The following is a 115,343-nucleotide window of genomic DNA, read 5'->3' on the forward strand; positions in this document are numbered from 1 at the left end:
CAAGCGCTTCGCGCACCGGACCGGCCGCGCCACGCACGCTCAGCTTGCGGCGTTCGCCGCCGCTCGTGAGCATGGCGTCGAGCGTGCCTTCGCCGCCATCGGCCATCGGACAGATGCGCACGTCGGCGTCGAGACGCGCGCGCAGGATGCCTGACGCGATCGCTTGCGCGACCTGCTCCGCGCCAAGCGAGCCTTTGAAGGAATCGGGAGCGATGACGACGACAGGCGAGGACGGCGAATTCGGCATGGTGTCTCTGAATGGTTGGAATCGTTGCGAAGGCGGGGAACAGGCGGAAACCGGAGGTGAACCCCGAGTGCGTCCGTAAGCTTATCAGCATGGGCGCGCCGACTGAATATGTCGAAAGGCATAGGCGGAATCGCCGCGGCAAGCGGTTGTCATGGCGTCTGTCGGGCTTGTTTTCGCATGGCCGCGTGGTGCCGGCGGCAAGTTGGAGCCGAAATAAAAACTGGCTCGAAACAGCGTGGAAAGCGGCCCGAACACCGAGAAAAGGGCGCGCAATCATCGAATCCCGGTTGATCGCACAAATAGTTTGCTAAAATATTCGGCTCTTTGGACCCAACCGTGCTGCCGGCGGCCTGCAAGCCCGCGGCGCAGGCGCGCAATCGACGCGAAGCGACGTCGAAAAGCGGCACGGAGAAGATAACTGATTCGCTCGAATAATTTTAGGACGATTGAAGCCATGGCTAACGTTGTTGAAAACCTCGGCAAGCTCGAACGCCGCGTAACGATTTCCCTGCCGAAGGATGCCGTGCAGAAGGAAGTGGACTCGCGTATCCGTCAACTCGCGAAGAACGTGCGCATGCCGGGTTTTCGCCCGGGCAAGGTGCCGCTCAAGATGGTGACGCAACAGTACTCGGGCCAGGTGGAAGCCGAAGTGCTGAGCGACAAGGTCGGCAAGGAATTCTTCGACATCAGCCGCGCCGAGAACCTGCGTGTGGCCGGCCAGCCGAGCTTTGCGCCGAAGTCCGACGTCGCCGAAGGCGACTACGCGTTCGACGCGACCTTCGAGGTGTACCCGGAAGTGAAGCTGGGCGACGTCGCCACGGCTGAAATCGAGCGCACCACCACCACCATCAGCGAAGCGGAAATCGACCGCACGCTGGAAATCCTGCGCAAGCAGCGCGTGCATTTCCACGCTCGCGGCGAAGCCGGCGAGCATGGCGACGGCGGCGCGGATACGGCGGCCAAGGAAGGCGATCGCGTGACGGTCGACTTCGTCGGCAAGATCGACGGTGAAGTGTTCCAGGGCGGCAGCGCGGAAGACTTCGCGTTCGTGCTGGGCGAGGGCCGCATGCTGCCGGAATTCGAAAAGGCGGCGCTGGGCTTGACCGTCGGCGCATCGAACGAATTCGACCTGAAGTTCCCAGACGACTACCACGGCAAGGAAGTGGCGGGCAAAACGGCGCAATTCACGATCACGATGAAGAAGATCGAATGGCCGCATCTGCCGGAAATCGACGCGGACTTCGCGAAGTCGCTCGGTATTGAAGACGGCGATCTGACCAAGATGCGCGCGGAGATCAAGGACAATCTGGAGCGTGAAGCCAAGCGCCGCATGCAAGCGATCGTCAAGAACCAGGTGATGGACGCGCTGCTGAAGATTTCGGAACTCGAGGTGCCGAACGCGCTGATCGAACAGGATCAGGAACGCCTCGTCGCGATGGCGCGTCAGGATCTGGAGCAACGCGGCGTGCCGAACGCCAAAGATGCGCCGATCCCGGCTGCCATGTTCAAGGAGCAGGCGGAGCGCCGCGTCAAGCTGGGCCTCGTGCTGGCCGAACTGGTCAAGGCCAACGATCTGCAAGCCAAGCCGGAGCAGATTCGTGCCGAAGTGGACGAGTTCGCGAAAAGCTATGAAGACCCGAAGGAAGTCGTCCGCTGGTATTATTCCAACCAGCAACGTCTTGCCGAAATGGAAGCGTACGTCGTTGAAGCCAACGTCGTCGATTTCGTTCTCAGCAAGGCCAAGGTGACGGACAAGGAAGTGAGCTTCGAAGAACTGGCAAGCGCAACGGCGCAAGCGTAAGCGTCGCTGCAACGGCGTGCCGGCTGTCGGAGCGACGGCCCGCACGCCGTTTTTTCGTGCTGTGAACGTGCGTTGCGTCCTGCATGATGTCTGTACTGGCGTGCGCTTCGCCTTGCACTGACCGCATGCTTGAATACGGGCTGACTCACCACAACCTGCCTAGCATCCATAGTTAGAATATTTCCAGACAAGGATCCATTGCATGACCTTTCGCGCCCAAATGCTGGACACGTTGACCTCCCAGTCGTCCCGGGATCTCGAAGCGCAGGCGCTCGGACTGGTGCCGATCGTGGTGGAAACGAGCGGCCGGGGCGAGCGCTCGTATGACATCTATTCGCGTCTGCTCAAGGAACGCATCGTGTTTCTGGTCGGTGAAGTGAACGACCAGACGGCGAACCTTGTGGTTGCCCAAATGCTGTTTCTCGAAAGCGAGAATCCGGACAAGGACATCAGCTTCTACATCAACAGTCCGGGCGGCTCGGTTTCGGCCGGCATGGCGATTTACGATACGATGCAGTTCATCAAGCCGGACGTGTCTACGTTGTGCATGGGACTCGCGGCTAGCATGGGCGCGTTCCTGCTGGCGGCGGGTGCGAAGGGCAAGCGCTTCGCGCTGCCGAATTCGCGGGTGATGATTCACCAGCCGCTGGGCGGCGCGCGTGGTCAGGCGTCGGACATCGAAATCCAGGCGCGCGAAATTCTGTATTTGAAGGAGCGGCTGAATCATCTGCTCGCGCACCACACCGGCCAGCCGGTCGAGCGTATCGCGCGCGACACCGACCGTGACAATTTCATGTCCGGCGATGACGCGCAAGCTTACGGTCTGGTCGATCAGGTGGCGCATAAGCGTCCTTGAACCGGTGCGATTTTGCTCCGAAATGGGGCAAAATCGTCATCGGACCGGTTGTGAAATAATCAAGACTCGTCCGAGCGCCTGCGGCAAACGCCGTCATCTGGCTCATTAGCCCTGCCGCGCCCAACTGCGAGGCGGGGGCAAACGGCGTATCATGTAATCGAGTGTCCGGAGGCTCACACATCTATGGCGGACAAGAAAGGTTCTAACAGCGAGAAGCTGTTGTATTGCTCGTTCTGCGGCAAGAGCCAGCATGAAGTCAAAAAACTGATTGCAGGCCCGTCGGTGTTCATCTGCGATGAATGTATCGACCTGTGCAACGAAATCATCCGCGATGAAGCTGCAGGCGCCGGCATCGAAGCGGGCTTGTCCAAGTCCGATCTGCCGAGTCCGCAGGAAATCCGTGAAATCCTCGATCAGTACGTGATCGGTCAGGAGCGCGCGAAGAAGATCCTCGCGGTGGCGGTGTACAACCACTACAAGCGCCTCAAGCATCTCGACAAGAAGGATGAGATCGAGCTGTCCAAGAGCAACATCCTGCTGATCGGCCCGACCGGTTCCGGCAAGACCCTGCTCGCGCAGACGCTCGCGCGCCTTCTGAATGTCCCGTTCGTCATTGCCGATGCCACGACGCTGACGGAAGCCGGCTACGTCGGCGAAGACGTCGAGAACATCATCCAGAAGCTGCTGCAAAACTGCAATTACGAAGTGGACAAGGCTCAGCGTGGCATTGTCTACATCGACGAAATCGACAAGATCAGCCGCAAGTCGGACAACCCGTCCATCACCCGCGACGTTTCGGGCGAAGGCGTGCAGCAGGCTTTGCTCAAACTGGTCGAGGGCACGATGGCGTCGGTGCCGCCGCAGGGCGGACGTAAGCATCCGAATCAGGACTTCATCCAGGTCGACACCACCAACATTCTGTTTATTTGCGGTGGCGCATTTGACGGACTCGAGAAGGTCATCGTCGATCGTACCGAGAAGACCGGCATCGGCTTCGGCGCAAGCGTGAAGAGCAAGCAGGACCGTGACGCGGGCGAAGTGCTGCGCGAAGTGGAGCCGGAAGATCTGATCAAGTTCGGTCTGATTCCGGAGCTGATTGGCCGCCTGCCGGTGGTCGCCACGCTCGGCAAGCTCGATGAAACGGCGCTGATGAAAATTCTGGTCGAACCCAAGAACGCACTGGTGAAGCAGTATCACAAGCTGTTCAATATGGAGCGCGTCGAGCTGGAAATTCGTCCGGCCGCGTTGCAGGCTGTCGCGCGCAAAGCGATCCGTCGCAAAACGGGCGCGCGGGGTCTTCGCTCCATCCTGGAACAGGCGTTGCTTGACGTCATGTACGATCTACCGCAGATGAAAGGTGTTAGCAAGGTTATCATCGACGACAATGTTATTGACGGTGACGGCAAACCGCTGCTGATCTACGAAGACGCGCCAAAAGTGGCGGGTTCGAACTGATCGGCTTCGGGTTCTGCAAAAAGCCGTTCATGGCGACGTGAACGGCTTTTTCGTTTATCGTGTGGTCAGGATGCTAGTTTTCACTATGGAGTCACTGAACCTTCGGAGTCACTGAACTTTTCCCACACGCGGAGGCTTGCAATATTTTCTGCCGGCCTCACCTATCGAACGAACTGATTCCACTCATGGGGAAATGAAATGTCAGGAACCCAACTCCTTCCGCCGGAACGCATTACGCTCCCGCTGCTCCCGCTGCGTGACGTAGTCGTCTTCCCGCACATGGTGATTCCGCTCTTCGTAGGCCGCCCGAAGTCGATCAAGGCTCTCGAAGCAGCGATGGAAGGCGGCAAGCACATCATGCTCGTCGCCCAAAAAACGGCTGCGAAAGATGAGCCGACCGAAAAGGACATGTACGAAGTAGGGTGTGTTGCCAACATCCTCCAAATGCTCAAGCTGCCCGACGGCACCGTCAAGGTGCTGGTCGAGGGCTTGCAGCGCGCGAAGACGCTTTCCATCGAAGAACAGGAAACGCAGTTTTCGTGCGAAGTCATGCCGCTCGAACCCGACCACGCCGACAGCGCTGAAACCGAAGCGCTGCGCCGCGCGATCGTGTCGCAGTTCGACCAGTATGTGAAGCTGAACAAGAAAATCCCGCCCGAGATCCTGACGTCGCTGTCGGGTATCGACGAGGCGGGGCGTCTGGCCGACACCATCGCGGCGCATTTGCCGCTCAAGCTCGACCAGAAGCAGCACATCCTCGAAATGTTCCCGGTGATCGAGCGCCTCGAGCATCTGCTCGCGCAACTCGAAGCCGAGATCGACATCCTGCAGGTGGAAAAGCGCATCCGTGGGCGTGTGAAGCGCCAGATGGAAAAAAGCCAGCGCGAGTACTACCTGAATGAACAGGTCAAGGCGATCCAGAAGGAACTCGGCGAAGGCGAGGAAGGTGCGGATCTCGAGGAACTCGAGAAGCGCATCACGGCTGCTCGCATGCCGAAGGAAGCCAAGAAGAAGGCCGACGCCGAACTGAAGAAGCTCAAGCTGATGTCGCCGATGTCGGCTGAGGCGACCGTCGTGCGCAACTACATCGATACGCTGATCGGCTTGCCGTGGCGCAAGAAGAGCAAGGTCAACAATGACCTCTCGAATGCGGAGCGCGTGCTCGACGAAGACCACTTCGGTCTCGAGAAAGTGAAGGAACGCATTCTCGAGTATCTCGCGGTCCAGCAACGTGTCGACAAGGTGAAAGCGCCGATCCTGTGCCTCGTTGGGCCTCCGGGTGTCGGTAAGACGTCGCTGGGTCAGTCGATCGCTCGCGCCACGAATCGCAAGTTCGTGCGTATGGCGCTCGGCGGCGTGCGCGACGAAGCCGAGATTCGCGGTCACCGTCGCACGTACATCGGTTCGATGCCCGGCAAGATTTTGCAAAGCCTGACCAAGGTCGGCGTGCGCAATCCGCTCTTCCTGCTCGACGAAGTCGACAAGATGGGCCAGGATTTCCGCGGCGATCCGTCGTCGGCCTTGCTGGAAGTGCTCGATCCGGAACAGAACCACACGTTCGCCGATCACTACGTCGAAGTCGACTTCGATCTGTCGGACGTGATGTTCGTGGCGACATCGAACTCGCTGAACATTCCGCCGCCGTTGCTTGACCGGATGGAAGTGATCCGTCTGTCGGGTTACACGGAAGACGAGAAGGTCAGCATCGCGCAACGTTATCTTTTGCCCAAGCAGAAGAAGAACAACGGCCTCAAGGAAGGCGAGGTCGATGTAACGGAAACCGCGATCCGCGACATCATTCGTTACTACACGCGTGAAGCGGGCGTGCGTTCGCTCGAGCGTGAAATTTCGAAGATCTGCCGCAAGGTCGTGAAGATGCTTCTGCTGAAGAAGGCGGAAGGCGCGGTGAAGGTCGACGGCAGCAACCTCGACACTTTCCTCGGCGTGCGCAAGTACGACTTCGGTCTGGCCGCCAAGGAAAACCAGGTTGGCCAAGTCACGGGTCTCGCGTGGACGGAAGTGGGCGGCGATCTGCTGACCATCGAAGCCGCGGTGATGCCGGGCAAGGGCAATGTGATCCGCACGGGTTCGCTCGGCGACGTGATGAAGGAATCCGTCGAAGCCGCGCGCTCGGTGGTGCGCTCGCGCTCGCGTCGTCTGGGTGTCAAGGACGAGGCGTTCGAGAAGCGGGACATTCACATCCACGTGCCGGAAGGCGCGACGCCGAAGGACGGTCCGTCCGCCGGTATCGCGATGACAACCGCGCTGGTGTCGGTGTTGACCGGTATTCCGGTGCGCGCCAACGTCGCGATGACGGGCGAAATCACGTTGCGCGGCGAAGTCCTGCCAATCGGCGGCTTGAAGGAAAAACTGCTGGCGGCGCATCGCGGCGGCATCAAGCTGGTGCTGATTCCGGAAGAAAACGTCAAGGACTTGACTGAGATTCCGGACAACGTGAAGAACGCGATCGAGATCGTGCCGGTCCGCTGGATCGACAAGGTGCTCGAGTTGGCGCTCGAACGTGTGCCGGAGGCATTGCCGGAAGAAGAGGCGAAGCCCGCTACGCCGGTTGCGGCGGAGCCCGGCAAAGACGCCGGCGCGACGGAAGTCGTGAAGCACTAAGGCAAAAGCCAGCAGCGAAAGGCTGGTTGGTGGAGCAGAAACCCGCGGACTTGTCCGCGGGTTTTTTATTGCCCAAACAGGCTGCGGCTCGGCTCATGAACGCACGCTTTCCCATCTTTTGGGCAAACGATATGTTGCGCCTGCCGACGGTTGCGTATGCATCGGTCGAACGCAAAATCCGCTTATTCGGTGAGCTTCGAGAACCGCCCGGATCAGGCTCAACCCCGCTTGACACAAGGCTTTCGGCCAATTCTAATGAGTCCGCCCGGCGTTGCCCGCCGGCCCGCGTGATGTCAGGCGCTGTAGAGCGCCGTCACGATTGCCATGAACATTCTCGGGGGTTGGAATGAATAAAACGGAATTGATCGATCACATTGCACAGCAGGCCGATATTTCGAAGGCTGCGGCAGGCCGTGCGCTCGATGCGGTGATCGGTGGGGTCAAAGGTACGTTGAAGAAGGGCGGTTCAGTGACGTTGGTCGGTTTCGGCACCTTCGCGGTCGGTAAGCGTACGGCGCGCACAGGGCGCAATCCGCGCACCGGTGACGCCATCAAGATAAAGGCAGCCAAGGTTCCCAAATTTAGGCCTGGCAAAGCCCTGAAGGATGCGCTAAACTAGCGGGCTCGCTGCTTGAGGTTTTGTAAAATCAGGCAGCCTACGGAAGTAATGAATAGCGAAGCGGGTGCTTAGCTCAGTTGGTAGAGCGGCGCCCTTACAAGGCGTAGGTCGGGAGTTCGAGCCTCTCAGCACCCACCATACCGTTTCGCGATTCGCGCCGACCAAGTCGCGATCTATCCGCTGCAGTACTCTAAAACCCGCGTGGCTATTGGCTCCGCGGGTTTTTTGTCGTCGCTGGATCTCGCGATGGTCCGTTGAATGCCGGCGCGGACCACGCCGATAGCGGAGTCGATTCCCGTCACGATGAATGATCCCGATGATGATCGTTGCATCGACCATATCGAATACTTACGGCCGCGGGCTCGACGATATGCGATCAGATCCGGCATCAGCGGGTGTGACCGGGCGTCTCCAGTCCGCAGCATCGCGCGACGTATGCTACTGCAATACGCGTGGCAAACGCCATGCATCACGCCAATCTGGAAATGACGTGGCCGCACAATGAACAAAGACTCGTGTTCCTCGCTCGATTCGCTTCTGGCTGACGTGCGTGCCTGCCGGGCATGTGCGCCGCACCTGCCGCTCGGTCCTCGCCCGATCGTGCGAGCCGGGGCCGACGCGCGCATTCTGATCGTCGGACAGGCGCCGGGCGCGCGCGTGCACGCATCGGGCATTCCGTGGGATGACGCGAGCGGCGACCGCCTTCGAAACTGGCTCGGAATCGACGCCGCCACATTTCACGACGAGTCGCGCTTCGCGATCATTCCGATGGGATTCTGTTATCCGGGACGGGGCAACGGCGGTGACAAGCCGCCGCGTCGCGAGTGTGCGCAACTCTGGCTGGACAGTCTGCTGGGAAAACTGCCGGACATTCAATTGACCTTGCTCATCGGCCAGTATGCGCAACGGCATTTTCTCGGCGCCCGCCGCAAGGCTTCGCTGACTGAAACGGTCAGGGCATGGCGCGAATACGCGCCGGCCTTCGTTCCGCTACCGCACCCGTCGCCACGCAACCAGCCGTGGTTTCAACGGCATGCGTGGTTCGAAAGCGAAGTGCTTCCGATGTTGCACGAGAGGATCGCGCAACTCATACGAACATGATCTGAGACGAGCCGGGTAATCTGTATGGACACACCTATTCGAACGGAGCAAGGAATGCCGCATTCGAACCGCGAAGGGTTGAGGATTTTCATCAAGAGGGCGTATGAGGAGGCGACGCAGGATGATGGCTATCGCGTCCTCGTGGATCGGCTCTGGCCTCGCGGCCGCAGCAAGGAGAGATTGGCGCTCGACCAATGGGCGCGCGACATCGCGCCAAGCGCCGCCTTGTGCGAATGGTTCGGACACAAGCCGGAGCGATGGGAAGTCTTCCAGCAACGCTATCGGCACGAACTCGATGCTGAAGAACTTCGAGAACGCATGCGGTCGCTCCTGGCTGATGCGAAGGGACAACCCATTACGCTCGTGTACGGCGCGAAGGACGAGGAGCATAACCAGGCCATCGTGCTGCGAGACGTCCTCGCGCATTTCGCGGCGGAATCAAACCGCTAAACCTTTCGGATCCACCACGTACGCGCGGGCGGCACGCTTGCACGCAAGCTGTAGAAAAATTCTATATCTTCGTCCGCCTCGCGCTTCCACACGACAGCGGCGACGACGAGTAGAGCAGCAGCGTTGCCGGAACCGCCCTTCGCTGACATAAATCAAGGCTGTCCAGATTCCAGACCGGACAATCAGGCAACGATTGCCGCACATGCCGTATGTGCGGATATGTTCCCGTCAACAGGAATCGATATGCCACAACCTCCAGAGAGGGGAATGCTCCCGTGAACGCGCCGCTGCCCCATGCCGGCTCCGCCCTCGACATCGAGATCTCCGAAACGCTGATTCGCCGGTTTGACAATCTGGGTCCGCGTTACACGTCCTACCCGACGGCTGACCGGTTCACGAGCGATTTCGACGAACGGTCCTACCGAACGTACCTGGGCGAACGAGCCGAGGCCGCCAGCAATCCGCCGCTGTCGATCTACGTGCACCTGCCGTTTTGCGAGTCGCTGTGTTACTTCTGCGCCTGCAACAAGATCATCACCCGCGACCACGGCAGGGCGGCGGAATATCTGCGCTATCTCGGCCGGGAGATGGATCTGGTCGTGCCGCATCTGGGCCGCGACCGCCGCACGCAGCAATTGCATCTAGGTGGAGGTACACCGACGTTTTTCAGTCTCGCGGAACTCGCGCAGCTAATGGATATGCTGCGAGGCCATTTCGATTTCGCACCGGAGGCCGAACTCGGTGTGGAAATCGACCCCCGCACCGTGGATGGCGCCACGCTGTCCGCATTGGCCGCTCTGGGATTCAACCGCACGAGCTTCGGCGTGCAGGATTTCGATCCTGCGGTCCAGCAGGCGGTGAATCGCATCCAGCCGCTCGGCATGGTGGAGAAGGCGCTGGCCGCAAGCCGCGATGCGGGCTTCCAGTCGGTGAATGTCGATCTCATCTATGGCCTGCCGCGACAGTCGCTTGCGAGTTTCAATAGCACGCTCGACCACATCATTCGTTTGTCGCCGGACCGTATCGCGCTGTACAACTATGCGCACCTGCCACAACGGTTCAAGGCGCAACGGCTGATAGTCGATAGCGAGTTGCCCTCGGCGGAAGAGCGTTTGGGCATATTCGCCCTGTCCACGCGACGGCTCCTCGAGGCCGGATATGTTTACATCGGCCTCGATCATTTTGCAAAGCCGGAAGACGAACTGAGTCGCGCGCTACAAAACAAAAGCTTGCATCGCAATTTCCAGGGCTATACCACCAGGGCGGAATGCGATCTGATTGGTTTTGGCGTATCCGCTATCGGGAAGGTCGGCAGTTCCTACAGCCAGTCGACGCGCTCCCTGCAAACGTACTATCAGCATCTGGAAGAAGGGCGATTGCCCGTTGAAAAAGGACGAGCGCTGAGCGCCGACGATCTTCTGCGCCGGGAAGTCATCATGACGCTGATGTGCAGCATGCCGCTAGACTTCGACCGGATCAATCGGGTTCACGGAATCGATTTTGCCCAGTATTTTTCGCATGAACTGGCGAGGCTGCAACCCTACGAGGAAGCCGGACTGTTGAAAACGGATGCGCATGGAATCTCGGTTACGGCAAAAGGACGTCTGTTCGTGCGCGCCATTGGAATGGTGTTTGACCGGTATCTCGGCCAGCCGACCGCGTCATCCTATTCGAAGCTGATCTAGAGAACCAGCATCGAGCGACATTGTCAGGATCGATCTCCGTAGGGAGCCAAACCATCAAGATCAATGGAGTCCATACCGCGCCACCGCTTGCAGGATCGCTTGCCCATGTTCGGTCAAGTGAACGCGCCGCGTGTTCGGCGCGATCTGTTCGAACGTGGCGAGCCGGCGTTCGAGTAGTACTTCGAGGTCGGCGTGACTCAGGTCATGGTGATCGGTTGCGCTCCCGACCAGAATGAGCGCGGCAACTTCATGCGGACTGAGCATGGGCTTCTCCTCGAAGACAAGGAATCTCATTGAAGCCGAACGTGGCAGTGTTCGACCGCGCGCATCGGCACGCCGTCGACGAGCGCCACTGGAACCCGGCCGAAACCGGAATCATCGGCTTCAATAAACGTATATTCATAGTAGTTGTTTCGATCCGATGATCGACGTGCATTTTGTCGCATGCCAATGGCCGGAGGACGCATGTCAACCGGGCTTTCCATCCACACGTGGTGAAGTCAGATAAGGCACGTATTTGAGCAGGTAAACGACCAGCGCCGCGGCCCAGCACACGCCTGCTGCGTCGACCCACGCGGCGGTTGCACTATTGGCTAACCACGGCCCAAAGACACGCAGAAGGGCGGCCGCGATCATCAGCCAGTAGCTCGCGATCTCCGCGCGGCCCGCGACGAGCATGCGCCCTGTATGACCGAGCGCCGTGCGCGTGATCATCGCGATGATCGCGCATCCCATGGCCCCGACCGTTAGCGCATGAGTCGCAAGAGAGTGCGGCACGATGCCCATTGCCGCCAGGGCGAGCATCACGAGGCCGACGGGAATCCATGCATAGGCTGCGTGAAGAATCCAGAGAATCGGCCGTGAAAGGACCCGCCACGAATGCCAGCCCGCGATTCTCGCCGCGTGGACCGCGGCTGCGATTCCGGCGCTGGCGACAATCAACGCGGAGGGCGCGGCGAGGGCATCCGCGAGCAACGCCACGATGACGGTGGGCGTGGCGAGCATTTCAACGAACTTCCAGCGTTTCGCCGAGAATCCAGGCATCGCGTTCATCGTGAACATCGGAATCACGCGTCCGGCGATGACCGTCACGAACATGATCGCGAGTCCGGTTGCCGCATACGCGGCGCGCAACGCGAGGTCCGCGCGGCCGTGCCCCAGCCACCAGTGGAAAAGTCCATTCAGCAAGCCGAGCGCGGCCAGCGCCACGGGCAGAAACAGATTGCGGCGATTGCGGGCGACGAGCAGCACGCGCAGCAGCACGACGGCGGTAACAGGCAAGAAAGCGGTGTCGATTAGCGCGGCGAGCGGCTGCGGGCCGAACCACATCAGCACGCGGCCGCCGGCCCACAGCAGCCAAAGCCATCCGAGCGACGGCCCCCGCAGCGTATCGAGCGAGGTCCACGCGCGTACCGCCGTGAGCAGAAAGCCGACGACGATCGCGGCGACGAAGCCGAAGATCATTTCGTGGACATGCCACATCATCCCGTTCATCACGGTCGAGCGGCCCGCGACGGGATAGCCGTGCAGCGCGAGCAGCCACAGCACGACGGCGATGACGCCAAAGCCGGCGCCGCCCAGATAGAACGGCCGAAAGCCGAGCCGCAGAACCGGCAGAACGTCGGCATCGCGCGACGCATTCAATGAAGCGGGTTCACCGATCTTCATCATGCTTCTCCAAAGATAGACCTTGCGCACATCTTAAAGCGCGTTCCGTTCGGATTTCGTGTTCCCACGCTGAGATTGTTGACATGACTCAGGTGGACACGTCGAAGCGTCGTAGACGCTGATTTCCGCATGGCCCGGAGGCCGTCAGGAAGTGATGAGATCGCCGCGAATTCCCGAGGAACGCGCGCGTGTCTGCATGTCCCACACGCGCCGCGATCAGGCTGCCCGGGCGACCGCATAGGCTGCCGCTTGCACGCGCGAACTGAGCTTTAACTTTCGCAGGATGTGCTGCACATGGATCTTCACCGTCGCTTCGGCAATGTTCAGCGCTCGCGCGATTTCCTTATTGGTCTTGCCCCGCGTGATATAGCCAAGAATTTCGTCCTCGCGCGCGGACAGGCTATGAATCGGATCCTGCTCGGCCGATGCTTCATCCACCTTTGCTGCGCTTTGCAGCGACTGAAACGCGGTCACCAGCTTGCCGGTCATCTCGGGGCTGATCGCCGATCCGCCCGCCATCGTTCTGACGATCGCGGCGGCCATGCCGTCGCTGTCCACCGTCTTGAGCAGATAGCCGCGCGCGCCGCCGCGCAGCGCGGCAGCCAGATCGCGTTCGTCCTCGCTGACAGTCAGCATCAGCACCTGAGCCCGCGGCGCCGCTTCCCTCAATCCCGCGATTGCGTCCACGCCATTCACGCCCGGCAGATGATTGTCGAGAAGAATGACATCCGGTTGCGTCTCGGCGGCGCGTCGATAGGCTTCACCGGCATCGCCGGCCTGGGCCACCACGACGAATCGCGAATCGATCGTCAGCAGCGCAATCACGCCACGCCGGAAAAGCGAGTGGTCGTCGACCACGAGAACGCGAATCTGTTTATGTTCGGTCATGCTGCCAGTCTCCTGCGTTCGGGTAGCGTCAGCACGATGCAGGTGCCCGAGCCCGGCACCGACGCAATGTCGACGTCGGCGCCGATGCGCTCGGCCCGTTCATGCATGATGCGCAAGCCCACATGTGTTTCGTCCTGGGCGGTGGCCTCCGTCGCGAAGCCGCAGCCGTCGTCCCGGACTTCCACCCGCCACTGCGGCGTCTGCTGGACGTCCAGCCATACCTCGCGCGCGTGCGCATGCTTGCGCACGTTGGACAGCGCTTCCTGCACGACATGCAACACCTGCACTTGCACGTCGGCGGGCAACGGAACACCCGTACCTTCGATTGACAGATGCGTGATCAGCCCCGTCTGGTGCTCGAACTTTTTCAGGGTGGTTTGCAGCGCGGGAACGATGTCCTCGGCGTTGGTGCGGGTACGGAAGTGCATCAGCAATTCCCGCACGTCGGAGAGGCTTTCGTGAATGCCGGCCTCGAGCTCACCGATCGTGCGTTCCGTGCGCGATGCGTCGGCGTCCTTGAGCGCGCCGCGCAGCAGGGCGGTCTGGATTTTCATGAAGGCGAGGCTTTGCGCGATGGAGTCGTGCATTTCCCGCGCGAGCAGGCTTCGCTCCGCGGCGACGGCGGCTTCACGTTCGAGCGCGCCGGCCCTGAGCCCTTCGATCGCGACAGCGAGATGGCTCGCCATCGTCTCCAGCAACGTGCGGTCTTCGCCACTGAGCGCGGTGGGGGCGCGGTAGAACAGATCCATCTCGCCGATCATGCGGTCCTGCAGTTGCACGGGAACGCTGATGACGGTCGTGAAGCCCGCTTGTCCGCAGTCGCGCAGCAGTCCCGCACCGTCCAGCCGGATCGGGATCACGCGCGTGTCCGCGTGGGCCACGGCCTGGCCGCAATGGCAATCGCCCGTCGGAATACAGTGTTCGCGGTCGATCACGTGACGGGGCAGGCCGTCCGACGCCACCAGCAGATAGCGCAGGTTCGCTTCGTCGGACCAGCGAATCGCCGATGCATCCGCCTTCGCGGCGTGTCTCACCTGCCTCGCGAAACCATCGGCCAGTTCATCGAGCGTCGAAGCGTGCGCCGCGAACGCGCTCGCTTCGTACAGCGCGGTCAATCGCGCATGCTGTGCGGCGAGCCGCACCGTCTTCTCTTCGACCTTGACTTCGAGATTCTGGTAGAGCTCCTGCAAGGTTTCCGTCATCTGGTTGAAGCCTTCCGAGACGGCGCCGAACTCGTCGCTCGACTCCACCGCGATCCGCGCCGACAGATCGCCTTCGCGCACGCGCGTGAGGCCGGATCTGAGCCGCTCAAGCGGATTGAAGACGAACAGATACGCCGAGTAGAGCAGCGTTACCGCACTGGCGATGGTCAGGCCGACCATGAGAACCTGCAGCAGGTTCAGGATGGTGGTCAGATAGGCGAGGCGCACTTCGATCGCGGAGACGAGCACGTCGATGTGTCCGACAAAGGCCTCGGCCTGCTTCGCGGCCTGCTTCGCGGCCTCGCTCGGGTCCGGCGCGGGCGAGGCGGTCCATGCCGCCCGTACTATTTGCCAGGTGCGCTGCACGTCGGCGAAGGCGGCCGTCGAGCCCGCATCGCGCGGCACGAGCAAGGGCCGCGATGGATCGCCGTCGCGCAACAGGGCGACGCTTTGCTCGAACTGGTCGACCTGCGTCTTCGCCAACAGCGTGTCGCCACGCGCAAGCGTCTGCGCGAGCCGCCACGTTTGCATGCGCATGCGTCCCGCTTCGTTGACGGCGGCCGCGCCGCCCTCCAGTTGCCAGCTTGCCCAGAGCGTGTAGCCGATGGAAGCGAACGCCACCAGCAGCAGCGTGCCGCCGATGATGCCGAGCTTGGCGGCGAGTGTCCGGAATCTGCTCATGTGGGTTCCTGGATCGCTCCAGACGGTTGAAACGGGCTCGCCCAGCGCCCGAAAGCTTAGGCGATATAGTCACCGGCGGTGCACCTGAAAGAACTGATCCAGATCAATTCGAAGCGTGTTCCACGGTTCCGGCATGGCGAGACGTCGCGCCGCCTTCGTCGATGCTTTTGCGAAACCCCGCGCCGGGCGATGCGCGGAGAACCGGAAAGGAAATCACGACTACCAGCGCCCCAGCAAACCGAGCGGATCGTGCGTGAGCGCAATCGACGCGATCAGCAGGTACAGGCTGATCGCGCCTCCGTAGAAGGCGCCGCGCACGACCATCGTGTGTCCGCGCTTGACGGCGAGCGAACCGGCCACGATGTATAGCAGGAGCAGCAGAAGCTTCGCGCCGAGCCACACGTCGCGCGCGGGGTTCAGGCGCAGCATGAGCCACAGCGTGACGCCGGCGGCCAGCAACAGCGAGTCGATGACATAGCTGAGGATTCGCCAGTGACTGCGCATCGGCCAGCCCCGGCCCGTCAGCACGGCCGCGCCGCGCACCGCGAAAAACGCGCCGCTGCAACCCACCAGCGAGACATGGCTGAATTTAAGCAGCGGATAGAAGTCGATCAACGGCATGCCGCTCCTCCGGCGAAATGCAGAGCCGGCACAACCGCCATAACCGCGACAGTCCGACGAATACTGAAAAGACTACTGGACGAGGGGCGTGGCCGCGGCATCGAGGTCCACGCCCGCGATAGCGGCCCGGCCCGCGAGCACGCTGACGTACTGGCGCAGCGCCGTGGCGAAGGTCTGCTGGCGCAGCGCCTGCGCGACCGCCTCGCGCACCGCCTCGAAGGCGGGCACGGCGCCGGCGTCCCGCTCCATGACCTCGACCACGTGCAGGCCGAAGCGGCTGTGCACGAGTTGCGGCAATACGCCGATGTCCGGTCGGCCGAACAGTGCTTTGGCGAGCTCGGGCGCGCATTCGTCGGCGCGCAGCCATCCGAGGTCTCCGCCCGCGCCGCCGCTCGGACAGTTCGACAGATCCCGCGCCACGCGGGCGAAGCGGTCGTCGGCTGCCGCATCGTCGCAGCGCAGATCCAGCAGGCACGCTTCGGCGCGCTTGCGCAGCGCGCCGATATCGACGCCGGGCGTGACGGCGAACAACACATGACGCGCACGCACCCGCTCGCCGACGGCGTAGCGGTTTCGATGCGCGGCATGGTAGCGGCGGCAGGCGTCCCCGGTCGGTTCAGGCAATTGCAATGCGCGCTCCAGCAAGGCGTCGATCGCCTCGGAGGCGGCGACGCTGATGGCGCCGTCGGTGGGCAGCGGGTCGTCCGCGGCGAGCAGACCTGCCTCGATGGCGGACTGGCGCAGCAGTTCGATGCACGCACGCTGGCGTAAATCCTCGGCGGACAGCATGTCGCCACCGCCATGCAGCGCAATCCCATTGACGGTTGCGACGGCGGACAGATTCTCTTGCATGTTTCGATCCTCCTGCGAGTCAGATTCGGCGACGCGGCTGTTGATGACCGGCCGGCACGTTCAGGCGCCGCGAGCGCACCAGTTGATAAGGGCGCACCAGGTACGCGACCGATGCGAAGCCGCTCCACACATGGACCAGCCGGCTGAACGGGAACAGCAGGAAGATCGTCATGCCGAGCACGATATGCACCTTGAACGGCCACTCGACCGCGAGCAGGCCGCTTGCGTCGGGGCGGAACGTCACGATGCGCTGCGCCCAGTCGGCGAGCGCCAGCATGGTATGCGCATCGCCCCGGTCGGCGAACGAGTAGGGCAGCGTGAGCAGGCCGAGGCAGAGTTGCACCCAGAGAATCACGAGAATCGCCAGATCGGTCCGCCGGCTCGTGAGACGGATGCGCGGATCGAAGATGCGCCGGTGCAGCAGCACGCTCAGACCGGCGAAGCAGATGAGGCCGGCCGTCCCGCCCGAAATGATCGCCAGCAGTTGCTTGTGCTGCGCGCTGATGAACGGCTCGTAGAGGAAATGCGGCGTCAGCAGGCCCACCGTGTGCCCGAACAGCAGGAACAGGATGCCGATGTGAAACAGGTTGCTTCCCCAGCGCAATTGGCCCGCGCGCAGAAGCTGCGACGAATCGCTCTTCCACGTGTACTGATCGCGGTCGAAGCGCGCGAGACTGCCCAGCAGGAACACGGCGAGGCAAATGTACGGATAGACGCTGAAGAAGAAGGTGTGCGCGGCGATATTCATGTGGACGCTCCATGCGCGGATTGACCGGGTTGACCGGGTTGACCATGTTCCGGCTGGCGTGGCGTTCTGACGATACGCACGGGTTGCGATTCGCCGGGACTGCGTTGCCCCTCGGATGAACAGCCGCCAAAGGCGGCGGGCTCGCTCCACGTCTCATCGAGCAAGGGCTCGGCGGCCACCTCGACGAGCTTCGTCGGTTCGCCGGCCAGATCGAGCAGCGCGGCCAGCACGCAGGCGTAGGCGCTCTCGCGCCTCGTCAACGCGCTGAAGATGCTGCGCAGGATGTGCGCGATCTCCCGCAGAAAATCGGCGGCCGCTAGCGGCGGTTGCGTCGACGCGTATTCCAGCACCACGGTCAGGTGGTCCGGCAGTTCGCCGGAGGCGAGATAGAGTCCCGCTTCCTCATAGGTCTTGAGCAGATCGATCATCGCCGGGCCGCGGTCGCGCGAATCGCCGTGAACGTGCTCGAACAGGTGCAGCGCGGTGCCGCGTCCCCGATCGAAGAGGTCGACGTAGGCGGCCTCGGCGTCGAAGCCCGTGGCGTGCAGAAGCTGATCGATCAACGCATCGAGTTCGGCGAGCCGCGCGGCACTCAGCGTGCGCTGTCCGTGCAAGGCCGCGCGCAGGTCGGGTAGATGTTCACGCAGCGCCGCGTCGGGATAGTCGAGCAGATGCGCGAGCACGCGTAGCGTCGTGGCATGCGCGGCGGAATGAAGGGCTTGAGTGGACATCGTTCAGACCTCGGCCTTGATGGGAATGGTGCGCTTCTTCTCGCTGCCGAACAGGCTCGTTTCCGTCACCCCATCGGAGCAGCCGTTGCCGAAGCTGAACCCGCAACCGCCGCGCACGTTGAAGGCGTTCTCCGCATACTCGCGGTGCGTGGTCGGAATCACGAAACGGTCTTCGTAATTGGCGATCGCCATCGTGCGGTACATGTCTTCCACTTCCTGGGTGCTGAGACCTACCTGTTGCAGCGCGGCGTGGTTTTCCCAGCCGTCCACCTGTTTGCCGCGCTGATAGGCGCGCATGGCGAGCATCCGTTCGAGCGCGCGCACCACGGGTTTCGTGTCGCCCGCGGTAAACAGGTTCGCGAGATATTTGACCGGAATGCGCAACTGGTTCACGTCGGGGATTTCGCCGTTGGCGCTCACGTGGCCCGCGTTCGCGGCAGCGGTGATCGGCGAGAGCGGCGGCACATACCAGACCATCGGCAGCGTGCGGTATTCGGGGTGCAACGGCAACGCCACTTTCCAGTCGACCGCCATCTTGTAGACCGGGCTCGCGCGCGCGGCGTCGAGCCAGTTCTCCGGTATGCCGTCCTTGCGGGCCTGTTCGATCACTTCAGGATCGTGCGGGTCGAGAAAGATGCCGAGCTGCGCCTCGTACAAGTCCTTGTCGTGCTCGACGCTCGCGGCCTGTTCGATGCGGTCCGCGTCGTACAGCAGCACGCCGAGATAGCGGATGCGTCCGACGCAGGTTTCGGAGCACACCGTCGGCTGTCCGGCCTCGATACGCGGATAGCAGAAGATGCATTTCTCGGCCTTGCCGCTCTTCCAGTTGTAGTAGATTTTCTTGTACGGACAGCCGCTCACGCACATGCGCCAGCCGCGGCACTTGTCCTGGTCGATCAGCACGATGCCGTCTTCCTCGCGCTTGTAGATCGAGCCGGACGGGCACGATGCGACGCATGCCGGGTTCAGGCAGTGCTCGCACAGGCGCGGCAGATACATCATGAAGGTGTTTTCGAACTGGCCGTAGATGTCCTTCTGGATGTCGTCGAAATTGCGGTCCTTGCTGCGCTTGCTGAACTCGCCGCCGAGAATTTCTTCCCAGTTCGGCCCCCAGACGATCTTCTCCATGCGCTGACCGGTAATCAGGCTGCGCGGCCTGGCGGTCGGCGCCGCTTTCATTTCCGGCGCGCTCTGCAAATGGTCGTAGTCGAACGTGAAGGGCTCGTAGTAGTCGTCGATCTGCGGCAGGTTCGGATTGGCGAAGATGCGCATCAGCAGTTTCCACTTCGCGCCCTGGCGCGGCGCGATCGAACCATCGGCGTGGCGCACCCAGCCGCCGTTCCATTTGTCCTGGTTCTCCCATTCTTTCGGGTAGCCGATGCCCGGCTTCGTTTCGACATTGTTGAACCAGGCGTATTCCACGCCCGGCCGGCTCGTCCACACGTTCTTGCAGGTCACGCTGCAGGTATGACAGCCGATGCATTTGTCCAGGTTCAGCACCATGCCGATCTGTGCGCGTATTTTCATGATTTGGCTCCTTGGGACCGGCGATCGATCAGGGGTTCTCGCCCTGGGACTGATAGGCGCGCGCGAGTTTGTCGCCGCGTGGGGTATCCAGCCAGTCGACGTCTTTCATCTTGCGGACCACGACGAATTCGTCGCGGTTGGTGCCGATCGTCCCGTAGTAGTTGAACCCGTAGCTCAGTTGCGCATAGCCGCCGATCATGTGGGTGGGCTTGAGCACGATCCGGGTGACCGAGTTGTGAATGCCGCCGCGTATCCCTGTAATCTCCGAACCCGGCGTATTGATGATCTTTTCCTGTGCGTGATACATCAGCACCATGCCGGAATTGACCCGTTGGCTGACCACCGCGCGCGCCGCAATCGCGCCGTTGATGTTGAACAGCTCGACCCAGTCGTTGTCCTCGACACCGGCGCGCTTCGCGTCGTCTTCGCTGAGCCAGATCACGGGGCCGCCGCGATTCAGCGTGAGCATCAGCAGGTTGTCGCTGTAGGTGCTGTGAATGCCCCACTTCTGGTGCGGCGTGATGAAGTTCAGGACGATCTCCGGGTGACCGTTGGGCTTGACGTGATGCATGCCGCCCGTCGCCTTCAGATCCACCGGCGGACGGTAGCTCGAGAAGGCCTCGCCGAACGCGATCATCCACGGATGATCCTGGTAGAACTGCTGGCGTCCGGTCAGCGTGCGCCATGGAATCAGTTCGTGAACGTTGGTGTAGCCGGCGTTATAGCTGACCGTTTCGCTTTCGATGCCGCTCCAGGTCGGCGAACTGATGATCTTGCGGGGCTGCGCCTGCACGTCGCGATAGCGGATCTTCTCGTCCTCGCGATAGAGCGCGAGATGCTTGTGCTCGCGGCCGGTGGCTTTCGACAGCGCTTCCCAGGCTTTTACCGCCACATGACCATTCGTTTCAGGCGCAAGCTGCAGGATCACTTCGCAGGCGTCGATATCGGTGACGATGCGCGGCATGCCTTTGGTCGGGCCGTCGTCCTGGGTGAGGCCATTCAACTGGCCGAGTTGCGTCACCTCGGTTTCGGTTTTCCACGCAATACCCTTGCCGCCGTTGCCGATCTGGTTCATCAACGGACCGAGCGCGGTGAAGCGCTTGAAGACGTTCGGGTAGTCGCGCTCCACCACGGCGATCTGCGGCGCCGTCTTGCCGGGGATGAGATCGCATTCGCCTTTCTTCCACTCCTTCACCTCGAAGGGTTGCGCGAGTTCCGCCGGCGAATCGTGCATCAACGGCGTCAGTACGACATCGCGCTCGACGCCGAGATGACCCACGCAGACCTCGCTGAAAGCCTTCGCGAAACCCTTGTAGATTTCCCAGTCGGAACGGGCCTGCCAAACCGGATCGACCGCCGCCGAAAGCGGGTGAATGAACGGGTGCATGTCGCTCGTATTGAGGTCGTTTTTCTCGTACCAGCTGGCGGTCGGCAGGACGATGTCCGAATACAGGCAGGTCGTGCTCATGCGGAAGTCCAGCGTCACCAGAAGATCGAGCTTGCCCTCCGGCGCCTCGTCGTGCCATTCGACCTCGACAGGGCGCGCGTCGTCGCGGCCCAGGTCCTTGCCCTGCACGCCGTTTTCCGTCCCGAGCAGATGCTTGCAAAAATACTCATGGCCCTTGCCCGACGAGCCGAGCAGGTTCGAGCGCCACACGAACATGTTGCGCGGCCAGTTTTGCGGCGCATCGGGATCTTCGCAGCTCATCTGCAAGCTGCCGTCGCGCAGCCCCTGCACGACATAGTCGTTCGCTTCCATGCCGTGCTCGGCCGCCTGCTTCGCCACCTGCAAGGGATTGGTTTTCAACTGCGGTGCGCTGGGCAGCCAGCCCATGCGCTCCGCACGCACGTTGTAGTCGATCATGCTGCCGCCATAGAGACGCTTGTCCGCGAGCGGCGAAGCGATTTCCTCCATGTTCAGCTTTTCGTAGCGCCACTGGTCGGTGTGCGCGTAGAAAAAGCTCGTGCCGTTCATCTGCCTCGGCGGACGGATCCAGTCCAGCGCGAAGGCGAGCGCGGTCCAGCCGGTTTGCGGGCGCAGCTTTTCCTGGCCGACGTAGTGCGCCCAGCCGCCGCCGCTCTGGCCGATGCAGCCGCACATCATCAACAGGTTGATTACGCCGCGATAGTTCATGTCGGCGTGATACCAGTGATTCATGGCCGCGCCGATGATCACCATCGAGCGGCCGTGCGTCTTGTCCGCGTTGGCGGCGAATTCGCGCGCCACGGTGACGATCTGATCGCGCGGCACGCCGGTGATCGACTCCGCCCAGGCCGGGGTGTACGCGGCATTGTCGTCGTAACTGGCCGCGCCGCTGCCGAGGCCGCGGTCGATCCCGTACTGCGCCGCTTGCAGATCGAACACGGTGGCGACCAGCGCTTCGCGCGTGTCGCCTTCCTTGCCGAGACGCAGGCGCACCGCCGGCGCCTTGACGTGATTGATCTGTCCGTTCAGTTCATTGGCGGTGAAATGCGGTGACGCAACGCCGCCGAAGTAGGGCAGGGCGATATCGACGATCTCATACGGTTGCGAGCCGTCTTCCAGCACCGAGAGCTTGAGCGTGGCCGCCTCGCCGTGACGCGCTTCCTTGTCCTCCAGATTCCACTTGCCGGCGTCCTCGCCGCCTTCCGCGCCCCAGCGAAAACCGATCGAACCGTTGGGCAGCACGGCACGCCCGTTCGTGTCGAACGCGATGGTTTTCCATTCGGGATTGTTCGATTGCCCGAGCTTGCCGTTGAAGTCGCTCGCGCGCAGATAGCGGTCCGGCACCAGGGTCTCGCGCCCGTCCGGCAGCGTGTGCGCCTTGAGCATCACGAGCATGGGCAGGTCGGTGTAGCGCCGCGCGTAGCCGTCGAAGTATTCGCTGCGCGTCTTGAAGTAGAACTCGTTGAGCGCGACGTGACCCATCGCCATCGCGAGCGCCGCATCGGTTCCCTGCCGCGGATGCAGCCAGAGGTCGGAGAGCTTCGCCACTTCGCTGTAGTCGGGCGTCACCGCGACGGTTTTCGTGCCCTTGTAGCGGACCTCGGTGAAGAAGTGCGCATCGGGCGTGCGCGTTTGCGGAACATTGCTGCCCCACGCGATGATGTAGGACGAGTTGTACCAGTCCGCCGATTCCGGCACGTCGGTCTGCTCGCCCCAGATTTGCGGACTGGCCGGCGGCAGATCGCAGTACCAGTCGTAGAAGCTCATGCAGACGCCGCCGATCAGGCTCAGGTAGCGGCTGCCTGCCGCATAGCTGACCATGCTCATCGCGGGAATCGGCGAGAAGCCGATGATGCGATCGGGGCCGTGCTTCCTGATCGTATAGACATTGGCGGCGGCGACGATCCGGTTCACCTCGTCCCAACTGCTGCGCACGAAGCCGCCCATGCCGCGCACCTTTTGATAATCGCGCCGCGCCTCGGCGTTCTCGACGATCGAGGCCCACGCCGCGACCGGATCGCCCTGCGCCTTCAAGGCGGCGCGCCAGCGTTCGAGCAGGCGTCCGCGCACCATCGGGTATTTCACGCGGTTCGCGCTGTACAGATACCACGAGTACGACGCGCCGCGCGCGCAGCCGCGCGGTTCATGATTGGGCATGTCCCAGCGGGTGCGCGGGTAATCGGTCTGCTGCGTTTCCCACGTGACGATGCCGCCCTTCACATAGATCTTCCATGAACAGGAGCCCGTGCAGTTCACGCCGTGCGTGCTGCGCACGATCTTGTCGTGGGCCCAGCGATTACGGTAAGTGTCTTCCCACGTGCGGTCTTCGCCCGTGGTGACGCCGTGACCGTCCGCGAACTGCTCTTTGGGGAGCGCGAAGTGGGTCAGTCGGTCGAGAAAATGGCTCATGGAACAGGCTCCGGTTTCAGCAGGGCATCGGCGCGTTGCGGCGGGCGTAGTGCCACCACGTCACGGCGATGCACACGAGATAGAAGGCGATGAACACGTACAGCGCCGCTTGAGGGCCGCCGGTGAGGGCGATGGCGCTGCCATAGCTCTTGGGGATGAAGAAGCCGCCGTAGGCCGCCATCGCCGCGGAAAATCCCAGCGTGGCCGCGGCCTCGGTGTTGCCTTCCCGCGTCGCGCGCTGCACCGCTTCGCGGTTCGCCGGGTCGACCTCGCGCAGCTTCGAGGTGAGAAAGATCACCGGGATCATGCGGAACGTCGAGCCGTTGCCGATGCCCGTGGTCAGGAACAGCACGAGAAAGCTGCCGAAGAAACCCGCGAAGCTGCCCGCCGAGGCACCGCTGGGCAGGAACATCAGCACGCCGCCCACCGCGCATGCCATCACGACGAAGTTCCACAGCGTGACGCGCGCACCGCCCAGCTTGTCGGCGAGCCAGCCGCCGAAGGGGCGCACCGCGGCGCCGACTAGCGGTCCCAGCCACGCGTAGGCGAGCGGATTCACACCGGGGAACTGGCTCTTGATCAGCAGCGGAAAGCCCGCCGCATAGCCGATAAACGAGCCGAAGGTGCCGAGGTACAGCACGCACATCAGCCAGTTGTGCTTGCGCCGGAAGATCACCGCCTGTTCGGCGAACGACGCCTTTGCTTCCGCGAGATCGTTCATGCCGAACCATGCGGCGAGCGACGCCAGGGCGATCCACGGCACCCACACGAAGGCGGCGTTCTGCGTCCACACGAGCGTGGTCTGTCCGGCCTTGACGACGCTTTGCGGGTCGCCGGCAAAGATGCCGAAGATGCCGGCGGTGACCACCAGCGGACTCAGGAACTGCACGACCGACACCCCCAGGTTGCCGAGTCCCGCGTTGACGCCGAGCGCCGAGCCCTTGCGCTCCTTCGGAAAGAAGAAGCTGATGTTCGCCATGCTCGAACTGAAGTTGCCGCCGCCCAGGCCGCACAGCAACGCGAGCCCGAGCATGGTCGGATAGGTGGTGGTGTTGTCCTGCACCGCGAAACCGATACCGATGGCGGGGATCAACAGCGAGGCCGTCGAGATCGCCGTCCAGCGACGGCCGCCGACGAGCGGCACCATGAACGAATAGAAGATGCGCAGCGTCGCGCCGCTCAGCGCGGGCGCCGCCGCGAGCCAGAACAACTGGTTGGTCGAGTAGCGGAAGCCGAGCGTCGGCAGGTTCACCGCGACGACGCTCCACACCTGCCAGATGGCGAACGCGAGGAACAACGCGGGGACCGAGATCCACAGGTTGAGCCTCGCGATCGCTTCGCCTTCACGTTCCCAGAACGCCTTGTCTTCGGGGGACCAGATCGCGAGCGTGCGGCCTGGCCGCGATGCTATCGGCCGGGAGTTCATTGCAATTCTCCTGTTGGACGGTCGGCCCGCCCGGGGGTGTCCGGGCGCGGCCGTGTTGCGTGCTGTCGCAGGTCCATCACGAAGCACGCGAGCCAGATCGCCACCGACAGGCAGAACATCAGCACGGCGGCATCCTGCAGTGGCCAGCTCTGGTCGAAAATCGGGTTAGGCAAGGGATTCATGATGTGACGCCGCTCGAATGGTTGAGCACGATTGTGGGCGGCGGGGGTGCGGATGAATATCCGTCGAATGGGGGTCACGCGCGAGGCATTGGAACTATGCCGTCACGGCTGGCCGTAGTTCGAAAGAACTAGTGGGCTTCGCAATTGTCATCGGATTGAGATGGATCAACCGGCAACGCCGCGATCCGGTGTTCGCGTGAGCGCGCGAATGCGGGGTTAACGCTATTTGTGCAGCGCTGGCGCGAGCCGATAATGGCCTGTTTCCACCTGCCGAAGCATCGAGATGCGCGACCGAATCGACGAGGAGATCACTTTTCGCAAGCTGGAAGTCCTGCTCGCTTTCATGGAGACGGGGAACCTGTCGAAGGCGGCCGAGGCGTTGAACGTCAGTACCGTCAGTGTTCATCGCGCGCTGCATTCGCTCGAACAGGGTGTGCGATGCGCGCTCTTTCGGCACGAAGGCCGTAATCTGAAATCGACCGAAGCGGCGCAGATGCTGGCCGATGTCGCGCAAGAAGTGCTCACCACCATGTCCGACGGCATTCGCGCGACGCGCGAGGCGGCGGGCTATTCGTCGGACCGTCTGAAGATCGGCTCGCTTTACTCGCTGACCATCCGGGCCGTGCCTGGCATCGTCATCGACATCAAGGTGCGGCGGCCGACACTCCAGGTCGAACTCGCGCTCGGCTCGAACGCGGAACTGCTCGACAAGCTCAAGCGGGGTGCGATCGATGCGGCGTTGATGGCCTTGCCCGACGCCGATCCGGAAATCGAGTCCATTCCGCTTTTCGAGGACGACATCTTTTTCGCGGCGCCGGCCGGTTCACCGTATGCGAATCAGGAGGCCGTCGATCTGTGCGACTGCCGCGACGAGACCTTTGTTTCGCTGGGCGAGGGCTTCGTCACGTATCGCGGTTTTCTGGAGGCGTTTCGCGTCGCGGGCTTCACGCCGAACGTGACCATGCGAGTCGGCGATATCTTTTCGTTGATGAACCTGGTGAGCGGCGGAGTCGGCTATACGCTGTTGCCGGGCCGCGTGCGCGGCGTGTTCGGCGACCAGGTGCAGTTCATTCCGCTCAAGCCGCAATTTTTGATGCGTCAGACCATCGGCGTGAGCTTTCTGCGCGCGCGCGAACGCGATCCGAACCTGCTCGCGCTGATGGCCGTTTGCCGGCTTCGCACGAGAAGCGTCATCTGAGGTTAGAAAACTGAGGCGGCAACCGAGGCGTCGCCCGACGCTTCACGTCATTCGCGCGCCCGTTCCCGCTCGATCAGCGCTTCAACGTCACGCAGCGCCGTCTCGCTGCAACTCACCGCAATGCCTTCGCCGAAGATCGCGCAACTGAGCCGCGTCAGCACGTTGGCGGGCGGCATCTCGACCGCGAGCCGCGCGCCTCGCTCCCACGCGAGCCTGATCGTGTCGTGCCAGCGCACCGGCCGCGCCATGTTGCCGGCAAGATCGGCCGCGAGGCGCGGGCCGTCGAACAGCGGCCGCGCGACGCTGCTGCTCAGATACACGACGCGAGGCGCTTGCACGGCTACCCTGGCGAACGCATCGGCGAGTTCGGCCGCGGGTTCGTCGAGCAACGCGCAATGGGAGGGTACCGCCACGTCGAGACGCTCGCAGCGTTGCGCGCCGTGTTCGCCCGCCAGCGTTGCGAGTTCGTGCATGGCGGCGTGACTGCCCGCCACCACCATCTGCGTCTGCGCGTTGATGTTCGCCAGAAACACCGGCATGGCCGCGCTGTTGACTCGCGCGATCAAAGGTTCGAGCGCGCGTTGCGTCATGCCGACGATCGCGGTCATGCCGTAGCCGCCCGGATAGGCGCGCTCCATCAACTGTCCGCGCAAGGCGACGAGCCTCACGGCGTCGGCATAGTGAAGCGCGCCGGCGCTGACGGCGGCGGGATAGGCGCCGATCGAAAGGCCCGTCACGAGGTCGGGCTCGTGACCGCGGGCACCCAGAACGCGCGCCTGCGCGACGCCCGCGATCAGCAGGCAAAGCTGCACCGCGGTGGTGGAGCGCAGCGCATCGGCGGTGTCGAGCGCGCGGACGTCGTAGCCCAGCGTGTCGCTGGCCTCCTCGATCGCGCGAGCGGCCGCGACGTGATCCGGCAGCGCGTGCAGCATGCCGCTTCGCTGCGAGCCCTGGCCGGGGAAGGTGAACAGCACGCTCATGAGGCTTCTCCGTGGCGCATCATGCACGCCGCACTCTGCACGCCGCGCTCGCTCGCGCGTTTCACGCGGCCATCAGCGCTCGGGTCGCGAAGAACAGCAGCGAAGGTCCGAGCAGGCAGCCGATGCCCGTGTGAAACGTCGCGATCAGCGCGCCATACGGCACCAGCCGCCGATCGGTCGCGGCGAGTCCGGCGCTCACGCCGCTGACGGTGCCGGCGAGGCCGCCGAAGATCATCGCGGAGCGGGGCGTCTTCAGTCCCATGAAACCCGCCGCGATCGGCGTGCCGACCATCACGATGATCGCCTTGATGAGGCCCGTCGCGATGCTGAGCGCGATCACGTCGGAGCTTGCGCCGATGGCCGCGCCGGTGACGGGGCCGACGATATAGGTGACCGCGCCCGCGCCGATGGTCGTCATGCTGACCGCGTCGGTGTAGCCGAACGCGTGGGCGATGCTCGCGCCGACGATGAACGGCAGCACGGTGCCGAGCAGCAGCGACACCACGCCGATGAGCCCGGCCTTGCGCGCCTCGGTGGCCTGCACCTCGAAGGCGGTCGCGACGATGGCGAAGTCGCGCAGCATCGCGCCGCCCATCAGGCCGACGCCGGTGAAGAGCGGCAGGTCCGCGAGGCCTTTTTGTCCGCCGGTGAAGACGCCGCCGAAATAGGCCAGCACGAGGCCGATCACGATCGCGATGGCCGAGCCGTGCACGCGCCCGAAGGTCAGCTTGCGCGAGATCAGCGACGACACCCACATGATGAGGCCGACCAGCGCGAACGAAGTCACGAGGCCGTTCTGGATCAGAACTTTATCGAGCATATGCAACATGATGGTCTCCTGCCTCAGATTTCTTCGAGTTTCGGCGCGCTGACGAGCGACGTGCTGTCGCTCCCGGTGCGGGAAAGAACGGCAATGCAGCACGCGCAGACGGCCACCGCGCCCAATGCCGACAGCAGCGCGACCGGACCGCCCTTGAGCGCGGCCACCACGTTCTGATTGGCGGCCATCGCCACCACCACGGGGATGTACATCGCGCCCCAGAAGCCCACGCCCGCCTCGGTTTCCTTCGGCAACAGTCCGCGTCCGTGCAGATAAAGGCGCAGGAAAATCAGCAGCAGCATCGCAATGCCGACGCCGCCGACATTCGTCTTGACGCCGATCGCGAGCCCCAGCAGGTCGCCGAGGAAGAGTCCCGCCAGATGGCAGAACGCAAGCAGCGCGGTTCCATAGATGATCATTTCGTGTCTCCTGTCATACGTTTAATGGCTTCTTACGAGCCGGTGCGTGAAGCGGGATGGGCGGGGATGGGGTCGGCGCGGTTCAGCGCCACTGCTCGCGCAGCTTGCGGCGCACGGTCACCGAGCTTGCGCGATGCGCGCTGCCGAGCCGGCTGCCGAGGCCGCGCGACGGGTCGGCGCGAATCTCGTCGAAAGCTTCCTGCAACGCCTTTTCGACAGCGGATTGATCGGCGCCGTTGGGCGCATCGGCGTTCCTCACGCTCAGGAGCTTCCACAGCAGCCCGAGCGACGCATAGTTGTCGATGTCGTAGGCCATCGGCGGCACGCGTGCCGTGAACGCCTCCAGATCGGCTACCGAGCGTAGCGTAACCCGCGCGGCGGATTCCTTGCCCATCGCGTGAACCATGACCTGCGAATCGGCGAGCGCGATCAGGCGGTTGGCCTGATAGCCGTGCGCGAGAAACGCGCCCGACATCGCCCGTCCGACGATCAGCCCGATCACCGGATGACCGGCGAGGCGCGCGCTCGCATACGCATCGGCGGCGCCGGCGAGCGCCTGGTGGATGCCGTAGGCTTCCTCGCGCCGTCCGTAGGCCTGGCTCGCGACGTCGATCACGGCGACGATTGCGCGCTTCTCGTGGTCCTCGCGGCCGGCATCGGCGTCGATCACCTCGCGCACCGCTCGCGCGATCTCCCAACCCTCGATCAGTCCGACTTCGCCGCTGCGTGCGCGCGGGAACGCGTTATCCGGGTCGGGCACCACCGCGATGAAGCGCGCGGGATGCTCGCCGAGCCGCGCATCGACGACCCGCACCGAAGGCGGATAGCCCGCCTGCAACGGCGCGCTGTAAGTGAGCGCGTCGAGCCATACCGCGCCGCGCTTCGAAAGCTCCTGTGTGCTCATGACCTGAACCCCTTGCTGTAGATGGCGGCCGCCTGTTGCGGGGTGGCTTGCGCTTCGGGATCGACCTCGGCAAGCCGTTGCAGAAAGCCGGCCACGCATTCGCTGCGGCACGCCTCGGGACGTCCCGCGCGAAACCGTTCGATGACGGCGGCGCGGATCGCGCCGGCGTCGTCGGCGGCGTACACGTCGACCAGCCCCGTGCGATGGCGTTGCTCGCCGCCCGTGAAGCTCCAGATCATCGGACGGTCGCGCGAATCGAATTCGGCGATGCCGGCCTCCTGCTCGATGACCGTGGGTCCGTTGAGTCCGAGGCGCGCTTCGCGGGTGGCGATCAGGTAGCTGCACAGGCCCGCCGCGATCGACATGCCGCCGTAGCAGCCGATCGGCCCCGCCGTGATGCCGATCACCGGCTGATAGCGCCGCAAGTCGACGATGGCGGCGTGAATCTCCGCGATCGCCGCGAGCCCGAGATTCGCTTCCTGCAAGCGCACGCCGCCCGTTTCGAAGAGAATCACGGCGCGCATCGGAATGCCGTTGCGGTTGTCCTCGGCGGCGAGTTCGAGGCTGCCCGCGATTTTCGCCGCGGACACTTCGCCCATGCTGCCGCCCTGAAAGCCGGCGTCGATGGCGAGCACGACTGCGGGCTGCCCGTCGAGCTCGCCTCGCGCGACCACCGTGCCGTCGTCGGCCTGCGTCACGATGCCTTGCCGCGCGAGCCACGGCGAACGCACGCGCTCGAACGGATCGAGCAGTTCGCTGAAGGTGCCGGCGTCGAGCAGGTGTTTCGCGCGGCTGCGCGCGTCGAGTTCGATGAAGCTCTGGCGTTCCAGCAATGCCTGTGTGTCCATGATCGTCATGCTCCGCCGGTTGTCGCCAGTTGTTCCAGCACCTGGCCGATGCGCATGCGCACGACGGCCGGCGTCGCGCCGGAATCGTTGATCTCGATCTTCGCGGCGGGCAGCGTGCCGTCGCCGAAGATGCGTTCGAGCACGGCTTCCCAGACGCGGCCCATGCCATCGACGGAAGTCGTGATGTTCACCACGGTGCGCGGCGAGCCGTTCGCCTCGAGCAGCACTTCGAGGTCGCCCGACGCGACCACGCCCGCCAGCGCGCGGCCTGGCGCGGGTTGCCCCGCCGGGAATTCGAGGACGATGGTTTCCATATGCGTTCCTAAGCCTGCGTCGTAGGAGCGGCTTCGCGGTGAAGCCGGTTGAGAAAGAGGGCGGCGGCGAGCAGATCGGCCGCGCCGCCGGGCGACACGTGCAGTTCGACGAGCCGTCGGTCCAGCAGCTTCAAATGACGGCGGCCGGCAAGCGACGCGGCGCCGCCGAGCGCCAGCACGCGCCGCGCGCCGTCCTGCAGTTCGGCGAGCGCGCCGGGGCCGCCGCGTGCGAGCACGCAGGTATCGTCGAGACTCGCCATGATCGCGAGCAGCGCGTTCAGGCGTGCGGCCGTCTCGCTGTCGCCGCGCCGGCGCGAGCGTGAGAGTTCCGGCAGCGCCACCTCCACGACATGCGGAAAGCCGGCTTGCGCCTGGCCGCGCGCGCCGCCCACGTTGTAGTCGAGGCATGCCCGCTCGCCCTTGTTGCCGGTCAGCGCGGGCGCGTGGCGGTCGGGCACACGCGCGAGCGCTCCGGCGCGCGCGGCGATGGCGTGTGGTGTTCGGTCGGCGGGGTCGACGGGGTCGGCGGGGCCGGCCGCCGCGGCGGTCACGAGCAGCCCGAGCGCCCAGATCGCACCGCGATGGGTGTTCACGCCATGCGTCGCGTCGAGCATGCGGGCTTCGCCGTCGCGCCCGATCGCGCCGATGCGCTCGCGCAGCGACTGCATACGTTGCAGCGACTGCGTCGGCTGCATCTCCTGGCCCGCGCGCGCCAGTTGGGTGAAGGTCGGCTGCAATGCAAGCGCCGACACGCACATCAGTTCCCAGTCGAGATCGTGATGCGCGCCGCGGCCGCGGATGTCGACGAGTCCCGGCTTCGGCGCGAGCGTGGCTTCCTCGATCAGCGCCGCCACCACGTGTTCGCCCAAACGCCCGGCGAGATCCGGTGTCGCGCGTCGCGCTCGCGCTACTGGCATGGCGAGGGTCTCGCGCATCACCAGCTCCTGAACCGCGCGGGCGGCTCATACAAACCGTCCGACCAGTCGACCAGATCGGCCATGCTCTTCGCGGCCAGCAGCGAACGGGTGGCTTCGCCGCGCTGAATGCCGAGGTCCTCCGGCAACGCGACGAAGCCGTCGCGGCGCAGCGTCGCGAGTTTGTCGGCGCTGCTCGTGAGGCCGATGGGCGTCACGCCCGCGACCGCCGCGATCATCTCCTTGCGATGTTCGAGCGAGCGCGCCTTGTACAGATAGGCGATGCCTTCCTCGGTGAGCACGTGCGTGACGTCGTCGCCGTAGATCATGACCGGCGCGAGCGGCATGCCGGACTCGCGGCCGACGTCGACCGCATCGATCGATTCGACGATGGTGGGCTGCCCGCCCGCCTGGAACGTCTCGACCATCTGCACGACGAGCTTGCGGCCGCGCTCCAGCGGACTGTCCGTTTGCAGCAGATCGAGCCACGCCGGGGTGGCGTGGCGCCGGCCATGCGGATCGTGGCCCATGTTGGGCGCGCCGCCGAAGCCGGTGAGGCGGCCATGCGTGACCGTCGACGAGTTGCCGGCGCCGTCCATCTGCAAGGTCGAGCCGATGAACATGTCGACCGCGTATTGCCCGGCAAGCTGGCACATCGCGCGATTGGAGCGCATCGAACCGTCGCGGCCGGTGAAGAAGATGTCCGGCCGTTGCGCGACGTAGGCTTCCATGCCCAGTTCGCCGCCGAAGCAGTGCACGCTCTCGACCCAGCCGGTTTCGATCGCGGGGATCAGCGTCGGATGCGGGTTCAGGGTCCAGTGCTTGCAGATCTTGCCCTTCAGGCCGAGCTTCTCGCCGTAGGTCGGCAGGAGCAGTTCGATCGCGGCCGTGTTGAAGCCGATGCCGTGATTGAGCGACTGCACCTGGTGCCGCTCGTAGATGCCGCGAATCGCCATCATCCCCATCAGCACCTGAACCGGCGTGATGAGGCGCGGATCGCGCGTGAACAGCGGCTCGATGAAGAACGGCTTGTCCGACTGCACCACGAAGTCGATCCACGAGCCGGGGATGTCGACGCGCGGCAGGTCCTTCGGGTCGTCGACGATCTCGTTGACCTGCGCGATCACGATGCCGTCGCGAAACGCGGCGGCTTCGACGAGGGCGGGCGTGTCCTCGGTGCTCGGACCCGTGTAGAGATTGCCTTGCCGATCCGCCTTGTAGCCGGCGACCAGCACGACGTTCGGCGTCAGATCGACGTACAGCCGCCCATACAGTTCGATGTAGGTATGGATCGCGCCGATTTCGAGGATGCCGTCCTGCAGGAACTGCGAGATGCGCAGGCTTTGCGCGCCGGCGAAGGCGAAATCGAGTTTCCTCGCGATGCCGCGCTCGAACAGGTCCAGATGCTCGGCGCGGCTCACGCTCGGAATGATCAGATGCAGATCGTGGACGATTTCGGGGTCCACTTTCGCCAGCGAGCGCGACAGGAAATCGGCCTGCTTCTGGTTGTTGCCCTCGACGACCACGCGGTCGCCGGGGGCGATCAGGGCTTGCAGGACGTCGACGATACGCTCGGCGGGGAGAACCGCGCCGTCCGCGATCGCTGCGACGCGCGCGAGCCGGCGATGCTTTTCCGCGCGGCGGGTGGCCCAACGGGATGAGGACTGACTTTGACCGGACATGTGCGCTCTCGCTCAGGACATGAGGCGAGTCTAGGGAGCGGGGTATCCCGGTTCAATCACGTTCGGGACGCGTCTGTTATCCCAAGGGTAACGATCTGGCGAGCCGGGCGCTGAAACCGCGCCGGGACGGGGCCGGCGGGGTCCCGATCGTTGTCCTGGGGTTTTCCCAGACGGCCGCGCGTATGGGAGCGCAACGAACCCGCATTGCCAGATCGCACCCCGTCGCGCGGGGTGGCGCCGGGTAAGCCCCATCGCTCCTGAACCCTGACGCAAACGATTGGCGGGCGCATCGGCATTCAAGGACCGTCGTGATGCAGCCGACATAGCAACAAGCACCAGGGCAGCAGGTGATGGCCGCGCAGGGCGGCGAATATGACGAAACCGGCGAACGGTGGAGGTATGAAGCATGAATTCCAGACAGATGACCGTACGGGCGAAGCTCACGACGGCGTTCAGCGTGTTAGCGGCGATGGTGCTGGGGGTATCGGTGCTCGCGCTCGTTGCATTGAACGATGCGAACGAGCGCTTCTCGGATTACGTGAGCGGCATTAGCGCCCGCGCGGAGGTGGCCGCGAAGGTGCGCACCGCGGTCGACCGGCGTGCGATCGCCGCGCGCAATCTGGTGCTCGTGACGAAGCCGGCGGATCTGGAAATCGAAAAGGCCGCCGTGACCCAGGCGCACGCGGACGTGCAGGCGCGGCTCAAGCACCTGAAGGAGATGATCGCGAACGCTGGCGATGCGAACGAGGCGGCGCGCGCCCTGGTGGCCGACATCGACCGGGTCGAGGCCCAGTACGGGCCGGTCGCGCTCGCGATCGTCGACGCCGCGTTGAACAAGCGGCACGAGGAGGCGATCGCCATGATGAACGAGCAATGCCGTCCGCTGCTCGCGGCGCTCGTCAAGGCGACCAATACGTATAGCGAATTCACCCGCAACCGGGCCCAGGCCCTGATGCAGGAGTCGGCCCAACACTACGCGACGCAGCGCATGCTGCTGATCGGCATCTGCCTCGCGGCAATCGGCGCGGCGCTCGTCGCGGCATTCCTGATTACCCGCAGCGTGACGCGCGCACTGGGCGCGGAGCCGGCTGCGCTGGGCGAGGTGACCCGGCGCGTGGCCGGCGGCGATCTCGGCTCCGTGCCGGGCGCGCAGGCCGCGCCGCGCGGCAGCGTGCTCGCCTCGATGGGCGAGATGCAGGCGAGCCTCGTGAAGCTGATCGCCCAGGTGCGGACCTCGGCGGACAATATCGCCACCGGGTCCAGCCAGATCGCCTCGGGCAACCAGGACCTGTCGTCGCGCACCGAACAGCAGGCGTCGTCGCTGCAGGAAACCGCGTCGAGCATGGAAGAGCTCACGTCCACGGTGAAGCAGAACGCGGAGAACGCGCAGCAGGCGAGCACGCTCGCCGCCAATGCCTCGGAAGTCGCCCTGAAAGGCAGCGCCGTGGTCGGACAGGTCGTGGAGACGATGACCGACATCAGCGAGAGTTCGACCAAGGTCGCGGATATCACCGGGATCATCGAAGGCATCGCGTTCCAGACCAACATCCTCGCGCTCAACGCGGCGGTGGAAGCCGCGCGTGCCGGCGAGCAGGGCCGCGGCTTCGCGGTGGTGGCGAGCGAGGTCAGAAGTCTCGCGCAGCGTTCGTCGAGCGCGGCCAAGGAGATCAAGGATCTGATCAACGCCTCGGTGCAGAAGATTCACAACGGCTCGACGCTCGCGGGCGAGGCGGGCAAGACGATGGCCGAAGTCACGCAGGCGGTGGCGCGCGTGACCGACATCATGGGCGAGATCGCCGCGGCCTCGGGCGAGCAAAGCCGCGGCATCGAGCAGGTCAACGTGGCGATCACGCAGATGGACACGGTCACGCAGCAGAACGCCGCGCTCGTCGAGGAAGCGGCGGCCGCGTCGACCTCGCTGGAGGACCAGGGCCGCCAGTTGACCGAGGCGGTGGCGTTCTTCCGTCTCGACGGCGCGCGCGCGTGAGGCCCGGCGTGTAAGTCGCGAGGGGGGCGGCGAACCGCGCCGTGGTTCGCTCGCGCCCGTCATGGACAGCGGAGCGAGACCCCCGTCGCGATTCGCTCGCTCAGGCCAGCCACGTTTTGATCGTGGCGGCCATCGTGCCGGTCGAGATGCCATAGCGGTCGTGCAGCGTGGGCAGCGCGCCGGCGGCGAGGAACGCGTCCGGCAGCGCGATCTGCCGGAACGCGGGCGTGACGCCCGCGCCGAGCAGCGTGCCCGCCACGGCTTCGCCGAGCCCGCCGATCACCGTATGGTTTTCGGCCACGACCACCATGCGGCCCGTGCGTTTCGCTTCGCGCAGGATCGTCGCCGTATCGAGCGGCTTGATGGTCGGCACGTGCAGCACGCCCACGCCGACGTTGTCCGCTTCGAGCGCTTTCGCGACTTCCAGCGAGCGCATCGTCATGATCCCGGACGAGATCAGCAGCACGTCGTTGCCGTCGCGCAGCAGCTTCGCCTTGCCGAGTTCGAAACGATAGTCGTATTCGTCGAGCACGGCGGGCACGTTGCCGCGCAACAGGCGCGCATAGACGGGGCCGTCGTGCGCGGCGATCGCCGGCACCATCTGCTCGATGTCGAGCGCGTCGCACGGATCGATCACGGTCATGTTCGGCATCGCGCGCATCAGCGCGAGGTCCTCGGCGGCCTGGTGGCTCGGGCCGTAGCCCGTGGTGAGCCCCGGCAGCGCGCAGACGATCTTCACGTCGAGGTTGTCCTCGGCGATCGCCTGATGGATGAAGTCATACGCGCGGCGCGTCGCGAACACCGCATACGTCGTGACGAACGGTTGCGCGCCTTCATGCGCGAAGCCGGCCGCCGCGCCCATCAGCAACTGCTCGGCCATGCCCATCTGGTAGTAGCGCGCCGGAAATTCCTTCGCGAAGATGTGCAGGTCGGTGTACTTGCCGAGGTCGGCCGTCATGCCGATCACGTTCGTTTTGGTGCGCGCCAGTTCGGCGAGCGCGTGGCCGAACGGGGCGGAGCGCGTGAGCTGGCCTTCGCCCGCGATCGACGCGATCATCGCGGAGGTTTTCAGGCGCGGCTTGTTCTGGATCGTGCTCATGCTTGTCTCCCGGCTTCGAGTGCGTCGAGCGCGAGTTGCCACTCGTGCGCATCGACGCGGATGAAATGGTTCTTCTCGCGTTCCTCGAGGAACGGCACGCCGCAGCCCATCTTCGTATCGCAGACGATGATGCGCGGTTGCGGCTTGTCGTGACGGCGGGCGCTATCGAACGCGCGCTTCACTGCGTCGATGTCGTTGCCGTTCACGCGCTGCGTGTACCAGCCGAACGCTTCGAGCTTGTCGACCAGCGGCTCGAACGCCATGACCTGCGTCGAGGGACCGTCGGCCTGCTGGTTGTTCACGTCGACGATGGCGATGAGGTTGTCGAGCTTCCAGTGCGCGGCGGACATCAGCCCTTCCCAGATCGCGCCTTCGTCGAGTTCGCCGTCGGAGAAAAGCGTGTAGACGAACGCATCCGAGCCCCTGTGTTTCAGACCGAGGCAGCGGCCCACCGCGATCGTCAGGCCCTGGCCGAGCGAGCCGCCGGACATTTCCATGCCGGGCGTGTAGCTCGCCATGCCCGACATCGGCAGACGGCTGTCGTCGCTGCCGTAGGTTTCGAGTTCGTCGGCGGGCAGAATGCCGGCTTCGAAGAGCGCGGCGTACAGCGCAATCGCGTAATGCCCGTTCGACAGCAGGAAGCGGTCGCGTTCGTCCCATGCGGGATCGTCGGGGCGGTAGCGCATGGCGCCGAAATAGGCGACGGCCAGCACGTCCGCGATGTCGAGTGCCTGGCCGATATAGCCCTGGCCCTGTACTTCACCCATCAGCAGCGCGTTTCTGCGGATGCGGTACGCGCGCTCGGCGAGCGTGGCGTCCTCTGTAAGGGTTGCGTTGTCCATGTACGACTCCTTTGGTATCGAGAGATGTCCGGTCTTTCAGCGGTTGACGGACCTGGCCGGCACGAGGAACACGAGCAGGGCGCCCAGCGTCACCGCGATCGAGATGAAGATGAGGCCCGCGGTGGATTTGCCGGTGAGATCGTTGAGCCAGCCGACGATCGCGGGCGAGAAGAACCCGGCCAGATTGGCGAAGCAGTTCACGGCCGCAATGCCCGCCGCGGCGGAGATGCCGCCGAGGAGCGCGGTCGGCAGGGACCAGAACTGCGATGACGACGCGAGGATGCCGGCCGCGGCGATGCTCAGGCAGACGATCGACGCCGCGACACTGCCGAGCAGCGGCAGCGTGGCGAAACCCGCGGCGGCGATCAGCATCGGAATCGCCAGATGCAGGCGGCGCTCATGAAAGCGGTCCGCGCTCATGCCGACCAGCGGCAGCGCGACGATCGCGCACAGATACGGAATCGCGGTGAAGATGCCGACCCACAGCGGGTCCGCGACGCCGGACTTGCGAATGATGGTGGGCAGCCAGAATGTCAGTCCGTACTGACCGAGCACGACGCAGAAGTAGATTGCCGCCATCAGCCACAAACGGCGGTCGCCGATGAAGGCCTTGATCGACAGATGCGCGGTCTTGTGCGCGTTGTCGCCGGCGACGTTGCGCGCGAGCAGCGCCTTCTCGGTATCGGTGAGCCATTTCGCGTGGGCGATGCCGTCGTCGAGATACAGCAGGATCGCCACGCCGAGTACCAGCGACGGCAGTGCTTCGAGCAGGAACAGCCACTTCCAGCCGGCCATCGAATAGACGCCTTGCAGCGAGTGCATGATGAGGCCCGACAGCGGGCCGCCGATGATGCCCGCGAGCGGAATCGCCATGAAGAACAGCGACAGTGCTTTCGCGCGGCGCGCGGAGGGAAACCAGTACGTCATATAGAGGATGACGCCGGGCGCGAAGCCCGCTTCCGCGACGCCGAGAAGAAAGCGCAGCACGTAGAAGACGGTTGGCGATTTGACGAACACGAAGCTCGCTGAAATCACCGCCCACGTGAGCATGATGCGGGCGAGCCAGCGGCGCGCGCCGACCTTGTGAAGAATCAGATTGCTCGGCACCTCGAAGAGGAAGTACCCGAGAAAGAAGATGCCGGCGCCCATGCCGTACACCGTTTCGCTGAAGCGCAGGTCGCTCAGCATTTGCAGCTTTGCGAAGCCGACGTTGACGCGATCGAGATAGGCGCCGAGATAGCACAGCATCAGAAACGGAATGAGCCGGCGGCTGACCTTGGCGTAGGTTTTGGCTTCGAACGTCGGCGAGTCGCTACGGGGAATCGCATCGCCCGTGACGGGCGGCGCGCTGTATCTGGATTTCATGGTTGTCTCCTGTCGATCGGAGTTGGCGCTTTAGCGCCTTACTCCGATCCCATGCTTCGCGGTCGACGAGAGTTAGCGCTTTAGCGCTTACTCCGATCCCATGCCAAGCTGCCACGGCCCCGGGTTGTCCCAGGTGCACGCGAACCCAAGCCGCGCAAAAACGCGGCGCTATTTAGTGATTTAGTGAATCAGCATGCCGCCGTTCACATCGAGTGTGACACCCGTCAGGTAACTCGACAGGTCGCTCACCAGAAACAGGCAAGCGTTCGCGACATCGGCGGCGTCGCCGAGGCGTCCGAGCGGAATGCCCTTGATGATCTCGACGCGCATCTCCGGCGTGAGCTTGTCGCCCGTGATGTCGGTCTGAATCAGACCCGGCGTGATGGAATTGACGCGAATGCGGTTCGGGCCGAACTCGCGCGCCATCGCCTTGGCGAGTCCGAGGACGCCGGCCTTCGCGGCGCTGTAGTGCGGGCCGCCGAAGATGCCGCCGCCGCGCTGCGCCGACACCGACGACATGCAGACGATGCTGCCGCCGTTCTGCTCCTTCATCGCGGGAATCACGGCTTGCGACATATAGAGCGTGCCGCGCAGATTGACGTCGACGATCGCGTCGAAGTCCTTGCCGCCGATCTCCAGCGTGCGAACCGGCTGCGTGATGCCGGCATTGTTGACGAGCCCGTCGATCCGGCCATAGCGCTCCAGCGTGGCGCGCGCGGCCGCGACGCAGGCGGCCTTGTCGGTCACGTCGCACGCGAGTCCGAGGTGTTGCGCGCCGAGGTCGGCGGCCGCCGCCTGCGCGTCCTCCTCGCGCAGATCGAGGATCACCACCTGCGCCCCCTGGGCGGCAAGCGCTTTCGCGGTTGCCTTGCCGATACCGCGGGGCGATGCCGCGCCCGTCACCATGATGATTTTGTTCTCCAGCAACATCGCTTGTCTCCTGAGTGTTGATTTGATGCCTGAAGTGTCGGCTCGCGGGCCGGCGGCATCAACGCGGAAACGCTCAACAATGGCTGAGAAAAATTCAGGTATTCAGGTGTGTCGACTGTGGCGGGCGCGAAGCGCTCCGACTATCGCCGAGCCGCGGAAGAGGCGGCGGCCTCGCGCTCCATCCACGCAAGAAACCGCTCGACGCGCGGCAGTTCCGCGTTTTGCTTCGGGTAAACCAGGTGGTGCGCGCCGACCTCGACCGCGCAGCTATCGTCGAACACTGGGACGAGCAGGCCGTCCCTGATTTTCACCGATGCGAGCATGAGGCTTTCGAGCGCGATGCCGAGGCCGAGCGCCGCCGTTTCGATCGACATGTACGAGCGGTCGAAAGAAAAATCGAACGTCTTTTGAGGCGCGGACACGCCTGTTCTGCCGAACCATTGCTTCCACTGGACGAGCGGCGTTTCCGAATAGATCAGACGATGCGCCAGCAGATCCGCCGGCGCGTTCACGGGATGCCGTTCGAGATACTTCGGCGCGGCCAGCGGGGCAATGAACTCGCCCCGGATGGTTTTCACTTCCAGATTGCTCCAGTTGCCATAGCCGTGACGGATGTCGATGTCGTAGTAGCCGTTCGAGAAAGACACGTTCTCGTACGAGCAGGCCAGATTGAGCTGGATGTCGCCGTTCGCCTCCTGAAAGGACGACAGCCGCGGAAGCAGCCACATGAGGCCGAAGCTCGGGCTCGAATGCACGCGCAGGATGTCCACTTCCTTGCGGCTGGACGCGCGTTCGGTCGCGCGGCTGAGATCGGCCAGCGATCCGGTTACATCGGAGAGATAGCGCTCGCCGGTCGGCGTGAGCACGAGGCCGCGCCCGGACCGCTGAAACAGCGGCTGGCCGATGATCGACTCCAGATTGCTGAGTTGATGGCTCACCGCCGAAGCGGTCAGGCCCAGTTCCTCGGCCGCGCGATTCACGCTTTTGGTTCGGGCCACGCTTTCGAACGCGATGATCGCCTTGAGCGGTGGGATACGCATGGGGAATTTTTCGGTTGCGGGTGAAGGGCAGGCGAATGAAAGCGGCTTGACATGCATTATCCGTTTTTCGCTCCCGAAGCGCGATCGATGCGGGGCGAGTTTGCCCGAGGCGCGAGCCGCTAGCAGGCTGCTGAAATACAGTCCGACAGAAGCAGCCTTTCTGCACTTACGCGGCTCTCGCCACAAGGTTTATCGCATTGTGCAATTTCAACGTGAATTCCACGCTTGTTCGGCAGTTTGAGGCCAATTTCTGGCTTCATTGCCGCGTTTTTCGCTGCTACAGACGGACTTGTGTCAGTGAGCGCATGCGCACGAGGTTGTAGGCAGCCATGTTCAACACGAACATCTGGTCCACTTTCTTCAACCCGCGCACCACCACCTGGCGCATGCGCCCCACGGTCTTGGCCCACCCGAAGCCTTGTTCGATCAACTTGCGCTTTTGCTGCGAAATGGCGTAGCCCACGCTCGAGGCAATGGTATCGGGCACGGATGAACGCCGCCCCGAGGTGTTTTGCGCAACGTGCGGTGTGACCTTCATCTGCTGGCACGCCTCGATGAATTCCTGTGCGTCGTAACCCTTGTCTGCGCCCAGCGTGATTTCTGCGCTCGCATCTTCTGCCGCTTGCCGCGCGTCGTTGATCATGACCTTGGCCGCTTCGCGCTCGGCGTGCCCGTCAGCGCGCGTCACGCACGCGTTGACCACCAGACCATGTCGATTGTCGGTCAGCGTGTGGCCCATGTAACGCAATTCGCTGGCCGTATTGCCTTTGCGATAGAGCCGTGCATCGGGATCGGTCCGGGACTCATGCGTCTCGTTGCTGCGCTTCTCGCCTTTAAAGTCGCCTGCGTTGCCGCCGTCGCTGTCCTGATCGTCACTGTCCTTGGGCACGAAGCTCTTGTGCCCCGCCCACGCCTGGATCAGCGTGCCGTCCACGCTGAAGTGCTCTCCCGAGAGCAGGCACTTCTTCTCAGCGATCGCCACCACTTCGTTGAAGAATTCGATCACCGCATCATGCTTGATCAGGCGTTCGCGGTTCTTCGTGAAGACCGTCGGTACCCAAACCTCGTCATCCATCGCCAGGCCGATGAACCAGCGAAACAGCAGGTTGTATTGCACCTGATCCATCAATTGGCGCTCCGAGCGGATGCTGTAGAGCACCTGGATCAGCATGGCTCGCAGCAACTTCTCCGGCGCGATGCTCGGCCGCCCACCCTTGAGGTCGGCCTCGTACATCCCGGCAAACAACCGATCCATCTTCACCAGTGCTTCGTTCGCCATCACCCGGATCGAACGCAACGGATGCGACTTCGGAACGAAGTCGTCCAGCTTGCGCATGGAAAACAAACTCTCGGTGAATGTGTCGGCGCCGCGCATGATCTCCAAGGGGCAAGTGGGGGTCTTCCATCAACGCTTCAGGGGCCTTCAGCGATGACATTACCGCCGATACTTCAGCAGCCTGCTAGTGCCGCTCGCTTGGTCCGATTGGATGACGATGGGCTGGCTTTGGAATCCCGCAAACGTTTTGCGGGTTTTTTATTATGTTTGGCCGGTCGGCCGAGGAGCGGCGAAAATCCCGCCAAAATTTAACGTTTATCCCTCTAATCATGTTTTTTGGGCTTTATCGCGTCATTCGAAAAACACCAGAATTTGCGAAGTCCAAGGGCAGAGCGAAGCGATCCGGCGCAGTGCGCGAAAACAAAATTAATTTATGAAGCGGAAAGCTTTTAGAAGGAGCGCGGATCAGAAAGTATTGGGGCGATCGGCCCGCGCCATGTCTCATTAGAGCCTACGGAAAATCGCGCTTTATTGCCCAGGTTTCAGGCAATTATTGCCTGAAAACGATTCAGCTCGATAGCGGGAGGTAAGAATAGCCGAGCCACGGCCCACCGCGCTTCGCTCTTGCTAGGCGACGGAAAGTCCCGTCAACGGCCCACCCAGGCGGCGGGAGTTTCGCTTTTATGCACGTTTTTTCGCCGATCCGCGAACCTTGCAATTGGATTGCGCACCGCACGCTTTGCACGACCGCCCGCCAAAAATTTCAAATGCTTTCAGCTCCGTTAACTTTTGTCAAATCCATGGCTTGCTTAAACATTGCCGCTCGCAACGGTAAAACGTTTGCGAGGTTCTGTTTGCTGGAAATAGTCAGCAGGTTATTAAAGTTTGCCTGGTTTTGACGATCTCAACGCCATGCTTTCAACCACAGAATAGTGGTGCGCTTGAAAAAAAGAGCTATTAGAATGCGCTGCCTGGACGAAAGGCGCTCATTAACGGGTAGATGGGCGATGGCGGCCGTGTTCGACGCGGATCGGTAAAAGCAATAAAACCGAAGAAGAAATCACATGACCTTGGGGATTCAAACGATATTCGAAGCACGGCCGGCGCTTTGCGATGCACCTCGGAACATGTCGGGGCCGTCGCGGCAAGAGCGGAAAACGGCCCGTCCACGCTTCGTCATGCGCGCCTTGAGCCGCGCGGTTGTCGCGGTGCTCGCTTTGGGCGGCGCGAATGCGATCGCTCAGCCGGCACAAGCGCAGCCGCAACCGCAACCCGCGCCGTTGTCCGCGCAACCGCAACCGCAACCGCAACCGCAACCGCAACCGCAACCGCAACCGCAAGCCAAAGCGCAAGCGACCGAACCGCATCGCGCGCCATCAGTCAACCTCGCATTCTTCGACGGCGCCAACGTGCCGGTCGATCTGTTGCAGGCCTTCGACGCCGTCGTCGTCGATCCCGCGCAGGGTTTCGATCCGTCCGCGCATCCGTTGCGCCATACCGCATGGCTCGCGCGCACGCATGCGGATGCCGCCGCAGGCACGCCGGCCGCCTTCGTCGCGAGCCAGATCGAGCCGCTGTGGCAGCGCGGTTTTCGCGGCTTCCTGCTCGACACGCCGAACGCCATTGCCGCCATCGACGCGATACACGCGGCGCATCCCGACGCGCGCCTCGTGATCGGCGGCGCCGACGCGCTGCAACTCGCGATGCCGCATGCCAACGCGGTGTACGCGGTGGCCGGTCCGTCGCTCGTCAGCGGCGTGAGCGCGAACGGCGCGTTGCAGACCGTCGTGTCCGCGGACGAGCGCGCGGCGCGCGTCGCCGGCGCGCAAGCATTTATGCAGCAGACCGGCGTGCCGGTGGTGTCGATCGAATACTGCCCCGCGGACGATCGCGCCTGCGCCCGCAACACGGCCACGCAGGTGGCGGCGACCGGCGTCACGCCCTACGTGACCGACGTGGCGCGCGGCGTGGTCGGCATCGGCGCGATCGAGGTGCTGCCGCGCAAGGTGCTCGTCGTGCAGGACACGGGCGACGATCTGCTGCTCGACGAAACCCCTGGCGTGCGCGATCTGGCGACCCCGCTGAACTATCTCGGCTACGACGTCGAGTACGCGAACGTCAACGACACGCTCCCCGGCGACATCACGCCCGACCGCTATGCCGGCGTCGTCGCGTGGTTGCAGGGCAGCGGCACGCAGGACAGCGCGGTATGGCGCGCATGGGTGGATGCGCGGATCGCGTCGCACGTGCCCGTCGCGTTTCTCGGCCAGTTCGGTTTCGACGCGGCCGAGGACGAAGGACGCGCGCTCGATCTGCAAGCGGTGCCGGGTCCGTTCAGCGACAAGGTGGAGGTGGTCTCGCGCGATCCGATGGTCGGCTTCGAGATCGATCCGAAGCTCGGCCCACGCGATCTGACGGGCGTGCGGGTCGGCGCGGCGAGCCGGCCGCTGCTGCGCGTGACGAGCGGCCAGGCGACCCTCGACCCGATCGCGATCACGCCGTGGGGCGGCTTCGCGATGAGCCCGTACACGGTCGTCTCGCTCAACGGCATCGACCAGGAACGCTGGGCGATTCAACCGATCTCGTTCCTCACCGCCGCGTTGCGCCTGCAGCGCATGCCGTCGCCGAGCGTGACGACGGAGAACGGGCGGCGTCTTTTCATGTCGCACGTCGACGGCGACGGGTTCGCGTCGCGCGCCGAATTTCCCGGCGCGGACTACTCGGGCGAAGCGCTGTACCAGCAGATTTTCACGCGCTACAAGGTGCCGATGACGCTTTCGGTGATCGAGGGCGAAGTCGGGCCGACCGGCCTCTATCCGAAAATCTCGCCGCGTCTGGAAGAGATCGCGCGCAAGATGTTCGCGCTGCCGTATGTGGCGATCGGCACGCACACGTACTCGCATCCGTTCGACTGGGGCAGCGTGGACGCGAAGACCGGCGAGCGCGTGGACCGCGGCGGCGGCGACACCGCGTTTTCGCTGGTCATTCCGAACTACACGTTCGACATCGACCGCGAAGTGACGGGCTCGATCGATTACATCAACACGCGTCTCGCGCCGCCGGGCAAGAAGACGGCCATCCTGCAATGGCCGGGCAACTGCAAGCCGCCCGCGCTCGTCGTGCGCAAGGTGTATGCGGCGGGCGTCGCGAACGTGAACGGCGGCGACACCGTCATCACGAAGAGCGCGAGCAGTTGGACCAACATCGCGCCGATCGGCGTCGACAAGGGGCCGGGCGCGTACCAGGTGTATGCGCCGAATCAGGACGAGAACGTCTACACGAACGACTGGCTCGGCCCGTTCTACGGCTTCACGCGCGTGCTCGAAACCTTCGACATGACGGACAAGCCGTTGCGCTTCAAGCCGATCGATCTGTATTACCACATGTACAGCGGCACGAAAGTCGCGTCGCTGCGCGCGCTCGATCAGATTTTCACGGCGGTGCTCAAGCAAGCCGTGCTGCCCGTGCAGATGACCGACTACACGCAGAAGGTGCTCGACTGGCGTTCGTTCGCGGTCGCGCGCGCGGTGCGTGGCGAGACCGATGCGGATGCAGATGCAAATGCAAACGCAGATGCCGGAAAGCCTGCGGGCGGCGACTGGATCGTGCGCGGCAACGGCGAGGTGCGCGAGTTGCACTGGCCGCTGTCGAGCGCGCCGGATCTGCGCGCGTCGGCCGGCGTCACCGGCTATTCGGCGGGTCCGGACGGCACCTATATCCACATCGCGGACGGCGCGGCGCGCGTGTCGTTCAAGCCGGCCGATGCGAAGGCGGGCGCGTTGCCCTACATCGCCGAAGCCAACGGTTTCGTGCGCAATTTCAGGCGCAACGCCAACGGCATGTCGTTCGAATTCGGCGGCTACTACCAGCCGTTCGTCAGGCTCGCCAACGCGCGCGGTTGCAGCGCGAGCGTCGCGGGACGCGCGGTCGCCACCCCGCGCGACGGCGCGGGCGTGCGCTTCGATACGCCGGCCTCCGCCGGTTTGCAGGTGAACTATCAGCCCGTCGAGATTGCCTGTGAGCGCTAAACGTCCCCGTATCGCACCGACCTGGCTCGTCTGTTTGCTGGCGGGCGTCGTGCTGCTGACGATCTACGGCGTGTCGCCGCGCGGCGGCTTGCGCCAGCGCGTGGCGTCGGTCGGCGCGCCCAGCGAATTGAGCGTCGCGTATCTGGAAGCCTGGTCGAAAGTGCGGCCCGACAACGAAGAGTTCCTGTCCCTGCTCGGCGCGCAGTATTCGTATCTGGGCCGCACCGCGGATACCGAGCGGATCGCCGCGCGCATGGATGCGCTCGGCACCGACGACATGCGCCGCGGCGCGACCATGCTGCGTCTTTCCGTGGCCGAGCAGCGCACCTTTGCGATTGCCGAGGACGATCCGCGGCGCGCCCGCGAGTTGAACGATCTGCGCGCGCATCTGCAAGAGGCGGCCAGGCTGCAATGGGCGCCGAAGGATCTCGAATGGCTCGCGCAGCGCGCGGCCGGCGTCGGCTTGCCCGATCTCGCGATGCAGCTTTACGCGCGGCTGTCGGCGCACGATCCCGATGGCCGCGCGAAGTGGGACACGCAGATCACGCGTTACGCGCTGCAAGTGGGCGACTATCGCGCGGCCGCGGACGCGTGGTTTCGTCAGCAAGCGGCGGCGCGCACGCGCGACGAGCAGCGCCGTTGTTTCGTGGCCGGCGTGCGCGCATTGCAGTCGGGCAATCTGCTGGACGAAGCGCTCGCGGCGGCGGACGCGCATGGCGCCACGCTCGCCGACGACCCGGCCACGCTGGTGGTGTTGCTGAATCTGGCGCGCGCGGCGAATCGTCCGCAAGCCGTCGATCGCTACGCGAAGATGCTGGCGCGTTATGCGTCGCTCGGGCCGCGCGATGGGGCGAGGGATTTCGCGCCGCGGCAGCAGCTTGCGCAGTACGCGTATCGGGATGGTCCTGTGGCGCAGGGTGGTGGCTTCGCGCTCGCGAGTTTGCGCGCGGCGATGCGCGGTGATGTGCGGGGGCGGGGTGCGGCGGGTGTGGTTCGCGTCGCGGCTATGGCGGAGGTGGCGGGTGTAGGCAGCGCAGCTAGCGGAGCCAGCTTAACTAACGCGGCCAGCCTGGCCGACCAAGCAAGCGGAGCCAGGGCAGGCGGCGTGGCTAACAAAGCAAGCGCAGCTAGCACATCCAGCGCGGCGATCCCCCAAACCCTCGCCATCGCCGACACCGTATTCCAGGCGTTCGTCGAATCCGGCGACCTGCCGAATGCGCAGAAAATCGCCGCGCAACAGGTGCAGCGCGATCCGCGTTCCGCGCTGTGGGTCAAGCGTCTCGCGCAGGTGGCCGAATGGAACCGCGAGCCCGCGCTGGCGCTGAAGTCGTGGCTCGAATACGCGCAGGTGTCGAACGATCCGGTCGGCTGGCGCAACGTGCTGCGCATCGCGCCGATGCTCAACGACGACGAAGCGTATCTGGTCGCGCTGGTTCATCAGGCGCGCGCCACGCCCGGCGATATGAAACTGGTCGATAGCGTCACCGCGACGTATGAACGCCTCGGCCGTCCCGATGATGGTCTCGCCTTCCTGCGCTCGCTTCCGCGCGGCGTGAATGGCACGAACGGCGTGAATGACACGAACGGCGACGCGATCGATCAGCGCATAGGCGGCCTCGCCGAACGCGCGGGGCATGACGACCAGGCGCTCGCGATCTACCGCGCGGTGCAGGCGCGTCATCCGAACGACGCGACCGCCGCATTGCGCACCGCGAGCGTGCTGTATCGCCAGGGCGACTATCGCGCATCGCTGGCCGCGTTGAGCGCCGCGCGCGCCGGCGCGAAAGACAGCGAGCCGATCTTCTGGCGCAACTACGCGGAACTCGCGCGCCTGCTGCAACGCGACGGCGACGCCAACGAAGCGTATCGTCACCTGCTCGCGAGCGGCGCGGCCACGCGCGAGGACCTCGGCGAAATGACGGACTTCTACGATCCGTATCCGATCGACGCGGGCCGCATCGCCGAATTGCGTTTTCACCGCGAGCACAGCGCGCGTGCGTTGCGCGACGCGATCTATTACTACCTCGACGCCCAGGCGCTGGACCGCATCGCCACACTGCTCGCGAACCTCACGCCCGACGAGCGCAAAACCGCCGAAGCGTCGCCGGCCTTGCTCGGCGTGCGCGCCGAATACTATCGCCTGATCGGCCAGCCCCAAAACGCGCTCGCCGATCTGAAGCGCGCGGTCGATCTGCCGGGCGCGGGCGCCGACGTGAACGCCGCCTATCTGTGGACGCTCGTCGACTACGGCAGCGATGCCGACCTGCGCGCGGCGCTCAAGCGCTGGCGCGGCGGCGCCGCGCAAAGCTCGGCGTTGTGGGGACCGTTCGCCGCGGCCGAAATGCGCTTGAACCGGCCGGTCGCCGCGCTCGAATATCTGCGCCGCCAGGTGGGCATGATGTCGCGCGATCCGCTGTGGCTGCTGACCTATGCCGACGCCCAGGAACAGTCGGGTCACGCGGGGCTCGCGTGGACGATCCGCAAGAAGGTGTGGCTGCAATTGCAGAGCGAACAGGCGAGGCTGGTGGAAGAGCGCGGCGTGTCCGGTGTGTCGGGCGCAGCGAACGCAACGAGCGCGTCGAAAGTGTCGGGCGTGTCGAACGCGTCAAGCGCGCTGGGCGTGTCGAGCACATGGAGCGTGTCGAACGCAACGAGCGCATCAAGCACATCGAGCGTGTCGAACGCATCGAACGCATCGAACGCATCGAACGCATCGAACGCGTCGAGCACACCGAGCACACCGAGCACACCGAGCACACCGAGCACATCAACGCGCGGCCGCCTCGCGCGGGACGCCGAAGCGGCGGCCGATCTGCGCGGCCGGCGCGTCACGCTGTCGACGGAATTCGCCACCGGCGACGTCTCCGCCGCGTTGCTCGACGACCTCATGTCGGCGCACGCGACGCCCGCCGACCTCGCGCAAACGCGCCGCACGCTGATCGGCAACGTGAAGGGTCTGCCGGGCGGCGCGCCGATGCAAGGCGCCGATCTGCCGCAAAACGCACGCTTGCGCGGCGCGGTCGCGAAGGACGTGGCGATCGCATGGGCGCTGTCGCACGAAAGCAATCCGCTGGCGAAGCGCTGGCTCGCGCAGCAGTATGCCGAGCGCCTGTCGCGTCCCGCCGACGCGCGCCTGACCATCGCGCTGGCCGAGAACGATGTCGGTGAAATGGAGCGCCTGCTCGACCAGGAGCGCTCGCGCTTGCCGATCTACGACCGCATCGACGCGACGATCGCCGTCGATCATCCCGACCGCGCGCAGCAGCTTGCCTTCGACGCGCTCGGCGGCGCGCCCGAGGACACCGAACTGCATACGCGGGTCACGGAGACCGCGCTCGACTGGCCGCAATCGCTCGACGCGAGCGTCACCAACTACGTCGAGCATCCGCTCGATTACGTCGAGGCCACGCTCGCGGGCAGCCGCAAGATCGCCGAGCGTTATCTCGTCGGCGTGACGGCGGTCCAGCATTTCCAGCATTCGACCGACATCACGCAGCTCGTCAACGTGCCTTCGGTGGACCGCTGGCTCAACATCTACGGCGAGCGGCGCACGCGCGATACGTCGTTCACGATCACGGGCGGCCGGCGCGTCGCCTCCGCCTCGTTCTATACGCTCGACCTGGCGGGCGAGGTGGGCCGCAACTCGGCGCTCACGCTCGGCCTGCGCGCGGGCCGCAACCAGGTCGCCGACGAAACCCAGGCGCTGCTGGTCGGCGGCATGAAGGACAACCTGATCGGCGACCTCACGTATCGGATGACGCAGCGCCTCACGTTCAGGGGCAGCGTGGAGGCGGATCGTTTCTACAGCCAGGCGCGCACGTATCTGGGCAGCGGCGTGCTGTCGACGGGCGAGGTGAGTTACCGGATCCGCACGCAGTACCCGGATTACACGCTGCGCGCGCTCATCACGCACGGCGGCTACGGCGCGAGCGGCCAGGCCGACGCGCTGATCACGCGGCTGTTGCCCGTCGCCTTGCAACCGGCGACGCCGCGCGACTTCATGCCCGATACCTACACGCAATACGGCTTCTTCCTCGGCGCGGGCAACGATCTGCTCGAACAGTACACGCACCGCTGGCGGCCTTTCTTCGACGTCGGCCTGCTGCACGACTCGATACAGGGCTGGGGGCCGCAGTTCAACGTGGGTATCGCGGGCACCGTGTTCGGCGGCGATCACCTGGCCGTGTTCCTGCAACACCAGCGCGTGTCGAAGATCGGCACGCCGGTCACGGTGCTGGGCGCGCGCTATAGCTGGTACTACTGATTCCGTTCGATTTTCCGTTCTATTGGCGACGCAGGCGGACCACGCCTGCGATGAATAACGACGTTACTGAGGAGTGGTTCGATGAACAACATGAAAAGATGGCGCGGCCTCGTCAAATGGTCCGCGGTGGTGGCGGCGTCCGCGCTCGTGCTCGGCGCCTGCGGTTCGATTCGTCAAACGGGTTCGCCGGCGCTCGGCGTGAAAGACTCGGTGGCGATCGTGTCGATGGCGAACTTCACCGAAACGCCGGCCGCGGGCAGCAGCGCCGCCGCGATCGCGGCGAACACGCTGCGCGCGAACGGCTTGACGGACGTGCGGATCGCGCCCGTCGATGCGTCGGCGAACGCGATGTTCGACACCGCGCAGCGCGAGCTCGGCGAGAAGAAACTCGCCTGGGCGCGCGAGCAGCACGTCAAATACGTGCTGACCGGCGCGGTGGAAGAGTGGCGCTACAAGGTCGGCGTGGACGGCGAGCCGGTGGCGGGCGTCACCTTCGAACTGATCGACGTCGCCTCGGGCCAGGTCGTGTGGAGCGCCACGGGCTCGAAGAGCGGCTGGACGCGTTCGAGTCTCGCGAGCGTCGCTTCGTCGCTGATCGGCAGCCTGTTGTCGCCGCTGCGCTCGCGCGGTTGATGCGCGGGTTGCTTCAGGTTTTGCTTCACATCTTGCGTCACGTCCCGCGTCGCGCAAGCACGCTGTCATCCGTATCTCGACACGTCATGAGGAGTCGGCTGTGAATACCGTCACCGCGCAATCCGCCGCCAGTGCGGCGAAGCCGCGCCATTCGAATCCGCTCGGCAATCTGAGCGCGTTGCGGCGTTTCGTTGCGCCCGCGGTGGCGCGGCCGTTTTCCATCGTCGAGACGATCGCGTTCGTCGCGGCCATCGGCGTGTTGAGCTGGGCGCTCGACCGCAACGATCCGTTCCTGCTGCACGCGGGTTTTCCGTGGCTGTGGTTCGCGCCGCTGATCGTCGCGCTGCGCTACGGCACGCTGCTCGGTCTGCTGGCGTGCGCGATGCTGATCGGCGCATGGCAGGTGCTGATGCGCGGCAGCGCCGACGCATGGCCGACGCTGTTCTTCACCGGCGGCCTGTTGCAGACCATCGTCGCGGGGCATTTCGGCGATACGTGGGGCAACCGCGCGCAGCGCGCGAACGCGTTGAACGATTACCTGAACGACCGGCTCGTCGCGATCACGAACAGCCATTACCTGATGCGCCTGTCGCATGAGCGGCTCGAAAAGGATCTGTTGTCGAAGCCGACCACGCTGCGCGATTCGATCACCGAGTTGCGCCGCCTGTCGGTCGCGCACGGGCTCGACACCGTGCCGATGACGCCGGCGCGGACGCTGCCGGGCGCGCAGGCGTTGCTCGAATTCGTCGCCCAGGCGTGTCAGATCGAAGTAGCCGCGCTGTATGCGGTGCACGAGGGCAAGCTCGCGCATGAAGCGCTCGCGCGCATCGGCGATGCGTTCGACCTTGAGCCGCGCGACGAACTCGTCGCCCGCGCGCTCGAAACGCAGGCGGTCGCGCATATCAGGAGCGGCGGGCATCCGGCCACGCACACGAGCCTGCTGGTGTGCGCGCCGGTGATCTCGGCGGACGGGCGCCTGCTCGCCGTGCTGGCGATCAGGCGCATGCCGTTCCTGTCGCTGAACTTCGACAACCTGCAATTGCTGCTGGTCCTGCTCGGCTACTACGCCGACGGCGTCGAACACTCGCGGCAGGTGCGCACGATCCTGCATGCGGTGCCCGACTGCCCGTATGAATTCGCGCTCGACGTGAGCCGCCTCACGCGTCTCGAAGGCACGGCGGGCATTACCTCGTCGCTGGTCGCGCTGGTGTTTCCGCACGACGACGAGGGCGATTCCTTCTTCGAGCATGTGATGCGCCGCCGCCGCGCGCTCGATCTGATGTGGCCGGTGAAGGCGGCGGGGCGCTCGGTGCTGATCAACCTGATGCCCGCCACCGATGCGACCGGCGTGGACGGCTATCTCGCGCGGATCGAAGCGAGCCTGCGCGCGCAGTTCAATCTCGATCTGGAAGGCGCGCGCATCGGCGTGCACACGCTGCATCTCGGCGGCGGCGAGCCGGGCGCGGCGCTGAAGCGCCTTCTCGTGCGCAGCGGTCTCGAGGTCTGACGCCATGCGCTCCGAATCCACCCGCCGCGCGTCGAGCGTGCTCCGCGCCAGCGCCGCTTTCGCCGGCATCGTGCTCATCGCGCTCGTGCAGTTTGCGCTGATCTGGCGCATCGCGAACCGGCACACCGCGTTCGATCCGCTGCTGCCCGTCGTCGCGATCGACGGGCTCGGCGGCGCGCTCCAGGCGCTGCTGGTGCGTGCGCTGCTGCCGGTGCGCTATCGCGAGCCGCGCGGCTGGAGCGTGCTGCTGCTGTGGCTCGGCTGCGCGTTCGTGCCGCTGTTCGGCGGGCTCGTGGTGCTTGCGAGCTGCCTGTGGGCCGCCTGCTATCCGCGCTCGCACAGCGGCGAGGAACTGGACGACGTGCCGGCGCCCGAGTTCGTCACGCATCTGATGTCGCGCGTCTCGCACGGCGGCGGCGCGCGCTTGCAGGCGCGCATCGTGAATACGCAGGTGAATGCGTCGGATCGTCTGTCGGCGCTCGTCGCGATTCAAACCATGCCGACGCGCACCACCGGCACGCTGCTGCGCGAATTGCTTGCCGACCCGGTCGAGGACGTGCGCCTGATCGCCTACGGCACGCTGGATCAGGCGGAAAACGAGGTGACGCAGCGCATCTTCCAGACCGCGCAAAGCCTGGAAACGGCGAGCACCGATACGCGGCGTCACGCGATCAATCGTCAGCTTGCCGAGTTGTATTTCGAGCTGATCTATCAGAACCTGGTGCAAGGCGCGGTCTACCGGCACACGCTGGAGCAGGCCGATCGCCACGCCCGCGCGGCGCTCGATATCGACGACGGCGACGCCGCGCTGTGGATGATCCGCGGCCGCCTCGCGCTCGCGAACGGCGCCGCCGACGAAGCCGCCACCTACATGGCGCGTGCCCAGGCGCTCGGCTTTCCGCGCGAGCGCCTCGTGCCCTGGCTGGCCGAAGTCGAATTCCTGCGCGGCGATTTTCCGCGCGTGTCCGAACTGCTGGCGTCGCTCGGCAATGCCGCGACGCTGCCGATGCTCAAACCTGTCGCGCGTTACTGGTCAACATGAAACCATCACTGCTGCGCCGCGCCGCGGACGCCGATGTCTGCCTGCTGCTCGAAGGCACGTTCCCCTATGTGCGCGGCGGCGTGTCGAGCTGGGTCAACGACATGATCCGCTCGTATCCCGAACTGCGCTTTTCGATCGTGTTCGTCGGCAGCCGCCAGGAGGACTACGAAGGCGCCGCCTACGCGCTGCCGGATAACGTCGTGCATTTCGAGGCGCACTACCTGTACGAAGCGGCGCTCGCCGACAAGGAGGCGTCGCGTGAAATTCCCGGCGATGCGCAAGCGTTTGCACGCTCGGCCGCCTTGCACGACGCGTGGCGCAACGGCGGCTCGAATCCTGGCGCGAACCTGGCCCCAAGCCCCGGCGCGCTGATGGCCGACATGGTGCAACTGATCGGCGACCACGGCCCGCTCAACGAGGAACAGTTTCTCTCCAGCCGCGCGGCGTGGGACTTCATCGTCGACCAGTACCATCGCTATTGCACGGACCCTTCGTTTACCGACTACTTCTGGACCGTGCGGATCATGCACAAGCCGCTGTGGCAGCTTGCGCGCGTGGCCGAACAGTTGCCGCCGGCGAAGATGTATCACACGGTGTCGACGGGCTATGCGGGCTTTCTCGGCGCGCTGCTGCATTATCGGAGCGGACGGCCGCTGCTCGTCTCCGAGCACGGCATCTACACGAAGGAACGCAAGATCGACCTGCTGCAAAGCCAGTGGATCCGCGACAACCGCGGCGCGTTCGAGCGCGACATCTCCAGGATCAGCTATTTCCGCGAACTGTGGGTGCGTTTCTTCGAAGCGCTCGGCAAGCTCGCCTACGACGCCGCCGACGACATCGTCGCGCTCTACGAGACCAATCGCCAGCGGCAGATCGCCGACGGCGCGCAGGCCTCGCGCACGCGCAACATTCCGAACGGCGTGGACGTGGACGCGCTCGCGCCGCTCGTCGCGCAACGCGTGGCGCGTGCGCGCAAGGTGGTCGCGCTGATCGGCCGCGTGGTGCCGATCAAGGACATCAAGACCTTCATTCGCGCGCTTTTTATCGCGTCGCGGACGATGCCCGATATCGAAGGCTGGATCGTCGGCCCGCAAGAAGAAGATCCGGCCTATGCGCTGGAGTGCCGCGCGCTGGTGCAAAGTCTCGGGCTCGCGGCGAACGTGAAGTTCCTCGGCTTTCAGCGCATCGACGAGATCCTGCCGCAGGTGGACGTGATCGCGCTGACCTCGATCAGCGAGGCCTTGCCGCTCGTCGTGCTGGAAGGCTTCGCGGCCGGCGTGCCGGCGATCACGACCGACGTGGGCTCATGCCGCCAGTTGATCGAAGGCTACGGCGACGACGACCGCGCGTTGGGCTCGGCCGGCAGCGTCGTGCCGATCGCGAATCCGGCCGCGTTCGCGCAAGCCGTGCTCGACCTGCTCGGCGACGAACCGCGCTGGCTCGCGGCGCAACAGGCCGGCCTCGCGCGCGTGCGGCGTTTCTATACGAAGAAGCAGATGATCGATCAATACCGTGTGCTGTATGAACGTTTGACGGCCGCGCCCACGCTGGCCGATCGCGCGAGCGGCCAGGCCGCCGCCGCGCGCGGCGGCTGTCCGATGCATCATGGCGCGCCGGACGGCGGCGCGCGGCTTCAACCGCAAGAGGTGCGCTGATGGCCGGCATCGGTTTCGAACTCCGCAAGATACTCAAGCACCAGACGCTGTTCGGCGTCGCGCGCGCCTACGCGTACGCGGGGCTGATCAGCTCGGGGCCGCTGATTCTGTCGATCTTCGGCATTCTGATCATCGGCCTGTTGAGCCTCGCGTTCGTGATACCGAAGTACGCGATCGTGCAGTTCCAGGTGTCGGTGACGTATCTGATTGCCTGCAGCCTGATCCTGACCGGTCCGCTGCAACTGTCGTTTACGCGCTTCATCTCCGACCGCCTGTTCGAAAAGCGCGACGATCTGGTGCTGTCCAACTACAACGGCGTCGTGCTGATCTCGACGGCGGCCTCGGGCGTACTCGGCGTGCTCGCGGTGGCGTTCGGCTTTCGCGGCGAGCCGCTCGTCTATCGGCTGCTGATGGTGGCGGGCTTCGTCGTCGTCAGCAATATCTGGATCGCGGTGATCTTTCTGTCGAGCGTCAAACAATATCGGCAGATTCTCTATGTATTCGCGCTCGGCTACGGTTGCACCGTCGCGTTCGCATTGATGCTGAATCGTCATGGATTGCCGGGCCTGCTCGGCGGCTTCGTGGCGGGCCATATCGTGCTGCTCGCGGGGCTGTCGGGGCTGATCTACCGCAACTACCAAAGCGAGCGCTTCATCTCGTTCGAGGTGCTGGAAAAGCGCTTCGCGTATCCGAGCCTCGCGCTCGTCGGGCTGCTATTCAACCTCGGCGTGTGGATCGACAAGTTCATGTTCTGGTACGCGCCGCAAACGGGCGCGCGCGTGATCGGACCGCTGCATGCATCGGTGATCTACGACCTTCCCGTGTTCATCGCCTACGTGTGCGTGATGCCCGGCATGGCGACCTTCCTCGTGCGGATCGAGGCGGATTTCGTCGAGTATTACGACCGCTTCTACGACGCCGTGCGCAGCGGCGCGACGCTGCGCCACATCAACGACATGCGCGACATGATGGTCGGCAGCGTGCGCGCGGGGCTCTTCGAGATCGTGAAAATCCAGGCTGTCGTGCTGCTGCTGATTCTCGCGTTCGGCCACCTCGTGCTCGAAGCGCTGGGCATTTCCACCTTGTATCTGCCGCTGCTCATCGTGGATGTGATCTCGGCCAGTCTGCAAGTGTTGCTGCTCGGTTTGCTGAACGTGTTCTTCTATCTCGACGGACGCCGCGCCGTGCTCAGGCTCACGGCGGCCTTCGTCGTGCTGAACGGGCTGTTCACCGGCATGACGCTGTGGCTCGGGCCGGACTGGTACGGCTATGGTTTCGCGCTCGCGCTGCTCGTCGTCGTGATGGCCGCGGTGATGATGCTGGATCGCAAATTCGCGTCGCTCGAGTACGAGACGTACATGCTGCGCAACTAGGCGGGAGAATTTCAGATGAGCAATGCGCTGCGCGGGCGTGCTTCGATGCGCGGGTTTTATCGGCGTGTCGTGGGCGCGGCGCGTCTCGTGATCGTCGGCTTGCTGTCGTCGGTCGCGCATGAACGCGCGTCGGCCGACGCGGGCGTCGCGCCGTCCATTGCGCTCTTTTACGGCGCGCAGCCGCCGGTCAGCCGGCTGCGCGAATTCGATGTCGCGGTGATCGAACCGGATAGCGGCTTCGAGCCGCTCAGGCACAAAAGCGCGCGTACCGCGTGGTTCGCCTATGTGAGCGTGGGGGAGGTGACGCCGCAGCGTTCGTATTACGCGGCGATTCCAAAGGCGTGGCTAGCCGGCGACAACGCGGTGTGGGGCGCGACGGTGATCGATCAGGACGCGGCGGACTGGCCCGCGTTCTACGTCGAGCATGTGATCGCGCCGCTGTGGAAGAAGGGCTACCGCGGCTTCTTTCTCGACACGCTCGATTCCTACCAGCTCGTCGCCAAAACGGATGCAACGAGGGCGCGGCAGGAACGCGGTCTGGTCGCGGTCGTTCGCGCGATCAAGGCGCGCTTTCCGCGTGCGCGGCTGATTTTCAATCGCGGCTTCGAGATCCTGCCGCAGGTTCATTCGCTGGTGTCCGCGGTGGCATTCGAATCGCTGTATCGCGGCTGGGACCAGGCGGGGCAGCGCTACACGGAGATCGCGCCGGCCGATCGCGAATGGCTGCTGGGGCAGGCGAAAACGATTCGCGAGCAATACCGGCTGCCGGTACTCGCAATCGACTATTGCGCGCCCGCGGACGACGCCTGCGCGACCCAGACCGCGAGCCGGATCAGCGCGGCGGGCATCGTTCCGTATGTGACGGATGGCGGTCTGCAAACGGTCGGCACGGGGCCGGCTCGCGCGATGAAACAGTAGCCGTGGCGCAGGCACGCGACGAACGCAGGGCCGGGCCGTCGCGGGCCGTAGCGGGCCATGGCGGGCCGAAGCGGCGGCGTGACCCGCACCTTGCCGCGTCGAGCGGCCTTGAATACGGCCTCGAAAGACCCAATCCCAAACACGGACCTGAGCGCCTATGAGCGAACCGGCCATGCCCGCGGGGCGTCCGGTTCACTGACCTGGAGCGTACAATCGTGCGGCCGTACCGGGCGCCACGTCCATTTCTGGCAGAGTCGTCAATGGCGGCTGGCGACGATACACGCTCTGTCGAAACCGCCGCCCACAGGCCCGATTGCCCGATTGTTCCGGGCCGGCAGCGCAGCGGAGAACGAGCCACATGCCTGCTCATATAACGCCCAATCAACTGATTCAACTCATCATCCCAGGCATTACCGCCGTCTTTGCGCTCAGCTTCGCCTGGGCGTGGGTCTACGACAAACGGCTGCGCTATCTGCGCTTTCTGGCCGCTTCCTTTGGTGCTTTCGCACTCGGCTCGGCGGTGCAGATCTGCCATCTGCCGGATGAATGGCGATCGAACGCGCTGCTATCGGCCGCGTTTTACGTGCTCAGCATTCAACTGCTGGCCGAAGGCGTCTTGCGCAGGGCCGGGCTTCGGTTGCGGTTCGCCGCGCATGCGTCGATGTTCATGCTGGTGATGGGCGGCATGTACTACTTCTCCTACGTCGCCTCGAACCTGCTGGTGCGGATCTACATTCTGAATCTCAGCGCCGGGCTGTTGATGGTGTTCACCGCGCTCCGTTTCAGGAAACGCTGCCGTGGCCGCACCATCAATCACATTCTTCTCTGGGTGCTGCTGATTTTCGGCGCGAGTTTTTTCATCAGGACGCCGCTCACCGTCATTCAACCCTTGCCGCATAGCACCGCGCCCTTCGCGCAGAGCATGTTCTGGGTTCTGCTGCAACTGTCGCTCGCATTGATGGGCGCCGTGTTGGGACTCGTGCTGCTGGCCGCGGCGATGTCGGACGTGATCGACCGGCTCGTTCTCGAACGCGATCTCGACTCGCTCACCGAAACCCTGAACCGGCGCGCGTTCGAACGCCTCGCGGGCCGCCGCGTCGCGGACAAGCGAAGCCAGCCGCTCGCGCTGATCGCGTTCGATATCGACAACTTCAAGTCCATCAACGACCGTTACGGCCATGCGGCCGGCGACGCGGTGCTGCGCCAGTTCGGCGCGATCCTGCGCGGCGCGGTGCGCGAGAAAGACGTGGTGGGGCGGATCGGCGGCGAGGAGTTCGTGCTTCTGCTGCCGGGCGCCGACGGTAAGTTCGCGTACCGGATCGCCGAGCGCTTGCGCACCGTGCTGGAGTCGTCGCGCTTCGACGAAATCGACGCAACGCTGCGCGTCACGACGAGTGCCGGCATTGCCCGCTATCGCCCTGGCGAGGCGGTCGCGGCGTTGCTGGCGCGCGCCGATCAGTTGCTCTACGCCGCGAAACGTGCCGGACGCAATCGGGTTCTCACCGAGTTGTCGGATCAGACGCTGGACGCGTCGACGCTCGACATGGCTTGAGCGCGCGCGAAGCTGGCAGCGGTGTTCAGCCGGAATTAAAGGTCGGCGCATCCCGGTCGTTAACGAGTCATACGATAACCAACGGACTCTGGCTCGATGCGCAATTTGACAATAAGACATAGCCTCCTCGCGGTGCTGGTGGTTTTTGCAGGGATGATCCTGTTCGGCGGCGTAGTGGGCGTGCTCACGCTCGGCCGGTCCAATGACAACGCCCGGCTTCTGCACGAGATCGCGAGCCAGGAAGTGCTCGTCAACGACGCCTATAAAGACACGACCCGCACCCGCGCGGCGCTCACGCGCGCCTACTCGGCATTGAAGGAGCGCAATGACGAACAGACGCGCGACTCCGCGCTCAAAAGCGCGCAGACCACGTTGGACCGAGCGGATCGCGAAACGAAGGCGTTCCGCGCGGCAGCGCTCTTTCCCGGCCAGGACGAAGCGTTGAAGCAACAGCTTCTCGATTCGTCGACCTCGTTGGCCGCGCTCCTGAACACCGCATTCGACGCGCTGCGGCGCGGCGACACCAACGCCTACGTCGCGATCAACGACAAGGACATCACGGCCTCGGGCGCGGCGTATTCGGCCAACGTCGAGAAGTTTCAGAAGCTCGCCGATGCGCTCTCCACGGAATCCGCCGCCCAGGGCGACCGCGAATACGCGTGGGTCGTCGGCATGGTGGTGACGGGCGTGGCGCTCGCGCTCGCCTTGATCGTGGCGACGCATTTCGCGCTGCGCGGGATCGTGATCCGTCCGTTGCAGCAGGCCTCCGCGCTGCTCGACCGGATAGCGGGTAACGATCTGACCACGTCGATCCCGGAAGGCGGGAAGAACGAGGTCGGCCAGCTATTCAACGCCATGTCGAGGATGCAGTCGGGACTCGCGCGGACCGTCTCGAACGTGCGCGTGAATTGCGAGGCGATCCACGGCGGCGCGCGCGAGATCGCCGCCGGCAACGTCGATCTGTCGAGCCGGACCGAGCAGCAGTCGGCTTCGCTGGAGGAAACCGCGGCAAGCATGGAGGAGCTGACCTCGACGGTGAAGCAGAACGCCGACAACGCGCGTCAGGCCAGCACGCTGGCCGCCAACGCGGCCGACGTCGCGCAACGCGGCGGCGACGTGGTGCAGCGCGCGGTGCAGACGATGACGGCCATCACGGCCAGTTCGCACAAGATCGCCGAGATCACCGGCATGATCAACAGCATCGCGTTTCAGACCAACATCCTCGCGTTGAACGCGGCCGTGGAGTCGGCGCGCGCGGGCGAGCAGGGCCGCGGCTTCGCGGTGGTGGCGGGCGAAGTGCGCACGCTCGCGCAGCGCAGCGCGAACGCCGCCGAGGAAATCAAGGCGCTGATCGCCGCGTCGGTCGACGATATCCGCAGCGGCAACGAACTCGTCGTGCAGGCGGGGCAGACCATGAACGAGATCGTCGGCGCGGTGCAGGGCGTCGCGACGATCATGGCCGAGATCACCTCGGCGACCGTCGAGCAGAGCGCCGGCATCGAGCAGGTGGGGCAGGCGGTCAGCCAGATGGACCAGGTGACCCAGCAGAACGCCGCGCTGGTCGAACAGGCGGCCGCCGCCGCGAGCGCGCTCGAACAGCAGGCGCAGTCGATGACGTATGCCGTGTCCGCATTCCGACTCGCCGCGCATTAGCCACGAATTGACCGCGCATTAGCCGTGCATTAATCGCGACGCGCGGCCGTGCCGGATCAGGCACGCGCCGCGCGATGAGATAAGCTGCGAGCCGGGTCGGTTGTCCGGTGAGTCTTCACCCGCCGGCGCGGGTCGTTCCGATCATTCCAACGATTCCAATCTTTCCAACGGGAGTATGAGCATGAGCGTTAAACGCGCCCTGGGTGTAGCCGCCATCGTGCTGGGCACCGCTGTCGTGTCCGGCGTCTCGCAGGCCGCGACCTATGCGTATGTATCGAATGCCGACAGCCAGGATATCTCGGTGTTCAGCCTCGACGAATCGAACGGCGCGCTCGCGCCGGTGCAGACCGTCGCGGTCGCGGGCACGGTCATGCCCCTCGCGTTGTCGCCCGATCATCTTCGGCTGTACGCGGGGCTGCGTTCCAAGCCGTATCGCGTGGTGAGCTTCGCGGTCAATCCGCTCGACGGCCGGCTGATCGAACTCGCGCGAGCGCCGCTCGCGGACAGCATGGCCTACGTCTCGACGGACGCGACGGGCCGCTACCTGCTCTCGGCCTCTTATGGCGGCAACCTGCTGGCGGTGAACCCGATCGGCCGCGACGGCGTGGCCGGCGACGTGCAGCAGACCGTCAAGACCGGACCGATGGCGCATGCGATCCGCACTACGTCCGACAACCGCTTCGCGTTCGCCTCGGTGCTCGGCGCGGATGCGTGGCTGCGTCTGAAGTTCGACGCCGCCAACGGCCGCCTCGCCGACGACCCCGCGCCCGCCTATTCGCTGCCGCCGAAATCGGGCCCGCGCCACTTCGTGTTTTCGCCGGATCAGCGCTTCACGTATCTGATCGATGAACTCGACGGCAAGCTGCACGTGCTCGCGTTCAATCGCGCCGGCGACAACGTCAAGCCGATCCAGACCATCTCGATCCTGCCGCCCGACTTTTCGGGCGACAAGCCCTGGGGCGCCGATATCCACCTGACGCCCGACGGACGCTTTCTGTACGCGTCGGAGCGCACCTCCAGCACGCTGGCGGCCTACAAGGTGGACACGGCCTCGGGCAAGCTGACGCGCATCGGCACGTATCCGACCGAGAAGCAGCCGCGCGGATTCAACATCGATCCATCGGGCCATTACCTGCTGGCGGCCGGGCAGTTGTCGACGAGCCTGAGCGCTTACCGCATCGACCGCAAGAGCGGCGCGTTGAGCGCAATCGGTCAGTATCCGGTCGGCAAGGGTGCGAACTGGATCGAGATCGTCCGGTTCGACGGCACGAATGGCAATTGAGTGCTGGCGCGGCGCCCGCGGGCGCCGCGCATGAAGCTGCAAACGTGCGTGCCGTGACACGCGGCACGCACACCGCCTTTGCTCGATTCATTCACGACATCGACGACATCGACGACATCAAGGATCGAGCAGCGCCGCGTTACGGCGCGACGCGAATCACCACCTTGCCGAAGTGCTGGCCCGACTCGAGATGCCGATACGCGGCCGGCGCATCCTCGAAACCGAACACGCGATCCACGACCGGCCTGATTCGATGCGCGTCGACGAGCTTGACGACGTCGTCGAGCATCGAGCGGCTGCCCACCATGATGCCGTGCAGCCGCTTGATGCCGCCGATCACGGCGAGCAGTCCGAGCTCCGGTCCCGCGAAGCCGCTCACGCCGCCGATGATTGACACGAGCCCGCCCATTTTCGTGGCGGCCACCGAGCGCGGCAGCGTGTCCCGGCCGCCCACCTCCACGACGATGTCCGCGCCCACGCCATCGGTCAGCCTCGACACTTCGTCCTGCCATTCGGGCGTGCGCCGGTAGTTGATGGTTTCATTCGCGCCGAGCTTGCGCGCGCGCTCCAGTTTCTCGTCGCTCGACGACGTGATGATCGTGCGCAGACCCGCCGCGTGCGCCAGTTGCAACGCGCAGATCGACATGCCGCCCGTGCCGAGCAGCACGACCGTCGCGCCGGGTTTGGCGTCGCCGTCCGCGAACAGCGCGTTCCATGCGGTCACGCCGACACACGACAGCGTCGCGGCTTCCTCATAGCCGAGATGCGCCGGGATCGGCGCGAGGCTCGTTTCACCGGCGACGTGCTCGCGGCCCTTCGATCCAGCGAGGCGGCCTGTTCCTCGGGCCGCCGCGAGAGGTCCAGATTGCCTTGGGCGAGTTCGCCTGCGGCCACCGGGATCGATTCGGCAAAGCTCCTGAGATCATGTCGACATGCTGAAGGCGGGATTCGACGTCGCCATGCGGCTGCCGCATGGCGAGCCTCATTGCGGCGTGCCGGCCTGATAGCAGGCCTGCGTGCCCGTGGTCTGATAGACGAGCCGGTAGCCGCTGGCGGCCGTCGCGTTGGCCTGTTTCGACGCGAGCGTGAGCCAGCCCTTGCGCGTCGGCGGCAGCGGCCGGATCACGAGCGCGGCGAGTTGCGGATCGGCCGCGGCCGCGTCCGCGCCGATGATGCGCCGCACGTGCGAGAGGCTGCCCGCGTACCAGCCGAGGAACGGACGGTAGGCGGGGCCGGCATAGTGGCTGTCGATGATCATCCACGGATCGTGTCCGGGCTGGCCGAGATTCGCGAGCGTATCGGTCGGACCGAGCAGCGCCTGAAAGTCGCCGCCCAGCCGCGAGTCCGGTTGGCCGATGCGGTTCACGTCGTATTTCGCGCGATCGGCGCCGGCCTGCAAATCGCTGAAGCGCTTGCCGGTCCACGTAATCACGTGCGCGAGCTTGTAGTCGTCGGCGAAGGTGCCGCTGCCGACCTTGTCTTTCTGCGTGATGTACAGCAGGTCGCCGGGCAACAGGTATTGCTCCATCGCGCCGATGTTGCCGCGGTTGATGTCGAGCAGCACGCCCGTCAACGGATCGACTCCGCTGGCGGGCGTCGCGCACGCCTGCGCGCCGATGGCGCCCGACAACTGATTGCTGGCGAGCCCCGCGAAGTTATAGACCCACGACGTGAAATTCGAGCAGTCCGCGCCGTTCCACATCAGCGCTTGCGACGTGATCGGAGCGGGCGTTTGCGACGCCGCGGTCTGAATGGTCTGCGCGCCGTCGGCGCCGCGCTGCGCGGTGCAGGTCATGCTGGCCGAATGGGCGTCGGCCGAACCGCCGCTGGTGCTGCCGGCCGACGAATCGCGATAGTCGATCGACCCGGTGTTCTCGGGCGGCGTCCAGCCCGGAATGTGATGGTGGCAGTAGTTCAGGTTCTGATCGACCCAGTAGTTCTCGATCGCCATCACGAGTTCGCGCCTGAACGTGTCGACGTCGGCGCACGACGCGGGCGGCGCGATCCTGCCGTAGCTCGCGGCGTGCGGGCCCCATGTGCTGGCGGTCGGATAGGTCGACCAGTTGCTGCTCGTCATGCCCGGCGCGAGCGACGCCTGCACGTCGTTCTTGCGGCCCTGGAACAGCCACAGGTTTTCAGCGAGCAAGGCGACGCGGTCGCCGCACGCGGCGCCCGACGCCGTGGCGGTCTGATTGTCCGATGCCTGGGTGGCGTTCAGCATCGCCAACGACGTGATACCCGAGCGGTTCAGCGGATTCACGCTGAAGTTCGCCGCGCCGGTCGTGACCGGGCAGGCCTCGTCGGCGGGCGCGGCGAGCGTGCCGTCCGCGGCGAGGTTGCCCGCGCCCGCGTGGCAAGCGGCCAGCGTGTCGCCCCTGGCCGACTGCGCGACGATGTTTTGCACGCTAGCCGCGAGCGTCGCGCCGGTGTCGCCGCGGCTTTGCGATTCCGCGCCGAGCGCGAGCGCCATGCGGTTGCCGTCCGTGATCGTGCCGGTCGGCGTGTCCGCGGCGACGAACGCGGGCGGGGTTTGCTGCGGGTCGATGCCGCCGAGAAACGCGGCGACGCGCGCGGTGGCTGCCGCGATATTCGCGGGCGTCAAGCCGCCCGCGGCCTGCGCATCGGCGACCACCGCGCTCGAAAACGCGGACACCAGCATCGCCGAGGGCCGCGCCACATACACGGCAGACAATGTGCCGCCGTCGACCGACGCGCTCGTGCCGGTGGCTTCCTCCAGATACGACCCGCCGCTCGCGCGCAGCAGCAGCGGCCAATGCAGATCGGCGGGCAAGGCGAAGCGGCCGTTTTCATCGCTGATGGTGTGCGCGACCGGCGTCGCGCCGATCTTGCCGTCGCTGTCGATCGCATATGCGCTGACGGTCGCGCCCGCGACCGGGCCGAGATACACGCTGCCGTCCACCATGCGCGGCGACGCGGCGCTGCCGCCGCAAGCGGCGAGCAACACGGACATGAAGGGGAGGCAGGCGAGCAGGGCGGTGGAGACGATCAATCGGCGCATGGGTAATTCCAGGTCGAGGAGGAATGGCATTGACGCGATTAACGGCACCCTACTGTACAACTTGATTGGAAGTTTTACGTAAGCCTCGCCGCCGCGGGCTTGCCACTATGCGCGACGAATCGAGGTCTTTCGTCATGGCGTTTTCGGGCGCTCAAAAGCGAACCGGCCCGCGACATGCGGGCCGGCTGTTTTACGGCATCGGCGTTCGATCAAGCCATCACCACGTTCGCGAGCCGGAACTGATACGGCACCGCCGTCGTGCCGCCGCCGCCGCCCGTCATCACGATGTCGCAGCGCGCGATGCCGAGCAGCGAGAGTTCGGTGTTGATATCGGAGAGCACCGCCGAATTCATCACCGCGCCTTGCTCGATCTGCGACGCCGTGCCGATCCACAGCGTCGGCTTGAATTCGAACACGGCCTTCTGTCCCGGCACGATGCCCGTCTTGTGCGCGAGCAGCCGGTTGTCCTTGAACACGCCGGCGGTGATCGCGCCGCTGCGCAAGTCGTTGCGCAACTGGATCTCCCGCGAGCTCGACGCTGCGCCCGCCACGCCCAGCACATTGCCGGAGGCCGCGCGCGTGACGCTGAACATCTGGCCGTTTTTCGCGGGCCGCCGCGGCATGTAGTTGCCGTCGGCGTCGCTGGCGGTGAGGGTGGTTTGCATCGGAAACACGAACGGATGATTGTCTCCCCGCCCGCAGTTGCTGATCACCTTCCACGCAATCGCGAGTTCGTCGAAATCCGTCGAGACGTTCTTCTGGAACATCACGACCTGACTGTTGTTGACGTCGTTGGAGAGGTTGATGAAGTTGAGCTGGATGTCCATGACTGACCTTTTCCGAATGGAGTGAGACGGTGCTGGACCATGCGAGGTCCCGCGCCGCCTGGGTGTTGCCTGGATGTTGCCGCGTGTGGAAACGCCGCGACCTCGTCAAGCCATGACGACGTGTTCGAGCCGGAACGTGAACGGCAGCGAACGCGGGCCGGGACCGCCGCCCGTCATGACGATGTCGGCGCTGGCAATGCCGAGCAGCGAGAGCTCGGTATTGATGTCGGAGATCACCGCCGAATTGAGCAACGCGCCCTGTTCGATCTGCGACGCCACGCCGATCCACAGCGTCGGCTTGAACTGGAACACGGCTTTTTGCCCCGGCGCGATCGACGTCTTGGTCGCGAGCGGACTGCCGTCCTTGTAGATGGTCGCGTTCGCCGCGCCGTTCGGCAGATCGTTGCGGACCTGCACCTCGGAGCTGTTGCCCGGCTCGGTGCCGAGCGTGAGCACGTCGCCCGAGGTGGAGCGCACGATCTGGAACACCTGGCCGTTGCTCGCGGGCTGCTGCGGCATGTAATTGCCGTAGCTGTCGCTCGCGCTCACGTTCATCGTCATCGGAAACTTGAACGGATGATTGTCGCCCTGGCCGCAGTTGCGGATGACCTTCCACGCGATCGCCAGTTCGTCGAAGTCGGTCGCGACGTTTTTCTGGAAGATCACGATGCTCGAATTGTTAGCGTCATTCGAACGGTTGACGAAGTTAAGCTGAATGTCCACTTGCCTGCTCCTTGAAGTTTGAAATACGGCAATCGGTTTGCCGCGCACCTTCCCACCGGCCGGCCCGGCGGGCCGGCCGTCAAACGAAACCGGAGGGGAGCCCGCCGGGCGGCGGGCGTCGTCGCGTGAAAGGCGCTACACGTGCACGACGTTTTCGAGCGCGAAGCCGAAGGGCTGCGCGTCGGCGCCGCCGCCGCCGCCCGTCATCACGATGTCGGCCGCGGCGATGCCCGCGAGCGGCAGCATGGTGTTGTCGCTCGACAGCACGGCGGAACTCAGCGCGCGGCCTTCCTGCACTTGCGACGCGGCGCCGATCCACAGCACGGGCGTGAAGCGGAACACGGCCTTCTGGGCCGGCGCGACGGCCCATTTGGCGGCGATCAGCTTGCCCGCGCTGAACGCGTTGACGTTGACCGCGCCGCGCGTCATGCGGTTGACCACCTCGATCCCCGCGCCGGCGCCGACGCCGCCCGCCGGCGCCGGCTCGGCGACCAGCCGGGCGCGGCCGGTCGGATGGACGCCGACCATGAATCGTTCGCCATCCTGCGCGGTGGCGCGCGGCGAGTAGTTGCCGTGCTCGTCGCCCAGCGCGATTTCGATCGCGGTCGAGTAGACGAACGGATGGATACAGTCGCGGCCGCAGAAGCGGATCACTTTCCACGCGATCGCCAGCTCGTCGAAATCGGGCACCACGTTGCGCTGGAACAGCACCACTTCGCTGTTGCCGCGATCGTTGGACCGGTTGATGAAGCGCAGTTGGATGTTCATTGCGCTGGCTCCGTGGAATCGGTTGTGTCCGTGGTGCCGTCCGCGAGGTGCTTTTCGACCCACTGGGTGAGCGCCGGCGACACGCTGCCGGCAACCGACGCGGCATGCAGCGCTTGCGCGCGGCTCTGCGCCTGCAGGTCGGTCGCGAAGCGGCCGAAGGCCATCGCGGCGTCGGTGGCATTGCGGCTGCGCGAGAGGTCGTCGAGGTATTGCGCGGCGGCGTCGCTGAGCGCGCCGCTGTGTTGCGCGTGGCCTTGCGCGATGCGCGTCGCGAGGTCGGCGTGAATCGCGGCCAGTTCCTTGATCGCGGCCGCCGCGCCGGTCAGCGCGAAGCGCTCGCGCTGCTCGCGCCAGCCGGCGTCCAATGCCGACTGCGATGCGGCGCTGTACTGCTGGGCGCTTTGCAACGCGGTGCGCGTGAGCGCGCGCCACGCGCCGGGATCGGTCGCGGCGCCCGCGAGTCCAGCGGGATGAGCCGACTGCGCGACGAGCTGGCTGAACAAACGGAAGGCGGCGAGATTGGCGGTTTCCCACTGCGTGATAAAGGTCGAGAGCATGACGGCTCCTGGTTCGGATCGGGTTCGGGTTGAGTTCGGGTTGAGTTCAGAGCGAGTGCGAGCAAGCAAGGACGCTGTTCACTGACGCGCGCCGCCGAGGCGCTCGATCATCTTCATTACCGCGGCCATTTGCGGCGCCTCGCGGGAATAGAAGTTGGGATGGATCGGATCGGGACTCGTGTAGCCCCAGAAATCCCAGCAGCCGAGCGGATTGACCGCCGATTTTTCGGTTTGCGGATAGAGCACGATCAGGCGGTTCGTATCGGCGATTTCGTTGTAGCCGGCGCCGCGCACGAAGCGTTGACCGACCGCGGCGGCGTTTTGCACGCAGCCGTGAAACGCGACGTGCACGCCGCACGCGACGCGTTGGCAATCGGCCGGTACATAGACGTAGGCGAGATCGGCCAATGACGCGCGGCGCTCGGGATCGAACGCGCGCTGGTCGAAGCTCTGCAACTGGCCGCCGGCCTGGGCGGCGGGCGCGTTCAACGGCGCATTCGGCCGTGCGTAAATCCAGCGCAGAATCTCGTGCGCTTGCTCGAAGCCGCAGTTGTTGATGTAAGGGCCTTGATTCGCGCTGCACGGCGAGTCTTCGGGATTGTTCGTGATCAACGCGTGGCCCGCTTCGGGGTGGCGCTGATACTGGATGTTCGGCTTCGGCACCTGAGCCAGTTCATAGAAGCGTTCGGCCTGATCGACCACGCGCGTGGCGACCACCGTGTCCTTCGCGCCGCTGAACAGGTAGAAGCGCTGCTCGCGCAGGTTGGCCGGGTCGTCGATCTGTTTTGCCTTGGCGTAACGCTGCGCGGCGCGCCATGCGCCTTCCGCCGACGGCGCGGCGCCGGCCGGCTGCATGCACAACGTCACGGCCGCCACGGCGGGCGCGATGAAGTCGGACTCACCGGCGCAATCGAAGGCGCCCCCGGCGACGATCCCCGCGCCGACCAGGCGGCTCGACCACGCCACGTCGAATTGCGCGGCCATGAAGGCGCCCGACGATAGCCCGGAGACGGACGTCTGTTGCAGATTCGCGCCGAGCGCGGGCAGCGCGGCGAGGTCCGCGGCGTTCGCGCTCGTGAGCGTCGCGGCCAGCACGAGTGCGCCGAGCCGCGAACGCAGAGCGAGGCGCTGACGCATGCCGCGTTGCCTGAAAGTTCTGAATAACGATTCATCGATGACGGCTGCCGCATTCATACCGTTGCTCCTGTAGGTTCTGGTGTTCGCCGGATGCACGGCGAGCGCATGGGTGTTCGCGTTTCTGTTCGCGTTTCGGCCGGGTAGGGCTTGCGTTGCGTGAATCTCACTACGCTTGCAGAGTACGTGGGCCGCGCATCGGCATGAATGGGGCGGAAGGCCGGTATGCGACATAGAACGGATGGCCCATGAACCGATAGCGCACGCAATGGGCCGCGCTGCTTGCGGTCAGTGCGCGGCCTCGCGTGTGCAGAACGACACCGGTATCGACACGCCGCGGTCCACCGTCGTGACGGCGATGGGGCGGTTCGCCTGCGTGTAGCGCAAACGGTGGATGCCGCGCGGCCCGAAGCCGCTGTCGATGTCCGCGGCGAGGTCCGTGCCGTCGGGTAGTCGCGCGAGGCTCCGGCCGCTCATCATCGCGGGGCGGCGCTGCGGGTCGTCCCAGTCGGCGTGGTCGGCCGACGTATAGAAGTTCGGCAGGACGCCGCGGGTGTAGAGACTGTCGAGCGTTTGCGCGAGCCGCTCGGCACACCTCGCGCACAGCGCCGGCTGATGCGCGAGCTGCAACGCCTGGTTGATGCGCGCGGCTTCGGCGTCGCAGGTGAGCGGCGGCGGCTGCTGCGCGTGAGCAAAACTCGCGAAGCCCGCGAGGCAAACCGCGATGGCGGCCGTGACGATGCCGGCTGCGGCACGATGGTTCGAGATCATCGGAAAGACCCCTTTGAATGCGCTACGAGAGAAACAGCTTGCGTTCGGCCTGGCGGCGGCGCGTGAGTCCGGCAAGCGGCTTGCCGCCCGCCTTGTTCCACACGAGGAATTGATCGGCGGCATGAGCGGGCGAGCCGGCGTTCAGATAGCGCAACAGGGTCGACGAACGCAGCCGTCCCGCGCCGAGGTTGAAGACGAACGACATCAGCGCGTCGAACTGCTGCTGCGTGATGGGCACGCGCACCAGCTTGCACAGTTGCAATTCGGCGCCGCGCAGGTCGCGCCTGAGCAGCGCTTGCGCTTGCGCTTCGCTGAGCGGGCGATCGAAATGCTCGTGCGGCAGGATCAGATGTCCATAGCCGATGGTCGGCTTGCCGACCGCGTCGAGATAGCGCTGAAGGCGCAGGCCCTCGAAGTGTTTGATCAGGTCGATGCCTTGCGCGCCGGTGCGCGTGGGTTGGTCAGTCATGAGGTTTCTCCGGTTCGTCGTGACGTTTGCGCGGCACGAGTCGATGGGTGTACTCGTCGATCACGCGCATGATCGCCTCGGGCGGCGCGAGCGCCGTGAACTGCATTTCGATGTCGATGTGCTGGGTGTCGCGTTGCGCCTGCCGGCCCTCGGCATCCTTGCGCGCCGATGGCGGAGCGAGCGTGACGAAGAAGCGCCCGCGTTGATCGCCGCCGGCCAGTCCGCCCGCGGGCAGCGCTTCGGTGAAGTCGGCGCGCACGGTCAGATGCACGACCATCCTGTCGAGCGCGAGTCCGCGCGGCGTGGCGAGCGCGACGAGCGGCACCGGCATGGTGTGCTCCGCGTCGAGCGCGAGTTCGACGACGCGCGGCGACAGCAAACCGTCCTCGTCCTGATCGAAGAACTGATCGAGCACGGCGGTGTACTGATGCGCGAGCAACTGGTTCGCGGCGGCCGCGGCGTGCTGCATGCCGCGGGTGATTTCGTCGAGCGCGAGGCCGCGCGGCGGGGGTGGGTTGGCGTTGGGCGGCGGCGGGGTGTCGCCGGGTGGGGGAGCGCCGGGCGGCGCGCCGCCGTCGTCGTGCGCGGCGGCGGCCTCGCCGTCGACGGCATCGGCCGGAACCGCGTTCGCGGCGTCGTCATGCGAAGGGGGATGGGCCGGCGAACGTTGCGCGCCGCGCCTGAAAAAATTGAACATGATGTCCGTCCGCCGTCAGTGGCCGTCGCGCTTACTGATGAGCGGGCTGCGGCTGGCCGCCCGCCGCCTGCGTCGCGCCGCCGGCCGCCGTCTCGCCGATCAGCTTGCCGTCGGTCGGCGTCGCGGGCAGCGCCTTCACGTCCTTCGACTTGTCCTCCGTCACGACCGGCTTGGTGGCCGCATCCGTCAGAAAGTCGATGACGCGCATCAGCGCCTCGGGCGGCGGCTGCCGCTTGACCTGCGTGTGGATCGAGTACTTGGCGCGCGTATCGGTGCTGCGGGTCTGCTCGGCCTTGTGCGACACGCGGCCCGACATGCTCACGCTGACCGGTCCCCAGCCGAGCTTGACCTGCAACTCGCCGCCCGCTTCGGTCGACGACGACGACTTCTCCGACTGCGTGATTTCCAGTTCGAAGTCGATCGTGCCTTCCTCGATCGCGATGATCGGATGGACGATCGCGGCCAGCAGCGGAATGCGCATGGTCTTCTGCACCACGCCTTTCGATACGCCGCTTTCGTCGACGAGGGTTTCGTCGTAGTCGAACTGGACGGCCACCGCCTTGCCGTCCTGAATGCAAACCTGCATCAGAAAGTCGGCGTAACTTTTTGCCGCCTGGGTTTGCGCGGTAATCATTGCTTTCAATGGGCCTGCGATCATTTGGTCCATTGGCAACGCGTTAATGACGGAACCGATGAAATTAGCATCCATACAAACCTCCAGTGGTGAAAACCGGGCAGTGCGAATACACTGCCTTTATTCAAGTTACATAATCTGAAGGCCCATTTGGAGAGGCCGGCCGTCATGGATGTAGACAGGGGTGACGGTCATGGAAAATCGTAAAGAATTAATGTGCCTTTTGCATTAGAACGTTTGTCACGGATCAACGGACCTAGTGCGTCGTTTTGAAAAGAGCGGTAAAAGCGAGCCGAAGAGACGCGAATAACGTGAACCCGAGCGTCTCGCTACCGAGGGGAACCGCGCAAAATGAACGTTCTAATGATCGATAGTCCGCCGTTGTTCGTGGCGGGAGTGGCCGATGTCTTATGGCGGCGCGATAGCACTTGCCAGGTGTGGTCGGCTCAGTGCGCTGACGACATTTACCGCATCCGTGAGGAATTCCCGCCGGGCACGGTCGGCGCGGTGACGCTCGAATGGGACGAGCGGGCGGCGCGCATGGGCTGGCCGAAGCTGCTGCAGGACACGCTCGGCACGGTGCCGTGGCTGTTCGTCGTGCGCACGGTGTACCGCCAGGCGATTGCCGACGCGCTGATGGCGGGCGCCGCGGGCATCGTCGAGCGTCATGCGAGCGCCGACGAGTTCGCCGATGCGCTATGCCGCGTCGCCTCGGGCGCGATTTACGTGCCGCCGAGTTATGGTCTCGCCGCCGGCGTCGCGTCCGGGGAATCGCCTTCGGGCGACCGCGCGTTCGAGCGCCTCACGCCGCGGCAGCGCCAGGTGTTGCGGCTGCTCGCCGAAGGCAAGTCGAACAAGCAGATCTGCCGCGTGCTGAACGTCGCCGAGGGAACCATCAAGAACCACCTGTATGCGCTATTCCGGCAGATCGGCGTGAGCAACCGCACCGAGGCCGCGCTGTGGCTGTCGCGTCATATCACGCCGGAAAGCGCGTACCTGCAAGCGACGGTATGCGCGGTACATGAATAAAAGCCGCGCCCGTTCGCGGCCCGGATGAATGACCGCACGCATGCGCGCGCGGCGGAAGGGGACTCGATCGGGCGGCGGCGCGTCGGCTGTATCGGCACCCTATCGGCGTGAAGCGCGCCGCCCTCGGCGGCGGCGTCGCGCTCAGGCCGGCGCGCCCGGACGCCCCTCGTCCTCGGCGGCAAGCGTTTCGATCGCATGCCGCAACGGCGCGGGACTCACGCTGACCTCGCCGGCGAACGGCCGGTCCACGGCCAGGACGAAAAAGAACGCGAGCCCGAGCGTGGTCGCCCAGATGGTGACGAGGCCGAAGTGAAAGCGCGTCGCCGGCAACACGTACAGCAGCACGAGCGAGAGCGCGCTCGCGATCAGCATCACACCCCATAGCGTCGCGGGCATCGCGACGTCGAGCGCTTGCAGGCGATGCTCGCGGAGCTTGGTCATTTCATTCACGCGGGCGAGCACTTCGGTGAGCAGCGCCCGTTCGCGGTCGCCCGTCGGCGTGATGCGGTTGGTGGTCGCGAACATGCGGCTGAACGCGGCTTCGGTGGCGGCATCCGCGCGGGCGTGCTGCTGCATTTGCGGCCATTCATCGCGCACGACGTGCTCCATGTAGACGATGAGTTCGCGCCGCGCCGCTCGCGCGTCGGGCTTGCCGAACGACGCGAGATCGCGCGCCAGTTCGGTCGCGCATGCGGCTTCGGCGGCGACCGTGCCGGCCGCCGCATCGTAGGTGCCCCATACGGTGACGGCGGCGAACGCGACCAGCAGCGAGTTGATGGTGGTGACCGCGGACATCATCGCGACCGTCATGCCGCGCTGCTCGGCGTCGAGCCGGATCGGAAAGCAGCGGCGAAACAGCAGGTAGCCGGCGAGCGCCGCAACGAGCGTGGCGCCGACGACCAGCATGCCCATCACGGCGGCCGGCAGGTTGTAGAGGAAGAGCATGGTTACTCCGTGTCGTTTGAGAATGTCGTGGAGGAGGGGCTGAATGAAGGGCTGAACGGATCGCCGGCGAGCATCGCGCGCGTGAGTTCGGCAAGGCGCCGGCGAGCGGTGTCGGCGGAATCGGGCTTGTCGAACGACTGCTGCAGATCGAGCAGACTGGCGGCGAGTTCGCTCTGCCATTGCGTGCGTTCGCTGGCGGCTTGCGCGCGGCGCGTGTGCAGCGCGGCGTCGACATCGGCGGAACGATCGCCGCGCACGAGCGTGTCGAGCGTATCGACGAGGCGTTGCAGCAGCCGATGCACGGCGGTCGCCGAGAAACCGCCGAGCATCGCGAGCGCGGGTTTGCCGAAGCTGTGCATGCCGCCCTGATCGAAGAGCCGCGGCGGCAGCAGCTCGACCAGAATCAGCCCCGCGATCACGCCGAGGATCAGCCGCGCGCCGTAAGACGCGTCGTACTTCGGGTCGTAGGTCGACGCCGCGATATAGCGATGCGCCTGAAACAGCGTGGCGAACGACGCGCCGAGTCCCGCGCAGAACAGCAGAAAGAGCGCGTTCCACAGCAACTGCGTGCCGTGCGAATCGAGAAAGCCGCGCTCGACGTTGTCCGCGGACACCTCGGGCGAGAGTCCGGTTGCGATGACGGCGATCAGAAACGAAATCGCCGCGACGGTCAGCAGACGGATCAACGGAACCGGACCGAGCCACGGGAGCGGGCGGGCGAGGCGATGCTGTTCATCCAGCAACGTGACGGCTTGCGGCGTGGCGGGCGCGATCAGCGCCGCGAGTTTGCGATGGATCGACGCGAGCGCGTGTTGTGCCGAGGTGGAGTGACGCGGTGTGGCATTCGCGGTTTCGTTGGACGGTGCCGTGGACGATGAAGCGCCCGACAAGACAGCCGGTCGCGTATCGGACGGCATGCCGTCGATCAGCGCGCTCAACAGCGCAATCGTTTCGGGCGCGACCGGCAGGCCGTGGTGCAACGCATAACGCGCCATCGCCTCGCATTCGTCGCGCAGTTGCGCGAGCAGCGCGCCGGGCGATGCGCCATCGGCTGATGCGTGACGCCGTGAGGCGCGCGATGCGTCATGAAAGCGAAGACGCTTCGCAAAGCGATAGATGTCCATTCGAATGACCTGTCCGGTGTCGGGTGGCGTCGTGCGCGAGATGCGCTCAACGGCAGCGACCACTTTGCGTGGCTAACGGATCGCGGACAATCGGGCAGAAGTCATGGACGAAGGCATGACGAAGCGCCCATGAAGGGCGTTGGGCCAACTACTTATATAAAGAGGGAGCGGGGCGAAGCATGCGTGATGCAGCGTTTCGCGCGACACGTGTGCCGCTTTTCGTGCTGATCGATCCGTCCTCATAGGGCGCGACTGCCGCGCTGCACAACGAGATCGCGTTCGATTTCGCGAGCGGGCCGGGCGCGCGTCATGTGCCGGCCGGCTTCGATTCACAGGGCAGCGGGCGCGTGAATGTCATATATGCGGGGCGTGCCTGGGTGCTTGCTCGCGTCGGCCGCTCGGCAGATTTCTGTTGCGGTGTGCCGACAGATGAGGCAAAATCACGGGCTCTTGTAGAGCAGTATCAGGAGTGGTAGTTCAGTCGGTTAGAATACCGGCCTGTCACGCCGGGGGTCGCGGGTTCGAGTCCCGTCCACTCCGCCAGTATCCTCGAAAGGCGAACTCCGGTTCGCCTTTTTTATTGCCCGCTGTTGTAATATCGGGCGTTCTGTTTTTGGCACTCACGCATGCTCGATTTTTTCCGCAATCACAAACGCCTGATGATGTTCATGCTCATCCTCGTCATTGTGCCGGGGTTGGGTTTTGTGGGCATTCAAGGCTTCCGCGGCTTTTTTGACGAAAGTGCAAACGTTGCGAGCGTCAACGGTCACAAGATCACGCGCGCGGAATACGACAGCGCGATGCGTCAGCAACTCGACCGCGCGCGGCAGATGCTCGGCGCGCAGTTCGACATGAAGTCGTTCGATACGCCGGAGCGCCGCAGTCAGATGCTCGACGGCCTGATCGAGCAGCGCGTGCTGGTCGACGAAACGCAGCGCCTGCACCTCACCGCGTCCGACGACGCCGTGCGCCGCGTATTGCTCAACGATCCGGTGATCTCGTCGCTGAAGAAACCCGACGGCACGATCGACGTGGACCGTTACAAGCAGTTGCTCGCCATGCAGGGCATGACGCCCGACCAGTACGACGAACGCGTGCGCTACGACATCTCCACGCAGCAGTTGCCGGCCAGCATCCAGAGCAGCGCCTTCACGTCGAAAACCCTCGCGCAGCATCTGACCGAACTCGCCGAACAGCAGCGCGAAGTGCAGGGCATCGCGTTCCATCCGCGCGACTACGCGGCGAAGGTGCAGCCCACCGACGCGCAACTGCAAGCCTATTACGACGCGCATCGCAACGACTTCGCCACGCCGGCCACCGCCACGATCCAGTACCTCGTGATGTCGCCGGCAAATCTCGCGGCCTCGGTGCAGCCGAGCGACGCCGATCTGAAGAAGTACTACGAGGACAACATCGCGCATTACCGCACGGAAGGCCAGGTGCGCGCGAGCCACATCCTGATCGCCGCGCCGAAGGATGCGAGCGCGGCCGACAAGGCCAAGGCGAAACAGAAAGCCGAGGCGTTGCTCGCGCAGATCAAGGCGCACCCGGATCAATTCGCGCAGATCGCGCAGCAGGATTCGCAGGATCCGGGTTCGGCCTCGAAGGGCGGCGACCTGGGTTACTTCAGCCGCGGCATGATCGCGGGCGGCCAGGCATTCGACGACGCCGTGTTCGCGCTGAAGAAAGACGAAGTCAGCGGCATCGTGCAGACCGACTTCGGCTATCACATCGTCAAGGCGACGGACGTGAAGCCGGCCGTCACGAAGCCGTTCGACGAAGTGAAAGAGCAGATCGCGAAAGAGGTGAAGACGCAGCAGGCGGCCAAGGCGTTCAGCGACGACTCGGAAGGCTTCACGTCGATCGTCTATGAAAAAGCGAAGAGCCTGCAACCGGCCGCGGACAAATACAAGCTGCCATTGCAGACGGCCACCGTCACGCCGCAGCCGAACCCGAAGCTGCCGCCTGACAGTCCGCTGAACAACGCGAAGTTTCTCGCCGCGGTGTTCGCGAACGACGCGGTGACCGCGCGCAACAACACGCAGGCCATCGACGTCGGCGGCAACACGCTGATCGCGGCGCGCGTCACCGACTACAAGGCCGCAGCCGTGCCCGCGCTCGACGCGGTCAAGGACACCGTGCGTCAGAAGGTGATCGCGGCTCAATCGAACGAGGCCGCTCACAAGGAGGGCATCGCGAAGCTCGCCGAGTTCGAAAAGTCGAAGGCCACCACGGGCTTCTCGTCGCCGCTGAAGGTTTCGCGCAATGACGCGCAGGGCATGCCGCCGGTCGCATTGAGTGCAATCTACAAGGCGGATGCGCAAAAGTTGCCGGCCTACGTGGGCGTCGATCTCGGCGACGACGGTTATGCGATCTATCGCGTGAACTCGGTCGTCGCGGGCGCACCGATCGATCCGCAACGCCTCGCCGCCGCACAGCAGCAGATCGCGCAAGTCGACGCGCAGTCTGAAGCAGAGGCTTATCTGGAAGCGTTGCGCGCGCGCTCGAAGGTGAAGTTCTACGGTTCGCTGGAGAGCGGCAACGCGCAGGCGAGCAGCGAATGAGCCGGCCGCAACGCGTGAAATAAGAAAAGCCCCGCAAATGCGGGGCTTTCTTTTTGCCGAGCATGAAAGCTCATCAAACGGTTTGCTTCAAACGCCTCGACGCGCGATGCGTTACAGGCAGGCGCTGATCGCGCTGGTGGCATCGCTGCCCGCCGCGCCACTCGCGCGGAAGCCGACCCACGAACCCTTGCCGGAATACGAAGGACGCACCACCGCGGCTGCGCCATTCGGCGGCTGTTGACCGGGAACATAGACGTCGACGGCTTGATCGTTGGCGAGCGTGTCTTGCGACACGACCTGCTGTTGCGAGCCGTCAGCCCATTTCTGCGCGATGCAGGTGGCGACGGCCTTCGGTGCCTGCTGGCTTTGGCCCACTGACTGGACGCCCGCCGGCGGTTGAGCGGCGCAGGCGGAAATTGCCACGGTCAAAGCGATTAACGGTAAGTATTTCACGTTATCTCCTCAGGAATTCGCTCAAAAAACGAGCCGGGTTACATGGAGTTGAAGGTGTCAGATAGACCTTACCGATCCATGTTCCCGAAGTTCTGGAAACAAGTTGTTAGCGGACTGTTCAGTGCGGCGAACTTGTGCGAAGGAGTGGCTTGACGGCGGGCCACACGTTATCGAGTAGCACTGGTTGTGCCTGCACGGTGGGATGCAGTTGATCCGCCTGGAACATCTCGGGCTTGTCGGCGATGCCCGCGAGCATGAACGGCACGAGCGGCACCCGAAGCTGTTTCGATAACTGCCCGTAGAGGCCGTGGAACTTCTGCGTGTAGTCGGGGCCGTAATTGGGCGGCACATACATGCCGACCAGCACGACCTTCGCGTGACCTTGTTGAGCCTGCTCGATGATCGTGCGCAGGTTGTCTTCGGTGGTGGCGAGCGGTACGCCGCGCAAGGCGTCGTTCGCGCCGAGTTCGACGATCACGATGCTCGGCTTCAGGCGCTGCATGAGCGCCGGCAAGCGGGCCCTGCCGCCGCTGGTGGTGTCGCCGCTGATGCTTGCATTGGCGACGCTATAATCGATTCGCTCCTCGCTCAGGCGTTTGCGCATCAACGCGACCCAGCCGGTGTCGCGGGGCAAGCCGTATTCGGCGGAGATGCTGTCGCCGAGTACGACGATCACCGGCCTGGCGGGCTCGGGCGTGTTGGCGCCATGAGCCGCGAAGGGCAGCGAACACAGGGCGGCGGCCATGACGGCCGAGCCGAATGCCGTAGTCAGCGCTATGGCGCGCACTTTCAACCTACGCTTCACCATGCTAAACAAAACTGATCCAGTCATTGAAGTGCGGGGTTTGTGCAAGAAGGTTAAGGATGCAACAGGCGAACTGACGATTCTCGACAACATCGATCTTGCTATCGATGCCGGCAGCAGTGTGGCGATCGTCGGTGCATCCGGGTCGGGCAAGTCTACGCTGCTCGGCTTGCTCGCAGGATTGGACAGCGCAAGCTCGGGCTCGGTTCGGCTGCTCGGGCGCGAGCTCGCCGAATTGAACGAAGACCAGCGCGCGGCGTTGCGCAGCGGCTCGGTCGGTTTCGTCTTCCAGTCGTTTCAATTGATGCCGCATTTGACCGCGCTCGAAAACGTCACCTTGCCGCTCGAACTGCAAGGCGGCATCAGCACGCGCGAGGCCGCGGCGCGTGCGCGCGGCTTGCTGGAGCAGGTCGGGCTCGGGCAGCGCACCGGCCATTATCCGAAGCTGCTCTCGGGCGGCGAACAGCAACGCGTCGCGCTGGCGCGCGCGTTCGTCACGCATCCGGCGATCCTGTTCGCGGACGAGCCCACCGGCAGTCTCGACGCGGCCACCGGCCATGCGGTGATCGACCTGATGTTCGAGATGAACCGCGCGAACGGCGCCACGCTGATTCTCGTCACGCACGACGTCGAACTGGCGCGCCGCTGCGATACCACGGTGACGATCGAGGCGGGGCGGCTCGCCTGACAGGGCGGCGCGTCGTTGAAGATCTAAAACGTTCGATACAGCAAAGCGAGCAAAGCGCAAAAAAAGCGGGCCGCGAAGGCCCGCTTTGTCATTCCGGCTTGCTCGACCGCGGCAACGCGCAATCGAACAAGCCGCACGCATCGGCGGCGCCACGCAAGCGCGCCGCCCGCGCTCATTGCTTCGATGTCACCGCTTCAACGCGGCGCGCGCCCGCGCGATCAACGCCGAAGTCGACGAGTCGTGCTTCTTCTCATCGACGCTTGCCGCGGTCAGATCGGCCTCGACCACCTTGCCGAGAATCTTGCCCAACTCGACGCCCCATTGATCGAACGGATTGATGTTCCAGACCGACGCCTGCACCAGCACCTTATGTTCATACAACGCGATCAACGCGCCGAGCGAACGCGCGGTGAGCGCCTCGACGAGCAGCGTGCTGGTCGGCCGGTTGCCCGGAAACACCAGGTGCGGCGCGAGTTCCGGTTGATCGGCGCCGGCCACCTTTGTCGCTTCCTCGAGCGTGCGGCCGAGCATCAATGCTTCGCTTTGCGCGAAGCAGTTCGCCAGCAGCTTCGGATGATGGCTCGCGAGCGGATGCTCCGGCGTCAGCACCGCGATGAAGTCGATCGGCACGATCGTCGGGCCTTGATGCAGCATCTGGAAGAACGCATGCTGGCCGTTCGTGCCGGGCTCGCCCCACGTCACCGCGGAGGTCGGATAGTCGACGGTTGCGCCATCGAGACGCGCCGACTTGCCGTTGCTCTCCATTTCGAGCTGTTGCAGATACGAGGGCAGGTAATGCAGCGCTTCCGAATACGGCGCGACCAGATAGCTTTGCGAGCCGAAGAAGTTGCGATACCAGATGCCGAGCATGCCGAGCAGCACCGGCAGGTTTTTTTCGAGCGGCGCGTCGCGGAAATGCTGGTCCATTTCATTAGCGCCGGCGAGCAGTTCGCCGAACTGTTGCGGGCCGACCGCGATCATGATCGACAAACCCACCGCCGACCACAGCGAATAACGGCCGCCGACCCAGTCCCACATCTCGAACACGTTTTCTTTCGCGATGCCGAACTTGACCACTTCCGCGGGATTGGTCGACACGCCGACGAAGTGCTTCGCCAGCGCATTTTCCGGGCAACCCTTCTGGACGAACCAGTCGCGCAGCGAGCGCGCGTTGGTCATGGTTTCGAGCGTGGTGAACGTCTTGGAGACGATGATCGCGAGCGTTTCCTCGGGATCGATCTTCTGCATCACGTTGTAGAGATCCGCGCCGTCGACGTTCGATACGAAGTGCGTGGTGATGTCGGGCGTGGCCAGATGCTGCAGCGCGTGCACGACCATCTTCGGCCCGAGGTCCGAGCCGCCGATGCCGATGTTCACCACGTAGCGGATCCGCTTGCCGGTATAGCCGGTCCATGCGCCGCTGCGCACCTGGTCGGCGAACGCGGCCATCTTCGCGCGCTCGGCCTGTACCTGCGCGTGGAACGGCGCGTTCGGGTCGCTGGCGCGCAAGGCCGTGTGCAGCGCGGCGCGGCCTTCGGTGGGATTGACGACTTCACCCGCGAACATCGCGTCGCGGCGCTTCTCGACGCCCGCTTCGCGCGCGAGCTGCACGAGTAGGTTCAGGGTTTCGTCGGTGATGCGGTTCTTCGAGAAATCGGCTGCGAGACCGCCGCCCGCGAACGCGAAGCGCTCGGCGCGAGTGGGGGCGGGGTCGTTCTCGGGGGCGAACCAGTCGCGCAGGTGCGCATCGCGAATGCTTTCGTAATGCGTTTGCAGCGAGGACCAGGAGGGGAGCGAGTTCTGCGTCATAGCGTCCGTCTAACGAAGGGGCACGAAGAAAGGCGTGCGCGTGAAGCGCTGCCGAGGATGATGCAACGATGCTGTTAGAGCGATGCCGCGCGGCCGGTTCGCCGCGGCTTGCGCTGAAACTTCGGGCCGGCAGCCTCGCGATGAAGCCGCCCGTTGAAGTTTCGCCGCAACCCGCGAAGGACCCAACCCGCGGCGCAGTCGGTCAGTATAACGGCGTTGCGTGACAGGTGGCAGCGGGGTGGCAGCGGGGCGGCAGCGGTTTGGCCGGGCCGCGCAAGCGACGGGATCGACGTGGTCAGCTCGTAGCCGGATAGAACAGCCGGTTCAGCAAGGTCCGCACCATCGGCGCCAGTTCGCCCGCCGTCAAACCGGCCGGGCCGTGGCCTTGCGCGCTCAGCGTATCGGCGGCGAGGCCGTGCAGATAGACGCCCGCGAGGGCCGCTTCGTAGCGCGGCAGATGCTGCGCGAGCAGCGCCCCGATGATGCCGCCCAGCACGTCGCCGGTGCCGCCCGTCGCCAGCGCCGCGTTGCCGGTGGGATTGATCGTGAGGCGGCCGTCCGGCGCCGCGATCACGGTGCCGCTGCCCTTCAGCACGACGACGCTGGCGAAGCGCGCGGCCAGCGCGCGCGCCGCGGCGAGGCGGTCGCGCTGCACGCCCGGCGCGTCGGTGCCGAGCAGGCGCGCGGCTTCGAGCGGATGCGGCGTGAGGATGCACGGATCGCCTTGCACGCCGCGCGCGGTGAGTTCGGCGGCGAGCGAGGGGGCTTTGGCAAGCAGATTCAGCGCGTCGGCATCGAACAGCTTGGGCACGTCGAGCGGCAGCACGTCGTGCATGACGCGCGTGGCGCGCTCGCCGTGCCCCATGCCGCAACCGACGGCGAGCGCGTCCATCTTGTCGAGCGGCAGCGCGTCGACGGCATGCAGCATCAGTTCGGGATGCGGCGGATCGTAGGGCGGCGCGCCTTCGCCCAGGATGGCGACGTGCACCTTGCCCGCGCCGGTGTAGAGCGCCGCGCGCGCGGCGAGGATCGGCGCGCCGCACATGCCGGTGTCGCCGCCGACCACCGCGAGGCTGCCGAAGCTGCCCTTGTTGGTCGCGAAGTCGCGCGGCGGCAGAAAGGCGGCGAAGAGTTCCGGCGCGTTCAATTGCACGGCCGTGCGGGCGCTGCAATCGACGCCGATCGGCGCCACGGTCACCGCGCCGGCGAGGTCGCGCCCTTGCGCGGTGAAGAGGCCGGGTTTCGCGCCGATGAACGTGATGGTGTGCGTGGCGTGGACCGCGGCGCCGTCGCCATTGCCGACGATCGTACCGGTGTCGCTGTCGAGGCCGCTCGGCACGTCGAGCGCGAGCACGCCGCCTCTTCTCGGCCTGGCCTTCGCGCGTTGCGAGAGTTGCCGCGCGAGGCTCGCGAACACGCCTTCGAGTTCACGCGTGAGGCCGATGCCGAACATGCCGTCCACGAGCCAGGTGTAGCTGTCGAGCGAGGCGGGCGGCGCCGCGCTGATCGGCACGCCCGCGGCGCGGGCCGTGTCGAGCGCCCAGCGGGCGTCGGCCGGCTTGACCTCGACCGGCATGCACAGATCGACGGCGATGCCGGCCTGGTGCAGCTCGGTCGCGAGAACGAGGGCGTCGCCGCCGTTGTTGCCCGGCCCCGCGACGAGCCAGACCTTCTGCTTCGATTTGCCGATCGACGTGTCGCGGGTGATCTGCTCCTTCAGAAAGCTCGCGGCGGATTTGCCCGCGCGCGACATCAGCGTATGAGGCGGCAGGGACGCCGACGCCTGGGCCTCGGCGATCCGCAGATCGGTCAGCGTGAGGAGAGGAAGCGCCCGGTTGTGCGGACTGGTGAGCGTGGGCGGCGCGAGGTCGGCTTCTGTCATGGCGGAGGCGGGCGGGCACCTGTTGCGAGGTGAGGAGGCTGTGGGAATCACTATGGTAGTGCCTATGGGGTGCCGATGCGTGATGGGGTTGCCTGGCGTTGTGCTGCCTCGTGCACGCATCCCGATGCCCGATGCCCGATGCCCGACCCGCGACCCGCGACGCCCGATGCCCGCCGCCTCACCGCACCTAGGCGCCCCTCTTTCCGCCGCGCGTGAACTCAGCGGCGCCCACCGTCTCCTACTTGAACCGATCCGCGCGCAGCGCGGCGAGGGTGTCGACGGGTAGCTCCGGCGTCCCGCCCGTGATCAGGTCGGCGATCAGCTTGCCCGACCCGCACGCGAGGCCCCAGCCGGCGGGGCCGTGGCCGGCGTTCACATAGAGCCGCGGATGCAGCGCGTTGCCGATCACCGGCAAGCCGTCCGGCGACAGCAGCTTGACGCCTTCCCACGGCAAGGCCGCCGAGATGCGGGCGGCGCCCGGAATCCAGTCGTGGGTCGCCTGGCCGAGCAGCGCGAGCGCTTCCTTCGTCACCGCTTCGCCGAGCGGCTTGTCGAGCAGGGCGGGGCTCTGCAAGACCGCGCCGCCCGCGATCCGCAGGCGGTGATTCATGCGGCTGATCACGATCCGCTTGACCGCGTCCACGATCGTCACGTGCGGCGCGCATTCCTCATGCGCGATCGGCGCGACCAGCGTGTGCAGGCGCAGCGGATAGAGCGGCAGCCGCAGCCCCAGGCGTTCGAGCAGCGGCAAGCTGCCATGCCCGGCGGCGACGACGACCGCGTCGGCGTTGATCACGTCGACTTCGCGTGAACGCGACGCCACGCCGGGACCCGGCGCCAGTTCCACGCCGGCGCGCTGGCCTTCCAGACGGATCGCCGAGACTTCGCAGCCCAGCATGAATTGCACGCCGCCCTGGGTGTCGAGGACCTGCTTGACGAGTTTCGTGAAAAGCGGGCAGTTCGCCGTGCGCTCATGCTCGAACAGCACGCCGCCGGCGAATTCCGGCTCGGTTCGCACGGAATGCTCGAAGGTCGCGCATTCGGCGGGCGTGAGTTCGTGGTACGGCATTTCGTGCAGGCGCAGCAGACCGAGCGCGGGCCGCAGTTGCTCCCACTCCTGCGCCGAACGCACCAGATGAAGCAGGCCGCTCGCCTGCTCGAACTCGAGCCCGAAGCGCGCTTCCATGTCGGCCAGCGTCTCGCGCGACATCTCGATCAGCGGGCGCAGCAATCCGTATTGATGGCCGTACGGGTTCGGATCCTGGAGCCGCGCGAGCTGCTTGACGAACTGGCGCGCCGGTCCGTTGAAGCCAGCCTTGTTGACCACGCCGTTCCTGGCGTTCTGACGGCTCGCCATGAAGGTCGGGCCGAACCATACGTCGAGCGGAGTGGGCAGCACGATGCCGCTGTGCCCATAGGTGGCGCCCTGCGCGACGGTGGCATGGCGCTCCACGACGCAGACCCGATGACCGGCCGCGCGCAGTTGGTAAGCGGTGGCGACGCCTGCTATCCCGCCGCCAATGACGATGACATCCATGTTCTGATTCGAGTTGCCGGCGGGACGCCAAACTGCGCGTGCCGCTCGAGCGTGGCATGCGGCGCGCGGCCCGGCATGACTCACGCCGCTCGCGCCGATCTGATGAAAGGGCGAATGATAGCAGCCAAACGCGCCGACCGGCCACGCCGCCGGCCGCGCCGCCATGCCGTCAGGCCCGCTGGAAGCGCGTTCCCGGGGTATAATCCCGGACTTCCTTTCCGCCTCACGTCGCCTGCACGCGCGACTCATCGGCATCACTCATCGGCATCATTAGCGACGCAACGTCAAGTCCATGGCCCACTTCTCGTGTTTCCCCGGCGCTTCGGCCCTTTCCGATTTCCGTCAAACCCGCCTGCTCGAAACGCTCACGCGCATCGACGCCAACATTACCGGCGTGCGCGGGCAATATCTGCACTTCGTCAACGCGCAAACGCCGCTGTCCGCCGAAGACCACGCGAAGATCGAAGCGCTGATGCACTACGGCGATCCGTTCGAGGAAGGCAAGGAGCGCGGCACGGTCGAAACCTTCCTCGTGGTGCCGCGCTTCGGCACGGTGTCGCCGTGGGCCAGCAAGGCAACGGACATCGCGCATCTGTGCGGTCTCACGCAGGTGCGCCGCATCGAGCGCGGCGTCGAGTACACGGTCACGCTGAAAAGCGGCCTGCTGGGCAAGAAAACGCTCTCCGACGAAGCCCGCGCGGCAGTCGCCGCGGCGCTGCACGACCGCATGACCGAAAGCGTGTCGCCTTCGCGCGACCACGCGCTGCATCTGTTCGACGAACTGCCGGCCAAGCCGTTGCAAACCGTCGACGTGCTGGGCCACGGCCGCGGCGCGCTGGAAGCGGCGAACACGGAACTGGGCCTCGCGCTCGCCGACGACGAAATCGATTACCTGGTGGACGCGTTCACGAGGCTCGGCCGCAACCCGACCGACGTCGAACTGATGATGTTCGCGCAGGCCAACAGCGAGCACTGCCGCCACAAGATTTTCAACGCGGAATGGACGATCGACGGCGAGAAGCAGGACATCTCGCTGTTCAACATGATCCGCAACACCGAGAAGCTCAATCCGCAAGGCACGATCGTCGCGTATTCGGACAACTCGGCGATCATGGCGGGCGGCATGGCCGAACGCTGGTTCCCGCGCACGCCGGCTGAGTTGGGCGAGCACGAGTTGCCGGAGCACTATCGCCGCAACGTCGAACTCACGCACACGCTGATGAAGGTGGAAACGCACAACCACCCGACCGCGATCTCGCCGTTCCCCGGCGCCGCGACGGGCGCGGGCGGCGAAATCCGCGACGAAGGCGCGACCGGCCGCGGCGCGCGTCCGAAGGCGGGCCTCGCGGGCTTCACGGTGTCGAACCTCGAATTGCCGGACGGCGTCGAGGCGTGGGAAAACGCGCGTGACGCCGCCCAGCCGCTCGCGCACCGCAATCCGCACGACAGGTACGAAGCGTATGGCCGTCCCGACCGCATCGCCTCGCCGCTGCAAATCATGATCGACGGGCCGCTCGGCGGCGCCGCGTTCAACAACGAATTCGGCCGGCCGAATCTGGGCGGTTATTTCCGCGCTTACGAACAGAACGTGGCGGGTCTCGTGCGCGGTTATCACAAGCCGATCATGATCGCGGGCGGCATCGGCAATATCTCCGATCAGCACACGCACAAGCACGATCTGCCGGAAGGCTCGCTGCTGATCCAGATCGGCGGGCCGGGCATGCGCATCGGCATGGGCGGCGGCGCGGCCAGTTCGATGGCGACCGGCACCAACACCGCGGAACTCGACTTCGACTCGGTCCAGCGCGGCAATCCGGAGATTGAGCGGCGCGCGCAGGAAGTCATCAATGCGTGCTGGCAGCTCGGCGAGAAGAACCCCATTCTGAGCATTCACGACGTGGGCGCGGGCGGTTTGTCGAACGCGTTTCCGGAAGTCGTGGACGGCGCGGGCAAGGGCGCGGTGTTCAATCTGCGCAATATCCAGTTGGAAGAGAGCGGCTTGTCGCCGCGCGAAATCTGGTCGAACGAAGCCCAGGAGCGCTATGTGCTGGCGATCGCGCCGGCCGATCTGCCGGCCTTCGAGGCGATGTGCGAGCGCGAGCGCTGCCCGTTCGCGGTGGTCGGCACGGCTACGGCCGAGCGTCAGTTGAAGGTGATCGACTCCGAACTCAAGGACGCCGCCGCGCATCAGCCGGTCGACATGCCGATGGAAGTGCTGCTCGGCAAGGCGCCGCGCATGCATCGCGACGTCAGGCGCGTCGAGCGGAAACTCGAACCGGTGGACGTGACGGGCATCGCGTTGCCGGAGGTCGCGACGAGCGTGCTGCGTCACCCCACGGTGGCGAGCAAGTCGTTTCTCATCACGATCGGCGACCGCTCGGTGGGCGGCACGACCGCGCGCGATCAGATGGTCGGCCCGTGGCAAGTCCCGGTCGCCGACGTCGCGATCACCACGATGGACTACGCGGGCTTCCGCGGCGAAGCGATGACGATGGCCGAACGCACGCCGCTCGCCGTGATCGACGCGCCGGCCTCGGGCCGCATGGCGGTGGGCGAGGCGGTGACCAACATCGCGGCGGCGCCGATCGCGTCGCTCGACAAGCTCAAGCTGTCGGCGAACTGGATGGCCGCGTGCGGCGCGCCGGGCGAAGACGCCGCGTTGTACGAGACGGTCAAGGCAATCGGCATGGAACTGTGCCCGGCTCTCGGCATCAGCATTCCGGTGGGCAAGGATTCGCTCTCCATGCGCACCAAGTGGGAAGACCGGGGCGTGGCGAAGGAAGTGGTCGCGCCGGTCTCGCTGATCATCTCGGCGTTCGCGCCGGTCGAGGACGTGCGTCGCCACCTCACGCCGCAACTGCGCCGCGCGAACGATGCTGGCGACTCCGTGCTGATCGCGATCGATCTCGGCCGCGGCAAGCATCGGCTGGGCGGCAGTATCCTCGCGCAAGTCACGCAGCAGGTTGGCGACACGGTGCCGGACGTCGACGATCCCGAAGACCTGAAGCGCTTTTTCAACGCGATCCAGTCGCTCAACAGCGACGGCAAGCTGCTCGCGTATCACGACCGCTCGGACGGCGGCCTGTGGGCGACGGTCTGCGAAATGGCGTTCGCGGGGCATGTCGGCGTGTCGCTGAACGTGGACATGCTGGTGCTCGATCCGCACCACGAATCCGATTACGGCGACGCCAAAGACTGGGCGAAGCAGACGAGCGGCCGCCGTGAAGACCGCACGATCCGCGCGCTCTTCAACGAGGAACTGGGCGCCGTCATTCAGGTGCGCGCGGCCGACCGCGACGCGGTGCTGGTCGCCTTGCGCGAACACGGGCTGTCGGCCTGCTCGCACGTGATCGGCAAGATCAACGAGCGCGACACGATCGAAATCTATCGTGACGCGAAGAAGATTTACGAAGCGCCGCGCACCGAACTGCATCGCACGTGGAGTGAAGTGAGCTGGCGTATTGCGCGTCTGCGCGACAACCCGGCTTGCGCCGATGCCGAATACGACGCGCTTCTGGACGCCGCCGATCCGGGCATTACGCCGGTTCTCACGTTCGATCCGGCTGAAGACGTCGCCGCGCCGTTCCTTGGCAAGGGCGCGCGTCCGCGCGTCGCGATCCTGCGCGAGCAGGGCGTGAACTCGCACCTGGAGACGGCGTATGCATTCGACCGCGCCGGCTTCGACGCGCACGACGTGCACATGAGCGATCTGCTATCGGGCCGCGCGAACCTGGCGGATTTCGCCGGTGCGGTGGCATGCGGCGGCTTCTCATACGGCGACACGCTCGGCGCTGGCGAGGGCTGGGCGAAAGCGATCCGCTTCAACTCGCAACTGGCCGACATGTTCGCCGCATTCTTCGGCCGCGAGGACACCTTCGCGCTGGGCATCTGCAACGGCTGCCAGATGATGAGCAGTCTCGCGTCGATGATTCCGGGCGCCGAAGCCTGGCCGAAGTTCACGCGCAACAAGTCGGAGAAATTCGAAGCGCGCTTCTCGCTGGTCGAGGTCGAGGCTTCGCCGTCGATCTTCTTCGCCGGCATGGAAGGCTCGCGCATTCCGGTGGCGATCGCGCACGGCGAAGGCTATGCGGACTTCTCGCAGCAAGGCGATGTGTCGAAGGTGGCGGTGGCGATGCGTTATGTCGATCACCGCGGTCAGGCGACCGAGCAGTATCCGTTCAACCCGAATGGTTCGCCGAACGGCATCACGTCGGTCACCACGCCGGATGGCCGCTTCACGGTGCTGATGCCGCACACCGAGCGCGTGCATCGCGCGGTGCAGATGAGCTGGCATCCCGAAGGTTGGGGCGAGGGCGGCACGGACGCGAGTCCGTGGATGCGCGTATTCCAGAACGCGCGCCGCTGGCTGGGTTAATCATGTAGCGAAGGCCGTCGCCGCTGTGCGCGCGACGGCCTTGCCGGCAGCGTGCACCAGACGGCGTTGCGATGCCGCGGCGCAGATTGGGGCCGCGCAGGCTTGATCTGTGGTGTTTCTTGCCGCTAATGAGCAAAATTGCCGCCGGTCCGATCCGTACCTGCTCGGGTACATAACGCGACGCGCGCGCCTTCGCAGGTTCTCTTCGTATCCGTTCGGGTACGAAACGGCTCGATGGATCACCCAACATCCCATTTCGTACCCGATCGGATACGAAACTGAGCCGACGCGCATTCCCCGTGGCATAATGTTACCGAGCGGGTACGAACATACACAGGAGAGCGGAGTGCGCGCATCCGACGTTTTGATCGGCAGCATGTCGGCGTTAGGCGATCTCGTGCGCGCTTCGCGGCTTGCGCAAGGGCTCACGCGCGATGACGTCGCCAATGCCACCGGCCTGTCCCCCAAGTTCATCACGCATATCGAGGCGGGCAAGCCGACAGCCCAGATAGGCAAGGTGCTGCATCTTCTCGGCGAATTGGGCATCACTCTCCACGCGGAGGTCTCCGTGGACATTCCCCCTGTGTTAGCCACCAAGGCGCTCCATCGCCGACGGACTTCTCATGGCAGCTAGAACGCTCGCGGCATTCGCGAATGGCCAGCGCGTGGGTGTCGTCAGCGACGAAGGCGGAATCTGGTCATTCGCCTACGACAAGGACTGGCTGGGCGACCGAACATGAAAAAGCCCCGATCAGTCGTTGGCTAACCGGGGCCTGGGCACAATCGAGGAGCGCTGCCGAACGGAAGAACCAACAGCCTTATTCGAGGCTAACGCTGCTCAGTTCTTCACCGTCACCCGACGCGCTTACTGAATCTTCGCGTTCTTACGCAAACCTTCTTCAAACGCCTGCAGCTTTTCCTGCTGGATCTGCTGCACGATCTGCGGACGCACCTGTTCGAGCGGCGGCGGCGTAATGTCGCGCGTGTCGTCGACACGAATGATGTGCCAGCCGAATTGCGTATGCACCGGCGTGTCGGTCATCTGGCCTTTCTGCAGATGCGTGGCCGCGTCTGCGAATTCAGGCACGTAAGCTTTCGGATCCGACCAGTCGAGGTCGCCGCCGTTCTTGCCCGATCCCGGATCTTTCGAGAATTGTTTTGCGAGGTCTTCGAAGCTCGCGCCGCCCTTGATCTTCGCGATCAGATCCTTCGCCTGCTGCTCGTTCTCCACGAGGATGTGGTGCAGGTGATATTCCTTGCCGCCCGCGTCCTTGATCAGCGTGTTGTAACGCGCGGTGACTTCGGCGTCCGTCGGCGTGTTCTTCTTCACGAAGTCTTCGATCAGCGAGCGCAGCACAACGGTTTGTTGCGCGACGGCGATTTGCGCCTTGATGTCCGGCCGATTCGGCAGGCCGCGGCGCAGCGCTTCCTGCATCAGGATTTCGCGGTTCACCAGCTCTTCGCGCACGGCCATTTGCAGTTGCGGCGTGTCCTGCTGGCCTTGATGAACCAGTTGAGCGATCAGCGCGTCGGCGCGTGCTTTGGGAATCGGTGTGCCGTTCACCACGGCGATGTTCTGTGCGAATGCAGGTGCGGCCGCACATGCGGCCAGCAATACCCAAAGGCGGGTTTTCTTCAAGGTCATCGGAAGTTTTCCTAGCGGGACAACAAAGCGAATTCTTCGGGCGTATAAGCCGTGATTGTAAGGGCATGAATGCCGCGCTGCATGGCATCGGCCAGCGCATCATACACCATGCGATGCCGCGCCACGCGGGCCTTGCCGGCGAATGCGGCAGCCACGATCGTGACGCTGAAATGACCGCCGGCGGAGGCGCCGGCGTGGCCCGCATGCTGCGCGCTGTCGTCGGTAATCTGGATCGAGGCGACCGGCGCGAGCGCGGCGCTGAGGCGTGCTTCGATCAGTGCGGCGCGCTCGGCGGTGGTGGCGTGCATGAAAACATCGCTGGTCATTATCACTCTTCCTTCATGTATTTCGCGAGCCACAAACTCTGCCCGACGATGAACACGACGAGGCAGCCAGTCGCGCCGAACAGCTTGAAATTGACCCATTGGTCGGTGGTGTAGTTGTACGCGACGAACAGGTTCACCAGGCCCAGCAGCACGAAAAAGATGGCCCAGACGATGTTCAGCTTGCCCCAGATCGCGTGCGGCAAGCTGATCTGCTTGCCCATCATCGCTTCGATCAGGTTCTTGTTGAACGCGAGTTGCGACACGATCAGCACGACGGAAAACGCCCAGTACAACACGGTCGGCTTCCATTTGATGAAGGTATCGTTGTGCAGCACGAGCGTCGCGCCGCCGAACACCGTGACGACGCCGAGACTCACCCACAGCATCGGATCGACCTTGCGGTGACGGAAGGCCACCCACGCGATCTGCACCAGCGTGGCGGCGATCGCCACTGCCGTCGCCGTGAAAATGCCCCATACCTTGAAGGCGACGAAGAACAGGATGATCGGGAACAGGTCGAACAGGAATTTCATGTCTGGCCGGGAATTCGGAGAGTGGGTCGGAGAACGAGGGACGCGGTGCGAAGCGCCCGATGGCAAGTGAGGCAGCGGCCCGCGATAGCCACCCGCCACAGCGGCCGGCGAACGGCGTTCATTGCCGTTCATCGTGGGATGGCCGCGCCGGGTCGACCCGATTGACCGGTTCGCGAGACGCGACGCACGCACGAAGCACACGCGAAGCACACGCGAAGGTCTCGCAACCGGCGCCCGTTCGATCACGGACGCCGTCCGGCCATGCGCCGAACTCCGCGCTGCGTTACTTGGATTCGAATTGTAGCGCAGCCGAATTGATGCAGTAGCGCAGACCGGTGGGCGCGGGCCCGTCTTCGAACACGTGGCCCAGATGCGCGCCGCAGTTCTTGCATTGCACTTCGATACGCAGCATGCCGTGCGAGCGGTCGGTTTTCTCGGCGATCACTTCGCCGTTGATCGGCTTGAAGTAGCTGGGCCAGCCGCAGCCGGCGTCGAACTTGGTGTCGGATTCGAACAGCGGCGTGCCGCAACAGACGCAGTCGTAGACGCCGCGCTCCCAGTGGTCGTGATAGCGGCCCGTGAAGGGACGCTCGGTGGCGGCGTGGCGCGTCACCTGATATTCGATGTCGGAGAGTTGCTTGCGCCACTCGGCGTCGTCTTTCTGCACGGCCGGGGCGTCGGTCTTGAGGTCGTCGGGATTGTTCATGATCGGGTTCCTGTCTCGGGCTTGTTTTGGGTGCGGCTCGCTTCGCGCATCACGACGAGCAACTGACTTCCAGCGAACTCGCCCAGTCGGGCGGCAACCCCGCATACGCTTCATGCTCGGGCTGTTCGTCGAACGGCCGGCGCAGTACCGCTGCAAGGCGCTCCACTTCGGAAAAGTCCTTCTCTTTCGCGCGGCGGATCGCCGTTTCCGCCAGGTGATTGCGAAGTACGAATTTGGGGTTCACACGGTTCATTGCAATGGCGCGCGTCGCGTCGTCGCGCGTTTCCTCGGACAGCCGCGCGCGGTAGTCGTTCGCCCAGACGTCGAAGGCCGCGCGGTCGAGGAACAGATCGCGCGCCGGGGCGTCGCCGCTCGCGTCGTGCTTCGACAGGCGCGCCAGATTGCGGAACGTCAGCGTGAAATCCGCGCGGTTCGCGTGCATGAGTTCGAACAGGCGATTGATCAACGTGTCGTCTCCCTCGCGCTCCACTTCGAGGCCGAGCTTGGCGCGCATACGGCGCTCCAGCGCCGGCGCGAAACGTTCCTTGAAACCGGCGAGCACACGCTGCGCGTCTTCGATCGCCTTGTCGCCGCGCACGCTTTCCTCATGCTGGGCGCCCAGCAGCGGCAACAGGCCCTGGGCGAGACAGAACAGATTCCAGTACGCGATCTGCGGCTGCATCCGGTACGCGTAACGGCCTTGCGAATCCGAGTGATTGCAGATGTAGCCGGCATCGAAGCCGTCCATGAAACCGAACGGACCGTAGTCGATCGTGAGGCCGAGGATCGACATGTTGTCGGTATTCATCACGCCGTGGCAGAAGCCCACGGCCTGCCATTCGACCATCAGGTCGGCGCTCGACAGCACCGCTTCATTGAGCAGCGCGAGGTATGGATCGTCGGCTTCGCGGCAAAGCGGATAGAAGCGCTCGATCACGTGATCGGCGAGCGCGCGCAGCGCGTCGGTGCGGTCGTTCGAATAGAAATGCTCGAAGTGGCCGAAGCGCACGAAACTCGGCGACACCCGCGTGACCACCGCCGCGGTTTCCACTTCCTCGCGCCGCACCGGCTGATCGGAGCCGATCACGCACAGCGCGCGCGTGGTCGGAATGCCGAGGTGATGCATCGCTTCCGAGCACAGAAATTCGCGGATCGACGAACGCAGCACCGCGCGGCCGTCGCCCATGCGCGAATACGGCGTGCGGCCCGCGCCCTTGAGTTGCAACTCGAAGCGTTGGCCGTCGTGTTCGACTTCGCCCAGACCGAGCGCGCGGCCGTCGCCGAGTTGGCCGGCCCACACGCCGAACTGATGCCCCGAATACACCGACGCATACGGCAACGCTTCGGCGGGCCACTCGCGCGTGGCGTTGCCGGAGAACAGTTCCGCGAAGCCGGGGTCGTTCTGGAGCCCCGGTTCCAAACCGAGCAGCGCGGCGGTTTCCTCGGAGAATCCGACCACGTAGGGCGCGCTGAGCGGCGCGGCGGGCAGGCGCGTCAGAAACGTGCTGCCGAGCCGCGCGAAGGCGTTTTCAGCGGTGCTGGTGAGCGCGTCGGAAAGGGCCGACAACGGCCCGGATAACCCTGCAATGCTTGGGGAAAACGACATGTTGAGCGCCTCTGGATTAACCGATATTGTAAGTCCGCGCCCGCGGGGCTGCTGGCTGGCGTGCTATCGGGCCGCTATCGGCCGCATGGCTCTTTAACCTGCATGGCGGATTTCGCCAACGGCGCTTGCCGCATGCGCTCCCCGAGCTGCCATCCCATTGAAGCAAACAAGGCGAGGAGACTTCTCTATATGACGACGCCGCTGCCTGGCCAGATGATGGACGTGCCGCTCACCGTATCCTCGTTGCTCGCGCATGCCGCGCGGCATTTCGGCGGCACGGAAATCGTGTCGCGGCGCATCGAGGGCGACCTGCATCGCTACACCTACCGCGATTGCGAAAAGCGCGCGAAGCAACTGGCGCAGGCGTTGATCGCACTCGGCGTCGAGCCCGGCGAACGAGTCGCGACACTCGCCTGGAACGGCTACCGGCATCTGGAAGCGTATTACGGCACGACCGGCTTCGGCGCCGTGTGCCACACGATCAACCCGCGGCTCTTTCCCGATCAGATCGCCTACATCGTCAATCACGCCGACGACGCCTACGTGCTGTTCGACACCACCTTCGCGCCGCTCGTCGACACGCTCGCGCCGCAGTGTCCGAAAGTGCGCGGCTGGATCGCGCTCGCCGACGAAGCGCATCTGCCGGTCATGCAAACGCCCGCGCTCAGCTATGAAACGCTGGTCACCGCGCAGGACGGCAACTTCGAATGGCCGCCTCTCGACGAGCGTCAGGCGTCGTACCTTTGCTATACGTCCGGCACCACCGGCAATCCGAAGGGCGCGCTGTATTCGCATCGCTCGACGGTGCTGCATGCGTTCGGCGCGTCCTTGCCCGATGCGATGAGCCTGTCCGCGCGCGACGCCGTGCTGCCGGTCGTGCCGATGTTCCATGTGAACGCATGGGGCATTCCGCACGCCGCGCCCTTGACCGGCGCGAAGCTCGTGTTTCCCGGCAAGGATCTCGACGGCAAGTCGCTGTATGAATTGATGGAAAGCGAGCGCGTCACCTATTCGGCCGGCGTGCCGACCGTGTGGCTCGGCTTGCTGAACTACATGCGCGAGGCGGGCGTGCGGTTTTCGTCGCTCAATCGCACGGTGATCGGCGGCTCCGCGTGCCCGCCGGCCATGCTGCGCACGTTCGAGGACGACTACGGCGTGCAGGTGATCCATGCATGGGGCATGACCGAAATGTCGCCGCTCGGCACCTTGTCGAAACTGACGTGGGAGCAGAGCCAGCGGCCGCTCGCCGAGCAGCGAAAATTGCTCGAAAAGCAGGGGCACGTGCTTTACGGCGTCGATATGAAGATCGTCGGCGAAGACGGGCAGGAACTGCCGTGGGACGGCGTCGCGTTCGGCGATCTGTACGTGCGCGGGCCGTGGGTGATCGACCGGTATTTCCGCCGCGACGACTCGCCGCTGGTGGACGGCTGGTTTCCGACCGGCGACGTCGCCACCATCGACCGCGATAGCTTCCTGAACATCACGGACCGCTCGAAGGACGTCATCAAGTCCGGCGGCGAGTGGATCAGTTCGATCGATGTCGAGAACGTCGCGATCGCGCATCCGGCGGTGGCGGAGGCGGCCTGCATTGCCTGCGCGCATCCGAAGTGGACCGAGCGGCCGTTGCTCGTGGTGGTCAAGCGGCCGGGCTTCGACGTGACACGCGAGGAACTGATCGCGTTCTACGAGGGCAAGGTCGCGAAGTGGTGGATACCGGACGACGTCGTGTTCGTCGACGAACTGCCGCATACGGCCACCGGCAAATTGCAGAAGCTCAAGCTGCGCGACCTCTTCCGCGACCACGTGCTGCCGTCCGCGCTGGCGGACGAGAAGGATTGTCCGCTCGCCAGGGAAACCCCTTCCAATTGAACGGGCGTGCTTTTCTGTGTACTCTGCGTGCTGACGCCGGGAGACTTGCACACTGGGTTTGACCGCTTGTTCGACAATGAGCGTCGAGCAACGGCTCAGTGAACCGGACGGGCGGCGCCCCATGCGTCGCTCATCGAATGGATCGCATGGAGGCAGGCAGATGGCAGTGGACTACACAACCCGTGACGGCGTGGCCGTCATCACGCTGAACAATCCGCCGGTGAACGGCCTCGGTCTTTCGACGCGAGCCGGCATTGTCGAGGGAATCGAGCGCGCGCAGAACGACCCGGCCATCACGGCGATCGTGCTGACGGGCGCGGGCAAGGCCTTCTCGGGCGGCGCCGACATCACCGAATTCAATACGCCGAAAGCGACCCGGGAGCCGACGCTCGCCACGGTCATCAAGGCCGTCGAGGGCAGCGCGAAGCCGGTGGTCGCGGCGATTCACAGCGTCGCGATGGGCGGCGGCCTGGAACTGGCGCTCGGCGCGCATTACCGCATCGCCGCGCGCGGCGCGCAGATCGCGCTGCCCGAGGTGAAGCTCGGCATCCTGCCGGGCGCGGGCGGCACGCAGCGTCTGCCGCGCGCCATCGGCCTGGAGGCCGCGCTCAACATGATCGTCTCCGGCGCAACGGTGATGTCGGAGACGCTGGCCGGCTCGGGCCTGTTCGACGAACTCGTTGAAGGCGATCTGGCCGAGGCGGCGTGCGCGTTTGCCCGCAAGGTCGGCGCGAAGGAAGGTCCGCATCCGAAGGTGCGCGAACGCGAGATCACGCATCCGAACGCAGCCGGTTTCATCCAGTTCGCGCGCAATAGCGTCGCGGCGGTGGCCAAGCCCTTCCCGGCGCCGCACAAGTGCATCGACGCGATCGAGGCCGGCGTGCTGAACGGCTTCGACAAGGGCCTCGCGTTCGAGCGTGAATGCTTTGTCGCACTCGTGCAGACGCCGGAAAGCCGCGCGTTGCGGCATGCGTTCTTCGGCGAACGCGCGGCGAGCAAGATTCCCGATGTGCCAGCGGATACGCCGGTGCGTGACATCGAACAGGTGGCCGTGATCGGCGCCGGCACGATGGGCGGCGGCATCGCGATGAACTTCGTCAACGCGGGCTTTCCGGTCACGCTGCTGGAAACGCGGCAGGAAGCGCTCGACCGCGGACTCGCGACGATCCGCAAGAACTACGAAGCCAGCGTCAGCAAGGGCAAGCTCGAACCGGAGGCGCTCGAGGCGCGCATGGCGTTGATCACGCCCACGCTGTCCTACGACGACCTGAAACACGCCGACCTGATCGTCGAAGCCGTGTTCGAGGAACTCGGCGTGAAGGAACAGGTGTTCAGTCGGCTCGATGAAGTCGCCAAGGCCGGCGCGATCCTCGCGTCGAATACGTCCACGCTGGACCTCGACAAGATCGCGGCCTTTACGAAGCGTCCGCAAGACGTGGTCGGCATGCACTTCTTCAGCCCGGCCAACGTGATGAAGCTGCTCGAAGTCGTGCGCGGCAGGCAGACGGCGAAGGACGTGCTCGCCACCGTCATGAAGCTCGCCAAAAAAATCAAAAAGACCGCGGTGGTCTCGGGCGTGTGCGACGGCTTCATCGGCAACCGGATGATCGAGCAGTACATCCGCCAGGCGCTCTTCATGCTCGAGGAAGGCGCGCTGCCCGCGCAGGTGGACAAGGCCATCGAGAAGTTCGGCTTCGCGATGGGCCCGTTCCGCATGAGCGACCTGGCCGGCAACGACATCGGCTGGGCGATCCGCAAGCGCCGCTATCAGGAACATCCCGACATGCATTACTCGCGAATCGCCGATCGTCTGTGCGAGACCGGGCGCTTCGGGCAGAAGACCGGCGGCGGCTGGTACGACTACAAGGCGGGCGAGCGCACCGCGTATCCGTCGAAGGTGGTCGACGAGATGATCGTCGCGTATTCGAAGGAAACCGGCGTCGCGCGCCGCAAGATCGGCGACGAGGAAATCGTCGAGCGCCTCGTGCTCGCGCTCGTGAACGAAGGCGCGAAGATTCTCGATGAAGGCATCGCGTCGAAGGCGTCGGATATCGACATGGTCTATCTGACCGGCTACGGTTTTCCGATCTATCGCGGCGGCCCGATGCTCCATGCGGATACGCTCGGCCTCTACAACGTCGAGCGCGCGATTCGCCGCTATGCGGCGCAGCCGAACGGCGATGCCTGGCAACTGGCGCCGGGCATCGCCAGGCTCGCGGCCGAGGGCCGTGCGTTCAATGGCTGAAAAGCGTGGCCGAAAAATGCGGCTGAAACACGGCCGAACAAGCCGCTTGAGCGAATGAATGAGGTGGGGCGTTTCAGCGCTTCAGCGATGCGCGAGCGCGCCACCCTCGACACCAGAAAGCAGGAGACTTGCATGACTGACGCCGTAATCGTATCGACCGCCCGCACGGGTCTCGCCAAATCATGGCGCGGCGGTTTCAACATGACGCACGGCGCGACGCTCGGCGGCCACGTCACGCGGGCCGCCGTCGAGCGCGCGAAGCTGGACCCGGCGCGCGTCGAGGACGTGATCATGGGCTGCGCGAACCCCGAGGGCGCGACGGGCATGAACATCGCGCGGCAGATCGCCTTGCGCGCGGGTTTGCCGGTCAGCGTGCCGGGCATGACGGTGAACCGTTTCTGCTCGTCCGGTTTGCAAACGATCGCGCTGGCCGCGCAACGCGTGATCGCCGGTGAAGGCGAGGTGTTCGTGGCGGGCGGCGTGGAGTCGATCTCCTGCGTGCAGAACGAGATGAATCAGCACATGCTTACCGAAGGCTGGCTCAGCGAGAACAAGCCGGAAATCTACTGGTCGATGTTGCAGACCGCCGAGAACGTCGCGAAGCGCTATTCGATTTCGAAGGAGCGCCAGGACGAGTACGGCGTGCGCTCGCAACAGCGCGCCGCGGCCGCGCTCGAAGCCGGCCGGTTCAAGGAGGAGATCGTGCCGTTGACGGTGCTCGCCGGCGTCGCGGACAAGGCAACGGGCCGTCTTTACACGAAGGAAGTGACCGTCAGCGGCGACGAAGGCATTCGTGCCGACACCACGCTCGAAGGCGTCTCGAAGATTCGCACCGCGCTGCCGGGCGGCGTGATCACCGCGGGCAATGCGAGCCAGTTCTCGGATGGCGCATCGGCTTGCGTCGTGATGAACGCGAAGGTCGCGGAACGCGAGGGCTTGCAGCCGCTCGGCATTTTCCGCGGCTTCGCGGTGGCCGGTTGCGAGCCGGACGAGATGGGCATCGGCCCGGTGTTCGCGGTGCCGAAGCTGCTCCGGCAAGCGGGCTTGAAGGTCGAGGATATCGATCTGTGGGAATTGAACGAAGCGTTCGCGGTGCAAGTGCTGTATTGCGCCGACAAGCTCGGCATTCCGCATGAGCGTCTGAACGTGAACGGCGGCGCGATCGCGGTTGGGCATCCGTATGGCGTGTCGGGCGCGCGGCTGACCGGTCATGCGCTGATCGAAGGCAAGCGGCGCGGTGCGAAGCTCGTTGTCGTGACGATGTGTATCGGCGGCGGGCAGGGCGCGGCGGGTTTGTTCGAAGTGGTTTGATGCGGCGCGGGTGGCGGCAGGCGGACGCCGCGTTGTCGTTGTCCGGCATTCGCCGCTTGCGCGGCTTGCCGGCAATCAGGGCAACGCCATTCCCGTAGTCGGCAGACTCAGCGTTCCTCGATCGACGAAGCGCGTCGTGCCCGTCAAGCCGCCCGCCAGCTTGCCGCGCAGAACGTATGGAATCTGCCCCGACTGCGCGGCCCCGGCGAACGCGAAGGCCTGGCGAACCGCGGCGAAAGCCGGCACCGTGAGCGGCACGTCGACGACGGTTTCGCCGAAGCGCGGCACGGTGCCGATCTGATCGCTGACACCGCTCGCGAACGGCTTGCCGTTCAGTTCGAGATCGAGCGACACGCCGTTGAAGCTCACCGCGGATTCGTTCGGATTCTGCACCCGCAGCTTGACGTTGAAGCGCATCTCGAAGCCTTGGCCGTCGAGCGGCTCGATGCCGGCGACGTTCACGCGCAACGGATCGCCGAACAGGCTCGCGCAACCGTTGAGCGTCAGCGTGATGAAAACCGCGAGCATGGCCAGCAGAACAGGACGGCCGCGCAGCAGCGCGCGATGGAAGGACATGACCGGCACCTCGAAGCAAGCGGGTTAAGCATGCATTGTACCGGGCGGCATTGCTCGCCACGAGGCGTTTCAGGCCGCGCGCCGCAGGCTTGTTTCGACGAGGCTCGCCAGATGCCGCACGGCTTGACGCATCGAACCGTGACGTGGGTTTTCAGCGTGCCAAGGCTCACGAAGAACGCGTCGGTACGCGCATGCGTTGCGCTGATCGACACGATGCCGCGCGGCGGCGTGACATGGCGTTCTTCAACGCCGGACGCTTCGATCATTTCATTCGACTGAGTTCACCGAGCACGGACTTCGATCTGGCCGACGAAGCACTGCGCAGGTTAGGGCGCCTGGCGGCGCGGATGGCGACGCATGCGCCGTGATCCGGGCTATATACCCACACGCGACAATGGTGCTCGCGCGTGGGCAACGCCATCGCGGTTATCATTTCTCACTGCCGCGCGCCTGTCGGCGCATGCAAAATTCAAACACTTCGCAGCCCAACGCAGCGAATCGAACAAGGTGATGCCGTGATCCGTCATATCGTGATGTGGAAGCTCAAAGAACACGCAGAGGGCGCCTCGCGCGCTGAAAACGCACTGAAGCTGAAGGAAAAGCTGGAAAGCTGCCGCGACATCGTCCCTGGCATTCTGAAGCTGGAGGTCGGCATCGCGGCGCCGGGCCTCGAATCGAGCTACGACATCGTGCTGGTTTCCGATTTCGCCGACAAAACCGCGCTCGACGCCTATCAGGTCCACCCCACGCACGAAGCGATCAAGGGCTTCGTCGGCGCGGTGCGCGAAGCGCGTCAAGCTGTCGATTACGAAATCTGAACGCGGCGATGTCCGATTCGCCCTCATCCAAAGCGAGCAGCGCGTCCTTGCCCGAGAGCCCGTTCGTCGACCGGCTCGGGGTGCGGTTGTTGTCGGCGGCCGACGGCGTCAGCGAACTCGCGCTGCCGTTGCAGCCGGATCATATGAATACGTGGGACGTCGCGCACGGCGGCGTCACGATGACGCTGGCCGACGTCGCGCTCGCCATGGCCGCGCGCAGCCTGGCCGGCGATGGCGTCGGCGTGGTCACGGTCGAGATGAAGGTCAATTTCATGCAGCCGGGCCGCGGTGAACTGCGCGCCACCGGCCGCGTGCTGCACCGCTCGACCACGATGGCCTATTGCGAAGGCGAGATCCGCGACAGCGAAGGCCACTTCGTCGCCAAGGCGCTCGGCACCTTCAAATACATGCGGCGCCTCGCCGTGGGCCGCGACGTGACGCGGCAGCGTCTGCGCAGCGACCCGTCGGCGAAACCCGGTCCAAGCGACGGCTGACCGGCGGATGCCGGGCGTGCGCGTGCCGGCATCGAGCCCGGCGCTTGCTCGCCGCCGCGCTTGTCCGTCGCGGTCCGTCGCCGGGTCCGTCGCCGGGTCCGTCGCGGGTCGCCGCAAGTCCGCCGCGGTCCGTCGTCTAGCCGTTCCGGGTCCGCGCTTCGGCGGACGCCGTTCGAATCATTCGCCGATCACATCGGCAACTTAGGAGACGATCGTCATGCCACAGATCAACCGTCAATTCGTACTGGCTTCGCGTCCGCAAGGCGCCGTCACGCCCGATAACTTCAAGCTCGTCGAAACGCCGCTCGCTCCGCTCGCCGATGGCGAGATTCGCGTGCGCAATCATTTCCTGTCGCTCGATCCGTACATGCGCGGCCGCATGAACGACAGCAAGTCGTACGCGCCGCCGCAGCCGTTGAACGAAGTGATGATCGGCGGCACGGTGGGCGAGGTGGTGGAATCGAAGAATCCGAAGTTCGCGGTCGGCGACAAGGTCGTCGCGATGTTCGGCTGGCAGGAATACGGCACCTCGAACGGCGAAGGCGTGCAAAAGGTCGACGACACGCACGTGCCGCTGTCCGCGTACCTCGGCCCGGTCGGCATGCCGGGCGTCACCGCGTGGTACGGCCTGAACCGCATCCTCGCGCCGCAAGCGGGGCAGACGGTGGTGGTCAGCGCGGCGAGCGGGGCGGTCGGCAGCGTGGTCGGCCAACTGGCGAAGCTGGCCGGTGCGCGCGCGGTCGGCATCGCGGGCGGCGCGGACAAATGCCGCTACGTGGTCGAGACGCTCGGCTTCGATGCGTGCGTCGACTACAAGGCCGGCAATCTGTATCAGGACCTGAAGGCCGCGACGCCCGGCGGCGTGGATGGCTGCTTCGAGAACGTCGGCGGCGAAGTGCTCGACGCGACGATCGCGCGCATGAACCCGTCCGGCCGCATCGCGCTGTGCGGTTATATCGCGGGCTACGACGGCCAGCCGGTACCGCTCAGGCATCCGTCGCTGATCCTCACGCAGCGGCTGCTGGTGCAAGGCTTCATCGTCACCGAGCATCTGGATGTGTGGCCCGAGGCGCTCAAGCAACTCGGCACGCTGGTCGCGCAGAAGAAGCTGCAATACCGCGAGACCATCGCGCAAGGGCTCGACGCCGCGCCCGAGGCGTTCATCGGTCTGCTGAAGGGCAGGAACTTCGGCAAGCAGTTGGTCAAGCTGATCTGATCGCGGCTCATGCACTGGATGCAAGCACCGCCGATCACACCAGGAGTCTCATGATGTTCGAATTCGCAGGCAAGGTGGCGGTGATCACCGGCGCGGCAAGCGGTTTCGGCCGCGCGTTCGCGCAGAAGGGCGCGGCGCTCGGCATGAAGCTGGTGCTCGCCGACGTGAACCCCGAAGCACTTCGGCAAACCGTCGATGCACTGCATGCCGCCGGCGCGCAGGCGCTCGGCGTGCCGACCGACGTCTCCAGCGCGGCACAGGTCGAAGCGCTTGCGCAAGCTGCGCTCGACGCCTTCGGCAAGGTCCATCTGCTGTTCAATAACGCCGGGGTCGGCTCCGGCGGCTTTGTGTGGGAAAGCTCGCCGAACGACTGGGCCTGGGTGTTCGGCGTCAACGTGATGGGTGTCGCGCACGGCGTGCGGGTCTTCACGCCGATCATGCTCGCGCAGAACGAGCCCGCGCATATCGTCAACACGGCGTCCGTCGCGGGCTTGCTGTCGCCGCCCGCGATGGGCGCCTACAACGCGTCGAAGCACGCTGTCGTGTCGCTGACGGAGACGCTCTATCACGATCTGCAACTGGTGCAAGGGGCGCAAGGGGCGCAAGGGGTGCAGGCGTCGAACGGTCTGGTCGGCTGTTCGCTGCTGTGCCCGGCCTTCGTGCCGACCGGCATCGCCGATGCCGAACGCGCGCGGCCCGCGGAGCTGCGCAACGACAGCCGCCCGACGCGCTCGCAGATCGCCGCCGGCAAGCAACTGCATCGCGCGGTGCAGGCGGGCAAACTGAGCGCGGCCGACGTCGCCGACATCACGTTCGACGCGATCGCCGCGCGGCGTTTCTACATCGTCACGCACCCCGGCATCATGGCGACCGTGAAGCTGCGTCACGAGGACATCGAGCAATTACGCGCTCCCACCGATCCGATGTCGTTGAAGCCGGAAGTGAAGAGCGCGGGCTAGGCGTTCATGGCATCATCGGCGCTCTTTTCAACCCTCGGCGTTCACGCGCCAGTTAACGCACCATGCCGTTGAATCCAACGATCGAGCGGGTGCTCGACATGATCGTGCGCGCGAAGCGCCCGCAACTGCACGAACTGACCGCGCAACAGGCGCGCGCCTCGTATGAGAAAAGCGCGTCGATTCTGGACATCGCGAGCGCGCCGATGTTCTCCGTGGAAGACCTGCACGTGCCGACGCGCGACGGCGCCGCGATTCGCGCGCGTCTCTATCACGCGGACGAGCCGAGCTGGGCCGAGCCCGCGCCGGCGCTGGTGTATTACCACGGCGGCGGCTTCACGATCGGCAGCGTCGATACGCACGACGCGCTGTGCCGGATGTTCGCGCGCGACGGCCGGTGCGCGGTGCTGTCGGTGGATTACCGGCTCGCGCCGGAGCACAAGTTTCCGACCGCCGTCGAGGATGCTTTCGACGCCTTGACGTGGCTGCACGCGCATGCCGCGGAACATGGCGTGGATGCGAAGCGCCTCGCGGTGGGCGGCGATAGCGCGGGCGGCACGCTCGCGACGGTCTGCGCGGTGCTCGCGCGCGACGCCGGCATCGCGCTCGCGCTGCAATTGCTGATCTATCCCGGCGTGACCGGCTATCAGCAAACCGATTCGCACTCGCGCCTCGCCAGCGGCTTTCTGCTGTCGGGCGAGACGATTCAATGGTTCTTCAACCAGTACGTGCGCGACACGAGCGATCGCGACGACTGGCGTTTCGCGCCGCTCGACGGCACGCGCGGCGCGCCCGCTTTCGGCGGCCTCGCGCCGGCCTGGATCGCGACCGCCGAATACGATCCGCTCAGCGATGAAGGCGATGAGTACGCGGAAAAATTGCTGGCGGCGGGCAACCGCGTCACGCTGCGGCGCTACGCGGGCATGATCCACGAGTTCTTCAAGATGGGCGGCTTCGTGCCCGAAGTCGCGCACGCGCATGCGGATGCCGCGGCGGCATTGCGCGGGGCGTTTGGTGACGAGTAATCGTTGCCGCGCCTAAACCGTCTCGTCGGCGCGAATCTCGCGTTCCACGTTGAACGCGAAACTGCGCTCGAAGTCGCCGGGGCGCACGATCCGGTGCGAGCCGTTGTCGTCGCTGCGCTCGGCGACGGCGACGCCGATCACGTCGCCATGCGCGACCACGCGCAACGCGGTGGTGCCGCGCGTGCCGTATTCCGGCGTTTCGATGAACGCCGCCGACAACGCCCGTTCACGTTCGAGCGGAATGCCGGTGGACGGCAATTCGTCGTCGCGGGCAAGGCGCGGATCGCGCATCAGATCGATCAGACGTTCGAGCAGCGGCATCGAGTCGCGGGCGAGCAGCGCGCCCAGTTCGGCGCGCTTGTTGACCAGCTTCGGCCACGGCGTATCGAGCACCGCGTTCGAAATGCCGTGCGTGCCGGGCGCAAGCAAGGTGGGCGCGATGTTCGAGCGGTTGCAATACCAGCCGAGTTCGCGGCGCGTCCAGTCGCCGACCAGCAGATTGAAGCCGTTGTAAATGTCGCCCGTGCGGGCGACGTGGTGCAGATACTCGAGCGGCGTTGCATGGGTCGAGTTGACGGAGCCAGGCGGCGAGCCGTTGAGCCAATCGCTAACCAGCGTGCCGCGCGTGGGCGCGTCGGCGCGCATTTCATGCGGCGCGCGGTAATTGGTCAGCGCGGCGAAACGGCCGTCGCGCGACATGCCGAGCCACGTGCCGCCGCCCAGCAGATCGCGGCCGGCCAGCACGCCTGGCGCATCGCGCCACCAGCCGATCGGCTCAGCCGTGCGGCGAAAGAATTCGTCGCGATTCGCGGCGAGCGTGAGGAGCGGGCCGTCGAGCGCGTCGGGCCGCCAGTCGAAAACGATCAGGCACATCGGGGGGCGTCTCCCGGTGGGGCGATGGCGTCGAAGAGGCCAGAAAAAAGCGGCGCCTGACCGCGCCGCTCACTCTCGTTCCTCTGCTTTAAACCTCGGTTGGCAACCCGTACGGCAGCGCCAGGAACCGCAGCGCGGAGCCCTGGGCCGCGCCCAGATGCACGGAGCCGCTTGCCAGCGCCGCAAGTTTGATCTCGACCAGCAGATCGACTCCGCCGTCCTGCGCCGACGCCGCATTCACGACCATGCCGCACGGCTGGCCCGGATCGTCCGAGTGAAACAGTTCGGCGCCGGCCTGCACCGTTTCCAGTTCGCCGGCCACGTTGGCGAGCGACGTGCGCCGCTTGATCGTGCCGCGATACTGGCTGCGCGCGACCACTTCCTGGCCGGGATAGCAGCCCTTGCGGAAATTCACCGCGCCGAGCACGTCGAAGTTGACCATTTGCGGCACGAACTGCTCGACCACCGGCTGGGTGATGCGCGGTTCGCCCGCGCGAATGTCGAGCCAGTCCCAGACGGCCGGCGACACGCGCTTGAGCTTGTCGTCGAGCGAGGGCAGGTGCGCCTCGACTTCCGCCTTCGGCCCGACCCACAGATAACGCAAGCGGCCGAGCGCGTCCGGCACGCGGATCAGCGAACCGGCGGCGCCGTCCACCTTGACGTGCACGCCGTCGGGCAGCGCGTCGAAGACGCCGGAGAGCGCGCGGCGCACGTCGCCCGCGAGGCCGATCACCGCCAGTTCGCCGCTTGCGTCCACGAGTTTGGCCTTCGCGCGCAGCACGAACATCGACAGCCGTTTCTGCGCCGCGGCCTGCACGTCTTTCGACACCAGCAGGCGGATCGTGTCGCCGCTGCGCCACGTGAGGAACGACGCCAGCAGACGCCCCTTGGCCGAGCAGTAGCCGGCGAGCCGCGCATTGGCGGCATCGAGATGCTGGGTGTCGTTGGTCAACTGGCCGTGCAGGAAGCTCGCCGCGTCGTCGCCGGTGGCGTCGATCACGCCGAACTGCGTGAGCGGCATGTAGGCGCCGTGCTCGACCACGGCCTCGAATTCATCGGACGCCGGGCGCGGCAGCGTGGGAAGTCCGGCGGACGCGGCCGAAGGGGCTGCGGCGGCGGGAGCCGAAGTCGTGCCTGAAGCAGTCGTGCCTGAAGCGCCTGAAGCAGCATTAGCGAGCGGTGTGTTCATGGATTCCCGGAACAGTCAATTCTGACTTTGGCTAAGGCAAACAAGTATTATATGAGGTCCAACCCAGCCATGTTTCGCATGTCCCTCCTGAAGAAATGTCTCGTCGCCGGCTCGATCGTCGTCGTGCTGGCCGGCGCCGCCGTTGCCGGCGGGTATTACTGGGCCAACCGCCCGCTCGAGTTGACCCCCGCGCAGCTCGACGTCACCGTCAAACCGCACAGCAGCCTGCGCAGCGTCACGTTGCAGCTCAATCGCGGCGGCGTGCCGGTCGAGCCCGAACTGTTCATTATTATGACGCGGCTGCTCGGGTTGCAAAGCGCGCTGAAATCGGGCAACTACGAGTTCAAGACGGGTGTGACGCCGTATGAGGTGCTGCAGAAAATCGCGCGCGGCGACGTCAACGAATACGTGGCGACCATTATCGAAGGCTGGACCTTCAAGCGCATGCGCGCCGAGCTGGACGCCAATCCGGCGCTCAGGCACGACACGCTCGGCATGAGCGACGCCGCGCTGATGAACGCGATCAACGCGCCGGAAGCGCCGATCGGCAACGGCGAGGGGCTGTTTTTTCCGGACACGTATCTGTTCGACAAGAACACGAGCGACCTCGACGTGTACCGCCGCGCATACCGGCTGATGCGCCTGCGTCTGGACGAAGCGTGGGTCGCGCGCGCGGCGGACCTGCCGTACAAGACGCCGTACGACGCGCTGACCATGGCCTCGATCATCGAAAAGGAAACCGGCAGGAAGTCCGACCGCCCGATGGTGGCGGCCGTGTTCGCGAACCGGCTGCGCGTGGGCATGCCGCTGCAAACCGATCCGACCGTGATTTACGGCATGGGCGAAAACTACGCCGGCCGCATCAGGAAGAAAGACCTGCAGACTGACACTCCCTACAATACCTACACCCGGATGGGTTTGCCGCCTACGCCCATCTCGTTGCCCGGTGTCGCGTCGCTGCAAGCGGCGATGAACCCGGCGCAAACCACCGCGCTGTACTTCGTGTCGCGCGGCGACGGCAGCAGCATCTTTTCTGACACCCTCGGCGATCACAACAAGGCCGTGGACAAATACATTCGAGGGCAATGATGGCGCGGGGCAAATTCATCACATTCGAGGGCATCGACGGGGCCGGCAAGACCACCCATCTCGGCTGGTTCCGCGAGCGCCTCGAAACGAAGGTCGCGAGCACCGGCCGTTCGGTCGTCATGACGCGCGAGCCGGGCGGCACGCCGCTCGGCGAGCAGATCCGCGAGATTGTGCTGCATCAGAAAATGGACCTCGAAACCGAGGCCTTGCTGATGTTCGCGCTGCGCCGCCAGCATCTGGCCGAGATCATCGAGCCGGCGCTTGCGCGCGGCGACTGGGTGCTGTCGGACCGTTTCACCGACGCGACTTTCGCCTATCAGGGCGGCGGGCGCGGACTGCCGCGCGACAAGCTGGAAACGCTGGAGCGCTGGGTGCAGGGCGGGTTTCAGCCGGACCTGACGGTGCTGTTCGACCTCGCGCCCGAAGTCGCCAGCGAACGGCGCAGCGCGGTGCGCGACCCGGACCGCTTCGAGAGCGAGTCGGTGGCGTTTTTCAACCGCACGCGCGCCGAGTATTTGCGCCGCGCGGAAGAAGCGCCGTCCCGGTTCGCTATCATCGACTCGTCGCAAAGCATCACGCGAATTCAGAAGCAACTCGAAGAACTGATTGCAAGCCTTTGATTTTTAAAAAATATAAGCCGCCATTATAGCGAGCTGCAAAGTTCTTGTGACCTCTCGTGAAATGCCGTCAACTGATTGAATTCAAAGAGAAACGATGATTTATCCGTGGCAAGCCGATGACTGGAACCGCCTGCAGCAGTTGCGCGGCCACTGGCCGCATGCGTTGCTGCTTCATGGGCAGGCCGGCATCGGCAAACTGCGCTTTGCGCAGCATCTCGCGCAGGGCTTGCTATGCGAGTCGCAGCAGGCCAACGGCGAGCCGTGCGGCGCGTGCGTCGCCTGCAACTGGTTCGCGCAAGGCAATCATCCCGACTACCGGATCGTCGTGCCCGAGGCGCTGGCCGCTGAAGCCGGCGCCGGCAACGCCGCCGAGGAAAAAGCCGACAAGGCCGACGCCGACGAGGGCAAGAAGACTCGCGCGCCCAGCAAGGAAATCAAGATCGAGCAGGTTCGCGGTCTGCTGGACTTCGTCGGCGTCGGCTCGCATCGCGGCGGCGCGCGCGTGGTCGTGCTGTATCCGGCCGAAGCGCTGAATATCGCGGCGGCCAACGCGCTCCTGAAAACGCTCGAGGAGCCGCCCGCGGGCGTCATGTTCCTGATGGTGTCGGCGCGCGTCGACCGGCTGCTGCCCACCATCATCAGCCGTTGCCGCCAATGGCCGATGAGCCTGCCGGCGCAGCAAGCGGCAACGCAGTGGCTGACCGCGCAAGGCATCGCCGAGGCGCCCGCGCTGCTGGCTGAAGCCGGCGGCGCGCCGCTCACGGCGCTGGCGCTCGCGAGCGACGAAAACCGCGCGCTGCGCGACTGGACCCTGAAGCAATTGGCCGCCGGTTCGGAGTGCGACGCCTTCGCCTGTGGCGAGGCGTTGCAGAAGCTGCCGGTGCCGCTGGTGCTCGGCTGGCTGCAACGCTGGATGTACGATTTGCTGGCGCAGCGCACCGCCGGCGCGCCGCGTTATTTTCCGCAAGCCTCGGCGGCGCTGACGCGCTGCGCATCGCAGGCCGACGCTGGAGCGTTCGCGCGCTTCATGCGCACGGTGACGCGCCAGCGCGCCGTCGAGAACCATCCGTTGAATGCGCGGCTGGTGTTCGAGGAACTGTTCCTCGGTTATCGCGAGTTGTTCGCTTAGGTTGCTCACTTAGGTTGGTCACTGCCGCGCTCTTTGGCCGGCAGCTCGCACGGCGTTTCCACGCTGTTCCAATTCGATCTCACTCAAAACACCATGAGCCTTGTCTACCGCGATGCGACGCTCGACGATCTGCCCGCGATCGTTGCCATTTACAACTCGACCGTGCCGTCGCGGCAAGTCACCGCCGACCTGGAACCGGTCAGCGTGGCAAGCCGGCATGCGTGGTTCCACGCGCACGGTCCGCAAAAGCGTCCGCTGTGGGTCGTCGACGATCCGCGGCAGCCGGGCCGCGTGATCGGGTGGCTGAGCTTTTCGGACTTTTATGGCCGTCCGGCATACCAGCGCACGGCCGAGGTCAGCATCTATCTCGACGAGTGCGCGCGCGGCAAGGGCCTCGGCAAGCAACTGCTGGCGGCCTCGCTCGCGGTGGCGCCGGCGCTCGGCATCGATACGGTGCTGGGTTTTATCTTCGGCCACAATGAAGCGAGCCTGCGCCTGTTTCGCGGCTTCGGTTTCGACACCTGGGGCTCGCTGCCGCGCGTCGCGGTGCTCGACGGCGTGGAGCGCGATCTGGTGATTCTCGGCAAGCGCCTCGACACGGGGTTTGCCACCTGATTCGCCACCTGATTCGCCGCCTGATTCGCGCCGGCGCATTTTGATCATTAGCTAGCAGGACATCATCCCCATGTTTGTCGACTCGCACTGCCATATCAACTTCGAAGGACTCGCCGACCGCCTGCCGCAGGTGCTCGAGAACATGCGCAGCCATTCGGTCACGCATGCGCTGTGCGTGTCGGTCGATCTGGAAACGCTGCCGTCCGTGCTGGACATCGCCAGCCGGTATGAGAACGTCTACGCGTCGGTCGGCGTGCATCCCGATCACGAGGACATGCGCGAGCCGAGCCTCGCCGAACTGGTCGAGCTGGCCGACCATCCGAAGGTGGTGGCGATCGGCGAGACCGGCCTCGATTACTACCGTCTGGAAGGCCGCACCATCGCCGACATGGAATGGCAGCGCGAGCGTTTTCGCACGCATATCCGCGCGGCGCATGCCACGCAAAAGCCGCTGATCATCCACACGCGTTCGTCGGCGGAAGACACGCTGCGCATCATGGCCGAGGAGCGCGCGGGCGAGCCGGGCGGCGTGATGCATTGCTTCACCGAACCGTGGGCGGTCGCGGAGCAGGCGCTGGCGCAGAATTTTTATATCTCGCTGTCGGGCATCGTCACGTTCAAGAGCGCGACCGACGTGCAGGACGTCGCGCGCCGCGTGCCGCTCGAGCGCTTGCTGATCGAAACCGATTCGCCGTACCTCGCGCCGGTGCCGTATCGCGGCAAGCCGAATGAACCTGCGTACGTCAGTTATGTCGGACGCTTCATCGCGCAACAGCGCGAGATGCCGGATACCGCGCTTGCCGTCGCGACCACGCAGAATTTCTTCCGGCTCTTCAAGATCCCGGCACCCGCCGGGGTTTGAGTCTAAAAATCATAAATATCAAGTGGATAGGAAAGTTTCCTAAAGCAAAATATGAGAACTAATCCGATGTCGAACGCAGCGTTTCCCCTGATTCCCGTCACGCAAACCGCTCCCACCTTGGCGCGGCGCGGTGCGGCCCGCATGGCGCTCGCGGCCACGCTGGCCTGCGCGGCGCTCACTGGGCTCTTTGCCGCGCCGGTTCAGGCCGCGCCGATCGACTCGCTGATCAAGTCGGTCAAATTCGACGACGTCGACGGCGTCAACAAGCTGCTCGCCAAGGGCATGGACCCGAACAGCGTCGACAACCAGGGCTATCCGCTGCTGGTGTTGGCCGCTCGCGAGAAGTCGGACAAGGTGGGCGCCGCCTTGCTCGCGAATCCTAAAACCGATGTCGAGATCCAGGACAAGGCCGGCGAAAACGCGATGATGATGGCCGCGCTGAACGGCGACATCGAGTTCGTCAAACAGTTGATCGCGAAGGATGCCGAAGTCAACAAGAAGGGCTGGGCGCCGCTGCACTACGCAGCCGCGAACGGCCACGACGACGTCGTCAAGCTGCTGCTCGACCATTCGGCCTACGTGGACGCCGGTTCGCCCAACGGCACGACGCCGCTGATGATGGCCGCGCGCGGCGGTCATGTGTCGACGGTGAAACTGCTGCTCGACAATGGCGCGGACCTCACGGTGAAGAACCAGATCGGCCTGACAGCGCTCGATTTCGCGAAGACCTATAAAGAGCCGGACGTCGTCGAAGGACTGACGGCGCGCCTGCAGCAAATGCAACAGAAGTGAAGGGTGCGGCGAGGCGGTGTCCGCGCCGCCGCGCTCCGGCGCGCCGGATTGCATGCCGGCAAGCCGCGAACACCGCGCACGTAAAAGCGCCTGAAGCTAGCCGCTGTTGCCTGCTGCCGCTTCGCAAAACAGTGCAGAATGACGACTTTGGCGCGCCGCGTGGCGCGCCCTCGGGACGCGGCAGCAGACCGCGTGATAAACGACTGGAAAGGAACACCATGCTGCGGGCTTTGATTTTCGCCAGCGCGCTTGCCGCACCGCTATCGGCATTCGCGTTTACGGGAGGCGACCTCAACAAGCTGTGCACCAAGACGGACGTGGCGTCGCGTAGCGCGTGCGCCGCTTATATCGAAGGCGCCGCCGACGGCATCTTCAATACCATCGACGCGATCGGCGGCACCACTGGGCCGCGCGTCGGCCAGTACTTCTGCCTGCCGCAAGACGCGCGCTCGGCGCAACTGACCGACGCGGTGCGCAAGTACATCGCGGAAAATCCAATCGTCGCGGGCTACAACGCCAGCACGGCGATTTCGTTGGGACTCGGCAAGGCGTTTCCTTGCAAGAGCGGAAGCTGATCCGAACGACGGCTGACGCCCCGCACGCCGGGGTTAACGGGCCGCCAGGCGCGGCCCGGGCAATCGAAACATAGACGGCGCGCCGCGTTTATTTCAGGCGTGTCAGTATCATCAGCGGGACGGGGCTTTCGGGCTCGCGCCCGCGTCGCGGGCGCCTTGCCGCCTCTTTCGCCATGCGCGGCGTGCCGCACGCGCCGCGTTCTCGCGTCGCGGTCCGGCGATTCCGTGGTCCGATATTCCAAGTCAGGAGGAACATGCGCTACCTGCCTACTCTCGACGAACTCAGCCGTATCGCCGAAGCGCCGCTGCATACGTGGCTCGGCGCGTTGATCGTCTCGGGCGTCGCGGTGCTGCTGGGCATCGGCATTCATCGGGTCGGCGCGCGCATCGTGACGCGCATCGCGCGGCCTTATCCGCTCACCAGCGTGGTGCTGCGCTACATCGACAAGCCGTCGCTGTTCGTCCTCGTGATCCTCGCGCTGGAGGCGGTGTGGTGGGAAGCGCCCGATACGCTGCGCTTCATCGCACCGTTGCGCGACGCCGCCGCGATGGCGCTGATCGGCGCGCTCACGTGGCTGTCCGTGCGCTCGGCGGCGGCCATCGGCGAGGCGATCATCCAGGCGCATCCGCTCGACACCGCCGACAATCTGCACGCGCGCCGCATCCATACGCAGGCGAGGGTGCTGGCGCGCACGGTGATGCTGGTGATCGTGATCGTCGGGGTGGGCGGCGCGCTGATGACGTTTCCGAATGTCCGGCAGATCGGCGCGAGCCTGCTGGCGTCGGCGGGCGTGGCCGGTCTGGTCGCCGGTATTGCCGCCCGGCCGGTGCTCGGCAATCTGATCGCCGGTTTGCAGATTGCGTTGTCGCAGCCGATCCGTCTGGACGACGTCGTCGTGATCGAGGGCGAGTGGGGGCGCATCGAGGAAATCACCGGTACGTATGTGTCGGTGCGTCTGTGGGATCAGCGGCGGTTGATCGTGCCGCTGCAATGGTTCATCGAAAATCCGTTTTCGAACTGGACGCGCAGCAGTTCGCAGATCATCGGCACCGTATTTCTTTACGTCGATTACCGGATGCCGCTCGCGCCGCTGCGCGAGGAACTCGCGCGCATCGTCGAGAGCGCGCCCGAGTGGGACCGCCGCGTGCAGGTGCTGCAAGTCACCGACGGCACGGAGCGCTCGATGCAATTGCGCGCGCTCGTCAGTTCGCTCGATTCCGGCCTGAACTGGGACCTGCGCTGCCGGGTTCGCGAGGGGCTCCTCGACTTCATTCAGAAGCACTATCCGCAGTACTTGCCGCGCGCGCGTGCCGAAGTGTCGGCGGAGCTCGAAAACGGCAAGGGCGAGCCGCTCGACTGGGTGCCGCGCGGTGCGCGCACGCCGGCCGGCAGCACCGCCGCGCACACCGAAGCCGATCCGGTCGCAAGTCGTGGCAGCCGTCCGGCGGTGCCCGAGCCGTCGCGCAAGGTGAAGGAGAACGCCTAGCGCGGCCGGGCGGCGCGTGCGTGAAACTGCGTGCAACCGATCGGGCACCACGTGGTCGAACCGCCCACTGATTGACGAACCTGACGCGGCATGGCGCGCCTCGCTTCACTCGCTTCGCTTCCTGCCGTCGAAGCGAGGCCGCGCTCAAAGCCGTGCGAACCAAGGAGGACAACCAACATGGGCCGACTGATCGTCGTGTCGAATCGCGTCGCAACGCCGACGGAAACCAAGGGGTCGGCGGGCGGCCTCGCGGTCGGCGTATTCGGCGCGCTGAAGGACGCGGGAGGCGTGTGGTTCGGCTGGAGCGGTGACGTGGTCAGCGAAACCGTCGCCAACGCCGGTCCCACGCTCGAACAGGACGGCGCGGTGACGTTCGCGACCGTCGGCCTCACGCGCAAGGACTACGACCAGTACTACCGCGGCTTTTCGAACGCGACGCTGTGGCCGGTGTTCCACTACCGCAACGACCTCGCGCGCTACGAGCGCGAGGAATACGCGGGCTACCGGCGCGTCAACGCATGGCTTGCGCACAAGCTGATCAAGCTGCTCGAACCGGACGACGTCATCTGGGTTCACGACTACCATCTGATCCCGTTCGCCGAAGCGCTGCGTTCCGAAGGCATCACGAACCGCATCGGTTTCTTCCTGCACATTCCGTTTCCCGCGCCGCAGATCCTGCTCAACATTCCGCCGCACGAAGAGCTGGTGAAGTCGCTGTCGTGCTACGACCTGCTCGGTTTTCAGACCGCGACCGATGAACTCGCCTTTCACGATTACGTGACGCGTCATGCGCGCGGCACGGTCAGCGCGGACGGCCTCGTCGAAGCATTCGGCCGCAAGCTGCGCACGGGCGTCTACCGGATCGGCGTGTTTCCCGACGAAATCGCCGAACAGGCCAAGCGCTACGAAAGCCGCCAGCACGTGCTCGATTTGAAGCAGAGTCTGGAGGGCCGCAAGCTGATCATGAGCGTGGACCGGCTCGATTATTCGAAGGGACTGGTCGAGCGGTTCCGCGCGTTCGAGCATCTGCTGGAGCGCTCGCCCGAGTGGCGCGGCAACGTCACGCTGGTGCAGATCGCGCCGCCCACGCGCTCGGACGTCGCCACCTATCAGAAGATCCGCCAGGACCTGGAGTACGAGGCAGGGCGCATCAACGGGCGCTATTCGGGCCTCGACTACACGCCGATCCGCTATCTGAATCAGCAGTACGACCGCTGGAAACTGATGTCGCTGTTTCGCGAGTCGCAGATCGGCTTCGTCACGCCCTTGCATGACGGCATGAACCTCGTCGCCAAGGAGTATGTGGCCGCGCAGAATCCCGACGACCCCGGCGTGCTGGTGCTGTCGATTTTCGCGGGCGCGGCGGCCGAGTTGAGCGGCGCGCTGCTCGTCAATCCGCACGATGCGATCGGCATGTGCGAAGCCTTGCAGCGCGCGCTGCAAATGCCGCTCGATGCACGTCAGCGGCGTCACGAGATCAACATGGCGGCGCTGCGCAAGAACGATCTCGGCGTGTGGCGCGATACGTTCCTGCGCGATTTACGCAGTGTGCCGGTGCAGACGCCGGGCAAGGGCGGCGGGCATGGATGATGACGCATGGATACGGGGTGCGTGTCGCGGGCACGTCGCGGCTCGCGTTTGACCGAAGGCGGCGCGTATGCTGACGACCCTGGCCATCGCCGGTTACCGGTCGCTGCGCGAATTGATCGTGCCGCTCGGCCGGCTGAACGTGATCACGGGCGCGAACGGCAGCGGCAAGTCGAGCGTGTACCGCTCGCTGCGTCTGCTCGCCGAGACCGCGCGCGGCGGAGTGATCACGTCGCTCGCGCGTGAGGGCGGTTTGCAGTCCACCTTGTGGGCTGGGCCCGAGCGTTTTTCGCGTGCGGTGCTGGATGGGGAATTTGCGGTTGAAGGCACGCGCCGCAAAGAGCCGGTGAGTCTGCGGCTCGGCTTTTCCGGCGACAGTTTCGGTTATGCGATCGACCTGGGGCTGCCGCAGCCCGGAAACAGCCGCTTCCAGCTCGACCCGATCATCAAACGCGAATGCATCTGGAGCGGTCCGGTGCTGCGCCCGGCCGCAATGCTGGTCGATCGGCGCGGCCCCGCGATCCACACGCGCGACGGTCGCGACTGGCAAGCCGTTCCGCAACCCGTCGCCAGCTTCGACAGCATGATGACGGAGTTCTCCGACCCGCGCACCGCGCCGGAGATGATCACGGTTCGCGAACAGATCCGCTCGTGGCGCTTCTACGAC

At 65.1% G+C, this 115,343-nt stretch carries 96 protein-coding genes, 2 tRNA genes and 2 pseudogenes (2 of these 100 cut by a window edge); 47 read left to right on the plus strand and 53 right to left on the minus strand.

What is annotated here, in order from left to right; all coding sequences use genetic code 11:
• Positions 1-247: the 5' end (the start) of a glycerate kinase gene (locus CUJ90_RS08040; protein ID WP_114162366.1), read on the minus strand. 899 nt of this gene lie to the left of the window's left edge; 247 of the gene's 1,146 nt are visible here — the first part of the coding sequence; the start codon lies at positions 245-247; the stop codon falls past the left edge of the window.
• A gap of 454 nt (positions 248-701) precedes the next feature.
• Here CUJ90_RS08040 and tig point away from each other — a divergent pair, with 454 nt between their 5' ends.
• The 9 genes from tig (at position 702) to hemN (ending at position 10,836) form a co-directional block, all read left to right on the plus strand.
• Positions 702-2,048, plus strand: a complete 1,347-nt coding sequence (tig, locus tag CUJ90_RS08045; RefSeq protein WP_083083639.1) for a trigger factor — start codon at positions 702-704, stop codon at positions 2,046-2,048.
• A gap of 202 nt (positions 2,049-2,250) precedes the next feature.
• The gene (gene clpP, locus CUJ90_RS08050; protein WP_007182010.1) at positions 2,251-2,904 is read left to right on the plus strand and encodes an ATP-dependent Clp endopeptidase proteolytic subunit ClpP; all 654 of its coding nucleotides are present in this window, start codon (positions 2,251-2,253) and stop codon (positions 2,902-2,904) included.
• 183 nt (positions 2,905-3,087) lie between these two features.
• Complete coding sequence (gene clpX / locus CUJ90_RS08055; protein WP_020065906.1) at positions 3,088-4,359, plus strand: ATP-dependent Clp protease ATP-binding subunit ClpX; 1,272 nt, start codon at positions 3,088-3,090, stop codon at positions 4,357-4,359.
• Between the two features lie 198 nt (positions 4,360-4,557).
• Positions 4,558-6,981 carry an endopeptidase La gene (gene lon / locus CUJ90_RS08060; RefSeq protein ID WP_073426734.1) on the plus strand — a complete coding sequence of 808 codons (2,424 nt, stop codon included), beginning with the start codon at positions 4,558-4,560 and terminating at the stop codon, positions 6,979-6,981.
• Between the two features lie 346 nt (positions 6,982-7,327).
• Complete coding sequence (locus tag CUJ90_RS08065; RefSeq protein ID WP_027796408.1) at positions 7,328-7,600, plus strand: HU family DNA-binding protein; 273 nt, start codon at positions 7,328-7,330, stop codon at positions 7,598-7,600.
• Between the two features lie 62 nt (positions 7,601-7,662).
• Positions 7,663-7,738, plus strand: a tRNA-Val gene (locus CUJ90_RS08070).
• Between the two features lie 363 nt (positions 7,739-8,101).
• Positions 8,102-8,701 carry a uracil-DNA glycosylase family protein gene (locus CUJ90_RS08075; RefSeq protein WP_114162367.1) on the plus strand — a complete coding sequence of 200 codons (600 nt, stop codon included), beginning with the start codon at positions 8,102-8,104 and terminating at the stop codon, positions 8,699-8,701.
• A gap of 54 nt (positions 8,702-8,755) precedes the next feature.
• Positions 8,756-9,151, plus strand: coding sequence for a DUF488 domain-containing protein (locus CUJ90_RS08080; protein WP_114162368.1), 396 nt, complete (start codon positions 8,756-8,758; stop codon positions 9,149-9,151).
• Positions 9,152-9,426: 275 nt separating this feature from the next.
• Positions 9,427-10,836 carry an oxygen-independent coproporphyrinogen III oxidase gene (gene hemN / locus CUJ90_RS08085; protein ID WP_244219991.1) on the plus strand — a complete coding sequence of 470 codons (1,410 nt, stop codon included), beginning with the start codon at positions 9,427-9,429 and terminating at the stop codon, positions 10,834-10,836.
• A gap of 60 nt (positions 10,837-10,896) precedes the next feature.
• Here the strand turns inward: hemN and CUJ90_RS08090 are convergent, their stop codons facing one another.
• From CUJ90_RS08090 to CUJ90_RS08145, 12 genes are all read right to left on the minus strand, one after another.
• On the minus strand, positions 10,897-11,100 hold the full coding sequence (locus CUJ90_RS08090) for a hypothetical protein (protein WP_114162370.1): 204 nt from the start codon (positions 11,098-11,100) through the stop codon (positions 10,897-10,899).
• Positions 11,101-11,304: 204 nt separating this feature from the next.
• A complete protein-coding gene (locus tag CUJ90_RS08095) occupies positions 11,305-12,504 on the minus strand; it encodes an NnrS family protein (RefSeq protein WP_114162371.1) in 1,200 nt (399 codons plus the stop codon).
• A gap of 216 nt (positions 12,505-12,720) precedes the next feature.
• A complete protein-coding gene (locus CUJ90_RS08100) occupies positions 12,721-13,392 on the minus strand; it encodes a response regulator (RefSeq protein ID WP_114162372.1) in 672 nt (223 codons plus the stop codon).
• Positions 13,389-15,275, minus strand: a complete 1,887-nt coding sequence (locus CUJ90_RS08105) for a type IV pili methyl-accepting chemotaxis transducer N-terminal domain-containing protein (protein WP_114162373.1) — start codon at positions 15,273-15,275, stop codon at positions 13,389-13,391. Before CUJ90_RS08105 ends, CUJ90_RS08100 begins: the two co-directional genes overlap by 4 nt.
• 219 nt (positions 15,276-15,494) lie before the next feature.
• Positions 15,495-15,896, minus strand: a complete 402-nt coding sequence (locus CUJ90_RS08110; protein ID WP_114162374.1) for a SirB2 family protein — start codon at positions 15,894-15,896, stop codon at positions 15,495-15,497.
• Positions 15,897-15,968: 72 nt separating this feature from the next.
• Positions 15,969-16,748, minus strand: coding sequence for a peptidylprolyl isomerase (locus tag CUJ90_RS08115; protein ID WP_114162375.1), 780 nt, complete (start codon positions 16,746-16,748; stop codon positions 15,969-15,971).
• A gap of 19 nt (positions 16,749-16,767) precedes the next feature.
• Positions 16,768-17,496 (minus strand): respiratory nitrate reductase subunit gamma, encoded by a 729-nt coding sequence (gene narI, locus CUJ90_RS08120; protein WP_114162376.1) that lies wholly within the window; start codon positions 17,494-17,496, stop codon positions 16,768-16,770.
• Positions 17,493-18,227 (minus strand): nitrate reductase molybdenum cofactor assembly chaperone, encoded by a 735-nt coding sequence (narJ, locus tag CUJ90_RS08125; RefSeq protein ID WP_114162377.1) that lies wholly within the window; start codon positions 18,225-18,227, stop codon positions 17,493-17,495. Before narJ ends, narI begins: the two co-directional genes overlap by 4 nt.
• A gap of 3 nt (positions 18,228-18,230) precedes the next feature.
• Positions 18,231-19,754 carry a nitrate reductase subunit beta gene (gene narH, locus CUJ90_RS08130; RefSeq protein ID WP_114162378.1) on the minus strand — a complete coding sequence of 508 codons (1,524 nt, stop codon included), beginning with the start codon at positions 19,752-19,754 and terminating at the stop codon, positions 18,231-18,233.
• A gap of 28 nt (positions 19,755-19,782) precedes the next feature.
• Positions 19,783-23,589 carry a nitrate reductase subunit alpha gene (locus tag CUJ90_RS08135; RefSeq protein WP_114162379.1) on the minus strand — a complete coding sequence of 1,269 codons (3,807 nt, stop codon included), beginning with the start codon at positions 23,587-23,589 and terminating at the stop codon, positions 19,783-19,785.
• Between the two features lie 16 nt (positions 23,590-23,605).
• The gene (locus tag CUJ90_RS08140; protein WP_114162380.1) at positions 23,606-25,015 is read right to left on the minus strand and encodes a NarK family nitrate/nitrite MFS transporter; all 1,410 of its coding nucleotides are present in this window, start codon (positions 25,013-25,015) and stop codon (positions 23,606-23,608) included.
• Positions 25,012-25,197 carry a hypothetical protein gene (locus tag CUJ90_RS08145; protein ID WP_073426721.1) on the minus strand — a complete coding sequence of 62 codons (186 nt, stop codon included), beginning with the start codon at positions 25,195-25,197 and terminating at the stop codon, positions 25,012-25,014. The genes CUJ90_RS08140 and CUJ90_RS08145 overlap by 4 nt, the downstream gene beginning before the upstream one ends.
• Before the next feature lie 283 nt (positions 25,198-25,480).
• Between CUJ90_RS08145 and CUJ90_RS08150 the strand changes: the two genes are divergently transcribed.
• Positions 25,481-26,395 carry a LysR family transcriptional regulator gene (locus tag CUJ90_RS08150; RefSeq protein ID WP_073426720.1) on the plus strand — a complete coding sequence of 305 codons (915 nt, stop codon included), beginning with the start codon at positions 25,481-25,483 and terminating at the stop codon, positions 26,393-26,395.
• Positions 26,396-26,442: 47 nt separating this feature from the next.
• Here CUJ90_RS08150 and mdcH read toward each other — a convergent pair whose 3' ends face one another.
• The 8 genes from mdcH to mdcA form a co-directional block, all read right to left on the minus strand.
• Positions 26,443-27,375, minus strand: a complete 933-nt coding sequence (gene mdcH / locus CUJ90_RS08155) for a malonate decarboxylase subunit epsilon (protein WP_114162381.1) — start codon at positions 27,373-27,375, stop codon at positions 26,443-26,445.
• 61 nt (positions 27,376-27,436) lie between these two features.
• On the minus strand, positions 27,437-28,204 hold the full coding sequence (gene madM / locus CUJ90_RS08160; RefSeq protein WP_073426718.1) for a malonate transporter subunit MadM: 768 nt from the start codon (positions 28,202-28,204) through the stop codon (positions 27,437-27,439).
• A 14-nt stretch (positions 28,205-28,218) separates the two neighbouring features.
• Positions 28,219-28,614: a malonate transporter subunit MadL gene (gene madL / locus CUJ90_RS08165; protein WP_073426717.1), complete on the minus strand. Its 396-nt coding sequence runs from the start codon at positions 28,612-28,614 to the stop codon at positions 28,219-28,221.
• An 82-nt stretch (positions 28,615-28,696) separates the two neighbouring features.
• Entirely contained in the window at positions 28,697-29,518 is an 822-nt protein-coding gene (mdcE, locus tag CUJ90_RS08170) for a biotin-independent malonate decarboxylase subunit gamma (RefSeq protein ID WP_073426716.1), read from the minus strand.
• Positions 29,515-30,366 carry a biotin-independent malonate decarboxylase subunit beta gene (locus CUJ90_RS08175; RefSeq protein ID WP_114163480.1) on the minus strand — a complete coding sequence of 284 codons (852 nt, stop codon included), beginning with the start codon at positions 30,364-30,366 and terminating at the stop codon, positions 29,515-29,517. The genes mdcE and CUJ90_RS08175 overlap by 4 nt, the downstream gene beginning before the upstream one ends.
• Before the next feature lie 5 nt (positions 30,367-30,371).
• Positions 30,372-30,680, minus strand: a complete 309-nt coding sequence (locus CUJ90_RS08180) for a malonate decarboxylase subunit delta (protein ID WP_073426714.1) — start codon at positions 30,678-30,680, stop codon at positions 30,372-30,374.
• Positions 30,681-30,688: 8 nt separating this feature from the next.
• Positions 30,689-31,615: a triphosphoribosyl-dephospho-CoA synthase gene (locus CUJ90_RS08185; protein WP_114162382.1), complete on the minus strand. Its 927-nt coding sequence runs from the start codon at positions 31,613-31,615 to the stop codon at positions 30,689-30,691.
• Positions 31,615-33,276, minus strand: a complete 1,662-nt coding sequence (gene mdcA, locus CUJ90_RS08190) for a malonate decarboxylase subunit alpha (RefSeq protein ID WP_083083655.1) — start codon at positions 33,274-33,276, stop codon at positions 31,615-31,617. The genes CUJ90_RS08185 and mdcA overlap by 1 nt, the downstream gene beginning before the upstream one ends.
• A 406-nt stretch (positions 33,277-33,682) precedes the next feature.
• Between mdcA and CUJ90_RS08195 the strand changes: the two are divergent.
• Positions 33,683-35,260: pseudogene (locus CUJ90_RS08195) on the plus strand (methyl-accepting chemotaxis protein); the annotation flags it as partial.
• Positions 35,261-35,363: 103 nt separating this feature from the next.
• On the opposite strand, the gene CUJ90_RS08200 reads toward CUJ90_RS08195, so the two are convergent.
• The 6 genes from CUJ90_RS08200 to CUJ90_RS08225 all read right to left on the minus strand — a co-directional run bounded on the left by CUJ90_RS08200 (position 35,364) and on the right by CUJ90_RS08225 (position 41,914).
• Positions 35,364-36,362, minus strand: coding sequence for a transketolase family protein (locus tag CUJ90_RS08200; RefSeq protein ID WP_114162384.1), 999 nt, complete (start codon positions 36,360-36,362; stop codon positions 35,364-35,366).
• Entirely contained in the window at positions 36,359-37,204 is an 846-nt protein-coding gene (locus CUJ90_RS08205; RefSeq protein WP_114162385.1) for a transketolase, read from the minus strand. The genes CUJ90_RS08200 and CUJ90_RS08205 overlap by 4 nt, the downstream gene beginning before the upstream one ends.
• A 36-nt stretch (positions 37,205-37,240) precedes the next feature.
• Positions 37,241-38,569: an MFS transporter gene (locus CUJ90_RS08210; protein WP_083083659.1), complete on the minus strand. Its 1,329-nt coding sequence runs from the start codon at positions 38,567-38,569 to the stop codon at positions 37,241-37,243.
• Between the two features lie 180 nt (positions 38,570-38,749).
• Positions 38,750-39,499 carry an SDR family NAD(P)-dependent oxidoreductase gene (locus tag CUJ90_RS08215; RefSeq protein WP_114162386.1) on the minus strand — a complete coding sequence of 250 codons (750 nt, stop codon included), beginning with the start codon at positions 39,497-39,499 and terminating at the stop codon, positions 38,750-38,752.
• 140 nt (positions 39,500-39,639) lie between these two features.
• A complete protein-coding gene (locus CUJ90_RS08220) occupies positions 39,640-40,539 on the minus strand; it encodes a LysR substrate-binding domain-containing protein (RefSeq protein ID WP_083083661.1) in 900 nt (299 codons plus the stop codon).
• 277 nt (positions 40,540-40,816) lie between these two features.
• Positions 40,817-41,914 carry an IS5 family transposase gene (locus CUJ90_RS08225; protein WP_073432981.1) on the minus strand — a complete coding sequence of 366 codons (1,098 nt, stop codon included), beginning with the start codon at positions 41,912-41,914 and terminating at the stop codon, positions 40,817-40,819.
• A 965-nt stretch (positions 41,915-42,879) separates the two neighbouring features.
• Here CUJ90_RS08225 and CUJ90_RS08230 point away from each other — a divergent pair.
• From CUJ90_RS08230 to CUJ90_RS08280, 11 genes are all read left to right on the plus strand, one after another.
• A complete protein-coding gene (locus CUJ90_RS08230; protein ID WP_114163481.1) occupies positions 42,880-45,843 on the plus strand; it encodes a sugar ABC transporter in 2,964 nt (987 codons plus the stop codon).
• Positions 45,833-50,107, plus strand: a complete 4,275-nt coding sequence (locus CUJ90_RS08235) for a tetratricopeptide repeat protein (protein WP_244219992.1) — start codon at positions 45,833-45,835, stop codon at positions 50,105-50,107. The genes CUJ90_RS08230 and CUJ90_RS08235 overlap by 11 nt, the downstream gene beginning before the upstream one ends.
• An 81-nt stretch (positions 50,108-50,188) precedes the next feature.
• Complete coding sequence (locus CUJ90_RS08240; RefSeq protein WP_083083663.1) at positions 50,189-50,740, plus strand: penicillin-binding protein activator LpoB; 552 nt, start codon at positions 50,189-50,191, stop codon at positions 50,738-50,740.
• Positions 50,741-50,840: 100 nt separating this feature from the next.
• The gene (locus CUJ90_RS08245; RefSeq protein ID WP_114162387.1) at positions 50,841-52,247 is read left to right on the plus strand and encodes a PelD GGDEF domain-containing protein; all 1,407 of its coding nucleotides are present in this window, start codon (positions 50,841-50,843) and stop codon (positions 52,245-52,247) included.
• 4 nt (positions 52,248-52,251) lie between these two features.
• Positions 52,252-53,289 (plus strand): tetratricopeptide repeat protein, encoded by a 1,038-nt coding sequence (locus CUJ90_RS08250; protein WP_114162388.1) that lies wholly within the window; start codon positions 52,252-52,254, stop codon positions 53,287-53,289.
• The gene (gene pelF / locus CUJ90_RS08255) at positions 53,286-54,944 is read left to right on the plus strand and encodes a GT4 family glycosyltransferase PelF (protein ID WP_114162389.1); all 1,659 of its coding nucleotides are present in this window, start codon (positions 53,286-53,288) and stop codon (positions 54,942-54,944) included. Before CUJ90_RS08250 ends, pelF begins: the two co-directional genes overlap by 4 nt.
• Positions 54,944-56,317: an exopolysaccharide Pel transporter PelG gene (gene pelG / locus CUJ90_RS08260; protein WP_114162390.1), complete on the plus strand. Its 1,374-nt coding sequence runs from the start codon at positions 54,944-54,946 to the stop codon at positions 56,315-56,317. The genes pelF and pelG overlap by 1 nt, the downstream gene beginning before the upstream one ends.
• Before the next feature lie 15 nt (positions 56,318-56,332).
• Positions 56,333-57,235: an endo alpha-1,4 polygalactosaminidase gene (locus CUJ90_RS08265; RefSeq protein ID WP_244219993.1), complete on the plus strand. Its 903-nt coding sequence runs from the start codon at positions 56,333-56,335 to the stop codon at positions 57,233-57,235.
• Positions 57,236-57,593: 358 nt separating this feature from the next.
• Positions 57,594-58,787: a GGDEF domain-containing protein gene (locus CUJ90_RS08270; RefSeq protein WP_114162391.1), complete on the plus strand. Its 1,194-nt coding sequence runs from the start codon at positions 57,594-57,596 to the stop codon at positions 58,785-58,787.
• Positions 58,788-58,883: 96 nt separating this feature from the next.
• On the plus strand, positions 58,884-60,440 hold the full coding sequence (locus tag CUJ90_RS08275; protein WP_114162392.1) for a methyl-accepting chemotaxis protein: 1,557 nt from the start codon (positions 58,884-58,886) through the stop codon (positions 60,438-60,440).
• 181 nt (positions 60,441-60,621) lie between these two features.
• A complete protein-coding gene (locus CUJ90_RS08280; RefSeq protein ID WP_416448103.1) occupies positions 60,622-61,722 on the plus strand; it encodes a lactonase family protein in 1,101 nt (366 codons plus the stop codon).
• Between the two features lie 139 nt (positions 61,723-61,861).
• Here the strand turns inward: CUJ90_RS08280 and CUJ90_RS08285 are convergent.
• The 11 genes and pseudogenes from CUJ90_RS08285 to CUJ90_RS08335 all read right to left on the minus strand — a co-directional run.
• Positions 61,862-62,515: pseudogene (locus CUJ90_RS08285) on the minus strand (zinc-dependent alcohol dehydrogenase family protein); the annotation flags it as partial.
• Between the two features lie 189 nt (positions 62,516-62,704).
• Entirely contained in the window at positions 62,705-64,732 is a 2,028-nt protein-coding gene (locus CUJ90_RS08290) for a hypothetical protein (RefSeq protein WP_167449665.1), read from the minus strand.
• Positions 64,733-64,950: 218 nt separating this feature from the next.
• Complete coding sequence (locus tag CUJ90_RS08295; RefSeq protein ID WP_114162395.1) at positions 64,951-65,568, minus strand: hypothetical protein; 618 nt, start codon at positions 65,566-65,568, stop codon at positions 64,951-64,953.
• 105 nt (positions 65,569-65,673) lie between these two features.
• Positions 65,674-66,291, minus strand: a complete 618-nt coding sequence (locus CUJ90_RS08300) for a hypothetical protein (RefSeq protein WP_073426692.1) — start codon at positions 66,289-66,291, stop codon at positions 65,674-65,676.
• A gap of 135 nt (positions 66,292-66,426) precedes the next feature.
• Entirely contained in the window at positions 66,427-67,059 is a 633-nt protein-coding gene (locus CUJ90_RS08305) for a hypothetical protein (RefSeq protein ID WP_114162396.1), read from the minus strand.
• Positions 67,056-67,616 carry a hypothetical protein gene (locus CUJ90_RS08310; protein ID WP_114162397.1) on the minus strand — a complete coding sequence of 187 codons (561 nt, stop codon included), beginning with the start codon at positions 67,614-67,616 and terminating at the stop codon, positions 67,056-67,058. Before CUJ90_RS08310 ends, CUJ90_RS08305 begins: the two co-directional genes overlap by 4 nt.
• Before the next feature lie 78 nt (positions 67,617-67,694).
• Positions 67,695-68,753 (minus strand): extracellular catalytic domain type 2 short-chain-length polyhydroxyalkanoate depolymerase, encoded by a 1,059-nt coding sequence (locus CUJ90_RS08315; protein ID WP_114163483.1) that lies wholly within the window; start codon positions 68,751-68,753, stop codon positions 67,695-67,697.
• 285 nt (positions 68,754-69,038) lie between these two features.
• Entirely contained in the window at positions 69,039-69,521 is a 483-nt protein-coding gene (locus CUJ90_RS08320; protein ID WP_114162398.1) for a hypothetical protein, read from the minus strand.
• Positions 69,522-69,543: 22 nt separating this feature from the next.
• Positions 69,544-69,990 carry a lysozyme gene (locus CUJ90_RS08325; protein WP_114162399.1) on the minus strand — a complete coding sequence of 149 codons (447 nt, stop codon included), beginning with the start codon at positions 69,988-69,990 and terminating at the stop codon, positions 69,544-69,546.
• Positions 69,983-70,687, minus strand: a complete 705-nt coding sequence (locus CUJ90_RS08330; RefSeq protein ID WP_114162400.1) for a DUF2589 domain-containing protein — start codon at positions 70,685-70,687, stop codon at positions 69,983-69,985. The genes CUJ90_RS08325 and CUJ90_RS08330 overlap by 8 nt, the downstream gene beginning before the upstream one ends.
• A 31-nt stretch (positions 70,688-70,718) precedes the next feature.
• Complete coding sequence (locus CUJ90_RS08335; protein ID WP_083083682.1) at positions 70,719-71,396, minus strand: DUF2589 domain-containing protein; 678 nt, start codon at positions 71,394-71,396, stop codon at positions 70,719-70,721.
• A 276-nt stretch (positions 71,397-71,672) separates the two neighbouring features.
• Here CUJ90_RS08335 and CUJ90_RS08340 point away from each other — a divergent pair, with 276 nt between their 5' ends.
• Positions 71,673-72,350 carry a LuxR C-terminal-related transcriptional regulator gene (locus CUJ90_RS08340; protein ID WP_083083683.1) on the plus strand — a complete coding sequence of 226 codons (678 nt, stop codon included), beginning with the start codon at positions 71,673-71,675 and terminating at the stop codon, positions 72,348-72,350.
• Between the two features lie 141 nt (positions 72,351-72,491).
• Here the strand turns inward: CUJ90_RS08340 and CUJ90_RS08345 are convergent, their stop codons facing one another.
• Both CUJ90_RS08345 and CUJ90_RS08350 read right to left on the minus strand, forming a co-directional pair.
• Positions 72,492-73,295 carry a bestrophin-like domain gene (locus CUJ90_RS08345; RefSeq protein ID WP_114162401.1) on the minus strand — a complete coding sequence of 268 codons (804 nt, stop codon included), beginning with the start codon at positions 73,293-73,295 and terminating at the stop codon, positions 72,492-72,494.
• 2 nt (positions 73,296-73,297) lie between these two features.
• Positions 73,298-74,290 (minus strand): hypothetical protein, encoded by a 993-nt coding sequence (locus CUJ90_RS08350; RefSeq protein WP_416448105.1) that lies wholly within the window; start codon positions 74,288-74,290, stop codon positions 73,298-73,300.
• A gap of 595 nt (positions 74,291-74,885) precedes the next feature.
• On the opposite strand from CUJ90_RS08350, the gene CUJ90_RS08355 reads away from it, so the two are divergent.
• Positions 74,886-74,962 (plus strand) — tRNA-Asp (locus tag CUJ90_RS08355).
• Between the two features lie 83 nt (positions 74,963-75,045).
• The gene (locus CUJ90_RS08360; RefSeq protein ID WP_114162402.1) at positions 75,046-76,983 is read left to right on the plus strand and encodes a SurA N-terminal domain-containing protein; all 1,938 of its coding nucleotides are present in this window, start codon (positions 75,046-75,048) and stop codon (positions 76,981-76,983) included.
• Positions 76,984-77,094: 111 nt separating this feature from the next.
• On the opposite strand, the gene CUJ90_RS08365 is transcribed toward CUJ90_RS08360, so the two are convergent.
• Positions 77,095-77,436, minus strand: a complete 342-nt coding sequence (locus CUJ90_RS08365) for a hypothetical protein (protein ID WP_073426682.1) — start codon at positions 77,434-77,436, stop codon at positions 77,095-77,097.
• 118 nt (positions 77,437-77,554) lie between these two features.
• Positions 77,555-78,244: an arylesterase gene (locus CUJ90_RS08370; RefSeq protein ID WP_073426681.1), complete on the minus strand. Its 690-nt coding sequence runs from the start codon at positions 78,242-78,244 to the stop codon at positions 77,555-77,557.
• On the opposite strand from CUJ90_RS08370, the gene CUJ90_RS08375 reads away from it, so the two are divergent.
• The gene (locus CUJ90_RS08375) at positions 78,243-78,929 is read left to right on the plus strand and encodes an ABC transporter ATP-binding protein (RefSeq protein WP_073426680.1); all 687 of its coding nucleotides are present in this window, start codon (positions 78,243-78,245) and stop codon (positions 78,927-78,929) included. The two genes, CUJ90_RS08370 and CUJ90_RS08375, sit on opposite strands and share 2 nt — an antisense overlap.
• 186 nt (positions 78,930-79,115) lie before the next feature.
• Here CUJ90_RS08375 and pgi read toward each other — a convergent pair whose 3' ends face one another.
• The 3 genes from pgi to CUJ90_RS08390 all read right to left on the minus strand — a co-directional run bounded on the left by pgi (position 79,116) and on the right by CUJ90_RS08390 (position 84,157).
• A complete protein-coding gene (gene pgi / locus CUJ90_RS08380; protein ID WP_114162403.1) occupies positions 79,116-80,738 on the minus strand; it encodes a glucose-6-phosphate isomerase in 1,623 nt (540 codons plus the stop codon).
• 295 nt (positions 80,739-81,033) lie between these two features.
• Positions 81,034-82,620 carry an NAD(P)H-hydrate dehydratase gene (locus CUJ90_RS08385; RefSeq protein WP_114162404.1) on the minus strand — a complete coding sequence of 529 codons (1,587 nt, stop codon included), beginning with the start codon at positions 82,618-82,620 and terminating at the stop codon, positions 81,034-81,036.
• A 238-nt stretch (positions 82,621-82,858) separates the two neighbouring features.
• Positions 82,859-84,157: an FAD-dependent oxidoreductase gene (locus tag CUJ90_RS08390; RefSeq protein ID WP_083084280.1), complete on the minus strand. Its 1,299-nt coding sequence runs from the start codon at positions 84,155-84,157 to the stop codon at positions 82,859-82,861.
• Between the two features lie 292 nt (positions 84,158-84,449).
• Between CUJ90_RS08390 and purL the strand changes: the two genes are divergently transcribed.
• Complete coding sequence (gene purL, locus CUJ90_RS08395; RefSeq protein WP_114162405.1) at positions 84,450-88,532, plus strand: phosphoribosylformylglycinamidine synthase; 4,083 nt, start codon at positions 84,450-84,452, stop codon at positions 88,530-88,532.
• Between the two features lie 376 nt (positions 88,533-88,908).
• Complete coding sequence (locus CUJ90_RS08400; RefSeq protein ID WP_227470809.1) at positions 88,909-89,166, plus strand: helix-turn-helix domain-containing protein; 258 nt, start codon at positions 88,909-88,911, stop codon at positions 89,164-89,166.
• Positions 89,167-89,397: 231 nt separating this feature from the next.
• Here CUJ90_RS08400 and CUJ90_RS08405 read toward each other — a convergent pair whose 3' ends face one another.
• From CUJ90_RS08405 to CUJ90_RS08425, 5 genes are all read right to left on the minus strand, one after another.
• Positions 89,398-90,177, minus strand: a complete 780-nt coding sequence (locus CUJ90_RS08405; RefSeq protein ID WP_083083691.1) for a peptidylprolyl isomerase — start codon at positions 90,175-90,177, stop codon at positions 89,398-89,400.
• Between the two features lie 11 nt (positions 90,178-90,188).
• Positions 90,189-90,503, minus strand: coding sequence for a BolA family protein (locus CUJ90_RS08410; RefSeq protein WP_114162406.1), 315 nt, complete (start codon positions 90,501-90,503; stop codon positions 90,189-90,191).
• Between the two features lie 2 nt (positions 90,504-90,505).
• Positions 90,506-91,036 carry a septation protein A gene (locus CUJ90_RS08415; protein ID WP_073426673.1) on the minus strand — a complete coding sequence of 177 codons (531 nt, stop codon included), beginning with the start codon at positions 91,034-91,036 and terminating at the stop codon, positions 90,506-90,508.
• Between the two features lie 283 nt (positions 91,037-91,319).
• Entirely contained in the window at positions 91,320-91,742 is a 423-nt protein-coding gene (msrB, locus tag CUJ90_RS08420; protein WP_083083693.1) for a peptide-methionine (R)-S-oxide reductase MsrB, read from the minus strand.
• Positions 91,743-91,791: 49 nt separating this feature from the next.
• Positions 91,792-93,348, minus strand: coding sequence for a protein adenylyltransferase SelO (locus CUJ90_RS08425; protein ID WP_114162407.1), 1,557 nt, complete (start codon positions 93,346-93,348; stop codon positions 91,792-91,794).
• A 189-nt stretch (positions 93,349-93,537) separates the two neighbouring features.
• On the opposite strand from CUJ90_RS08425, the gene CUJ90_RS08430 reads away from it, so the two are divergent.
• The 3 genes from CUJ90_RS08430 to CUJ90_RS08440 all read left to right on the plus strand — a co-directional run bounded on the left by CUJ90_RS08430 (position 93,538) and on the right by CUJ90_RS08440 (position 98,773).
• Positions 93,538-95,217: a 3-(methylthio)propionyl-CoA ligase gene (locus tag CUJ90_RS08430; protein WP_114162408.1), complete on the plus strand. Its 1,680-nt coding sequence runs from the start codon at positions 93,538-93,540 to the stop codon at positions 95,215-95,217.
• A 160-nt stretch (positions 95,218-95,377) separates the two neighbouring features.
• Positions 95,378-97,462 (plus strand): 3-hydroxyacyl-CoA dehydrogenase NAD-binding domain-containing protein, encoded by a 2,085-nt coding sequence (locus CUJ90_RS08435; RefSeq protein WP_114162409.1) that lies wholly within the window; start codon positions 95,378-95,380, stop codon positions 97,460-97,462.
• 132 nt (positions 97,463-97,594) lie between these two features.
• On the plus strand, positions 97,595-98,773 hold the full coding sequence (locus tag CUJ90_RS08440) for an acetyl-CoA C-acyltransferase (protein WP_114162410.1): 1,179 nt from the start codon (positions 97,595-97,597) through the stop codon (positions 98,771-98,773).
• Positions 98,774-98,848: 75 nt separating this feature from the next.
• On the opposite strand, the gene CUJ90_RS08445 is transcribed toward CUJ90_RS08440, so the two are convergent.
• Positions 98,849-99,349, minus strand: coding sequence for an LEA/WHy family protein (locus CUJ90_RS08445; RefSeq protein ID WP_114162411.1), 501 nt, complete (start codon positions 99,347-99,349; stop codon positions 98,849-98,851).
• A 233-nt stretch (positions 99,350-99,582) separates the two neighbouring features.
• On the opposite strand from CUJ90_RS08445, the gene CUJ90_RS33575 reads away from it, so the two are divergent.
• From CUJ90_RS33575 to CUJ90_RS08475, 6 genes are all read left to right on the plus strand, one after another.
• Positions 99,583-99,717 carry a hypothetical protein gene (locus CUJ90_RS33575; protein ID WP_277998133.1) on the plus strand — a complete coding sequence of 45 codons (135 nt, stop codon included), beginning with the start codon at positions 99,583-99,585 and terminating at the stop codon, positions 99,715-99,717.
• Between the two features lie 147 nt (positions 99,718-99,864).
• Positions 99,865-100,167, plus strand: coding sequence for a Dabb family protein (locus CUJ90_RS08455; RefSeq protein ID WP_073426665.1), 303 nt, complete (start codon positions 99,865-99,867; stop codon positions 100,165-100,167).
• 8 nt (positions 100,168-100,175) lie between these two features.
• On the plus strand, positions 100,176-100,661 hold the full coding sequence (locus CUJ90_RS08460; protein ID WP_114162413.1) for a PaaI family thioesterase: 486 nt from the start codon (positions 100,176-100,178) through the stop codon (positions 100,659-100,661).
• A 217-nt stretch (positions 100,662-100,878) separates the two neighbouring features.
• Complete coding sequence (locus CUJ90_RS08465; protein ID WP_083083700.1) at positions 100,879-101,877, plus strand: NADP-dependent oxidoreductase; 999 nt, start codon at positions 100,879-100,881, stop codon at positions 101,875-101,877.
• A gap of 53 nt (positions 101,878-101,930) precedes the next feature.
• Positions 101,931-102,836, plus strand: a complete 906-nt coding sequence (locus tag CUJ90_RS08470; RefSeq protein WP_114163485.1) for an SDR family oxidoreductase — start codon at positions 101,931-101,933, stop codon at positions 102,834-102,836.
• Between the two features lie 62 nt (positions 102,837-102,898).
• Entirely contained in the window at positions 102,899-103,858 is a 960-nt protein-coding gene (locus tag CUJ90_RS08475) for an alpha/beta hydrolase (RefSeq protein ID WP_114162414.1), read from the plus strand.
• A 12-nt stretch (positions 103,859-103,870) separates the two neighbouring features.
• Here CUJ90_RS08475 and CUJ90_RS08480 read toward each other — a convergent pair whose 3' ends face one another.
• Positions 103,871-104,731: an NRDE family protein gene (locus CUJ90_RS08480; protein ID WP_073426661.1), complete on the minus strand. Its 861-nt coding sequence runs from the start codon at positions 104,729-104,731 to the stop codon at positions 103,871-103,873.
• Between the two features lie 88 nt (positions 104,732-104,819).
• Positions 104,820-105,920: a CAF17-like 4Fe-4S cluster assembly/insertion protein YgfZ gene (gene ygfZ / locus CUJ90_RS08485; protein WP_114162415.1), complete on the minus strand. Its 1,101-nt coding sequence runs from the start codon at positions 105,918-105,920 to the stop codon at positions 104,820-104,822.
• A 78-nt stretch (positions 105,921-105,998) separates the two neighbouring features.
• Between ygfZ and mltG the strand changes: the two genes are divergently transcribed.
• The 10 genes from mltG to CUJ90_RS08535 form a co-directional block, all read left to right on the plus strand.
• Entirely contained in the window at positions 105,999-107,009 is a 1,011-nt protein-coding gene (mltG, locus tag CUJ90_RS08490; protein ID WP_083084283.1) for an endolytic transglycosylase MltG, read from the plus strand.
• Positions 107,009-107,629, plus strand: coding sequence for a dTMP kinase (tmk, locus tag CUJ90_RS08495; protein WP_114162416.1), 621 nt, complete (start codon positions 107,009-107,011; stop codon positions 107,627-107,629). Before mltG ends, tmk begins: the two co-directional genes overlap by 1 nt.
• A gap of 94 nt (positions 107,630-107,723) precedes the next feature.
• Positions 107,724-108,758, plus strand: coding sequence for a DNA polymerase III subunit delta' (locus CUJ90_RS08500; protein WP_114162417.1), 1,035 nt, complete (start codon positions 107,724-107,726; stop codon positions 108,756-108,758).
• A gap of 93 nt (positions 108,759-108,851) precedes the next feature.
• Positions 108,852-109,373 (plus strand): GNAT family N-acetyltransferase, encoded by a 522-nt coding sequence (locus CUJ90_RS08505; protein ID WP_114163486.1) that lies wholly within the window; start codon positions 108,852-108,854, stop codon positions 109,371-109,373.
• A 70-nt stretch (positions 109,374-109,443) separates the two neighbouring features.
• Positions 109,444-110,235 carry a TatD family hydrolase gene (locus CUJ90_RS08510; RefSeq protein ID WP_083083707.1) on the plus strand — a complete coding sequence of 264 codons (792 nt, stop codon included), beginning with the start codon at positions 109,444-109,446 and terminating at the stop codon, positions 110,233-110,235.
• A 66-nt stretch (positions 110,236-110,301) separates the two neighbouring features.
• Positions 110,302-111,027: an ankyrin repeat domain-containing protein gene (locus tag CUJ90_RS08515; protein ID WP_244219997.1), complete on the plus strand. Its 726-nt coding sequence runs from the start codon at positions 110,302-110,304 to the stop codon at positions 111,025-111,027.
• A 218-nt stretch (positions 111,028-111,245) separates the two neighbouring features.
• Positions 111,246-111,602 carry a Rap1a/Tai family immunity protein gene (locus CUJ90_RS08520; protein ID WP_073426654.1) on the plus strand — a complete coding sequence of 119 codons (357 nt, stop codon included), beginning with the start codon at positions 111,246-111,248 and terminating at the stop codon, positions 111,600-111,602.
• A 254-nt stretch (positions 111,603-111,856) separates the two neighbouring features.
• Positions 111,857-113,089 carry a mechanosensitive ion channel family protein gene (locus CUJ90_RS08525; protein ID WP_176035733.1) on the plus strand — a complete coding sequence of 411 codons (1,233 nt, stop codon included), beginning with the start codon at positions 111,857-111,859 and terminating at the stop codon, positions 113,087-113,089.
• Between the two features lie 177 nt (positions 113,090-113,266).
• Positions 113,267-114,679: an alpha,alpha-trehalose-phosphate synthase (UDP-forming) gene (gene otsA / locus CUJ90_RS08530; RefSeq protein ID WP_083083709.1), complete on the plus strand. Its 1,413-nt coding sequence runs from the start codon at positions 113,267-113,269 to the stop codon at positions 114,677-114,679.
• Between the two features lie 67 nt (positions 114,680-114,746).
• Positions 114,747-115,343 carry the 5' portion of an AAA family ATPase gene (locus tag CUJ90_RS08535; protein ID WP_114162419.1) on the plus strand. It continues 564 nt past the right edge of the window, so only the first 597 of its 1,161 coding nucleotides appear in the window; it begins with the start codon at positions 114,747-114,749; its stop codon lies off the right edge, out of view.

Origin of the sequence: Paraburkholderia terricola (genome assembly GCF_003330825.1) — a bacterium.
GTDB classification, from domain to species: Bacteria; Pseudomonadota; Gammaproteobacteria; order Burkholderiales; family Burkholderiaceae; genus Paraburkholderia; species Paraburkholderia terricola.

Excerpts from the sequence above, each read along its gene's own strand:
- mdcE (WP_073426716.1), bottom strand. The coding sequence starts at position 29,518 with ATGAGCACACAGGAGCTTTCGAAGCGCGGCGCGGTATGGCTCGACGCG.
- msrB (WP_083083693.1), bottom strand. The coding sequence starts at position 91,742 with ATGAACAATCCCGACGACCTCAAGACCGACGCCCCGGCCGTGCAGAAA.
- CUJ90_RS08185 (WP_114162382.1), bottom strand. The coding sequence starts at position 31,615 with ATGCGCGAGACCCTCGCCATGCCAGTAGCGCGAGCGCGACGCGCGACA.
- CUJ90_RS08425 (WP_114162407.1), bottom strand. The coding sequence starts at position 93,348 with ATGTCGTTTTCCCCAAGCATTGCAGGGTTATCCGGGCCGTTGTCGGCC.
- CUJ90_RS08370 (WP_073426681.1), bottom strand. The coding sequence starts at position 78,244 with ATGGTGAAGCGTAGGTTGAAAGTGCGCGCCATAGCGCTGACTACGGCA.
- narI (WP_114162376.1), bottom strand. The coding sequence starts at position 17,496 with ATGAATATCGCCGCGCACACCTTCTTCTTCAGCGTCTATCCGTACATT.
- CUJ90_RS08225 (WP_073432981.1), bottom strand. The coding sequence starts at position 41,914 with ATGCGCGGCGCCGACACATTCACCGAGAGTTTGTTTTCCATGCGCAAG.
- CUJ90_RS08180 (WP_073426714.1), bottom strand. The coding sequence starts at position 30,680 with ATGGAAACCATCGTCCTCGAATTCCCGGCGGGGCAACCCGCGCCAGGC.
- CUJ90_RS08095 (WP_114162371.1), bottom strand. The coding sequence starts at position 12,504 with ATGAAGATCGGTGAACCCGCTTCATTGAATGCGTCGCGCGATGCCGAC.
- otsA (WP_083083709.1), top strand. The coding sequence starts at position 113,267 with ATGGGCCGACTGATCGTCGTGTCGAATCGCGTCGCAACGCCGACGGAA.
- CUJ90_RS08515 (WP_244219997.1), top strand. The coding sequence starts at position 110,302 with ATGTCGAACGCAGCGTTTCCCCTGATTCCCGTCACGCAAACCGCTCCC.
- CUJ90_RS08090 (WP_114162370.1), bottom strand. The coding sequence starts at position 11,100 with ATGCTCAGTCCGCATGAAGTTGCCGCGCTCATTCTGGTCGGGAGCGCA.
- CUJ90_RS08350 (WP_416448105.1), bottom strand. The coding sequence starts at position 74,290 with ATGGCGCGTTATGCGTTGCACCACGGCCTGCCGGTCGCGCCCGAAACG.
- CUJ90_RS08470 (WP_114163485.1), top strand. The coding sequence starts at position 101,931 with ATGTTCGAATTCGCAGGCAAGGTGGCGGTGATCACCGGCGCGGCAAGC.
- CUJ90_RS08220 (WP_083083661.1), bottom strand. The coding sequence starts at position 40,539 with ATGCGTATCCCACCGCTCAAGGCGATCATCGCGTTCGAAAGCGTGGCC.
- CUJ90_RS08305 (WP_114162396.1), bottom strand. The coding sequence starts at position 67,059 with ATGAACATCCAACTGCGCTTCATCAACCGGTCCAACGATCGCGGCAAC.
- CUJ90_RS08520 (WP_073426654.1), top strand. The coding sequence starts at position 111,246 with ATGCTGCGGGCTTTGATTTTCGCCAGCGCGCTTGCCGCACCGCTATCG.
- narJ (WP_114162377.1), bottom strand. The coding sequence starts at position 18,227 with ATGTCCACTCAAGCCCTTCATTCCGCCGCGCATGCCACGACGCTACGC.
- CUJ90_RS08440 (WP_114162410.1), top strand. The coding sequence starts at position 97,595 with ATGACTGACGCCGTAATCGTATCGACCGCCCGCACGGGTCTCGCCAAA.
- clpX (WP_020065906.1), top strand. The coding sequence starts at position 3,088 with ATGGCGGACAAGAAAGGTTCTAACAGCGAGAAGCTGTTGTATTGCTCG.
- CUJ90_RS08280 (WP_416448103.1), top strand. The coding sequence starts at position 60,622 with ATGAGCGTTAAACGCGCCCTGGGTGTAGCCGCCATCGTGCTGGGCACC.
- CUJ90_RS08100 (WP_114162372.1), bottom strand. The coding sequence starts at position 13,392 with ATGACCGAACATAAACAGATTCGCGTTCTCGTGGTCGACGACCACTCG.
- CUJ90_RS08310 (WP_114162397.1), bottom strand. The coding sequence starts at position 67,616 with ATGCTCTCGACCTTTATCACGCAGTGGGAAACCGCCAATCTCGCCGCC.
- tig (WP_083083639.1), top strand. The coding sequence starts at position 702 with ATGGCTAACGTTGTTGAAAACCTCGGCAAGCTCGAACGCCGCGTAACG.
- CUJ90_RS08460 (WP_114162413.1), top strand. The coding sequence starts at position 100,176 with ATGTCCGATTCGCCCTCATCCAAAGCGAGCAGCGCGTCCTTGCCCGAG.
- CUJ90_RS08270 (WP_114162391.1), top strand. The coding sequence starts at position 57,594 with ATGCCTGCTCATATAACGCCCAATCAACTGATTCAACTCATCATCCCA.
- pelG (WP_114162390.1), top strand. The coding sequence starts at position 54,944 with ATGGCCGGCATCGGTTTCGAACTCCGCAAGATACTCAAGCACCAGACG.
- CUJ90_RS08410 (WP_114162406.1), bottom strand. The coding sequence starts at position 90,503 with ATGACCAGCGATGTTTTCATGCACGCCACCACCGCCGAGCGCGCCGCA.
- CUJ90_RS08080 (WP_114162368.1), top strand. The coding sequence starts at position 8,756 with ATGCCGCATTCGAACCGCGAAGGGTTGAGGATTTTCATCAAGAGGGCG.
- CUJ90_RS08115 (WP_114162375.1), bottom strand. The coding sequence starts at position 16,748 with ATGCAAGAGAATCTGTCCGCCGTCGCAACCGTCAATGGGATTGCGCTG.
- mdcA (WP_083083655.1), bottom strand. The coding sequence starts at position 33,276 with ATGTCCGGTCAAAGTCAGTCCTCATCCCGTTGGGCCACCCGCCGCGCG.
- CUJ90_RS08230 (WP_114163481.1), top strand. The coding sequence starts at position 42,880 with ATGACCTTGGGGATTCAAACGATATTCGAAGCACGGCCGGCGCTTTGC.
- pgi (WP_114162403.1), bottom strand. The coding sequence starts at position 80,738 with ATGACGCAGAACTCGCTCCCCTCCTGGTCCTCGCTGCAAACGCATTAC.
- CUJ90_RS08510 (WP_083083707.1), top strand. The coding sequence starts at position 109,444 with ATGTTTGTCGACTCGCACTGCCATATCAACTTCGAAGGACTCGCCGAC.
- CUJ90_RS08145 (WP_073426721.1), bottom strand. The coding sequence starts at position 25,197 with ATGAATCCCTTGCCTAACCCGATTTTCGACCAGAGCTGGCCACTGCAG.
- CUJ90_RS08390 (WP_083084280.1), bottom strand. The coding sequence starts at position 84,157 with ATGGATGTCATCGTCATTGGCGGCGGGATAGCAGGCGTCGCCACCGCT.
- CUJ90_RS08480 (WP_073426661.1), bottom strand. The coding sequence starts at position 104,731 with ATGTGCCTGATCGTTTTCGACTGGCGGCCCGACGCGCTCGACGGCCCG.
- CUJ90_RS08430 (WP_114162408.1), top strand. The coding sequence starts at position 93,538 with ATGACGACGCCGCTGCCTGGCCAGATGATGGACGTGCCGCTCACCGTA.
- CUJ90_RS08240 (WP_083083663.1), top strand. The coding sequence starts at position 50,189 with ATGAACAACATGAAAAGATGGCGCGGCCTCGTCAAATGGTCCGCGGTG.
- lon (WP_073426734.1), top strand. The coding sequence starts at position 4,558 with ATGTCAGGAACCCAACTCCTTCCGCCGGAACGCATTACGCTCCCGCTG.
- CUJ90_RS33575 (WP_277998133.1), top strand. The coding sequence starts at position 99,583 with ATGGCGTTCTTCAACGCCGGACGCTTCGATCATTTCATTCGACTGAGT.
- CUJ90_RS08135 (WP_114162379.1), bottom strand. The coding sequence starts at position 23,589 with ATGAGCCATTTTCTCGACCGACTGACCCACTTCGCGCTCCCCAAAGAG.
- CUJ90_RS08075 (WP_114162367.1), top strand. The coding sequence starts at position 8,102 with ATGAACAAAGACTCGTGTTCCTCGCTCGATTCGCTTCTGGCTGACGTG.
- CUJ90_RS08110 (WP_114162374.1), bottom strand. The coding sequence starts at position 15,896 with ATGCCGTTGATCGACTTCTATCCGCTGCTTAAATTCAGCCATGTCTCG.
- CUJ90_RS08505 (WP_114163486.1), top strand. The coding sequence starts at position 108,852 with ATGAGCCTTGTCTACCGCGATGCGACGCTCGACGATCTGCCCGCGATC.
- pelF (WP_114162389.1), top strand. The coding sequence starts at position 53,286 with ATGAAACCATCACTGCTGCGCCGCGCCGCGGACGCCGATGTCTGCCTG.
- CUJ90_RS08400 (WP_227470809.1), top strand. The coding sequence starts at position 88,909 with ATGTCGGCGTTAGGCGATCTCGTGCGCGCTTCGCGGCTTGCGCAAGGG.
- CUJ90_RS08435 (WP_114162409.1), top strand. The coding sequence starts at position 95,378 with ATGGCAGTGGACTACACAACCCGTGACGGCGTGGCCGTCATCACGCTG.
- CUJ90_RS08105 (WP_114162373.1), bottom strand. The coding sequence starts at position 15,275 with ATGAGCAGATTCCGGACACTCGCCGCCAAGCTCGGCATCATCGGCGGC.
- clpP (WP_007182010.1), top strand. The coding sequence starts at position 2,251 with ATGACCTTTCGCGCCCAAATGCTGGACACGTTGACCTCCCAGTCGTCC.
- CUJ90_RS08065 (WP_027796408.1), top strand. The coding sequence starts at position 7,328 with ATGAATAAAACGGAATTGATCGATCACATTGCACAGCAGGCCGATATT.
- CUJ90_RS08175 (WP_114163480.1), bottom strand. The coding sequence starts at position 30,366 with ATGGACACACAGGCATTGCTGGAACGCCAGAGCTTCATCGAACTCGAC.
- madM (WP_073426718.1), bottom strand. The coding sequence starts at position 28,204 with ATGTTGCATATGCTCGATAAAGTTCTGATCCAGAACGGCCTCGTGACT.
- CUJ90_RS08265 (WP_244219993.1), top strand. The coding sequence starts at position 56,333 with ATGAGCAATGCGCTGCGCGGGCGTGCTTCGATGCGCGGGTTTTATCGG.
- CUJ90_RS08405 (WP_083083691.1), bottom strand. The coding sequence starts at position 90,177 with ATGACCTTGAAGAAAACCCGCCTTTGGGTATTGCTGGCCGCATGTGCG.
- purL (WP_114162405.1), top strand. The coding sequence starts at position 84,450 with ATGGCCCACTTCTCGTGTTTCCCCGGCGCTTCGGCCCTTTCCGATTTC.
- CUJ90_RS08325 (WP_114162399.1), bottom strand. The coding sequence starts at position 69,990 with ATGACTGACCAACCCACGCGCACCGGCGCGCAAGGCATCGACCTGATC.
- mltG (WP_083084283.1), top strand. The coding sequence starts at position 105,999 with ATGTCCCTCCTGAAGAAATGTCTCGTCGCCGGCTCGATCGTCGTCGTG.
- CUJ90_RS08320 (WP_114162398.1), bottom strand. The coding sequence starts at position 69,521 with ATGATCTCGAACCATCGTGCCGCAGCCGGCATCGTCACGGCCGCCATC.
- CUJ90_RS08375 (WP_073426680.1), top strand. The coding sequence starts at position 78,243 with ATGCTAAACAAAACTGATCCAGTCATTGAAGTGCGGGGTTTGTGCAAG.
- madL (WP_073426717.1), bottom strand. The coding sequence starts at position 28,614 with ATGATCATCTATGGAACCGCGCTGCTTGCGTTCTGCCATCTGGCGGGA.
- CUJ90_RS08465 (WP_083083700.1), top strand. The coding sequence starts at position 100,879 with ATGCCACAGATCAACCGTCAATTCGTACTGGCTTCGCGTCCGCAAGGC.
- CUJ90_RS08445 (WP_114162411.1), bottom strand. The coding sequence starts at position 99,349 with ATGTCCTTCCATCGCGCGCTGCTGCGCGGCCGTCCTGTTCTGCTGGCC.
- CUJ90_RS08205 (WP_114162385.1), bottom strand. The coding sequence starts at position 37,204 with ATGGACAACGCAACCCTTACAGAGGACGCCACGCTCGCCGAGCGCGCG.
- CUJ90_RS08345 (WP_114162401.1), bottom strand. The coding sequence starts at position 73,295 with ATGCTCTTCCTCTACAACCTGCCGGCCGCCGTGATGGGCATGCTGGTC.
- CUJ90_RS08415 (WP_073426673.1), bottom strand. The coding sequence starts at position 91,036 with ATGAAATTCCTGTTCGACCTGTTCCCGATCATCCTGTTCTTCGTCGCC.
- CUJ90_RS08385 (WP_114162404.1), bottom strand. The coding sequence starts at position 82,620 with ATGACAGAAGCCGACCTCGCGCCGCCCACGCTCACCAGTCCGCACAAC.
- narH (WP_114162378.1), bottom strand. The coding sequence starts at position 19,754 with ATGAAAATACGCGCACAGATCGGCATGGTGCTGAACCTGGACAAATGC.
- CUJ90_RS08340 (WP_083083683.1), top strand. The coding sequence starts at position 71,673 with ATGAACGTTCTAATGATCGATAGTCCGCCGTTGTTCGTGGCGGGAGTG.
- ygfZ (WP_114162415.1), bottom strand. The coding sequence starts at position 105,920 with ATGAACACACCGCTCGCTAATGCTGCTTCAGGCGCTTCAGGCACGACT.
- CUJ90_RS08525 (WP_176035733.1), top strand. The coding sequence starts at position 111,857 with ATGCGCTACCTGCCTACTCTCGACGAACTCAGCCGTATCGCCGAAGCG.
- CUJ90_RS08360 (WP_114162402.1), top strand. The coding sequence starts at position 75,046 with ATGCTCGATTTTTTCCGCAATCACAAACGCCTGATGATGTTCATGCTC.
- CUJ90_RS08150 (WP_073426720.1), top strand. The coding sequence starts at position 25,481 with ATGCGCGACCGAATCGACGAGGAGATCACTTTTCGCAAGCTGGAAGTC.
- CUJ90_RS08275 (WP_114162392.1), top strand. The coding sequence starts at position 58,884 with ATGCGCAATTTGACAATAAGACATAGCCTCCTCGCGGTGCTGGTGGTT.
- CUJ90_RS08210 (WP_083083659.1), bottom strand. The coding sequence starts at position 38,569 with ATGAAATCCAGATACAGCGCGCCGCCCGTCACGGGCGATGCGATTCCC.
- CUJ90_RS08475 (WP_114162414.1), top strand. The coding sequence starts at position 102,899 with ATGCCGTTGAATCCAACGATCGAGCGGGTGCTCGACATGATCGTGCGC.
- CUJ90_RS08330 (WP_114162400.1), bottom strand. The coding sequence starts at position 70,687 with ATGTTCAATTTTTTCAGGCGCGGCGCGCAACGTTCGCCGGCCCATCCC.
- CUJ90_RS08315 (WP_114163483.1), bottom strand. The coding sequence starts at position 68,753 with ATGCGTCAGCGCCTCGCTCTGCGTTCGCGGCTCGGCGCACTCGTGCTG.
- CUJ90_RS08295 (WP_114162395.1), bottom strand. The coding sequence starts at position 65,568 with ATGGACATCCAGCTCAACTTCATCAACCTCTCCAACGACGTCAACAAC.
- CUJ90_RS08140 (WP_114162380.1), bottom strand. The coding sequence starts at position 25,015 with ATGAACTCCCGGCCGATAGCATCGCGGCCAGGCCGCACGCTCGCGATC.
- mdcH (WP_114162381.1), bottom strand. The coding sequence starts at position 27,375 with ATGAGCGTGCTGTTCACCTTCCCCGGCCAGGGCTCGCAGCGAAGCGGC.
- CUJ90_RS08215 (WP_114162386.1), bottom strand. The coding sequence starts at position 39,499 with ATGTTGCTGGAGAACAAAATCATCATGGTGACGGGCGCGGCATCGCCC.
- CUJ90_RS08200 (WP_114162384.1), bottom strand. The coding sequence starts at position 36,362 with ATGAGCACGATCCAGAACAAGCCGCGCCTGAAAACCTCCGCGATGATC.
- CUJ90_RS08500 (WP_114162417.1), top strand. The coding sequence starts at position 107,724 with ATGATTTATCCGTGGCAAGCCGATGACTGGAACCGCCTGCAGCAGTTG.
- CUJ90_RS08250 (WP_114162388.1), top strand. The coding sequence starts at position 52,252 with ATGCGCTCCGAATCCACCCGCCGCGCGTCGAGCGTGCTCCGCGCCAGC.
- tmk (WP_114162416.1), top strand. The coding sequence starts at position 107,009 with ATGGCGCGGGGCAAATTCATCACATTCGAGGGCATCGACGGGGCCGGC.
- CUJ90_RS08335 (WP_083083682.1), bottom strand. The coding sequence starts at position 71,396 with ATGGATGCTAATTTCATCGGTTCCGTCATTAACGCGTTGCCAATGGAC.